This window comes from Legionella jamestowniensis, from assembly GCF_001467745.1.
Taxonomy (GTDB): Bacteria; Pseudomonadota; Gammaproteobacteria; order Legionellales; family Legionellaceae; genus Tatlockia; species Tatlockia jamestowniensis.
In genome coordinates this window covers 80,996-166,260 of record NZ_LNYG01000012.1, presented here as the reverse complement: position 1 = coordinate 166,260, position 85,265 = coordinate 80,996, and the positions used below count along the sequence as shown (strand labels likewise).

Genomic DNA, 85,265 nt, shown 5'->3' with positions numbered 1-85,265 from the left:
CGCCCGCCACAACACCGGCTGCGCCAAGTACAACTGTAGTTACACCTCCTGCTACAGGAACCAGTACTACAACAGATACTCCTACCAATACAACAAACACAACTAATACTAACGGTACAGATACAGGTACCACCACTACAACAACTCCCGATAATACAGGTACAACTACTAACCCTTAATCGTGGAGTTAAGGCCTTGCCGGGTTACCCGGCAGGGTTAATTTTGCTCCTGGTTTTAGCTATTAGGTCTTTTTTTATGTCTATCACCGTGATGTATAATTATTTATATAAAGGCATGAAATATCATTGCGAGACAATGAATAGATCAGTTAATGTATGAATTCTATTAAATGGATTTAATGCTAGGTTCGTCAAATGTACAGAAATATACACGCCGCAAGATCTTTTGTTACCAACCTTTTGGCTTTAGCAGGAATTACCATAAATGGTAATGCACTTTGGGATGTGCAAATTTATAATGATAAATTCTATTCGCGAGTCTTGCGTGATGCTGATTTGGGACTGGGCGAATCTTATATGGAAGGATGGTGGGATTGCGAGCGTATTGATATGTTAATCGAGCGCATTGTTAATGCGAATATCCAAGATAATGTAAAAATAAGCCCTTCTCTTACACTGCAACTTTTAATGTCCAAAATTTTTAATTTCCAATCAAAAAGACGTGCTTTCCAGGTAGGACGACGTCATTATGATTTGGGCAATGACCTGTTTGAGGCTATGCTAGATAGCAGAATGAATTACACTTGTGGTTATTGGAAGGAGGCAACCACTTTAGAAGAGGCGCAGCTGGCTAAATTGGATTTAAGTTGTAAAAAATTGTTGCTGCAACCTGGTATGCGTTTGTTAGACATTGGTTGCGGGTGGGGAGCGTTGGCAAAATATGCTGCCGAAAATTATGACGTCGAAGTGGTGGGTATCACGATTTCCAAAAAACAGTATGAGTTCGCCCAAGAACATTGCCAAAATTTGCCAGTTGAAATTCGACTTCAAGATTACCGTGATGTAAATGAAAAATTCGATCGCATTGTATCACTAGGAATGTTTGAGCACGTTGGTTATTTAAACTATCGAAAATACATGCAAGTGGTTGATCGTTGTTTGGCAGAAGACGGCTTATTTTTATTGCACACCATTGGTGGCAACGAAAGTACAACGCAAGCTATGCCGTGGATTTCAAAATACATTTTCCCAAATGGTATGATTCCTTCCATTGCTCAGCTGGGTAAGTCTGCTGAAAAACTGTTAATTATGGAGGATTGGCAGAATTTCGGAATGGATTATTACAAAACATTGCTGGCATGGCACCAGAACTTTAATGCATCGTGGAATTACCTAAAAAGTAATTATGACGAAAAGTTTTTTAGAATGTGGAATTATTATTTACTCAGTTGTGCGGGTGGTTTTAATACAAGAATGCTTCAATTATGGCAGATTGTTTTTTCAAAAGGACTGAAAATGCGTTATGACGCACCAAGATAATTTTCATTATCTTCTTTGGAAGGTTCTCATTTATTGTAGAATCATCTTAGTCATTGCTGCGAGCTTGCAGTAATTCCCTCAATTGTAAGGGCAATATAGATTGAGCCTTTAGTGTAACCGCTGCCTCATTTTTTTGCCATAAAGTACCTAGATAAATAATGATTAAGCCAATACAGGCAAGGGCGATGGGGAATAATAAACTGTCTTTAAAGACTTGCGAGGCAAGATAACCTAAATAAATTGCACAACCAATCGCTCCAAAAATAACAAATACTTTTCTCATTAGAGTAACGCCTATACCAATCATGACAAGATTAATGCACATATAGAAAAACTTTGACAATTCGCTGTCTGAGTGTTGACAAGTTAATCCGCCCCAAAAAGCAAGCACCCCAAAAAGATATAGCCAAAAAGCATAATCCAGCGTATTTCTTGAGCGAATGTCAACCCAAAATGCCAATAAAAGCATCACCAGGCCGAAATACATGGATATCATGGCACTGAGTTGAAAAGTTGCATATTGACCTGCAAGCATCTCAGTAATATCCATTGATATGTACCACAGCGTTATTGCTATAGGCATAATCATGAACGGATAGCGGTAAATCCAGGCTAAAATAATTCCAACAACTAAGGTTCCCAACTCCATAAAAATCCAGTTCCATTGAGCAATACGATGATATTGTTGATAAGGAGTCTCATCAGGCCACCATCCCATGGCTAACTGGAAGCCATAGATTGCCAATGGGGTTATAGCGATTACAAAAGTAGCGCATATTCCAGCGGGAATAATATAGCCATGTTTTGCAAACTGATGGGTTAACCAAAGACCAATACAAGCATAAGCGAGAGAAAGATAAAAAATCCCCCATCCGCCGAATGCTTCCCAACCCAAGTTCATAAAAATAGACATGGCACCTATTGCGATAAAACCACCAAAGTAATAGAGAACATTGGTCAAATTAAATGAGGATGATTCTTCAGGTTGCTTTTTAATAAATTCAATTAAATCATCCGCTTGCCTGGAATCAATGATATTGGCTTCCACGGCTTTCTTAAGCATGTTACGTGAAATCTTCATTTAATCTCTCCAGATTATTATCCGCAAACGGAATGTTTTAATTATAGAATTTATTAAGAAAATGCGCACGAATGATAAAAGTAATTTGATGCTATTATTGAATAGAGGATTAATAGATTAAATACTATAACTGAGGTATGGATACAATGGTAAGGAATACTAACCATCTAAAAATTAGATTAAACAATTATTGTATTTTAATCTTGTTGCAGCATGTGCATACTGTTCTTCCTGTAGCTAAATTAGAGTTAATTCCACACCATGCCTCTGCTTTAGCAGGTATTCTTAACTTCCATGGCCAAGCCGTACCTGTTTACCATCTTTCTGAGCTCATTAATGATTCCATGCCGGAGTATGACTTAAATACGCCCATGCTCATCTGCACTTTATCAATCGGCTTAATTGGTTTATTGGCATCAGAAGTGGTTGAGGTTATTAATGTTCGTGAAGAAATGATACAAAAACCGCCAGTGAATGAAGCGAAACCTTATATTACTGGTTTGATAGAAAAAGAAAAATGGTCAGCGTGGATTTTGGACTTAGAAAAATTGTTCAAAACTCATCACTTCAGTCTTGAGGAAATCCATGACTAATGTGATAGAGAGTCTCAAAGCCTGGGCAGTTAGTCATTATGGTATTAATATCCTTGATCATCAAATTGAATCCGTCATGCATCGCATAGCCAACGTGATGACAACGCTTGAGATGACAGAAACAGAGTTCTTGCTAGCTTTAAATGCCAACCATAAATCGGCAGTTGAAGAAACAATCGCAGCTATCACGGTTCCAGAGAGTTATTTTTTTCGCGATTCATCGCTCTTTGCTTTTCTTAAAAATAAATTATTTCCACAATTGATTAAAATAAAGACGAAGCAAGTTAATTATCAATTTAATATTTGGAGCGCAGGGTGCTCTTATGGGGAAGAGGTTTACTCTATTGCTATCTGTCTTCATCAATTAATAGCTGATATTAAACAGTGGAATATTAATCTTATTGGCACTGATATTAATTATTACGGATTGGAAAAGGCAAAAAAAGGTATTTTTAACAAAGCCAGTATGCGGGCAATTGATAATTTAACACTCTCTAACTATTTTACAAAGCATGATTCCACTTATTTTTTAAATAAAAATATTCGGGATATGGTTAAATTTGCTTATGGAAATATTGCAAAAATGGAGCCGATGAACGAAAAATTTGATGCCATTTTTTGCCGCAATGTATTTATTTATTTAGATAAGGACGTTGCTACCAAAGCATTGGATTTTTTTTATGAAAATCTGGTTGATGGGGGAGTTTTATTTCTAAGTCCTGCTGATTATTTTGTTTGTTGTAGCCATAAATTTTCTGTGCAGATAGTAGATAATCTCTGTATGCTAAAAAAAGAAACGACTAAAAAACAAGATATTATAGTCAATAAGAAAGAAGAACGTTCTGACCTTAGCTATTCAGAAAATCAAAAAGAACGCGCAACTAGAATCCATGAGATACGTACTTCTTTAGATGGTAAAGATTATCTAACTGCATTAAAAAATATTCATACCTATATCGAAAAATTTGGTGTTACCGGGCTTTTATATCGCTGTAAAGGAGAGGCTTTATTGGGTTTGGGTGAAAATACCATGGCAATCGTCTTCCTCACTAAAGCAATCAAACTCGATCCTTGTGATGCAACTGCTTTTTTCCTGAAAGGCCTTGTGGAGTTGGACATGAAACAAAATGATGCAGCGGAAATTTCTTTAAATAAGGCACTTTCCATAAAACCTGACTTCCCAGAAGCGGCTTATTATTTAGGGCTTTATTACTTACAAAATCAGGAAAGAAAGCGAGGGTTGGAATTACTTTTACACGCAGCAAAAGAGGCAAAAAAAATGAATAAAGAAACTTCCATGTTATTTAGTAGTGCTACTGCAGCGCAATTCACTCAAGCAGTAAAATTAAGTATTTCCTATTACCAAGGTATAGAAAATGACTAATAAACATTTAGAGAGTAGCAAAGCAAAACAAGTATTAGCAGCACGTGCTAAATTGATAGCTAAGAAAAAAATGGATGTTTCTAGCACTTCAGATGCTGCCATCTTAGTGTTCTATGTAGGTGCAGAGCAAAAATATGCGATACCCTATACTGCTATTGATAAAGTGGTTTCGGCACAAAAAACAATTGTTATTCCTGGAGTTAATCCTTTATGCTCTGGATTACTTTACCATAATGCCGAAATTTGGCCTGTGGTGAACCTGGACGTTCTTCTAAATTGTAAAGAAACGGAGACAGTTTCTAATTTTATCCTACTCCAGGACAGGCAGTATCATTATGCATTTAGGATAGGCACGATTATTGGCCAGGTTGAATACGATGAATCGATTACCCTGGATCATTTATCGGCAGGAGAATCTGAACAACAATCGTCGTCTATTCTTGGCATTTATCAAGCTGATATAGCATTACTTAATATTGAAGCTATATTTAAATTATTGGGAACTATTCAGATAGAATAGATAAATTTTCAGGATGAAAAATGGATAAAAAGGAACAAGCAGCACTTTCCAATGAATTCAAGAAGAAATACATCTTTGGATTTATTAGTCTGATTGTGGTTTGCTATCTTAGTATGCTTCTATCACTGGCTTTTATTACGCAACGAAACGATACGTTTGCCGAACTTCTCAGTAATTTATCTCTTTTAACATGGATACAAAGCATTTTATTACCTATTAGTCTCCTGTTTACTGCTCTGACTATTTATTGGTGGTTTAGACGAGAACGACATCAAAAGCAATTAAATCAAGAAATACGGGCAACTTTGCATGCCATAGCCAAATCCCAGGCAATTATCGAATTTGATATGGATGGAACTATTATTACTGCCAATGAGAAATTTTTGGATGTTATGGGCTATACCCTGGATGAAATTGTAGGTAAACATCATAGCATATTTGTTGATCGTGAGTATAAATTAAGTTCGGAATACATCGAGTTCTGGAAAAAACTGAATCGTGGAGAATATGATCAGGCTGAATATAAACGTTTAGCGAAAGGAGGAAAAGAAATATGGCTTCTATCAACGTACAATCCAATTTTTGATGCAAATGGGAAGCCAGTAAAAATTATTAAAGTGGCTACTGATATCACAGACCGAAAACAGCAAGATGTAGCGCTAATGAAGTTAACAAACCGGCTTAAGGAGATTGGGGCACAAATCATTGCCGACAGCAATGAAATTTCAACGGGTATTAATCAACTTGAGGCTACTGCAGTATCGCAAGCAGATAGTGCTTCCCAGCAGGCCACTTCAGTCAATGAAATTAGTACAACGATTGAAGAAATAAAAGCCACGGCACAACAAACGTTAGAAAAAGCAAAACAACTAGGGGAGTCGGCATCACGAACCAATGAAGAAAGTGACAAAGGACGCTCTGCAATTGAGCTGATGAGTGACTTGATGAAGATGTTACAAGAAAAAATGGAACAAATTTCAACAACCATCCTGAGTTTGAATGATAAAACACAACAAATTTCCGAGATCACTGAAGCCGTTGCTGATATTGCCAAGCAATCAAAAATGTTGGCATTGAATGCATCGATTGAGGCTGCCAAGGCTGGTGAGTCTGGCAAGGGATTTGCCGTCGTTGCAGGAGAGGTTAAAGAGCTGGCAGAAAAATCACAATTATCCACAGAACGTGTGCAAAAAATTCTACAAGATATTCGGCAAACGGCTGAGCGGGCTGTTATGGCGACAGAAGATGGTAATAAAAGCGTACAAGAAAATATTCATCAACTGAAATTGACTGGGGACATTATTCAATCATTAGGCGATGTGATTGAAGAAAGTTCATTAGCCTCCTTACAAATTGTGTCTGCAGTGCGCGAAGAAACTGTCGCAATAGAGCAAGTGGATGTCAGCATTAAAGAGATAAATAAGGTTACCAGTTTATTTAGCTCTGCCGCTCAGCAGACCAAACAAGCAATTCTTGGCCTCGGTAAGGTTGCTCAATCGCTAAAAAATACCTCAAGTGCTTATAAAGAAAATGAGCATGACGGGAGTTAATCATGGCCATTGACGCAAAACTTGCCAAAATGCTCCTTGAAACATTTAAGGCTGAATTGCAAGAATTGCATCAATCGATGATTAATTCCTTACTTTCTCTTGAGAAAATTTCTTCCACTGAAGAGTTAGAGGAAATTTTAAAAACATTATTTCGTTATTCTCATAATATGAAAGGGGCTGCTGCTTCCGCTTCAGTAGAACCTATTGCTCTGATGGCGCATCGACTTGAAGATTTATTTAGTAATTGGCGCCAAAAGAAGTATATTCCGAATAAAAAGCAAATTAATGCCTGTCTTGAGGTGATAGATAATTTGCTTGTCGTTTTAAAAGCGCATTGTCAGGGAGAAGTGATTGATGTTGAGAATTATTTAGCGCCGCTTAGTGGGGGTAAATCGATTCTTAAAAACCAAGAAGAGATGGAGGATAGTGAGTTTATAAAACTCCCGCTCAAACGCGTTGAACGTGCCAGCGCTAAAGCTAATGAATTTATTACGTATCGATTGAAGCTGGAGAATTGGTTTAAGGTTATTGAATATCAACTTAAAGAGTTGAGCCAATTGCCTCAGGAAAATTTAGCACTGATTAAAAATTTAACAGCAATCTCTGCAGCCAGCGGGCAATTCTTGGGGGAGTTTTCACGCTCCGTACAGGCACTACAAGACGAATTAAAGGTAATGCGGATGTTACCTGTTTCAACCATTTTAATTCCGTTAGCAAGAACTGTTCGTGATGTGGCAAGTAATTTAAATAAAACAGTTGAGCTGCAAGTCCAGGGTGGAGATATTGAGCTCGATAAAGCAATTCTTGATGCCATCAAAGATCCGCTGCAGCATTTAGTAAGAAATGCCATTGCTCATGGCATTGAGTCAAATGAAATACGAAAAAAATTAAAAAAGCCAATTCCGGCCAAATTGATTATCGAAGTAACCCAAAGTGCCGGTAAAATTAAACTGAGTGTTAACGATGATGGACAAGGTATCCAGATTGAAAAATTGAGAAAGCGTGCTTTGGCGATGGAATTTTATAAACAAGATGAGCTCAACGCCTTAAATGATGAACAGATATTAGAGGTTATCTTTGCTTCAGGTTTCACAACACAAGAAGATATCACCGAAATAGCTGGACGTGGAGTGGGGCTGGATGCAGTAAAAAGTGATATTGAAAAAATTAAAGGGACTATTTCTATAGCCACTAAAGAAGGGAAAGGTAGCTCTTTTACACTTACCTTACCGCTAACATTAGCGACAACTCGTGGTGTTTTTTTTAAGCTTAAAGAGCAAGTTTTTATGCTTCCAACACTGTCCTTAACGGCATTATATGAGATTAAACTAAGTGATCTAAAAGTCGTTGATAACCAGTACATTTTGATTGTTAAAAATAAGCCAATTCCCATTAAAATTCTCAATCAACTTCTCAAAATTGATGAGTCGCCCTTGACCAAACATCTTACTTACTATGGACTTTTAATTAATTATCAAGCAAAGCCACTTATTTTTTTAGTGGATGCCATTATTAGTGAACACGATTGTGTTGTGAAACCTCTACCTTTTCCTTTCTCAAAATTAAAACAATTTATAGGTGTCACACTTACTGGTGAGAGTGAGTTAGTGCTGGTTCTTGATCCGGTGCTCCTAATGAAAAGAGCGTTAACTCATAAAACGTTTTCATTTCAGCAAATTACCACTGATGAGAAAACGATAGAGCATCAACCACTCCATAAAAAACGGATTTTAATTGTTGATGATTCATTGACAACTAGAAGTTTGTGCACAAGTGCCCTGGAGGCTGCAGGCTATGAAACCGTGACTGCAATCAATGGAAAAGAGGCATGGCATCTTATTCAAACCATGCCATTTGATTGCATAGTTACTGATATTTTAATGCCTGAGATGAATGGTTATGAGTTAACAGATATGATTAAAAAAGACGCAAGATTTTCTCATATACCCGTCATTATTGTCTCATTACTGGATTCACAAGAAGATAAAGACCGTGGATTTGAGGCAGGTGCGAATGTGTTTTTAGTGAAAAGTGAGTTTGACACGCATTCACTCCTTGAAATTTTGGAGTCGTTGCTATGAAAAAAACTATCAAGGTACTCATTGTTGATGATTCTAAAGTTACCACACAATTGCTTCGTACTGTTCTAGAAGAGGAACCCAATATTGAAGTGGTTGGTTGCGCTGGAGATGGCGTCGAGGCTGTTCGTTTAACTAAACAGCTTCGACCAGATTTGGTAACAATGGATATTTTTATGCCAAATATGGATGGGGTGGAGGCGACTCGCAAGATAATGCAACACTGTCCGACACCCATTATAATTCTCAGCTCCTATGTCAGTGACAATGAATCAAAAATTGTTTTTAATGCATTGCAAGCCGGTGCCTTGTCAATTATAGAAAAACCCAAGCGCATCCAGGGAGAGGGATTTAGCAAAATCAGGCGTCAATTGATTAATTCAATCAAGACCCTGGCAAACGTCCATGTGGTACCTCGAAAATTACGACAAGAGTTAAAACCGACCGTTATTCAGGTCACTAAAACGGCTGCAATTTATAATATTCTAGCGCTGGGAACCTCAACGGGTGGCCCCACAGCTTTAGGCAGTATTCTTTCTGCGTTACCTGAAAATTTTCCTCTTCCTGTGGTGGTAGTACAACACATTGCTGATGGTTTTTTATCCGGCCTTGTCAGCTGGCTACAACAAAAATCAAAACTGGTTATGGAGATTGCTCAGGATAATCAAACCTTACTTCCAGGCCACGTTTACTTTGCAGGGGATGGTGCGCATTTAGTCATTACAAAAGGAGATAGAACGCCTGTTGCAACGTTAGAAGGTTCTGCACCAATTGATTATTTTAAACCGTCTATTACCGTTTTATTTTCTTCTCTGGCTAAAAATTATCCTGGAACCGCCATTGGAGGCTTGCTTACAGGTATGGGGCGAGATGGTGCTGAGGGGTTGTTATTAATGAAACAAGCCAATTGCTTGACCTTTACGCAATCAGAGGCGACGTCGGTCGTCTATGGCATGCCTGCAGCTGCAGTGTCTTTAAATGCCACAGAGCAAATACTGGATCTGGAAAAAATTCCTCAATTTTTAGCTACAATTATAAGCAAGGGAGAATATAGCTATGACGCAAAAAATCTTGATTGTTGATGACAGTGCCACAGCCAGAGCGCTGTTTAAAGCCTGTCTCTTCAATAATAGGGAATATGAGATTATCGAAGCAAGCCAATGGAAGGATGCGTTAGAAACTGCCAAATTACATCATCCTTTTTTAGTCGTTATGGATTATAACATGCCAGAAAAGTCTGGTGGCGAATTAGCCAAATTAATGCAGAATGAAGGGGTGGATGCTTATTACGTCTTATTAAGCGCTAATACTCAACAAGCTGTTATCAATGAAGTCAAGGCTTTGGGCTTTTTTGACGTGCTGGAAAAACCAGTTTCTGCCGAAAGTGTCAAAATACTTTTAGAGAAATTGCAATGATTACTTTAACACCAGAACAAGAGGATGCACTTATAGAGTTGGGTAATATTGGCATGAGTAAGGCTGCTAAACAATTATCCATGCTGTTAAATTCCTTTATTAAAATTTCCATTCCGAAAATTACATTAATTAATGTGAATGAATTGGCAAATAACAGTCAGTTTGCTGATAAGCAAATTCTAGCCTTTGTTCATCAAAATATATCTCAGGATCTTCAAGGGTGTTCTGCACTGGTTTTTCAACGTGAGCAAACCACCTTATTAACCAAATCTGTGATTGGTGAAACGCCACAGTTAACACAAGAAGAAGTACGTGCTTGCGAGCAAGAGGCAATGTTGGAGATTGGCAATATTATTATCAGTTCTTGTATGAGTGTCATTGCCAATATGCTATCCAAGAATGTGTTATTAAGTTTGCCAGTTTACGATGAAAATAATCTTGTTTCCTTGTTACGAGATCTTTGCTTGCCTATTGCTGGCTTAACAAGGAATATTATTGCAATTTCAACGACATTGGATACGTCTGATAACAATTTGTCAGGTAGTTTATTTATTATTCTTACCGAGGAGTCAATCAATATTTTATTAGAGGATATCAAGGAGTTGATCAATGGTTAAGCGGAAAGGCTTGGACCATATGTATGAACAGGTTTTTGAAACCATCCCTGTTGGTCTCTTTCTGGTAGATAAAGAACATGCAATTTATGCATGGAATAAATGGATGGTTAAAAATACGAATATTGAAGCAAAAGAAGCGGTGGGACAGCAGCTTGAGTCACTTTATCCTGAGATGGTAAGCCCTCGTTTAGGGTGGGCGCTCGAGCAAGTATTGAATTACGGTTATCCTCAGGTGTTGTCCAATATTCTTAATAAATTCGTTATTCCAATTCCTCTTGAAAAACGGGCTTATCAAGATTTGGCGATGATGCAGCAAAATGTAGAAATATTACCTGTCAGTTATGATAAGAAAAATATGGCCTTGGTAGTTATTCAGGATGTGTCTGCGAAAACACATTTGGAAAATACACTCATGTCGATGGCCAATAAATTTGAAAAAAGCAGTTTAATTGATGCATTAACAGGAATTCCTAACCGTCGATGTTTATGGCGAGAACTGGAAAAAGAACTCATAACAGCCCATCGGGAAAAATATAACGTGGTATGTTGTATTTACGACATAGATTATTTCAAGAAAGTGAATGATGAGTATGGCCATGCCGCAGGTGATGAAGTTTTGATTTCTTTTGCCAAGCTTGCAACGGCCGTATTAGGAACAAATGATTCTATTTTTCGTTATGGCGGTGAAGAATTTATTACGATTTCCACGCATCTTCCTATCAAAGAAGCCAGTCGGCTTCCTAATCGCTTACGCAAGAATTTAGAGGCTATGTCTAACCACGGTACAGTAAATAAAGTGGTTACTTGCAGTGGAGGTGTTGCTTATTGGCGACCCTCCGATCCTCCGATAACTTCTGAGATGTTAATTGAGCAAGCAGATAAAGAGTTATACAAAGCCAAAGAATCTGGACGAAACTGCATTGTAATGGATGGTGTTATTCAAACCCCCGTAAAGCTCAAGTAATTTCCAAACAATCATTTAAATGCACTTAATTAACAAAAATTGATCAGTAGGATTTTGCGTGGTATAGTGCTTCCGATTTTTTAATAACTCAGTAAAGAAAGGTGTAATAATGAAAAAAATACTTTCTGTGTCCGCAATTGCCTTGGTTCTTGGTGGTTGTGCTTCTATCCCTGCAGATCCTCAAGCAGAGCGAATTGTTGCCAGTCCAAATCCAGCCCCAAAAGGTTGCAAATACATAGGTCAAGTTGTTGGTAATCAGGGTAATTTCTTCACTGGTGGGTTTACTTCCAATCGAAATTTGGAAGAGGGGGCTATGAATGATTTAAAGAACAGAGCCAGCAGAAAAGGGGCAAACTATGTTCAAGTCGTCACTAACCGTGCAGGCGTAACAGGCTCTATGAGTGGTTCTTTTGATAATCAGGGTGGGTTTATGAGCGGTAGTTCTCAACAGACCAATGTCACCTATCTTGGAAATGCCTATCGCTGTGATCCTAAAGCGATTGGATTAGTCGATTAATCGAACGGGCGGCCCTGCCGCCGTTTTTACTTCCGTAAACTAACAAGCTATAGCCTATACACCTCATTCTGAAAAACAGCGAAGACGTGAAATATCAGTCACCCAGTCTCGAACTTGGCCATGAGGGCCACAATTTCCCACCGCTATTTTACAAGGCAACACGAAAGATGATTTGTTATAGCCTAAGGATTTTTCCAATGCTTGAGAAGAAAGAGCTGTTGGCCGAGTGTTAGCAATTGTATTAGCCCACAAGGTGAAATGAGGTTCATAATACTCTTGGCAGGCTGTAATGCAATTTCCCTGGGCTTCTACACTTGCTATGACACGTTTTTGCAAATTAACCAAATCCAAGGATTTTTTTACAACAAGCCAATAAGCTAAGGCTTGTATGCTGTTAATCCTATCCTCAATAATGTCTTTTTTACTGAACATTGCGTGCAAAGAAGCGCTTACACCAGTAATTGTTAAGGGGAAGGGTTGACCAATAATGCTTATTAAACTGTTTCGGAGCGATTGCAGATATTGTTGGTTTTCATTGATCTCCGTAAGGACAACATGCGTTAAGGTGCAATGCGGTTTTGAATAAATGCTGCTATTTAATAACGGGTCCAATTCATAATAGGATTTGCATATTCCATTTAATTGCTTAGAGTATGTAATCGCTTCATTAGCAAATGATGTTGCTATTTCATCAGCAGGATCTGGCACAAGGCAAATATTAAGGATAGTTTTCATAGGACTACTCTAAACTGACTTTAACAGGAATACCAAAAACCTGATATTTTTTGGGAACTACTGTAAGAGGTGAAATAATGGCTATTAGCTTATTTTGCCTTGTAGCCAAAGGATTAACTTCAGAAAGGGGAAGCTTCTCGGCATAACTGGGGGTATTGATTATTTTGCCTGGAATAGACTCACCATCAGGAAAAGTAATGGAAACTTCCCGGCCCAAATAAATTTTATCCAGGTATTTAGGCTCGATAAACGCTATAATTCGTAAATTTTCTTTGGTCACTATTGATAGGAGCTGCTGTCCGCTGGCAACAAACTCATTATTAAATGTGCTAATTTGCATGATTGTTCCAGCCTTGTTAGAGCGAATCAAAAAGTATTTTTGTTTTTCTTCTAATTGGCTAATTTTATTATCTATGTCTCGTAATTTACGCTGATAATTTACTTCAAGCGTCGTTTTATTACGTAGTTTAATTTCGATGATTTCTTTCTGTAAATTCGAATATACCCGTTGGGCAGTCACGTAATTTTTTCTTGCTTCTTCAAGCTGCAGTTCTGACATGTCTCCATCTTTCATGTAATTTTTAAAACGATCATACACTTCTTTGCTGGTTTGAATATCCTGGGTTGCAATATTTAGCATGGTTTCAAAAGGTTTATAATTTTCAAGGCTAAACTGTTCAATCAAATTCTTTAAAAGACGTTTTTCTTGTTGTAAATAGTTTAGTTTAACCTCAAGCGTAGGCGACTGAAAACGAAGCAGAACATCACCTGGATGAACTTGTTGTCCTGTTCGTACAGTGAGTGATTTAATATACCCCGAACCGGGGGCTCGAATGGTGAATGTATCGAAAACAACCAAGCCAGAAAAACTCACGAATAAATATTCTGTAGTCAGTTTTACAATGAGAAAAAGTAATGGCAGGCTGATTAATAGAACCAATAAAAACCATCGTAGTTTAGGTGGAGTCCGTTTGCCACTGCCGTAGTCCGTGGCTAGATGTTCGCCTGTAATCTTTTTAAATTTAATGGCCATTATTTACTCTTCCTGATTACCCACCAAGGTGCCATTGTGGTTTCCTGATGTCCTTTAAATAGTATTTCATTCATTATGAATACTGCAGTCATTGCACGAATAAATTGTTGATAAATAGGTGTAATTATGACCCAGCCTATTAATTTTAAGTCTAAAAGGGGTCTTTCTGATACCAATAGTAAAAAAATAATATATAGAAAAAGAGTCGCTACAAAATAATAGCTGTAAACCAGAATACCGATAGCTATCATTGTCGGCAAATCAAAGCGAATGAAAAGGTAGAGGTAGTATAGCAAAATCAGGAAAGGCAGCATTAATTGATAGTAAAGTGCATACCAGCTGAATAAAATAACTTTTTTACCCCCCATGATTTTGCTGCTAAACATACGCCAATGTCGACGAATATAAATGTAATATAAATCGCCATCCCACCGCATTCGTTGTTTTAAAAGGCGTTTGAATGTAGAGGGTGCGACTGTCCAGGCGATGGCTTCAGGTTCATTGACAATTTTAAACTGGGGGTAGCGTCGGCAATAGGCATGAATTCGCAACGTGAGGTCTAAGTCTTCTGCGGTACCACTCATCCAGCCCCCCATTTGCCGTAAAAAACTGGTTCGAAAGACTCCAAAGGCGCCGGAAATATTATTGGTAATGTTAATTTCTGTTAAACCGAAGCGCCCAAGCTGGATACCAAGCATATACTCCAGTGCTTGTAATTTGGTTAGAAAATTTTCACGCCAGTTTCTAACGCGAATAGCCCCAGAAACAGCAACAACATTGGGGTCAATAAAATGTTTAACAATTTTTTGAAGACTTATATTATCAATAGAGGTATCGGCGTCTATCATCACCAAAATATCGCCACGAGCCATTTTAAGGCCAAGATTCATTGAACTTGCATGTCCACCACGTGTCTTTTTTTCAATAATACGGATTAAACAATTTTTAGTTTCTCTGTATTTGTGAGCCAGTTGTTTCATACTTAAGACGGTTTTATAGTTCCTAATTGCATCATCAATAACAAACAGGAGTTCGATTTTGCCTGGGTATAATTGCTCTGTGACCGAACGCAACGAAATCTCAAGCTCCTCTTTGCTTTCACTGTAAGCGGTTATTACTACGCTAACCAGCGGATAAGAGGCTGAAGATATTTCCTTTTCAAAATGAATCCGTAACCACCCTTTAATGACATAAACCAGAGTAATGGTATAGAAAGGGAGTTCCAATAAAATGACAAAAGGAAAAAAGAAAGCCAAAAAAAACCAGAGATTTCCCGTATTAAATACAGTAATTAGATAAACATAAATTTGATAGGAAAAGTCACTCATGCGCTATCAATCCTTGAATGTAAATTCGCAATTAAATATTCAGCATCTTGTTGCGATTTGGTGACTTCTTCTGAAGTAATAAATCCCATATGAACAATCAGTTTTTTCTCGCTCATGCTTAATTTTTGCTGCTTGCTAAACTCTTGAATCCTGTTTAATAAAACCTGACAACCTTGTTCATCGGTCATCGGTAGAAAAAAGAGAACAAAATTTTCGCCGTGTGAGGCTAAGTCACTGTCTCTAAAAACATGACGCAAACGTTCATAAAACTCAGCGAGCAGTTTTTCAGTATGAAATACACCAAGCTCATTAAGGAGCTCTTCTTCATTTGTAATTTTTAAGGCAAGTACACTAAAGTGAAGATCTTTGTAGCGTGTAGCCAGTTTAATTTGCCATTTGATGATGGAAAAAAATGCTTCAAATTCAATAAATGCAAAAAAATTATTAAAGTGGGTTTGTATTTTTTTTTCAATGCCGCGTGCTAAAAATTCACCATGTTTTGTGAGTTTGTAAATGTATAACCGGCGAGCAACAAGGTTTTCAGGGGGAGTGTTTTTTGAACAATTCATACAGATGATGATAACTTCTGCGTCAAGAAAATAAAAACCACATTGGTTACATGACTTATCTTCAAGAGGTTTATCGTAGTCCATACCAATGTGCCTTAACTTCGCATTACATCGGGGGCAAATTAAACGCTCCTGTCTTAAAAAGCGGGTTGAAGGCTCAATATTTCCGCAACTAAAGCAATGAATAAATTGTTGCACTTGAATATCAATACTATGGCAATTCGGGCAGGCATTTTTATAATTTAACAGGCCTGAATGACAAGAGGGGCAGGTTTGAATTTCATCGACCAGTTTTTCCTGAAATAGCAAATCTCTTGATACCATATTTTGTAGAAAATTCCATTCATCCACTCCATTGTTTTCTCCGAACAGTACTTTAAGTAAGGGGAAACTAATACCATTGGTAAAAGAAGGGGTTAAATGGCCATGAACCATGAGCGTTGAGCGGGTAAATAAATAGCTTAATAAAAATAATTCGCGGTCTTCCAGCACACCCGTAAAGGGGATTAGCTGTATACGTTCGTGAATGGCTAGCGCAACTGTTTGAGACTCTTTGTCCAATTCCCCATCAAAAATATCAGCATGAAACCTGTCGGACTTACCGAGATAAAAAATAGGTGTGAAGCGATAAGTCTTACGTTGTCTTAGTGCCGTTACTTTTTCAAAATAATTTTGCAAATTATTTAAATCTAAAGCAATAGCAAAGCAATCTTCTTTAGGAAGCTCTTTTTCAGAAGAGATCCATCTAATCGGGTAAGGAAGATCCAAGTTTTTGGTACTTCCTAAAATCCATATGATTTGGTCATTCATTTGTCTCTACTATTTTATTATTTTTTATTTAAATAAAGAGCCACAAGATTAATTTTGGTAAATTTTAATAAAATCATCAAGTTCATTGATGCGTTCTTTATTGTGCTTAGTATAGCATTCAATAACAGAAAGGGACTCTAAAGTACCTCCTTCGTTTTGTAGCCCTTCAAAATCACATTCTTTTTTGCGGTACTCTAACCAGGCCTTTTGGGTGGCAATTAATAAATTCTGGTTGGTTTGAGGCACAAGATGGAGCAGTGTATTGTATCGTCTGTTGAGTAAATTTTCATAAAAGGTATATTCATTATTGGCACATGCTTTCATAGCCACTGTTGTCACTGCATTCTCATAGCAAGTTTGAATAATTTTTAATTCATTCGAGGATGAATCCACATGACTTAAGACTTCTGTTTTATTTTGCGGTATATCGCCAGGAAAAAATTCTTTATTGTCAGGATCGCGTGGTATATCAAGAGAGGTTAATAATTGCGGGCTCATTTGAGAAATTGGCTGTTCAGTGCAGGGGAAATAGGATAAAAATGTTAAATTTTTCAATAAAATAAGCCCATTGAGTTCCCAACCTTTTCCTATACCACTATAGGTAATGTAGTCATAGTTGTTTTTAGTAAATCGTAAATAAATGCCCCCACCACCGCTAAACATTTGAGAGCGTCCAGTAAACGCTTTCTTAGGGAGAACTTTATCTTCTGGGTAGTAAAGTTCGATATTATTTTTTTTTCCAAATCGATACTGAAGGTATCCATTTGTAGAGGATAAATTTTCAGAGGCACAAAGAGAAATAATTTTCGCATTTTTTGTTGGACAACTAAATAGAACTTGTTCATTGCGTTGACATAATGAATTGGTTTCTGCAAAACTTACGACAACGAACAAAGAGAGGAAGATTAACAGGAATCCCGCTTTTGTATTCATTCTAATCCCTTAATTTACGCTTCATGTGTTTTAAATATTGTTATTGAAAAATAATAGTTTAAAAAAATCCATTAAACAAAGAGTAGTACTATGGTTAATTTTAACAGCTTAAATGCTAAAACATTTCTTACCAGCTATTGGCAAAAGAAGCCATTGGTTATCCGTAACGCTTTGCCCTTATTTATAAATCCTTTAACTCCGAATGAGTTAGCGGGTTTAGCTTTGGAGGATGAGGTAGAAAGTCGACTTGTTATTGAAACGCCTGAGAAAGCACCTTATTGGCACCTTAAACGTGGCCCTTTTTCTGCGAAAGACTTCAAGAAATTGCCTCAAACTCATTGGACTTTGCTGGTGCAGGCCGTTGATCGCTTTGTCCCTGAAGTGGCATTAATGCTTGATTATTTTGATTTTATCCCTCAATGGCGCATCGATGATGTCATGATTAGTTATGCCGTAGACCAGGGTAGTGTCGGGCCTCATTATGATAATTATGATGTTTTTTTATATCAGGCACGAGGAGCCCGAAAATGGTCGCTCACCACAAAAAATTGTCATGCAAATAACCGCTTACCCGATATTGAATTAAGAATCATGGAGGATTTTCAAACGGAAAAAGAATATATTCTGGAAGAGGGGGATATGCTGTACCTGCCTTCACACGTCGGACATTATGGTATAGCGATGTCGGATGAGTGTATCACCTATTCATTTGGATACCGTAGTTATCAAAGTCAGGAAATGTGGGATAGTTTCGGTGAATATCTTGCTGAAAAAAAACAGGGTGAACGGTTGTACAACGATCCCGACTGGACTGCTATCAATGCTAGCTCTGAATTACCGCCGTCTGCCTGGAAAAATGCGAAAAAATTAATGCAGCAGTTGTTAGACAATGAGTCACAATTTAAACTATGGTTTGGGTGTTTCGCAACCAAATTAGACCAGCACGCCGAAGAATTATTACCAAGTCCTCTTTCCGAAGAGGTAAGTATTCATGCGTTTCTACAAGAATTAAAAACAAGTGCCGGCGTGATTCGAAATCCTTTATGCAGATTTGCCTATCAATGTGAGGAATCAAATTCTATTACCTTATTTATAAATGGTTATGAATGGAATACTGAAGGAGTTGCTACTGCTTTAATTAAATTGCTAGCCAATTTTCGCCGCATCCCGATAGTGCAGTTGCAACCATTTTTGCAAAAAGACGTTGATAAATGTTTTCTGTTGGAGTTATGGAAATTGCAGTGGATAGAGTTTGATAGAGTATGAGGGCCTATTCAGTCAACCTGGTATAAAATTTGCAACAGAAAAGCTACTGTCGATTATCGAATGAGGATAGTCAAAATGTTTAAAAAATCCATGCTTTATTTGGCATTAGGATGTTTAATCAATAGTTTGGCTTTCGCTCAAGAGCGAGAAATTGCAATTACGATTGATGATCTACCCTTTGTTGGCTCTAGTAATAATAATCCAGCCAAGTTAGAGCGTGAGAGAGAGCGCATCTTAAAAATTTTGCAGACGCTTATCGATAAGAAAGTTCCGGCGACTGGTTTCATAATAGCAGGCTCTATCGAGAAAGGGCAATGGGAGCTGCTGGAACAATTTCGCCAGGCAGGTTTTACATTAGGAAACCATACTTATTCTCATAAAAGTCTAAACAGCGTCACTGCAGAAAACTATATTAATGATGTGGACAGGGCTGATAAAATTTTAACCCCCTTATTTCCTGAACATAAATATTTCCGTTACCCCTATTTAGCAGAAAGCTCAGGTCAAAAGAAACAAGCAGTTTATGACTATTTAGCTGCACATCACTACATTGTCGCGCCGGTCACTGTGGATAGTAAGGATTTTGTATTTAATCAACAACTGTTTGCTATCCCTTACCGCCAGCGTGAAAAAAACTTACCGCAACTTAAAAAGAGATACCTGGCTTTTATCTGGAATCAAACCTTAAAAGCAGAGAAGAAAGCTGAAAAATTAAATCCAGGAAAACCCGTAAAACAAATATTATTAATCCATGCTAATTTATTAAACAGTCATTGTTTAGGTGATATCATCGATCTTTACCGACAAAATGGTTATAAAATTATTAGCCTGGAAGAGGCGTTAACGCCAACAAAGGCCATTAATACTCCTGCTGGAGAAGAAGGTTATGAAATTTTTTTCGATGAGAGCATTCTTAAGGGGTTTTTTTATCAGAAGGCCTAATAGAGAACTACTCAATCGTCATAAAATTCTCTCTATCCTACGTACTGCGGCTTGTCCGCAGTATCCAAGAGGTGCAGTTTTTAGCTTCGAATCCTGGATACCGCGAACGAGTCTTCAGGAGGCTCTAAAATTTTAGTGCAGAAGCACCTAAGATTTCATCGGCGTTTTGTTCAAGTCTTAAGGATAGTTCACTTGCAGAAGGTCTATCATCAGGTCTTTTCGCCCACCCCAAAGTTATGTACTTTGCTATTTTAGGTGGTGTGTTAGCAGGGATTTTAGGTCTCTCACCTTGAATAACCGCTTGGGCTAAAGACAGGAAATCTTTGTTAGTGTGAGCCCTTTTCCAGCTTACTATTTCCCAAATAGTAATGCTCATACTATACACATCGACTTCTTTGCCATAGGGTTGTTGTGCAAAAATCTCTGGAGCCATCCAAAGGGGGGTACCAAATAAGCCCTCGAGTAAGCGGCCACTACTCATTTTTACTGCACAACCAAAATCGCTTATTTTAGGGTTTAAATCCTTGTCTAGAAGAATATTGGCACTTTTAATGTCCCGGTGTACTACATCATTCTCATGTAAAAATACTAGTGCTTTAGTAATTTTTGTTATCCATTGGAATCTCAATGACCACGGTAAAGGTTCTTGGCTTGCAGCGATCCTATGTTCTATGGAACCATTGGGCATATACTCCATGGCAATTACATATCTGCCTTCACACGACATATAACCTAAGAATTGTACAATACAGGCACTGTGGAAATCCGTTAAATCCTGCATAATTTTTTTCTCATGCTTCGCTGTGGCCACGTTTTTTTTCTTTGCAATTTTAAGAGCGGCTTCAGAGCCACGAAAAACAACCTTAATCACTTTGGCAAAACTACCTTTGCCGAGCACTTCCCCGGCAGCTGTAAAGTCTTTTTTATCCATTAAATAAGGATCGGCGTTTTGTGCGGTAACTTCTGCGGTAGTTTCTAAGGTTTGTTTAGTAGTTTCGTAGGGCATGGTACAATCTTTTGGTGAATTATAATTAAAATTGATTGATTATAATTCACTTCTGCGGATTGTAATATGGGTAAATTTACCTAGAGAGAGTGGTTCTTTTTTTATCCGCTGCCATTATGTGCAAATTTGAAAATTCCTTTTGCAAACGCTCTACAGCATGTTGAGGTAATAAAAGCCAATAATGACCATCATTTTTCATATGTCCTGCTATATAGGTTGCCCTTTTTCCCGCCCCCCAAAACACATCACCGCGCACTAGCCCACGAATAGCCCCACCGGTATCTTGGGCAATCATTAAGCGTTGAAAGGGCTTTTGGTTATCACTTCGTCGCTCAGGCCTTGTGGTTGTTAGCCACAGGGGAGTTCCCATGGGAATCCACTTTAAATCAATCGCTAGTGAATAACCAGGCGTTAGTGCTACCCCTTGTGTACCATAAGCTGCATTGCGAGAAAGGCGCTCGAAAAAAACAAACGATTTATTTTGATTGAGAACCTTATTCATTTCCTTGGGATGAGCCATTAAATATCGCTTAATCGCTTGCATGGATGCGTTATGTTTGGTCATTACGCCCTTATCAATTAACACTTTGGCAATAGCGGTATAGGGGGCGCCGTTTTGTGCAGCATAACCAAGATACATTTGTTCACCGTCAGGAAGTTGCACAATTCCTGAGCCCTGAATCTCTAAGAAAACGCGGTCAATAGGATTATCAATCCACACCAAAACAGGTGCTTTTTTCTTAATCATCCCTTTGTTAATCTCTGCACGCGTGTAGTACGGAACAATTTTGTGACCTGCGGCACGTCCAACTAGTTTTCTATGCTTAAAAGCTGGATCAAATTGCCCCAGATCGATGGTAACCAAATCGGATGGAACACCATAAATCGGCACGTTATATTTTTCCGTCTTAGTACGGCTTCCATAAAGTAAAGGCATGTAATAACCAGTAAACAAACCTTGTACGGACCGATTATTGAAAAATTCAACAGGACTAAACCATTGCTGAAAAAATTCTTTGGCTTTTTTGTTGGTTATTGGCTGAATAGCAAGAGCAGCTTGACAGGCTGGCTGCCAATCTTTTGCTTTTAGATCTAAATGATGACTGCCCACAGGCTTTTCAGGCTCCTGTTTTAAAAAAGATTTACAGGAGGTTTGAAAAGCCTGTAGTGACCGCTTAACATTCGCTTTGTCCCAGCCTGGAAGTTGCTCAAAGGAACCTTGCCTTAGCGTTAAGGGTAATGGTTTGGGCTGTGGCCAAAACCACCACGCTGAAAAACTGGCAATAATGACAGCTGCAGCGAAGGATGAATATAGTAACTTTCTTTTCATTGGACAAATTTTACACGAAATTGAGTTTAATGCAAACCCAAGGAATAACATCAAATCTGTAATGGCAGTTAAATAAATAAAAAAGTTATTGTTTTTGCTGTAGTTATTTTAAATGGTGTCTATTATTATCAATTGCTTCGCGAAAGCTTTTAGCTATATTCATGCACCAAAGCCATTTGTAATCCTGCAGCAGTCAGTGATAAAAAATTATAGCCAGGATCAATAGTGGTTCGTTCAAGCCATTCATTAGCAATGCAAACGTCGGTTAATCGATGGACTTCCTCCAAAGTCACACTATCGCCATATTTCTCACTAAGGGTTTTGACTGCAGATTCATTCATACTTAAGAATACTTCATCACGACTTTTACCTTGTGCTTTCATTTCATTGTAAAAAAGCATCAGAATATCCAGTTCATTCATAGCAATTCCTTTATTCTTAAGCACCTTCTCGTTTAACTATAGCTTAAAGGTAGGCCTATTATTTTTCTTCACGAGATAACGTCATTTGTTTCACCATCGAATAAACTGTGGGCAATACAAAAAGCGTCAGCAGTGTGCCCAAACTTAAACCTCCGAGTAAAACAAATCCAATCGCGTGACGAGACTCTGCCCCGGCATCATGCGTTAAAATAAGTGGGAAAACACCAAAAAGCATGGCTCCCGTAGTCATTAAAATAGGGCGTAAACGTAAGACAGCAGCTTTTTGTGCTGCTTCTAATACAGATAATCCTGTTTTTCTCAATTGATTTGCGAATTCAACAATTAAAATTCCATGTTTACTGATTAAACCAATTAAAGTAATTAGCCCTATCTGGGTATAAATATTAAAGGACTGTTTAAATAAATAGGCAAATAATAACGCACCACTACTTGCCAGAGGAACGGTAAACATAATAATTAATGGATCAATAAAGTTTTCAAATTGAACTGACAAAATGGCAAAAATAAAAAAAAGCGATAAAACAAATAGCACAACCATCGTATTGGATGACTGGGTATAAGCCTTGGCAGCGCCTTCCCAGGTCATTTTATAATGCGCCGGCAACTCATTTCTTGCCATTGTCATAATTTTGTCCATCCCTTTTTTAATAGAATCTTGCGGTAACAGACCAACATGTAATGTGGTGGATCGCATTTGATTATGGTGATCGAGAGTGGGAGGTTGGGCTTTAGGTTTCATCGTGGTGAAAGCACCTAAAGAAACATGTTTGCCTGAAGGAGTAGTAAGGTATAATTCATTTAACGTCCATGGCGATGGCGTCCCTTGCAACGTTAAATTATAGCTCACACCATCTTTTTGAAAATTAAGAGATTTGTCACCACTAAAAAATACTTCGATTGTTTTTGCTACCTGTTTGGCTGAAAGTCCCAGTTGAGACAATGCATTGTTGTCAATTTCAATACTGTATCCCATTGAATCCAACCGTAAATCATAACGGATCGAGGCAAATTCCTTGCTTTGATCCAGCGTTTGTTTTAATTGTTCAACCTCATTGAGCAGCTGTCGAAAATTATCCACTGTTGAAATAACTAACGTAAGCTCAGAACCGCTTCCAGCGTCGTCTATCCCTGGCAAAGCAGTGTCCCAACTCCATACATGCGCATCCATTGAGGGAAAATTATTAAGCTGCGGTTGTAATTCATTGACTAGCGCTGTTGATGACCGTTTTCTTTGAGAGTGTGGTTTTAACGGCAAAACAACACTTGCTCCCCAATCGCCAATAAAAGTCAATTGATTGTTAATATCCGGAAAACTTTTGACCTTGTTTTCTATCGGTGAAATTTTTTTATCTAATATTTGCAGGTTTTCTCCCGCAAGCATCGGTGTATAAACCCCTATCAAACCTCTATCTTCTTTGGGTGCTGTTTCTTTGGACAATAAGCTGAAGAAAAATAAGCTACAACCAAGAAAACAAACCAGGCCAGCGACGATGAGTTTTTTTCGTTCAATAGTGTGGCTTAGAATACTGGCATATTTTTGTTCCAATACTTTTAGATAATAATCAAATCGAGGCCATAGAGGTTTGCTATTTTTATTTAAAAAGCGGGCGCACATTAAAGGAGACAATGTTAGTGAGACTAAGCCAGAAATAAATACACTTCCAGCCAAGGCGACTGCAAATTCAATAAAAATTTGTCCAAGCATCCCTGGAATAAAGGCAACCGGTGCATAAACACTGGCTAATGTTAAAGTCATGGCCACAATGGCGAAGCCAATTTCTTTTGAGCCTTGCATGGCTGCATCCAATGGCGATAAACCCTCTTCTATATGACGCCAAATATTTTCCAAAACAATGATTGCATCATCAACAACAAGGCCTACAGCTAAAACCATGGCCAAAAGCGTCATGAGATTGATTGAAAAACCAAATAATTTTAAAAAAATTAATGAACCTAATAGGGAAATAGGGATAGTTACCAATGGTATAAGCGTTGCTCTGCCGTTTCTCAAGAAGATAAAAACAATAACGAGTACTAAAATGATTGCTTCTACAATTGAGGATTGAATATTTTTCAGTGAGGCATTAATAAAATCAGATTGATCGATAATGGCGTTAATTTTGACATCGTCCGGTAAATTTTCCTTTAAATGATTCAGTTCTTGGCGAACCAATTTGGAAACTTCAAGAGGATTGGCATCATCAGCGCGATTGATTGCCAAGGCCAGTCCCGCATGCCCATTGACTCTGACGCGCATGCGGTCTTTGTCGGTTGTAAGCTTAACTTTAGCAATCGATTTAAGAAATACAGGGTGATGGTTATTGGTTTTTATTAATAAATTCTCATAATCTCTGACTGTTTTTAATTCAAAGTCGACAGTACTTGGAATTTTGTTTTGAAAGTTACCGGCTGGAAGAGATACGCTACTTTTGCCAATGGCATCAAATACTTCGTCTACATTAATGCCAAAAGAGAATAATTTTTTAGGATCAAGACGAATTGCATAAGTATAAGGTTGTCCCCAAACATCAACAGAAGAGACGCCTTTTAAGCTGCGAAATGTATTTTTTAAATTAAGATTGGCAAAATGTGTCAATTCACCAAAATCCATAGAAGACGATTCAAGTGATAAGCCGATAAAAGGTAAGCCATTCGATTTTTTCTGTCGTTCGATTGCAGGGGTTTTTACTTCTACAGGAAGTAAAGGTTTCGCCAATGTAACAGCGTCCTGAGTAGCACTCAATGCTCTGTCCATAGAAATGCCAGAACGAAAAGAAAGCGTAATGTAGGAAGAGCCAGAGCTGGATTGAGAGGTAATGGTTTCCAATCCTTCTACACCGGCCAACCGCTCTTCCAATATGGTAGTAACGTCTGATTCAACAAGCTCCGAACTGGCATTGGGATAAGTGGTTGAAACTGTAATGGTCGGAAAACTAATATTCGGGTATTCTCGAACAGGCAAAGAAGACAGACAAAGCAAGCCTATTACGATGAGCATGCAGTTAAGCACAATAGCTATAACAGGATGTTTAATAAAATAAGGGGGCAGATTCATAATCTTCTTATGGTAGGTGTCGGTTTATAAATCCCTACAGTCATCCCAGGATACAAACGCTCTTGGCCTTTAACGACAAGTATTTGCCCAGGTTTTAAACCAGAAGTGACTTCAATATAAGCTTTATCCCTAAGACCTGTATGAATGGAGGCTAACTCAATCTTGTGATTGTTGACAATATAGACAAAACGTTTCCCATTGCGAAGAAAAGTGGCTTGAGAGGGAATAACCATCACATTTTTCTTTTCCCGTATTACAAGTTCTACGTCAACACTCGCTCCTATGACACAATCTTCGCAGTGAATATCGACATCCGCTGGGCACATGTGGGTCTCTTCATCAATCATTTTTTGGACATGGGTAAGTGGATAATGCTTACCCAATACACGCACTTCCTGGCCTTCTCTTATTGCTTTAATCGTTGTACAAGGAATATCAAAATCAACTGCTAAGCTTGCAGGGTCGTATAAAGTAACAATGGGGTCGCCCACATTCACTTGGGTTCCCTCTCTTTTCTTGTAAGCGCCTATAATCCCGTTGAAGGGTGCGTAAAAACGCATCGTATCGAGCTCTATTTTGGTATTGGAAAGGTTTTTCGATGCTTCTATCCAGGCTTGCTTTTTTTCTTCAACTTCCTTTGTGCTGACATAACCCGTTTTGAGTATACTTGATAAGCGATCGTACTGTGTTTTTGCGATATTTTCCGCGGTTTCAGACAGTTGATGGTTTTTTTCCAGGTCGGGATTGTCAATTTTGGCAATTAGACTGCCTTTGGTAACGTATTGACCAGTAGCGACCAATAAATCAAGCATCCCATTGCCCTTAGCGATTAAAACGGTGGCGTGTTTAGGATGAATAGTCCCAATAAGCCGGGCTGTTTGCTGAATGTTTTTGAGTGTTATCTCTTCTACTTCGACAATTTTGAGGGGGTCGTTATCTATATGTTTATTTAATCCATAAAAAAGATAATAGGCGAAAATTAAAAGGGTACACGCAATCGTTAATAAGAGCAGTCTTATGTAGATAGGCTTTTGAAAGAAAAGACGATAAATAAACTCACGACTCACAAGACCTCTCTTCTGTTCAACTAGGGAATAAAGAATGAAATTTAGCATCAAACTTTATCACATCGATGAAAAAAAACCAGCTGGTATTGGGCTGAATAACAAACCCAAATAAGCATAAGGGATAACAAAAATTTTTAAAAATAAGATGAGGCCCTTGATTATTTAATGAGAGCTAAGAGGGTTTCCAGCTGATCTGCTTCGCTAGCGGGCTTATCCCAGCGGATTCGATGAATTCGGGGAAAACGCAAAGCCACGCCTGATTTATGGCGTGAAGAAAGATTAACAGCATCAAATGCCACTTCAAAAACCAACGCTTTTTCCACCTCCCTCACTGGCCCATAGTGGTGCTGGGTATGATGACGGATCCACTTGTCCAATTGATATAATTCTTCATCGGTGAAGCCAAAATAAGCCTTACCGACAGGTAGTAACGTATTATCCTGCCATAGGCCGAATGTATAATCTGAATAATATGAAGAGCGTTTTCCATGACCTCGTTGTGCGTACATTAGCACCGCATCGATTAAATGTGGATCTCTTTTCCATTTGTACCAATGTCCTACTGGCCTACCAGCAATATAAGGGCTGGTTTTACGTTTTAGCATCAAACCTTCAACCGCGATATGTTGCTCTGCAAGAACGGTTTCTTTGAGTTTTAAAAGACCTTCTGTGTCGTTGAAAGATAACAGCTGTGATAACCACATATTTGAGGGTTGGTGACGTTTATACCAATCTTGAAGTTTTCGGCGTCGTTCTTTTAAAGGTAAGGTTCGAAAATCAGTAAAACCTTCTTTCAAAATGTCATATAGGATAATAGCTGCAGGCTGCTCTCTAAGAATTTTGTCGCTAATTTTTTTACGATTCAACCGCTGTTGCAAATCATTAAAACTACCGATAGTCGTTTGACTTTGAATCACTAATTCACCATCCAGCACCACATCAGTATTTATCTCACTTAGCACGTCCGGAAATGAAGCGCTAATATTATCACCCGTGCGGGAATAGAGGGCTTTGTTCTGGCCGTTGCTGACCAGTTGCACCCGAATACCATCGTATTTATGCTCAGCAAAAAAATCCTCAGCGGTAATTAAAGGGAAGTCTTTTGCTTTGAGAGGATGAGATAACATGACTGGATGAAAAAAAACAGCTTCAGCTATTTCAGGTGTTCCTTGTTTCCCTTCAAGCCAGGCAAATAACTCTGTATAAGGGGGATTCAAACCATACCAAACATGCTCAATGTCTTTAATATCCACCTTTCCGTATTGAGCCAACGCCTTTTTGACAAAGCGCGCAGAAACGCCGACCCGTAAACTTCCTGTGCCTAATTTTAATAATGCCCAACGCTCAATGACATTAGAATTGTTTAATAATTTAACAAGATGGGCGGCCATCTGGTTGTCAGGTATCGTATTGAAAGTGTAAATAACTTCGGTAAGACTTGGTAGATATGAGGTTGTTTTTGCTGTGTCAGGCCATGCCAACGCCAATGTTTCGGAAACATCACCTACATAATCGTTAGCCAAGGTGAATAAGTAGGGGTCTATTCGTTGATCAATTAATTCCCGTATCAGGGCACGTTTAAATGTAGGAAACTCCAGGGTATCAGCCAGAATGGCAATGGCATATCCTCGTTCGGGATCGGAGGTTGTTGCAAAAAAATGTTGTAACAAGCGTAATTTGGTGAGATTGCTATATGAAAAATAAAGACTATTCAATAACTGAGCGAATTTTTTCATTTTTCAATCCTCATCCCCATAGCCCACAAGATGTAACGGATGTGCTTTATAACCTTCTTTCATCGCTTGATAGGCTAATGCTTCTTCCTGCCCATGAGTAACCCAGATTTCTTGAGGTTGAACTTCCTGAATGGTTTTTAACAATTCAGGCCAATCCGCATGGTCAGAAATAATAAGCGGCAATTCAACTGATTTTTGCTTGGCTCGCGCACGAATTTGCATCCATCCTGAGGCAAGTGCTCTCACTAAATTACCAAAACGCCGTGTCCATCTGTCATTAAGAGCTGCAGGAGGGCACAATATTATTTTTCCGGCTGAAGCTTTCGCATCCAGTGTGTTCGCGAGTCTGAGTTCACCCAGTGGGATACCAAAAGACTCATAAAGTTGACACAATTTAACCAGCGCACCATGAAGGTATATAGGCTCATGATAACCAAATAACCGTAATGATTTGATTAATCGTTGACATTTTCCTAACGGATATACGCCTACAAGATGACAGCTAGAGAAGGTTGTCAGAGAATCTAATAATTTTTTAAGTTCATTTTCAATAGGTGGGTGTTTAAAAATTGGCAAGCCGAATGTGGCTTCGGTAACAAACACATCGCAAGTAACTGCCTCGAAAGGGAGACAGGTAGGATCATAGCGCCTCTTATAATCACCAGAAATAACAATACGGTTGTTTGCGTATTCAAGGACAACCTGTACACTTCCCAAGACATGCCCGGCAGGAAAGAAGCTCAATCTCACTTGATTAGTTACAAGAGAGTTAAAGCAGTATAAACTTTGCCAATGATAAGTAGATTCTTTTCCATAGCGTAATTGCATAATGGCCACGGTTTCTGGACTGGCTAGAATACGATGGTGGCCTGATAACGCATGGTCGCTATGCGCGTGTGTGATGACTGCCCGCTCCACTTTTTCCACAGGGTCAATATAAAATTTACCAGGACTACAATAAAGCCCCTGCGGTGTTAAATGAAGCCATCCTTTCGTAGTTGCCATGAATTTTTCTTAAGATATGTTCTTTAATAACAAAATATTTCTTTATCAAGTATGGCACATTCTTTTATTTGGAAATTGAATTGGGACAGAGCCTACCGATGGCCGGTAATGCATCCAAACTACTTGTTTTGATGTAACAGTTAGGTTTTTAAAAAATTATTTACAATCAAAGCTAAACTTATCTTCCTGCGGCAAGGTTTTTATAAAAGAATGAATTAATTGTTTAAGTTCTGGAATATAATTTTGTTCAGTAGCATAAAAGTAAACCGTTTTGTTTGCCGCTGAGACGCGAGAGCCTGCAAAAGATAAACAACCTAATAATACCCAGTTCCTAGGTAGCGTATAAAACCAATTGTTGTATAGCATAACCAGCTTAATATCCGCTTTTTTTACAGCCTCATCCATCCACATGGGATTTTTCTCGTTTCTTCTTTTTAGATAGCTTTCATAATTCCCCAATCCCCAAAGATCTAAAACATAGTAGGGATTATTGAAAGAAATCCAACCTATATCATTGACAGCGACCGGCGCTTTAAGCCAGTCCAGGACAAATCTTCTCATTTGAAATTGCTGTTGATAAATGTTGTTGGTTGCTTTTGGCAAACTTACCAATACTGTAAAATAGGGATAACTGCTAAAAATAAGACCGCCAACAAAAGTTATGTACCATAAAACAGGATTTTTAAGGCTATGGTAATTCTCAAAATAAAGGTAAAAAATCAATAATAATACAGCTGCATAGAGATAAACTTCATAGCGATGAAACCAGTTAAATCTACCCAAACCCAAATGAAGTATCAAAGCCGAAGCAGCAATCATTAATAATTGTTTTTTTGCAGTAGCCAGGTTGGAGAAGGCAATGATGACTATTAAAATAAATGCGAGCATGAGAAAGATTAAAGCTTGACGCTGTGTCAAATTTATACTAAGTCCTTCCAATAATTTTTCATCCCAGGAAGCGTTGTATCCAAAATCGATTTTAAGTAAAACGGAAGCTGTTAAAGGCGGTTGGCCAATAGAATATAAAAAAAGGGAAAAAAGCCCTAAAAAACTCAACATAAGAAGGCCTGCATACAATGCTTTTTTTCGGTGTCCTCTGTAAAATAATAAAATCAAAGCGGGTACGGACAGGGCTAAGGTTTCATAGCGCACCAAAGGCGCTAAGATAATAACAAGCGCTAACCACCGTGGGAAACGTTGAGTTTTGTTTTCTTCGATAAGTCCCGCCATAATAAGTACACTTAAAAACATTTGCAGAGAATGCTCCATCCCTGAAAATATAAGACCAATTAAATTTAGCGAAGGAATTAGCAAGCAAAAAAGTACTATATTTCTCCATTGTATTTTTTGTTGAGCAGTCTCTACGGATAAACAAACAGAAATAAAGACAAGCAAAATAAACCAGGAAATAAGGCTATTAAGGAAGAGAGGAACAAACTCAAAAAAAGAGAAATAAGAAAAAGGGGCAAGTAAGAAAGGCCAGAGTATGCTCGATGATGGACTGGAAAATTCACCTCTATTAAAACCGTATTCACCCATGCCAATATATTTAGCTAAGGATAAATGAATATAGGGGTCATCAAGAGAGTAACTGAAAAAAGAATGGTTAATGGAAAGGATCAGTTGCCATTCAATAAAAATGGTAACTATAAGCATCAATGAAGGAATTAGATAATAATAAATTCGGTCATTTGCGTAACAAATCAATTAAATAGGCTCCTGAAAGCTTTTATCAATCTCTTTAGCCATACTCTTAAGGGAATAGTATTTTAATAATTTGTTTCTCAAATTTGCCCAAAACTTTGATTCTACGAACATATATTTTGCTAATTGACGCGAATCGCTTTGGGTTTTTTCCACTCTTTGTTGTCGACGTTTTTGATAAAGCGACAACGCCCAGTGAAGATAAGTAGTGTCGGTCCTTGATAGTTCTTCTGCCAACACTGCAGCCGATTCCATAGCCATTGACGCACCGATTCCTGCTGTGGGTAAAAAACCTGCTGCGGCATCACCTAAAAGTACAATGCGATCTTTATACCAATGGGTAGAGCGCACGTCACTTAAAGGCCAATAAAAAAATGACTCATCTTCATCTGCAGGTATTTGTGAAAAAATGTTTGGATATAGACTATGAAGTTCTGGAAAGCGCCTTATAATATCTTCAGCACGGCCAGGATAAAGCTTTGCTTCTTTCTTAGGTGAGGGGCCTGCGGCAATCACTCCAAATTTATCCTTGATAGGATAAATACCGAAAAACTTACCTGCCCCCCAAAATTCTCTTATTTCATTTTCATTCAGTTTTTCATCATTAGACCACCATACCCAACCACCCCAGCCAGTATCGTAATATTGATAGTCCTTGGGTGTAAAAATCAGTTTTCGAACGCTGGAGTGCATGCCATCGGCGCCCACCACGAGATCATATTCGCCTTGAGTCCCATCCGTCAAAATTGCATGAACTTTAGCATTAAACTGATTAAGAGTTTGTATTGTGGTATTGAATTTAATCGTTAACCCTTCACAACCGTTCATTAAGGTTTCAATTAATGCCTTGCGTGAACAGCAACGGTAAGGTCCATAATTAGTAAAGAGCTGGTGAAATGCTAATTCTTGAATAACAGAACCGTCACCGCTGCACATCACGTAAGTGTCACCAGCTGTGGTTGCTTCCAGAAAATGCTGCATTAAATTTAAACCATACAACACTTTACTGCCTAAGGGATAGAGTCCTAACATGTAACCACTATGAGCAAAATCGGGTTGTCGCTCGATAATTTCACTTTTAATGCCTCGTTGTTTAAGCAAGGCAGCTAAAGTTAGACCTGCAATACCGGCACCTACGATAAGTATACGCATGAAATCCCCTGATTAAGCTCTAAATAATCGAAGCAATAGAAGCAAGGTTTATACCATAGTACAATTAGGGAGGCATTAGGCTTATTCGCAATGCTTTTCGCGACCAAGCCTAATGTTATAACCATGACTCTCTTAAGCCTTCCTTTTTAACGCATAAAAAACAATCCCTAATACAAAGCCATAAATTAGATGGCCGACTAAAGGGGGAACGTTGGCTTTAATGTCTACAAAAGTCCACTTAGAAAATAAAGGCGTCCCTGCTGTGAGATAGGGGAGTAAAGTCATTGGACCAACAATCCACATTGCAAGACCAAACAATAATCCCCAAATAATAGCTGCTAACCAGGAGTGGATGAGCCATCCCAAGATAAGTGCAAAAGCAATACCGGCAATAATGCTGACAGCTGCATGAACTAATAATCCCCCCATTTTGGTAGGCATATTAATCACTGTTCCCAGTGTTTCAATCATACCGCCCATGAATAAGAAAATAGCGAAAACTACACCAGCAACAATACCAGCGATAATTCCATGAAGAATACATCGGGTAGTACACATAACAAACTCCTTTTGATTGGTGGTTAATGATGCTAAGAAGAGATGGTTTTCTTATGGCCGTGTTTAAAAATCGTTTCTTTTTCTTCATGCGGGCTTACGTCATAAAGAACTGCCCCAACATTTTCAGGAACGGGTTGTAGCCACGGTGATTTTTCTAGGGCATTGGTGGCCTGCTCACAGCCTAGTTGAATGCTTTCATGGATAGATAACGGCGAGAAAGCATAATCTTTAGAAGACAAATCAGTATGCAACCCATGTCGATGAAATCTTACCAACGTCATTATCGTTTTGCAGCCCATCGATCGTATTTCCTGTGCTTTTGGCTGATTTTTAATGTTTTCTGGCAGCATATTGTAAAGCTCTGAAACTGCATGACGTAAATCATGGGCTTCGCAAAAAGATTTTATAACACGTTTATAATGGCTTGCATACGTCATATCTTTTTGTTTCAACAGTACTTCATCAAGTGTGGATGGCATTTTGCTTTCGGGGTCAAACAGTTGCACCATGAAACATAGCGTGCTGACGCGTGGCAGATCATTTAGAATAACTTCAATAGGGGTATTATTAACAACCCCTCCATCCCAATAATACACATCGTCAATTTTAACCGCCGGAAATCCTGGGGGCAGGGCTCCGCTGGCCATAATATGTTCCGGAGAAAGTTTTTGATGTTTGGTATCAAAAAGAACCTGTTGACCATTGTCTATGCGAACAGCGGAGAGGGTTAATCGAGTTTTCCCATTATTGAGAATATCGAAATCAATAACACGTTCCAGCGTTTCTTTTAGTAAGGAGGTGTCATAGAAGCTAATATCATCAGGGGTTGCATCAGAAATAAAATGGGGATTTATTAATCGTGGCTGAAAAAAACCGGGTTGCCCAAAAAGAAGGGTAGCTTGCGCATGGAATTGGTTATACCAGCGTCTCATACCCAATGTTTCAATATACTCATCCCACCATGAGAAATGCAGCGGGGTGGTAATAATTTGCCAAAACTCTTTAAGTTTCGGCACTCGATTTTCTGGTTTATTTCCTGCAACAATTGCTGCGTTAATAGCGCCGATGGAAATGCCACTGACCCAATCTAATTCATAGCCTGCATTATGAAGTGCTTCGTAAATTCCCACTTGAAACGCACCTAACGCTCCCCCTCCCTGAAATATGAAGGCAACCCGATTCCAGACTGGTTTAGCTTGGGGTTCCTTTTTCATAATGTCTCCCTGTCAATATGACTAATTTATAAAACTAATTTTAATATTTGCTAAAATGCAATTTTAACCGCGGTCTTGTTTTAATAAGCAATTTTTTGGCCTTTTTTATTGCAAGTGCATTCCAGAACCCATACAAAGCAGATAAATGCATAAAATATAATGACCGATAAACGAACTGGGCCATTTTGCCACCTATATAATGCTGCATCTTATAAAAACTTTTCAGATTACCGAAGGTATCATAGCAGCTCAAGGTAATTAATGAGCCTTTATCACGATATTTAAAGTCAACAAGCGGTTTATGATTTAGCTTATTTTTCAGTGACTTGGCTAAGGTAGTGGCCTGTTGATGAGCGGATTGGGCTCTTGGAGGGACGGTGGTACCAAAATCAGGGTCAATAAAGTTTGCGCAATCACCGAGTGCAAAAATATTTTCGTCCAGTGTCGTTTGTAGCTTGGAGTTAACAACAAGTCGATTGATGGAATCGGTTTCCAGGCCATCCAGGTTTGCTAAAAAATCGGGAGCTTTCACACCAGCAGCCCAAACACAGAGATCAGCAGGAAAAAATTTACCGCTTTGGGTATAGATTCCCTCTTTGTCAGCCTTTAAGACCTGTTCTTGGGTGAAAACTGCAATATCCAGCGATTTTAAACGTTCTGTAACGGCTTTTGTGACTGTCTCTGGTAGATGGGTTAAAATTTGTGGTGCTGCTTCTACCAAAGTAATTTGAGCCCGCGCAATCGTTGTATGATTTAACCCGTAATATTCTGCTTGACGCAAACTAAAATGCAGTTCCGCAGCCAACTCCACTCCCGTAGCCCCCCCACCTACAATGACGATATTAAATGTGGGACTTGAAGAACCATACTGAGTAGCGAGTAATTTGTTAAGATATTTTCTTTGAAAAAAATTGGCTTGTTCAAGATTATCAAGAGACAAGCAATATTCCTTTGCACCTGGTGTATTGAAATCATTACTTAAGCTGCCAACACAAATAACCAGCGTGTCATAAGCTAAAGTTCGTCGAGGTATAAGTTCATTACCCTGCTCATCTAATAAGGGCGCAAGTATTATTCTTTTTTGATTTCTATCAAGGCCTTCCATTTTGCCAGGCTGATAATAATAGTCATTGTCAGCGGCATGTGCGTAATAATTGATTTGATCAATATTTGAATCCATAGAGCCGGCTGCAACCTCATGTAATAAAGGCTTCCATAAATGAACGGCTTGTTCGTCAATCAAGGTAATGATGGCTTTGTTCTGTTTACCCAGACTTTTTCCTAATCTGGTTACTAGTTCAAGGCCACCTGCACCTCCGCCAACCACAAGAATATTATGCGCTTGAGCCCGGTTTGTCATTTTTTGTCCGAAGATAAATTTCTTTATGACTTAGGGTAAACCCTATAAAGGTCAAAAAACTTTTTATAAAGCATGCATCCTTCGTGGATTAATGTAAAGTCTGATTTAATGAACTCTCCATAGTTAACGCCAAATCTTCCAGATTTATATGAATAGACGTCACTTTATTTTGGGAGGCCTTTAAATATTTATAATGCAGGTAACAACAAAGACTCAACAATAAAATTTTTGTTTTCATTAACAACCTCATTAAATGATTGATGATGGAAACCGGATTTTTTATTGTTGTTTTTCGAGATATTTCTCGTCGGTTTAGCTAAATGGCTTTGATTAGGTGAAGATCCTACAGAAGAGAGGCCTGGAAATCAAATAAATATAACCGGCTTCACCCTGAGCAAAGAGAATTGTTTTTGTTCAAATGATGGGATTTTATTGATTGGAGATCAGCTATGTCTAAAAATATTTTTTAACAAAGCTAATCCCCTGAACGTGACACTAACAGGTTGCCTACAAAGTATAACATAGAGGGACCATGATCTTTGTGTAGAAGGCATCGCAAGCTAATCGTTGATGCGAACTGGCCGTGGAGGTTTTTTTAGAACATCATTATTAGTTAACCACGCAGCTATTTTTTCATGCTCAGAGGGTTCAAATAAAATAGGGGCATGTCCTGCGTTTTCTATTTCGATGACAGTAACGTTAGGGTGGCCTCTTTGCATCCGTTTAATATGTTCTGGTAGTAACATATCGGAATTTTCGCCTCGAATAACTAACACAGGGCAGGTAACTTTTTGCCATAAATACCATAAATCAACATCAAAAACTATTCCTTCTAAAGCCCTGTGGGGATTAACAAAAAACTCTTTCACTAATTGACCACTTGATTTTGACTCTTTGATATGGGGATCTAATTTGACGACAAAAATACCAGGAGAACGTTCTTTAATGCTGTGGGTGGTCAAGTAGTCCCATTGCTCTTCGTTTAAATTGCCGAAACTTTCATAGATGGTTTTAAAATAACGCTTTGCATCTTCTTTGTTAACAAATTCGGGATCTTTCCCAACATACTGGCCTAAACGCCAAAGTGCATGGACGGGAATTTGCGGCCCAATATCATTGAGTACTAAAGAGCGGATAGGGGAGTTTGACAAAGCGGCAAGTGCCATTCCTATCAACCCTCCCATGGAGGTACCTATCCAGTCGATTGTATGAGCTCCTGTTCTCGCGATAAGTGTGGTCATATCCGCAATATATTGTTGATAGTTATAATATTTCGAATTTTTAAACCAACTACTGTCGCCGCGTCCAACAATATCAGGACAAAATACATGGCGCCCTTGGCTGCTTAAAAAATGGGCTAGCGGGTCGAAATCACAGCGATTACGTGTTAAACCATGAACACACATCACCGCAGAGTCTCCTAATTCGGATGAGCCCCATTCTGCGTAGGCAATTTTGTGAAATCCTTCCTGGGAAGCACACATGACATGATTCAGTTTCATTGCAGTCTCTTACTGTGAGATTTATTTCAGCATAGTATATAAATTAAAAAAATTAATAGACATTCCATGTAGCATCTTTATCGAGAGGAACAATGGCGGTGGTTTTATCAAAGTGAATAATAGCATCGAATTGATAGGTTAAATGAGTAAAAAAGTAATGACTCAAGCGTTCTGTTTCTGGTCGATAGATAACGCCTATAGCACGCTGTAAACGAGGAATTTTTAAAAAATGTTCAAGATCTTCAACGGTTAAATCCAACAAAAAATTAGTATGTTTTAACTGATGGAATAACTCTTCATAACTGCTTTCAAATCCAGGCACGATTTTTTTACGTTCCGGAGGTTCACCCCATTCATTAGCGGCTGTGACCAACCCTTCATAAGTAGAAAATCCCAACGTATAGCTGTCTCTATCATGCTGCTCCCTTACTAACTGGCCAATATTTATTTCACCATGTTCACTCATTTCGGTAGCGCGAGCATCACCTAAGTGGGAATTATGAGCCCAGATTACTATTTTTGCAGGTTTATTAAAGCGATTTTCTAGATGATCGACAAGGATGGCTAATGTCTCAGCCATGTGTCTATCTCGAATATTCCAGGAAGAAGCCCGTCCTTCAAACATGGCGCGATAATAAGTTTCCGCATCTTTAATCACACGCGCATTTTGAGTGGCAAAAAAATATTCATCTTCGGCTCTCAGTCCATCTTCCCGGATATATTTGAAAGCATGGTGTTGAAGTTCAATCAACACAGCAATGGCTTCGTTGATACAAGATTTTTTTAAACCAATGTTGGTTAAATAACCATAGGTTTGCGGATCAATGTTGGTATGATCAAAACATGCATAACGTTTTCTTGCGCGCTGTGCCGCTTCGGGGTCAACTTGCATCAAATAGCTAATTACCGCCTGCATGGAAGTATTAAGGCTATATAAGTCAAGACCATAAAAGCCAACCCTTTTCCCAGGAGGTAAATCGCTGTTATAGCTTCTTAGCCACTCAATGAAGGGAGGAATGGTGGTATTTCGCCACATCCATGTTGGAAAGCGTTTGAAGTCTTTTAGTGCTTCTTCCGCCTCATTTAATTCATCATTTTGATTATTTTGGATATAACGATGCACTTGATAAGCATCTGGCCAATCCCCTTCAACTGCAACAGCCATGAACTCATTTTCCTCAATTAACCGCCGGGTAATATCTATTCTGCTTTGATAAAACTCCTCGGTTCCATGAGTGGCTTCACCAAGCATGACAAAACGTGCATTACCCATTTTATTTAAGAGGGAAGTATAATCAGCCTCTGGTATATCCAGTGGTTCTATCTTGTCGTTTAAAATAGCAATTAAATTTTTTTGATTCTGATTATTCATGTCTTTTCCTTATAAAGCGTTTGCGAAGACTCAGACGTTAAATGCCGCACAAACCAGTTTTTTGCGAACAGGGCTGCTTGATTGAGAGTGTCTGCTTCTTCGAACAAATGGGTTGCTTCAGGAACAATCTCTAACTGCTTAATACATTTCATTTTTGAAAGTGCCTCTTCATTCAACGAGATGACAAGGGTGTCATTACCGCCTACAATCAATAAAGTTGGGGCTTTAACCCGTGGTAAAAATTCATTGGCTAAATCAGGTCTACCCCCTCGTGAAACGACTGCTTTAATTTGTTCTGATTGTGTTGAGGCTATTAAAGCGGCTGCAGCACCAGTACTGGCTCCAAAATAGCCCATAGGTAAATTGAAATTATTCAAGCACCAATTGGTTGCAATTATCAATCTTTGAGCCAAAAGTTGAATGTTAAAACGAAATTCACGAGTATGAAGATCAATGGCTTCTTCTTGTGGCATTAGCAGATCGAATAAGAGGGTGGCAAGTCGCGATTTATTTAAACCTTGGGCAACAAAGTGATTGCGGCTACTGAAACGGCTGCTTCCACTACCATGAACAAATAAAATTAAACCTAATGGGTCATGTGGTAGATATAAAAACCCGCTCAGGGAAACAGCGTTATCTGTTATAAGAATGTCATGTTCTGTATCCAGGGAATAATCCATAAAACCTCCCTTGCACAGTGGTTTATAAGACAGTCGAGATGTCTTTTAGATGATCATTAGGTATACTGGCTAATAGCTCTGACACTTCCGCGTCTGTGGTTTGTGCAAAATCCTCATACCATAATCCTACCGCATAAAAATGCAGGGGCTGCAAAGGGCACACAATCTCGTCAACCAGATTAGCCATCTCGCTATAAGTGGAATAGGCTGCAACTGGAATCGCCATAATAAGGCGAGCAGGGTTATGTTTCCTTAGTGCTTTAATGGCAGCACGCATCGTTGCACCAGTAGCGATGCCATCATCGACCAGGATGACAATTTTATCTTCAAGTTCAGGGAACGGACGATCACCACGGTAGAGCCGCTCACGTCTTTCTAATTCTTTATTTTCTGCGTGGATAACCTCATCAATTGCTTCCTTGGAGATATGCAACGCTTCAACTATTTCCTCATTAAAAATTGTTGTAGCCCCTGAAGCAATTGCGCCCATAGCTAGCTCTTCGTGACCAGGTACACCTAATTTTCTGACAATAAAGACATCAAGGGGTAGGGACAGCGTTTTTGCAACTTCATAGCCTACAGGCACCCCGCCTCGAGGTAAAGCTAGAACAAGGGCATCTGGATTGTGGGCGTAGTAGCGCAACTGGTCTGCCAAAATTCTTCCTGCCTCATGCCGATTAATAAATTTTTCCATACATACTCTTCTCCTTTAGCTAAATTGAATCGAGCGGACTGTATTGAAAATTTTTAATGATTCGATGCAATTTATTATCAATAATCTCACCATTAATGGTACAAAAATTTTTTTTTGATTCAGTTTTCATCCACTCTAACAATTTTGAAATTTTATCCCCATGTTTTTTTGCAGTTTTTCCATCCTCAAAATGGATTTATGCAGTGTATTTAGGTTTCATTTAGTAATGGAAAATTTATTTACTTCTATGTCTTTAATTTTAGCATACTGAGCATTTACGGCTCTAGTTAGAGGGCAAAATTTTTATTGCCCTCCTTCTCGTTTAATAGCTTTTATACAAAGGAAAATAAAATGAAAGTAGGGGGTTTAACTACGACAGATTCTGCCGCAGTTAAACAAATTATGATTTGAAAAAACCGTAAAGTATGGCAGATATTGCTATTACTCCAATGGTAGTAATAAAACTATTTACCACTGGATTTCTAAATTTTTTCATTGCAGGTATTTTAGCAATCGCATACATGGGCATAAGGAATAAAATTATAGCGATAATAGGGCCGCCGAGCGTTTCGATCATACCGAGAATGCTGGGGTTTAGTGTTGCTACAATCCAGCAAGTGATGATCATAAATCCTTCAATAAAGTACTGGATTTTTCTAGGGTGTAGATCGTTACTTCGGTGAGCAAATCCTTTGATAATTAATCCTTGTAACCCTTCGCTGGCTCCTAAATAGTGTCCAAGGAATGATTTTGAAATGGCGATAAATGCGATGAAGGGGGCAATATAAGCCATCATGGGTGTGTGAAAGTGGTTCGCAAGGTACGATAAAATAGAAATATTTTGCTGTTTTGCCAAGGCAAGATCTTGCGGAGAAAGGCTAAGAACACAACTGAATACAAAAAGCATGACGGTCGATACCATAAGAACATGGCTGTATCTTAGAATCCATGAACTTTTTTCATCAGCGTCTTTCCCATATTGCTTTTTTTGTGCCACAGCAAAGGAAGAAATGATAGGTGAGTGATTAAAGGAAAATACCATCACCGGTATAATAAGCCAGAGCGTCATTAATAATCCATGGGCCCCTTCACCATTAATCGCACTACCTTGCTGAAAAATAGCATTATTCCAATGAGGAACTAGATAAAGAGAAAGCATAATCAAAATACTAACGAAAGGGTAGACGAGAAAGCTCATGGATTTCACAATAATCTGCTGACCAAACCGAACGATAGCCATTAAAGCCAAAATAAGCACAATCGCTAATAAGGCGCGGGGAGGGGCTTGCATACCCAGTTGATTGACAATAAAACTTTCAGTGGTATTGGTAATTGCCACACTATACATCAATAAAATGGGATAAATAGCGAAAAAGTACAGGAAGGTTAATACCTTACCGGCCACGCGGCCAAAATGCTCATCAACGACTGTAGTGATGTCATCTTTTAAAGAAGAACCAGAAAGGACAAATCGGCACAAAGCTTGATGGGAGAAGTAAGTCATGGGGAACGCAAGTAGCGTCATGATAATTAAAGGCCAAATTCCGTTTAACCCCGCATTAATCGGTAAAAAAAGTGTTCCTGCTCCAATTGCAGTACCATAAAGACTGAGCATCCAAACGGTATCTTGCTTGTGCCATTTTGAAACCTGGTTTTCTGTTTCAGGCATATTCACTGTAATCTCACTTAGAGACATATATAACGTCCTCGTTTCTTGCGATGAATTGAACTAACTCATGCCTTAGGTGTGCTTCCATAATGTTCTTTTTTTAAGCAACATCCCGCATATTAACGAAACAGAAAATACAAATCAAGTGGGGGATCAAGGACTTCACATGAAAAAGTTTATAATTCAACGTACCATGGTTTATCCGAGGTTATATTTAGATCGCGAATAATCCCTTGATCACATCTCTGTCTACGCCTCGCGGGCTTCTTGGAAAGCAAGACTGGACGGCATTTTCAGAGATGTGTAGAAGATTGAGCGAGTAAAGCGGCGTGAATTTTCTGTGCAGCAAAAATTTGCTTTGCTATTATTAGCAAAAGTATCTTTCTTCTAATTCAGGTTTCTCATGTTCTCTTCCATGTCGATTTTTGAAAATTTGCAGAAATCTTATTATGTGCAAGTCCCATTCCCAATGGACAGTGTCGTTTTTGAAAGTGCGATAAATGCCTTTTTTAGATTTTTGGATGAACCCGAAGCTACCAAAAATCATATTGATTTCACGATAGCTCCTCTTCACCGGAGAGGGGATGTCGGTTATAAACATCGAAATGCCGGTGATCATGTGTATGATGACTCAAAGGATTTTTTTCATTTCCACCCAGCCTTATTTGGAAAGTATGAAGAATTTTTAAATGCAAATCCAGTTGTGCTGGATTTTGTTCTAAAAGCGAAGCCCATATGGGATTTGGCTTACCAAACAGTCTATGAAATTTTGCAATCTTTGGATAAAAAATTTCCTGGACTCGTAAAAAAAGTCTTTGATACTGAGCATGCCCATGTGTTGTTACGATTCTTAAAATATGACTGGCGGGAATCAGGAAAGTATTTGGCAAAACCTCATTTTGATGCCGGCTCTTTTACTTTGGCAATTGCAGAAAGCTCTCCTGGATTACGTGTTGGTAGCTGTCCTGAAGACTTAACGCTAGTAGAACACAAAAAAGGCCATGCAATTTTTATGCTTTCAAGTAATTTCAAACAAATTATGCCTACTGATAAGTTATCAGCAGGTTGGCATGATGTAATCCAATTGAATGAAACGCTTGTTGGTAAACCTTTTGCCAGATGGGCTATTGTTGCATTTATCGAAGCACATGGCGTAGTAGCTTTGTCCAGAACGGAAACTCATAAGTGGTTCAGTGGAGAGTCCGCCTAGAATATTTTGAAAAGGATAGAGCTCTCTTTGAGCCTGAGGTAATATGTAATTTTTCAAGAGTAACTAGGCTATTATGAGGGCAATAAAAAAAGCTCTTCTTTATATTTATCTGTACTTAAGTAAACAGACTGAAGAGGCAAGTCATCAAATTACATTGTTTGCCATTGTTATGATGATTAATTTCCCCCTTTTTGGAGTTTTATGGAAATTTGAAATTTTTCAGTTGACGGAAGAGTTTATATTGCGAATGATCGCTACAGCATTGTGTGCTATGCTAGCTACTCATCAATTCTGGCCTTCATCCTGGCTAAGAGCATTACCAGTGCTATGGTATGTCGCATTACTATTCTGTCTACCTTTCTTTTTTTCCTACCTGACTTTGCTTAATCACGGTTCTACTTTGTGGCTTATGAATTGTGTCTCTGCAATTTTCTTTTTATTCCTGGTAACCAGTGTTGTCGGGGCGCTTGCCCTGTTAGTGTTAGGAGTGAGTATCGCTTTTATTGGCTTTTTTGGTATAGCTGGTCATATAGCCGAGTATAATCCTGGAAATGTTTCTTTATTTAGCTTGATTATTACTTTTACTGCGGCAATTATTATTGGGGCGCTATTTGCTCGTGATAGAGAGCTCCTTTATGAAGGAAAAATTTCGGGAATGCGTTTACTTGCCGGCAGTATAGCCCATGATTTGCGTACCCCATTAGCCAGTATTCATCTGCAAGCTGAATTGCAGGAAATGTTGGTTGAAAAACTGAAGAATCCTGAAGTAAGAAAACATTTAAAAGAAAGTCTCCATAAAATAACGCGCGGTATTGAGATGAGTAATCAGTTAATTAGCATGCAGTTGAGCAACATACAGCGCGATAAACTCGATACTCAAAATTTTAAAATTATGCAAATAAAATCACTATTGGAGCGCTCTGTTGAAGAATATCCCTTTAGAAAGGAACAAAGAAAATTAATTCACATGAATTTGGAGACTGATTTTTCAATATGGATAGGGGAAGTGGCCTTTAAAAATTTGATATGGAATTTACTAAAAAATAGCTTGGATTTTATTGAAGAGACTGGAAAAGGTGAGATTACTATATGGCTGGTAACCGGAGAAGAGGGAGAGGATTTTAATTATTTACATTTTAAAGATACAGCTAAAGGAATTCATCACCCAGAAAAAATTTTTGATACATTTTATTCAACGCGAAAAGGGGGTACCGGGGTAGGACTTGCTTATTGTAAATTGCTTATGTCCGCTGCAGGAGGTGATATCTTGTGTGATGGAAGCTTGCCTGGGCAAGCCCATTTTATTTTAAAATTCCCTAAAGTAGATTAAGCCTGTAAATCCAGCATGGCTGTCGATAATTGCTCCCACATTTGACGTTGGTGTGAATAAATAAAATAAAAAGCATCCTTCACTTTTTCTTCAGAGGCCAACCAAATAGGAATTAATTTTTCTACTACAGGTTCAAAGTGCTCAACATGCATATGGACGTTAAAGAAGGTTGTAGCAATTTTTGATAAATTTAGTGACTTTGCAAACTCTGTAAGATAGAAATAATCAATATTATCGAGTCTTTCGTAGGCTGCAAAAGCAGCAAGACGTTCATCCGCGTCGTGGGTAGAGAGCCAACGTAAATGGCCATTGTTAAATTCTCTGGCAAAAGGTAAGTAATGTGTCTCATTAACAAGCTCATCATGAATGTCGAGGTGGCATTCTTTAGCAAAAATCTCATACATTTTTTCATGTGAAATACGGTTTTTAAATCCTAACTCTTCCTGAATATTTTCAAGAATGATTGTTTTGGTGTAATCATCGCTAGCAAAATTGGCCACATACCACATGAAATTAATAAAATGCCCTCGTAGATGATAGAAAAGACCAGCAAAAAAATGTTTTTGCTTACTAGTCCAATGAGAGGTTTTCGTTATATCAAAAAGAGGGATTTGTTGAATCTGTTGACGATAATCCTTATCAATATCAGAAAGAAATTGTGTAAAAGTTGCTGGAATTACCATAACGTAAGTTTAACCTTTTATTGTGTTTAAATTAGAACGCTACTTCTCTATAGAGAGTATAAAGCATCTAAATGCTCTCTTGTTAATGATATAGGGTAAAAATTATTATTTCCTAATTGCTCTAGACAAAGCTATTACCAAAGTCCTGACGAATTTGATAGATGACTTGGGAACAAATATCTATCCAAGGAATTTTTAATATATGTACAAGCCTCACGATTCATTATCAATGTACTATACTTTTACAAGCATAATCATAACCTTGGGGAGAATGGTTGCCATGTCTCATATCAAACGCACGGACGAGTCTGGAATTACCCATCAATACAGTCAAGCTATTCTATCAGCAATGCCCAATCTTGTTTATATTTTGGATAAAAATTGTTCATTCATTGGGGCGAATAAAAATTTTTTGAATCTTGTCGGCTTTGAAAATAATGATCAGTTAGTCGGTAAGACATATAAAGAAATGACTGAATTTTTACCTTGGTCTGAAGAACGTATTCAGATGTTTAAACGAGACGATATTAATGCATTATTGTCAGGGGAAGCCGTCTACAACATTGGTGAAGCACCCATTATTCGCTCTAAAGAGGATGTTATATATTATGAATCCTCAAGAGTACCTCTATTGGATGAAGATAAAAATGTCATAGGGTTGGTTGTTATTTTAACGGATGTAACTGCTTATAAAAGGATGGAAGAACAATTAGCCAAAATAAAAGAACAATTGCAACAAAACAATGTTAAATCACTCGCTGTTCCAGTGATGCGACACTCCAAGGCTGTTAATTCAAAAAAGATACCTAAAATTTTAATGGTAGAAGATAATTCGATTGCACAAAAAGCAACACAAGCATTATTGATGCAATTGGATTGTTACGTCGATGTGGCCGATTCGGGTGATAAAGCAATTAGCTTGTTTAAGCCCGGTAAATACGATCTTGTCTTTATGGATATTGGTCTTGAAGGTACCTCAGGTTATGTGGTTTCCAAAGAAATCCGGAAAATGGAAGATAAATCGGGATACCGTGTCCCCATTATTGCTTTGACTGGTTTTGAAGCGGATGTGGTTAAATATGACTGCGTTGACTATTTTATGGAAGGGGCGCTGACAAAGCCACTGACTTCTGAGCAAGCAAAACAAATTATTCAGCACTATGTCTATGATATTGATATTCCAGTCAGAGGATTAAGAAGCACCAAAGGGATGGAAAATAACTCACAGCCTTAGATGTCTAGGGCTGTGAGATAACATAATTACTTTATAGACTGTTTACTACGGTAGCAAATTCATCCAGTTTTTGCTCAGAATCCGTTTTAACCGTAGGGATAAAGCGATAGCGGCCAGTAGCGAGCACACTGGCAACATTAACCAGACCAAATGTGGCGATTGACAGTACCACATGCGTTAAATTAAGTAAAAATTCACTCCATCCACGATGGTTAGCTAACTCTTCTCGAGCTGGTTTAATTGCATCCATGCAGTCTTTCTTAAAAGTTGCTAAATCTGAGTTTTTATCGATAAAGTAATTTTTATGAGCCTGGGTCAGAGCTACCAGCAAATTCATAGCTGCAGCTTTTGCTTTTTTGTAATCCTTATCTGTTTCTCCCTTTTTTGATAACTTATCTAATTTATCTTTCAGAATACCTAAGGCTAATTCGAACTCAGTGCGCTTAAGATTACGATTTTCTGATGTAGTATCAGTTTGATGTGGTTCAGGCAAATTACTCTCAGGATTAGTTGCTGGAGTTTCTTTGTTCGCTTCTTCATCACTAAGGCTATCTGAACTAGTTTCTTCCCTTGGGTCGTCATAGCGAACACCATAAGTCAGACTGCGTGTTGACGCTCTTTTGATTGAGTTTCTGAGTTTTTTCTTTCCCTCGTTAACTGGTTTTCTACTTTCATTCAATGTGCCACTTTTCTGCGGTGGCAGGTCCTTTTTCACATCATCAAGGTGACCTCTAACGATTATTTTAACTTCTTCATACTCAGCTAAGACTTCCTTTAACGTTTCGAATTTATTTGAAACGTCCGCATAAAGAGAATCAAGATCGACATGTTGGATTTTCTCTTCTGAAGTAAGAAATTCTTTTGCAGTACTCAATATTGTAGTTAGTAAATAATGATAGGCGCTAATATTGAATCGAAAGGCTAATTCTGCACAACAAAGATCATGAACTACGTTGCCAAATTCTTGGAGATCGGATGAGGTAACGGTTGGTTTTTTAGTTAATTGAGTTGAATTAAAGGTATCCAATAAAAAGCTATGCTCGACAGTTAGCTCTTGCATCAATTCCTGTAATTTGGAAGCGGCTGCAGAGTATTTCTTTTTCTGTAAAAAATCTAAAGCCATGGACTTTGATGTTTCAAAACTCTTAAGCGTCTGTCTATCTGTTTGTATAGCTTGAGAAAGATAGTCATTTAAAGAATCTTTTTTAATAGAAACTTCGGGAAAGTAGATAAATTTAGCAGTACTCCATTTCCCAGATGCTTTAAGAATATCTGTTTTATTTTTTAGTTCATCACAAGATTGAAGCAATTGGTTTATTTGAGCCAGGGTTACCATAGAATTATCACCGTACAACAATAAGATCAAAATAAGCTCAATATGATCGCACGATAAACAAGTATAGTCAAGCAGTTCCATAATAGTTGCTAATTCAATAAATTTTTAACAGTAGTGGCCGGAGGTTTGAACATTGTGTTTTTTTAATGCATGGAATAAATTTAAAAGAGAGACATGAACAAGGAGAGAGTTATGTTGAATGTAAACTCAGGCATTATTTGCGATATCCTTCTTAAAGCACGTGAGTTTCAGGCCAAGGAAGATGTTAGTTTTCCGCAAGTTACAGATGATATGGATGCCTCCTATGTATTGGCTGATTACGCAGATGATCTTACTTATCAAGAAGTTACACAAGCAATCAATAACCTACGTCCTGATCAACAAGCCACACTGGTAGCTTTGATGTATATAGGGCGGGGCGATTATACCCAAGCTGAATGGGAAGATGCCTACCGTGTTGCTAGAGAACAATGGACAAATCGGACAGGTGAATATCTTTTGGCAAGGCCGACAATGCCCGATGATATTGAAAGGGGGTTAAATTCGTTAGGAATATCCTGTAACGAATAAGATTTAATTTCTAAACTGGCCATAATTGGTTATGCTTGCCAGATTGAAGGCAGTGATGTTTTTTATCAACTATGACGAATTCAGAAAAAAAATCCCCTCGCTTGCTATCATTGGATGTATTCCGTGGATTAACGATTGCCTTAATGATTTTGGTGAATAGTCCCGGTAATAATACTGCTTACTCCTGGTTAGAACACTCTCGCTGGAACGGTTGTACCCTGGCGGATGTTGTCTTTCCTTTTTTTATCTTTATTGTTGGCGTCTCTGTGGTTTTTTCATTAACAAAAGCCAAAACCCAGGACATAACAACTACGCAACTGCTTCCTAAAATTCTACGACGCAGCGTCATTATTTTTTTAATTGGTCTGTTTTTAAATGCTTTTCCTCACCATTTCGATTTAGCCACTTTGCGTGTCTTTGGCGTGTTACAACGAATAGCAATCTGTTATTTATTCTGTGCTGTATTATTTCTGACAACCCGTATTACCACGCAATTTATTCTTTTAGTCTTAATCTTGATTGGTTATTGGCTGCTAATGTCTCTTGTTCCTGTGCAGGGCTATGGTGCGGGTAATTTAACACCCCAGGGTAATGTGGCTGCTGCTGTTGATCGTATGCTTTTTTCTGCATCTCATTTATACGGTAAATCTTACGACCCGGAAGGATTGCTTAGCACGCTTCCGGCTATTGCAACCGGTTTATTGGGAAATTTGACGGGTTACTGGTTAATTTCTTCACGCAAAGCGTCAGTTAAATGTATGGGGTTAATAAGCGTTGGCTTGTTAAGTATGATAATTGGTTGGGTTTGGGGATTACAGTTCCCTGTTAATAAAGCGCTTTGGACAAGCCCCTATGTCTTAGTGACTGGAGGACTAGCGTTGTTGGTGCTCGCCCTGTGTTATTGGCTGGTTGATATTAGAGGGTGGAAAAAATGGTCAAAACCGTTTGAAATTTTTGGTCTTAATGCGCTTGCAGTTTATTTTTTACATGTCTTTTTCCTAAAGGTTCAGATTATGGTACCTGCCCCTTCCGGTAATTTACGCTCTTTTATTACCGAACAACTCTTTGGTTGGGCTTCTCCTGAGAACGCCTCTTTATTTTATGCATTAACCTATACGTTAGTTTGGTTGATGCTATTAACACTTCTTTATCGAAAGAAAATTTTTATTAAGATTTAAAGACCTCTTTTTCAATTATGTTATCTTAGCGGCATTATGGTTAAATAGTTCTCCTTATGAAAAAAAACATTCCAACAAAAAATCGTGGTTCCCTTAGCAACCCTGAGGGGCGTTTTGAAAGCAAAGTGTATGAACCCTTTGAAGATGGATGGGCGCTTGAAGAAGAGGAGCTGCCTCCTTTAGAAACTTTTTTATTTCCAGAGGCTTCCAAATCGGTTATCACCCGCAACGATTCTCCTGATCTTGGTTTTGAACAGTCCATCAATCCTTACCGAGGTTGTGAACACGGTTGTATCTATTGTTATGCCAGACCCAGTCATGCTTATATGAACTTATCACCCGGCCTTGATTTCGAAACAAAGATTTTTTATAAAGTGGATGCGGAAAAATTATTAAGAGAAGAACTGAATAAACCGAAATATAGGTGCAAACCTATCGTTCTTGGCGCAAATACCGATCCTTATCAACCAGCAGAATCTAAGTTAAAAATTACAAGAAGTATTCTTGAAGTTCTAAGGGAGCATAGACATCCAGTCATTATCATAACTAAAAATTCCTTAATTGAACGTGACAGCGATATTCTTCAAGAGATGGCCAAAGATAATTTGGTTCGAGTTGCTGTTAGTATTACTACGCTTTCGACACAATTGAAACATATTATGGAACCAAGAACCTCTGCACCCTCAGCCAGGGTTAAAGTGGTTAAACATTTAAGCGAGCATCATATTCCAGTTCGTGTCATGCTGGCTCCCATTATTCCTATGGTTAACGATGTGGAAATAGAAAAAATTCTACAAACTACTAGCGAAGCAGGGGCGGAATATGCAAGCTATGTCTTAATCCGATTACCTTATGAAGTGAAAGATTTATTTAAAGAGTGGCTTGCTCAACACTTTCCTCAACGCGCAGAGCATATCATGAGTCTTATACGACAAATGCGAGGAGGTAAAGAATATGATGCTACCTTTGGCAAAAGAATGCGAGGTGAGGGAGAGTTCGCCAATTTAATAGAAACTCGATTTCGCCTGGCGTGTAAACGCTTTAATTTAAATAAAAAACCATTGGTTGAACTCAGTGTGGACCAATTTAAAAAAACAAGAGAGGAACAACCGGTGACGAACCAGTTAAATTTATGGAATGAAGAGTTTTAACCTAACTGTCTTCTCAACGAGAATTAGGTTGACGCTACCCTTGAGTGCTGTAGAATTGAATTCCACTTTCGCGAGTGGAATCGGCTCAGGTTAACAAACTCTTGGGTTACTTATGAAGTCATTGAGTCAAGGATTAAACATGACAAGAATGTTAGGTAGCAAACAAGCTTGTGATTTAATTTTATTCGGCACTTTAGGCGATTTAGCATCCCGCAAACTATTACCTGCACTTTACCAACTCGAAAAGGCAGGTTTACTTCATGCTGATATGCAAGTTACGGGTGTGGCACGTGAAGAACTGGACCATCAAAGTTACCTAAATATTGTAGAAGACAAGTTGCAACAATTTATAGGCGCTTCGCTAGAAACTGACGTATGGCAGCGTCTGCAGCAAAGGTTAAATTACGTAAAAATTGATTTAAGGCAAACGACTGACTATGAGAAATTGCTTACTGTCACCCAATCTACTTCCCGTGTTCCAGTAAGCTATTTTGCTACACCACCTTCATTATTTGGCCAGATTAGCCAAGGGCTATCCTTAGTAGGATTGGCTCAAGACAATGCGCGAGTGGTCTTAGAAAAACCGATTGGTCATAATTTATCGTCATCGATTGTTATTAATGATGAAGTCTCAAACTATTTCAACGAAAATCAAATTTATCGTATTGATCATTATCTAGGTAAAGAAACGGTATTAAATTTACTGGTGTTACGTTTTGCAAACCCTATTTTTTCTTCACACTGGGACAATACAGCAATTGATCATGTGCAAATTACCGTCGCTGAAGAGGTGGGGGTAGAAGGGCGTTGGGGGGTACTATGATGATGCTGGACAAACAAGGGATATGGTACAAAATCATCTGTTGCAAATTTTGTCACTCATTGCGATGGAGCCGCCACAAAATCTTGATGCAGACAGTATTCGAGATGAAAAGCTTAAAGTATTAAAAGCATTACGGCCTATTAACCTTACTAACGTACAGGAAAATACAGTAAGAGGGCAGTACGTGCATGGATTTGTGAATGGCAAGGCCGTGCCTGGCTATTTGGAGGAAGCTGATGCCAGGCAACAGAGTAAAACAGAAACGTTTGTAGCCCTTAAAGTTAACATTGATAACTGGCGTTGGGCTGGCGTGCCTTTTTATTTACGAACTGGCAAAAGGATGCCTAAAAAACATAGCGAAGTAGTCATAAGTTTTAAACCCCAGCCCCACAATATTTTTCAGCAGATTTATAAACATCTGTCACCTAATAAACTCATTATTCGCTTACAACCTGATGAAGGCGTGGAAATTCAAATGATGAATAAAATTCCAGGCCTGGGTGAAACAATGCAGTTACAACAATCGAAGCTGGATTTAAGTTTTGATGAAACGTTTAAATCCCAGCGCATTGCTGATGCTTATGAACGGTTGTTGCTTGAAGTCATGCTGGGAAATCAATATCTGTTCGTACGGCGTGATGAAGTGGAACAGGCTTGGAAATGGGTTGATGGTATTTTAGATGCCTGGCGTAGCTTTAATGAAGGCCCGGCTCCTTATCAGGCGGGTACCTGGGGGCCTGTTGCAGCAACGTCGTTGTTAGCACGGGGTGGTCGTAACTGGGATGAATAAGATGCATTTATATCAATTTGATAATGCTGAGCAACTTGATAAGCAGCTTGTCGAAAAAATTAAAACTATTCTCACGCAAGCAATTACTGAGCGTGGTCGAGCCTACTTCGCGGTTTCAGGTGGGAAAACGCCAGTCAATCTATTTCAGAAACTTGCCGCAACCACGTTAGATTGGGAGAAAGTGACTATTATTCTGACGGATGAGCGTTGGATAAGTCCAAGTGAGAGCGATAGTAACGAGCATTTAGTGAAAACTTATTTGCTTAAAGAAAAGGCTGAAAGAGCAACCTTTATAAGTTTATACAGTGCAATGAATGAGGATTCAGATGAAACTAAAACTCGTATTGCAACGTTACCTGCCTTTGATGTAGTAATACTTGGTATGGGGGAAGATGGACATACCGCCTCACTGTTCCCATGTAGCGCTGAAATTCCAGCATGTCTTGCTGATGATTCTTTCTCTGTAGTAACAGTTCATCCCACGAAAGCGCCTTATCGGCGAATTTCGTTAAGCAAAGCCCGCTTATTAAATAGCCGAACCATTTTCTTACATTTAGTCGGTAAGAAAAAAATGGAAGTTCTCAATAAAGCAATTGCCGGAACAAATCCACTAGAGATGCCTGTCAGGGCTTTTTTACATCACCCCTCGGCAAATGTTCAAATTATGTATTCACCCTAGGGACGAAATAGCATGCATCCTGAGATAAAAAAAATAACTGAACGAATTGTTGCGCGTAGTAAAAAGCATCGGGCGAATTACTTAATGCACGTTGAAAAAGCTCTGCAAAAAGGCCCTCATCGTTCCTCTTTACAGTGTGGGAATTTAGCGCACGGTTTTGCTGCCTGCCAAGCCCATGAAAAAGCATTGCTTCGTGCTTCAACAGCACCAAACATTGCAATTGTTTCTGCCTACAATGACATGTTGTCCGCACATCAACCCTATGAGAATTATCCAGCCATATTAAAAAAAGCGATTAGGGAGAGTGGTGGGACAGCTCAATTTGCTGGAGGGGTACCGGCAATGTGTGACGGGGTCACTCAGGGGCAGCCAGGAATGGAACTTAGTCTTATGAGCCGAGACATTATTGCGATGTCGGCGGCTATTGCGTTATCCCATAATATGTTTGATGGGGCTTTAATGCTTGGGATTTGCGATAAAATCGTTCCGGGGCTGTTAATAGCCGCTTTAAGCTTTGGCCATATGCCTTTTGTATTTGTTCCTGCAGGTCCTATGCCTTCTGGCGTTGCCAATAAGGAAAAAGCACGTATTCGTCAGCTCTATGCGGAAGGAAAAATGGATAAAGAAGCATTATTGGATATTGAAGCTGCTTCTTATCACTCACCGGGTACCTGCACATTTTATGGAACAGCCAATTCCAATCAGTTAGTCATAGAAACCATGGGCTTGCACTTGCCTGGTGCTTCTTTTGTTAACCCAGGAACCGCTTTGCGTGAGATGTTAACTCAAGAAGCTGGGCAGCAAATTGTTAAGCTAACCCATCTTGGTGATAATTATTTGCCCATTGCCAAAATCATTGATGAAAAAGCGGTTGTAAATGGCATGGTGGCTTTGCTGGCAACGGGAGGGTCGACCAATCATACCATGCATCTGGTCGCTATTGCTCGCGCCGCAGGTATTTTTATTAATTGGGACGATTTTGCGGACTTGTCAGCTGTTACACCGCTTATTGCTCGCATTTACCCAAACGGCAATGCTGATATTAACCAATTCCAGCAGGCCGGCGGTATGGCTTATTTAATTCGTGGCTTGCTCGATGCAGGATTACTTCATGAGGATGTCCATACAATAATGGGTTTTGGCTTACGCCATTATACCAAACAGCCTGTAACGGATAATAAGCAACTGTGCTGGACAGATGGTCCTCAAGAATCGCTTGATTTAAGTGTATTAAGATCACCTGTTAGCCCCTTTAAAGAAGAGGGTGGCGTACAAGTACTGTCTGGGAATATAGGTCGTGGTGTTATTAAAACGTCAGCTTTGCAACCTGAGGCCGAAGTCATTGAAGCTCCCGCAGTGGTGTTTTCCAGCCAGCATGAGCTTGAGGCTGCATTTAAGGCCGGTGAATTGAATAAAAATTGTGTGGTTGTTGTTCGTTTCCAAGGACCAAAAGCATGCGGAATGCCGGAGCTTCACAAACTGACGCCCCCGCTGGGTGTATTACAGGATAAAGGATTTCAAGTTGCCTTAGTTACCGATGGACGTATGTCGGGTGCTTCTGGAAAAGTTCCTGCAGCGATTCATGTTACTCCGGAAGCTGCGGAAGGAGGCGTAATTGCTAAAATTAAAACGGGTGACATGATATTAATTGATAGCAAAAAGGGCATTTTACAGTTGCTAATCTCAGAAGATGAATTAGCGAAACGTTACATTGACAAGAATGATTGCACAGAAATCGGGTACAGCATGGGTAGAGAACTTTTTGCTAACATGCGTCTGCAATTAACGGGAGCAGAACAAGGTGCTTCCTGTTTATTCCCAGTTGAGGTTAGCGTTGATGATTAACTTACAGCATGTTTTCCATACTGACGAACAATTCGCAATTGTAGCTGATATTGGCGGTACTAATGCACGGTTTAGCCGGGTCGATTTTAGTAATTGGCACGTTGACAAAGTAGCCGTTTATCCTTGTGCTAATTTTCCAAACTTAATAGCGGCATTAACCTATTATCAAGAAAGCCAAAAACTTGCTGCGATAAGACATATTGCTATCGCTATAGCCTGCCCGGTTATCGATGACCTGGTGAGCATGACTAATTTTCATTGGCAATTCTCAATTCGCGAAATAAAAGAGCAACTAAATATTGCAGAGTTACAAGTCATGAATGATTTTACTGCAGCCGCGATGAGCTTGCCCTTGTTGACGAATGAAGAAAAAATTCAAATTGGCCAAGGAACTACTGATTTAAGCAAACCAATGGTGGTATTAGGCGCTGGCACTGGTTTAGGGGTCGCTCATTTAATCCCAACTGCCAATGGATTTATTCCTGTTGCAGGAGAGGGGGGACACGCAACCTGGGCTGCTCAAACAGAGCAGGAGTGGTTTATTCAACGCCATTTAGCAGTTAAATATGGCCATGTGTCTTGTGAACGCTTACTGTCTGGGTCAGGGCTTGAAGCGATTTATTTAGCCTTGGCCTCTTACCAGGGAAAAAAAGCAGAGCTTTTATCTGCCGCACAAATTTCAACATTAGCCTTGACAAGGCAGTGCGAGCTGGCATTTGCGGCAGTCAATCAATTTTTTGCAAGTCTTGGATGTTATGCGGGTGATTTAGCACTGACGTTGGGTGCATTAGGTGGTGTTTACATTGCCGGGGGTATTGTGCCGAAATTACTGCCATTAATAGAATCCAGTAGTTTTAGGGCTCGTTTCGAGAACAAAGGGCGCTCAAGTACGTTTAACCGCCAAATTCCAACTTATGTGATTACTGCAGAGCAACCTGGCTTAATAGGTGCCGCAGCATATTTAAAACAAATAATGAAAAGGGGTGCTTATGCCGTTTGCCAATGAAAAATCTGGGGCTGAAGAGTTGTTTGCTTTAAGCCCAGTAATACCTGTCATTGTGCTTAATCAACTTGATGAGGCACTCCCCTTGGCAAAGGCTCTCATTGCAGGTGGTATTAATATACTGGAGGTCACATTAAGAACCCCCGTCGCACTTGAAGCAATTCGTTTGCTAAGAAAAGAAATCCCTGAAGCAATAATTGGTGCAGGCACTGTGACGACGATACAGCAATTAGAAGCATGTATGGAGGCGGACGCACAGTTCTTGATTAGTCCCGGACTTACTTTGGAATTGCTGCAAGCTGGCTGTAAAATTAACATTCCTTATATACCAGGCGCTTCAAGTATTTCAGAGTTAATGGAAGGGATTCAGTCTGGCTACACTTGTTTTAAATTTTTTCCTGCTGAGATGGTAGGAGGGATGGGCATGCTCAAGGCTATTTATGGGCCTTTCCCAGGCCTTAAATTTTGTGCTACAGGAGGAGTTAATGAGAAAAACTTTCTAGACTATTTAAGTTTACCTAATGTAGAGTGTGTGGGCGGAAGTTGGATTGTACCAGCTGAGGCAATTAAAGAAAAAAAATGGCATCGTATTACCGAGTTGGCTGCAACTGCGAAAGCACAAGCAAACCGTATACTTTGATTGATAGGATTTAGAGGGTTAAGGATATAAATATGGCCTGGTTGGTAGCAATTATTGGATCCGTAACGGGTTTTTTATTTGGCTATGATGAGGGTATCATCGCTGGTTCTTTGGATTTGGTCCGAAATTACTTTGGTCTGACACATACCGATGTAGGTGTCATGACTTCCGCGTTGCCTTTTGGAGCATTAATAGGCTCGATGCTCATCGGGGCAGTTTTAGCTTCTCGTTTTGCCAAACGCTTTGGTAGGCGCGCTACCCTTTTTACTGCAGGTGTCCTTTTTCTTATCGGTGCATTAGGGACAGCTATAGCTGCTGAAGAGTGGATGTTAATTGTTGCCCGTTTTGTCCTTGGCATTGCTATTGGCACTGCTGCAGTAACAACACCTCTCTATCTTGCAGAAACCGCCCCCATGCAATTAAGAGGCGCAATAGTTGCTGTTTATCAATTGGCAATTACGATAGGAATTGTTTGTGCTTATTCAGTCAATTATTTATTAATTGAACATCAAGCTTGGAGGGCAATGTTTGCCTCCAGTGCAGCCCCAGCATTAATTTTAGTGTTTGGGGTTTTCTTTTTACCAGAGTCACCACGTTGGTTAGTTAGTGCTGGCAGGGATGATGAAGCTGCTAAAGCATTGAAACGTTTGCGCAACAACCAGCCTATTAATGATGAGTTAGCCGAAATACAGACAACACTTGCTAATGAGCCTAAAGGAAATAATTGGCGCTTAATTTTTAAAAAACCATTATTACCGGTGTTAATGTTAGGTATGATATTGTTTTGCTTGCAACAATTGAGCGGAATCAACGTAATTATTTATTTTGCGCCAGAAATTTTCAAAAATCTCGGGTTCACAAATACTGTAGGGCAGATTTTAGCAACAATGGGTATTGGGTTGGTGAATTTATTAGTCACTATTATTGCTATGATGTATGTCGATAGAACAGGAAGGCGCAAGTTATTATTAATCGGTTTTACTGGTGCTTGCATTAGCTTGGCTTCACTTAGTCTTTTTTCCTTTTATCATGCTTCTTTATTAGCTTATCTTTCGGTATTGTGTTTAACAGTTTATATTTTTTCCTTTGCAATCAGTATAGGACCTGTACCGCATATAGCAATGTCAGAAATATTTCCCTTGCATGTCCGGGGGATAGGAATGGGACTTTCCTCTATTAGTAACTGGGGATTTAATACGTTAACCGTATTTAGTTTCCCCATTTTACATCATCAATTTGGCATTGAGTTTACGTTTGCCCTTTATGCTTTAATCTGTCTATTGGGCCTTTTTTATACTTATTATTACATGCCAGAAACTAAAAACCTTAGCCTGGAGGCCATTGAGGCTCATTTAATGCGAGGCTATCCGTTGCGAGATCTGGGACGAAGTGAAGAAGCTATCTCAATCGATGAGGGAGGCCTGGCTTATGAGTAAATTTCAATACATATACGAAATGTACACTAAGGGTGAGCTTCCTAAAAAAGACTCGGTCAGAACATCAGGAAGATAAAAATATTTATGGAGGGACGCGCACCGAGGTGCGCAAAATTAAAAATTAAGATAAAGCATTAATTGCCATTGTTATGCATAGACTCCGTACTGTAAACAACCAATTATTGTTTTATTACGGCATGCTCTTAAGTGACCGTACATAAAGAAATTAGAGGATGTTTATCAAGTGAATTGATGGTTAATTGATAAATCAAACCGCACATTAGGCAGTTGATAAAAATCAAAAAGACCTTGCATCAATGTACATATCTTCTCAGTGAATTCATTGCTTGTTTGTTGTAGCTCTTTTAATTTTTGAAGTTCGCTACTGCTAAATTGCTCTTTTGAAACAGGATTGATTTGATTTTGGACGAGATGATCCACCCATTTATTGATGACAAAAATACTCTCTGCTCCTTTAAATAAATAAGGCCATGAATTTAAATAGTCTTCAGGAGACGCAATTATTTTTGATCTAGATGACTTGGGGAAGCGATCTAACTCAATATAAGCGTTTTCAAATTGTCGCAAGGTTATATAGGATATTCCTATATATTGCTCAATTTCTGGATATTTGATTTTGTAAGTATTATATTCGACAATTGGTTGAACCATAACAGGCTTAAAATGCATGTCGGTCTTGACTTCACTTTTCCGCTTTTCCGCAGGAATAATAACTTCAAAAATGTCATAAAAGAGATTACTGATGTTTAGTTTAGGTAATGCTGAAGAACCTATAGTTTTATGAACTGTATTAAACCATTCTGTAAGGCCATTAACAAAATCACTTGTAAAATGTGATTTAGAAAACCCTTGAAAATTATTTTCATTACTATCCGATGTTTCGGATAGTAATGAAATGGCCTGTCTTAATTCCTTTTTAAGCTCTTCAGGTAACGACCTATGACAATCAATGTAAATTTTCATGGTGTCTTCATCAAAGATTTCAAGCAGATTTTCTATTTCATATCTATCCTCTTTATAGTGCCCCTCAATTCCATCTTGAAAGAAAAAACTAGATAATGCCATGCGTTTTTGTGGATGAATAAAAATTAAATAATGACCATTCGCTTCTCGTTTTATTTCTCTAATAAAGGGATTGTTTGATAATTTCATCTTAGTGTCCAAATTTGAAAAGTGATAAATTATCACATAGTGTGTATCATATAAACCCATGCCTAACTTGTTGGGTCAAAATGACCCCCCTTACTCTTTTCTTCTATTTACAATGTGTATGTTCAACTAACAGTAAAAAAATTCATACCTGGCGGCTACAGGTCGTTTCCGACCTCAGCGCAAACCAAGTATGGTTTTTTCAATATGAATAAAACGATCGAATTTTTACCAAATACCACAGAAGTAGCATTAATGTAATTTTAATGATTCCCTTAAATTTATTGCTCGAAGAACGGCAACATAACTCCAGGTTAAGGAGGTAGCACCTTGTTGAATACCAGTATTGAGATTAATCTGTTCGTTCATGATTAGATTAGGAGCATAAGATTTAATAAGTTTTAAATAGTTGTCGCCTTGTTTTATATAAGAATGAGTTAAAGCATGATGTTTATTGTCAGCAGGAAGCATTGCAGCCAGTTTGTAATAATATTCAGCCATTGTTGCTGTGAGGATAAACCAGGGATTACCTAAGCCATCATTACGGTAACCATCGTAAGTATCGCCTGGGTAGCGCCCAAAAAGCAAAGCTTCAGAGTGGTTATCATTAATAGGATAGAGCATTTTAAATTGCTCCTTCAGTGCAGTCGCAGTATTTTTGACGTAAGGATTACTAGGAAGAAATGGGTTATCGTCGGTATATCCAAGTAATACGCCCAGCATCACTGCTGAATCTAACTCATTTGTTTTTTGAGGACCGGGATGTGGGGCTAAGGTCGCTTGAATAATGGCCTTGTCTTTATCAATATGTTGATTTAAGCGCTCTTCCATTAGACGGGCTTGCTCTGTGTAAAAGGCAGCTGCTGAAGCCTCATTAAGTTCGCTTGCTAATTTGGCACCTTCGATTAATGCTTTTCTCTGAACCATGACGGTAAAGAAGTGATCGCCATACACCTCTTCCCATAAATCATAGTTTTTATCTTGCCAGTGGTGAGCAATATATTCCAAATCCATTTTAATGGCACCCATGGATTTGGGTTCCAAGCCGCCACCATAAAGGTGGGTACGGACATAGTTCGTTTCATTATTGGCTATTAGAGTATGCGCAAAACGTATTAACGTGAGTGCTCTAAGCGCAGGACCATCATTTTGTGGCCGTCCCCAAGGTCCATCATAAGCGTGTCCATCTAAATAAAATTTCGGCTCACCCAAAATGTCTTGTCCGGGAAGTGTATCTGTTTGCTGCTGTGCTTTTTCTACCCAATGGACGTAGTTATAAAGTCGTGCTTTATCTTCAGGCTTTTTATCTTTTTCATACCATGTTTCAATCAAATCCATGGTAATTGCGGCATCACGTACCCAATCGTAATAATAGTCAGGGTAATATCTGGAGGGTGAGGCAATGACTGCACCAGTATCAGTAATATTTGCAATAAAATTTTGTTTTAGTGTTGTAATTTCTGCAGGTGAGAAAACAGCGGCATAGGTTGCTGCAATAAAAAAATAACTTAACACAACTAAAATCCGTTTCATTTAAACCCCTTAAATAGTACTAAAAACGCAAGAGCCCACATCTTACCGGAAAGAAGTAGTTCAATCTATAACACTTTGATTGGGAAAATAAATTTTTCTTTAAGTGCTGATATATACGCAAACCATTTTAAAATGCTATTTTTATAAAGACTTGTAAAATGGTTTTGATTAAATCGCTGTAAAATATGGATATGATAATGAAGATTAACAAAGTGATTTCTGTTTTACTTTGCTCGGTGCTGTTGCAGATTGTTAACTCATCTCTTGGTAATGCAAGTACCAAGTTGAAGTTATCAGTTGATAATGTCATCAAAATCACATTAAAAAATCCCGATATTCTCGATAAAACGCCAGCACAACAGGCAATAAGCATAGGTGGTTTTTCTGGTCTGAGGTTTTTACAACAAGACTCTAAAGGGAAATTATTATTTTTAACCCATACGGATAGGGGGCCTAATACAGAGGCATATATAAGAGACAGGATAGTCCAAAGACCTTTTCTGCTTCCAAATTTTACTCCACGTTTGGTTTTTTTAGAGGCAGATATAATTACAAAAACAATGAGGATTAAGAAACAAATTCAACTAAAGGATCCAAAAGGCAAATTGCTTACAGGATTGCCACGGGAAAGATCGCATGAACATCCTGTTAATCTTTATGGCAAAGCGTTGGTATTTGATAAATGGGGAATGGATCTTGAGGGAATTGATATTGCAAAAGACGGAAGTTATTGGATGGCTGAAGAGTATGGACCTTCTATTGTTCATTTTTCTTCACAAGGTAAATTAATCAACTTATTCCAGCCCGGTGAAGGATTACCTGTATATATAAAGCAAAGGAAACTTAATCGAGGATTTGAAGGTATTGCCCTAGAAAATCGCAAGGTATTCGCTATTTTGCAAAGTGCTATAAGGAACTCCAAAGTTCTACCGATTGTTGAATTTGATATTGATAAGAAAAAAACAACGGCACAATATTCTTACCAGCTCGACGAGCAGGATGGACGAATTGGAGATATGGTATCAGTCGGTTCAAAACGTTTTTTGGTGATCGAACAAAATAAAAAAAGTAAAAAAATTTTTTTAATTCATCTGAACAATTTTATCAAGAATAAATTGGTATATAAAAAAGAATTGATTAATCTAACCAGTCTAAGGATAAACGCAAAGAAGATTGAAGGGATTTCATTAGTAGGACCAAAACACATTGCAGTGATTACTGATAATGATTTTGGCTTGGCAGGGGAGTTAGATAAAAAGACTGGTAGGGCAAAGTTTAAGAAAGAAACATCTGTGCTTTATATAATTCCCTTACCTCGGAAACTTCAAGAATAATTACGCTAGTGGTATTAAATTAACTTAAAACGATAGTCATGTCTTCCTGATTAAAATTCACATAAATAGCATGGCATATAATAACATGTTATAATTATTTTTTTATTCTATTTTTGAATGCCATGACTACTACTTTACAGTTATATGATGAAACACCTTTGATTCATTCCCAGTTTTTAAAAAACACCTATAAAAAAGAGGTGTTTTTAAAATTAGAAGCATTACAACCGACGGGATCTTTTAAAATTCGAGGTATCGGTAAATTATGTCAACATTATAAGGAAAAAGGTGTTACACATTTTGTTGCTTCTTCCGGCGGAAATGCGGGTGTTGCTGTAGCTTATGCTGGTATGAAATTGGGAATTCCAGCAACAGTTTTTATTCCAAAAACAAGCCACCAAATTTATATTAATGAAATTAAAGACTATGGTGCCCAAGTAGTAGTCGCGGGTGAAGTTTGGGATGAAGCGCACCAAGCGGCTTTATTATTTGCTGCAGATCAAAAAGCAGCTTACATCCCACCTTTTGACCACCCTATAATTTGGGAAGGACACTCTTCTCTTATTCATGAGGTAGCGAAGAGTAACTTGCGGCCAGAGGCTGTTGTAGTTGCTGTGGGTGGTGGTGGGCTTGCTTGCGGTGTTCTTGAAGGGATGCACCAGGTTCAATGGAATGATATCCCGCTTATCGCTGTAGAGACAATTGGCGCTGACAGTTTTTATCAATCTGTAAAAGCCAAAAAGCGAATTATTTTGGATAAAATTACTTCCAAAGCAACAAGTCTTGGTGCAAAGCAAATTACTACTTCATTATTTGAATGGGCTCTGAAGCATCCAATAAAAAATGTTTTGGTGAGTGATGCAGACGCAGAAAAAGGCTGCAGGGCTTTTGCCAGGGATAAGCGGATTTTAGTCGAATTATCTGCGGGTGCGGCCTTATCACTTGCTTATGCAAACCATTCGGCGCTTTATGAGTATAAGTCAGTGTTAGTTATTGTGTGCGGAGGAATTAATACCAGCTTTTTCAACTTAGATAATTAAACTATTTTTATTTGTTTTTCCTGCTTATCACCTGGATCAGCGGAGATAGTTTGTAATCTAGCTTTAAAGGTTGTGGTTGCATTCGTTTCGGGTTGCTGCGAGAAAATAGTATCCAACATTTTTTTGCCGGGCGCATTTTCTATTTTTCTACTTAACCATGTCTTGAGATCTTGAAGCTCTGCAGGATTGTCTGATTTGGCAATTATTTTTTTCAGATGCAATCCCATGCTAGGTAGTAGCTGGGTAAGTTGTTGTAAGCTTAACTGATCAAGCAGTTTGATGACATCGGCTGGTGAATTTTCTTTCATTTTATCGAAAGAAACAAACTCAAGAAGTTGTTTATTTTTGTCGAAAGAAAGATACTGCATCAATTTTCCTAATTGTGCGAAATTTAATTCCATAGAAGGGATGGCCTCTTTCACAGAGAGAAATACTTGTTTTCTTTGTTCAGCTGTAAACAATTTTTCCATCATCGTATTAATAGCATCAATATTATTTATTAATGGTTTGATTTGCGAATTTTTTAAAGTCACAGCGATTTTATCAGGTGGTAAAAAACGAATAATATCGCCTAACTGTTGTTCATTTTTTATAATTTTAGGGAGATTAGGGCCATATTTTTCATAACTACTTATCCGAGAACGCTCAGACATCTGATAGAGTCTTGTAGCAAGCTCATCAGCATCCTTTATATGGGCGATATCAACAAAGTAGTGTTCGGGATCTTTAACTGGGGTTGGTCCTGATTGGAACGTTTCCGACTCATCGATATATTTTGCTAAATCTATATGAAAAATAACGTTATCTTTCAGAAAGTCTTGCATTATATTTTTTAACGTTGAATAGGACTGATTCGGAATTTTATCTTTCAACGTCGTTTGTAGCGTGTGAAAAATAGCTTTTTTCAAGTTCTCCTTTTGTGCATAAGTTGCTTTTTCTATTGGAAAACTAGCAAGTAATTGATGTACAGCTATCTTGAAATTATCAAGTGGCTGGGCAATATTGTTATTTTTAGCTAATAAGTATTGATTAATACTTTCAAATTCAACCAGAAATTCTCTAAGGGCAGTCCCTGCAGCTGTGTTTTTTTTAATTGCCTTGTATAGCCTTGTTTTGTTATCAAATCCAGGTGCTGTGTCTAGAATATAAAGCGCTAAGCCCATTTTAACAGGATCTGATTCTCTTATAACTCCATTCTCCATAGAGATAGCATCAAACAGTTTTTCTTTATAGCGGGTTGTTAATTGAACTCGTCCGTCTACCCCAGTATGAAATTTTTGTTGCAAAACTTTGGGGGTAAAGAAGAAGGACGCCTTTTCTTCAGAATATACACTTAATTCGGTAGTTAATTCTTGATTATGAATAAAATCAAGCTCATGATTTTTAGCAAAGGCACTCCAGCTAAGATGTTCTGCCTTTGGCACAGTATAAATTGCAGACTCACAATGTTTATTAAAAATAGGGGCCATTTGCCGAAAGAATTTATTATGAAGTGGGTTAATATTTTTCTGATACATTCCTAAAACCACCGTCGCTTTCTTTAAATTTTCACAGTGACTCAAATTAAAATTTTTATTAAATGATGTGGAGCGATGGTGGGTAAGCTGTTTTGGATTTCCTGGAACTGGGTCGCTGGCGAAAAGGGACATTGGAATATCTAGATCATCAAGATGACGGGCAACCGCAAACGTGGTTACAGCGCCTCTGCTAAAACCAGTCATGCTGATATCATTGACCTTGATTTTCTTCTCTTTTTCAACCCCCCTAATGACAACAGCCTTACCGAATTCTTGTTTTAAGGCTTTAAGGGATAATATTCCGTCATCATTAAAGCATGTGCGTAGTTTGCGGGCCACAGTATCCAGGTTAGGACTGATATAGCCAATTCCTGGTGTTCTTCCACCAATGGCTTTGTCTTGGCAACCATTAAAATAAATTCGAATTACATCTGTATCGAATGCTTCCTTTTCATATGTTTGTTCAAGGTGATTTGCGGTATCGCCAGTACCTGCAAACACAAAGAGAACTTTTTTACTCATTGAGTTAAAATAGATCTAAGTGGCCTATAATAGACATATTAGTACACTAAAATGTCTTTTGGGGTGGCGATGAAAGGTAAAGAGTCCGAAGAAGGCGAGCTAGAAGGTGAAAAACTAGAGGTAAATAATGAGCCATCGCAATACAAACCACCACCACCGCTAATGGTTAGTAAAAGCAGTGAGTTCTTTATTGCTATGGGCAAGCAGGATGTTCATAGTTTTGTCATGTTAGGGGTGATTAAAGAAGACGGGGTTCCTCAATTGCTAGCTAGAGTGGGTAAAACGGGGGATGTCGGGAATGCGTGTCTGGTTACAGCAGCGATAAAAGCACTTGGCCCAGGAACTCCTAGCAGAATGCAAGAGGAATGGATGTTTGGAAAGACGGATAAGGTTATTGCTTATCAAGCCTATGCAATTAATTATGAGCAATATAAAGAATTTCTTGAACTTATTTCTGTCATGGAGAAAAGTCAACAGAAAAATCCAAGAATAAAGCATGATGCAAAGGAAAATAAAATAGAGTGTTATATCCCAACTAAAAGCTCCGATCTAAGTGAAGATGAGCAAGTGACTCTAAGGTACAGGAAGTTAAGCAGAGTTAAATTTTCAACAGAAAAAATACAAAATCTGCCAGAAGACACTATAAAGGGTGTCCAGGAGCTTCATATCAACAATACGTGTCGAACAACATCGATTAATATTATCGAAGCGATCCTGGGCTTTAGAACAACTATTTCAAAGTATTTTTTTGTTAATCCAAATTACAATACCGTGCTACGTAATGGCAGTCCAGATAAAGATACATTTTATATTCTTCCACCACCACCGACCGCAATATTGGTGGGTTTTAATGATATGAAAAAACAAGTATCAACGCTTGAAAAAATCTATAAAAGGTTGGAGGAAATCCCAAAGAAATATCCTGCAGATCCAGCGACAAGAGAAAAATTTAATGCTTTAAAAACCATTTATCTTGAAGCTGCAGGGGATAATACTCTGGATGCGACTACATTTTTGCAAAAAATTCTCGAGCATGAAAAAAATGTTCTTTACACAAAACGGGCTCCCATTTTTTTTAGCAGAGTTTTGTCGTTGCCTTCATCGACTGAAAAAATGTTTAAAAAGTTTGAAAAAGAATATCAAGAAGAGTTATCACAAAATATCGATATTCCTACCTCTTCAGGGCCTTAAGCAGCCTTTTGCTGTATTAAATTATTTTCATCATTCAGGTTCGCACACATTTGCCATTTGTTTTTAAAAATCGCTTATGATAAAAATGTTAACAAATTAAAGACTTACTCTGTTTAGAGAATTTTCATGGATGAAAATAAACGCTTAACTACTCATGTATGGATAGTGTGTGCGCTTGGGTTATTCATTGATGGGTATGATCTGTATATAACATCGGTTGCCGAGCCCTTTATTAATGCGTTATACCATCCATCCGCACTCATGATAGGCTTTACTCAAGCAGCTGCACCCTTAGGTGCTGTATTTGGTGCTATTATAATTGGGCGCCTGGCTGATGCAATAGGCAGAAAAAGCATGCTGATCTTGAATCTTCTTTTTTTTGTATTAATTGCGATATTAAGTGCTTGTGCCTGGAGTATTACCTCCCTTTGTGTATTACGATTTTTTTTAGGGTTTGGCATAGGTGCTGACTATCCTATATGCGCTGCTTATCTAGCAGAAATGATACCTGAAAACAAAAAAAATCAGTTCATTGCCACTGCTATGTTTTTAAATTGCCTGGCTTCTCCAGTTGGGGTAATTACGGCATGGGTTTTGTTTAAATTATACCCTTACATGGATGTCTGGCGATTGATGTTTGCCTCAGGCGCTATTCCTGCGTTAATAGGATTGTTATTCAGAGCCAGGCTACCTGAGAGTTTCTTATGGAAGGCTCACCAGCAACTCAAATTGGCTTCAGAAAAGCGTTTTTTTTTACAGTATAAAAAACTGTTTTCTAAAGGTATGATAAAAGTCACGTTGTATTTATGTTCATGCTGGTTCTTACTGGATATTTCCTATTATGGAATCGCTTTGTTTACGCCGTATGTCTTGCAGGCACTGAATATTTCGATTGAAAGCAATTTTAGTATTGCCCAGACAGAGGTTCTAAAAAGTACACTGCTGGTTAATTTATTTGTTTCTCTAGGGGCTTTTTTAGTCATATTTTTTGTAGCCAGAGTCTCTTTACTGAAATTGCAAAAAATAGGTTTTTTATTGTCATTCTTAGGGCTTTTTCTTCTTAGTATTAGCTACGTACCAGGTGATGCAAGCCTCATCTTTATCGGTTTCATATTATTTAATTTTTTCATCAATTTTGGACCAGGATTAACAACTTACTTATTGCCAGCACGATTTTATACTCCTGATTGCAAAGGCACAGGCCATGGATTAACTGCCGGTGCAGGTAAATTTGGTGCGTTTTTGGGCACGATAGTGTTGCCTGTGCTTCAAGTCAAAGTAGGTATTTATCTAACGACTGCCATTTTATCAGGAACATTATTACTGGGTTGGTTGTTAACCCAACTTCTAGAAAAAGAACACCTGAAGTTAGAGGCAAATGCATTTTCTTTGGAAACCCCAACATTATCAACCGCTTAGTGAGAGAATGATGCTTTATCAATTAAATAATAATCAACGTCGATTTTGGCAGAAACAAGGATTTATTACGTTATCAGATTTCTTTCCTTCGGCGCTTAAGGAGCAACTTAAAAGCTGGTGTGATGAGTTAACTGCTTTGCCGGAAACACCCGGAAAATGGATGAAATATTTTGAAAAGAACAGCCACGGAAATCGCCAGCTTTGTCGCCTAGAGAATTTTATTGACTATCATGTGCCTATGAGTGAAATTGCAAGTGGCGAACGTACCTTGGCGTTGGTGTCTGAATTGATGGGAGAGACTGCTGTTATCTTTAAGGAAAAAATTAATTACAAATTCCCTGGCGGCGGCGGTTTTAAACCTCACCAAGATGCTCCTGCATTCGTAAGTTTTAATCAAAAATTTCACATTACAATGATGGTTGCTATTGATGATTGCACACTTGAAAATGGTTGTTTACAAGTGGTTAAAGGAGGGGCTAATAACCCCGTAATTCTTCCACAGGAAGTTGATGGCTCTATCCAAAAGTCTATTGCTGAAACGTTGGTATGGTCGCCTATTGAATGTGCAAGCGGCGATGTCATTCTATTTGACTCTTATCTGCCTCATTATTCTGAACCGAACCGTAGCAATAATTCTCGTCGTGCCATGTTTGTTACGTTTAACAAATTTTCCGAAGGCGGTAGCAAACGCGAAGCCTACTATATGGATAAACGAGAAAAATTTCCTCCAGACTGCGAGCGCGATCCAGGTAAGGATTATTCAGCTGGTGCTGCTATTTATAATGTAGCTAATCCAATCACACCCATGATGAAATAAAATGGATAAGTATTTAGAAGCTACTGTTAGTAATGTAATTGATTGTTTAACTCAGGCAGCCAATTCAGATTATATTGGTGAGTCTGTTTCCCAATTGGAGCATGCGTTGCAATGTGCCTACTTTGCCGAATGTGCAGGGCATAGTAAAGAGGTGGTTCTCGCATGTTTATTGCATGATATTGGTCATTTTGCCTCTCACACCAAACAATCAAATATGGATAATTTAGGCGTGGTGTACCATGAATGGATTGGAGCCAAGCTCGCTTATGATTTGGGATTTTGTGCAAAAATTTGCTTATTAATCGGTTATCATGTGGAAGCAAAACGCTACCTTGCTGCTAAAAAAAACTCCTACCTTGAGCGCCTTTCTTCGGCGAGCAAGGGTACCTTAAATTTCCAAGGAGGGGCAATGTCACCTGAAGAAATGAAATTTTTTGAAGTTCATCCTCTCTTCAAAGAAATTTTGCAGGTAAGAATTAATGATGAAAAAGCAAAGGTGACTAATCTTAGCGTTCCAGATCTTAATTATTATCGTAATCATTTCAAAACACATTTTCGTGATACCAATGAGGAACGAATGCTGGTGCTTTCCATACCAAATCATGTAGATACATTATGGGTCAAGGAATTAAAGGCATTTCTCGAAAGAGAGTACTCCTTAACAAAAAAGTTAGAGAATTGACAATACCCTTAAAGAGGCTAAAATTAAAACAATAAGTTCATATTCGCTAATTGACTATGCCACCTAATGGTGGCTTTTTATTATAAGCTGGTATGCAAATAAGAATAGTCTGAGTTCGGAGTGGGCTAAATATTGTCTGAACTAAATCAGAACATGGATAGTATTTAGTAAGGATTAAAAATGTTATTTTCAGCTCCTTCTCTATCTTACGATGAACTCCGACAGATGATTATTCATCTTGATCAAGCAATTTATAATCATCAACAATGGTATAATGCAATAATTCGTACACTTATCTGTCATTTGCCTGCAAACCCAGTTGACCTCTCAAAAAATGCCTATAGAAAATGTCGTTTCGGACAATGGTACTATGGAGATGTACCCAATGGTATTCAAGAGCATCAGGGCTTTGTAAGTATTGGTGATTCCCATAAACGCATGCATGAGTTAGCGACCTATTTATTGAAAGCATCTGATTCTGGAGAAAGGATAGTGCCTGTGTATTACGATCGCTTTGCTAATGTCCTGGAGCAAATGCGACTTGAAGTATATACATTGAAAAATGAAATGGAATTTTTAATGTATAATCGTGATGTGCTTACAGGGGCCATTACTCGCCTTAATCTATTCCCGCTTTTGCTTGAGCAACAGGAACTGCTTAAACGGCAGGGTAAAAGCTGCTGCCTTGCTATGATTGATATCGATAGGTTTAAAAAAATAAATGATAAGTATGGGCATCTTGCTGGAGACAATGTTTTAGCTGAAATATCATCGTTTATTATTAGACATACCAGGCCCTATGATAAGTTATTTCGCTATGGAGGAGAGGAGTTTTTACTTTGCTTGCCCTTCACTGAACTGGAGGATGGACAAAAGATGTTGGAACGTCTATGCAAAGGTATTGCAGAAATGAATTTTAAATTTAAAAATAAAGCCGTGATTCACTTTACAGTTTCTATAGGTTTAACCCTGCTTGATCCTGTTTTGCCAGTTAAAGAATCCATAGGTAGATCAGATTGCGCAATGTATAAGGCCAAAGAAGCAGGTAGAAACTGTGTTTATGTCCTGTCTTAAAAGCTTCTAAATTGTTTCTGCTTTAATTATCAAATGTCAATAGTCTCATAAAAAAAATAAATTTCGATTCAGAATTTAAACAAATTTGTTTTTACAGGTAAACTACCCGACCAGTTTTAAAAATTTTGAGGAAGGGATGCATAAGCTATTTATCATTTGTTTTGTTCTTTTTGTTAGTTTTAGTACAACAGCAAATAATTTTAAAATTAATGCAGAAAACTCAGACGTAACTCGTTATATTGAGAAAAGTTGGGATATTTTAACTCGAGACAATTATAATCTTTTAAAATCTCAACACGATACAAAATTAACTGCTCAGCATTTAATAATTTATATACCGAAAGAGGAAGATATTAATGCAATTCGAAACAAGGCCATAAAAAAATATTCTCAAAACAAAAACAGCCTCGTTGAATTTCGTTACCTCCCCAAGAATACAAAGACGCTAAATGAGCATGGTTTGCTGTATTTGCCTCATCCCTACGTGGTTCCTGGAGGGCGTTTTAATGAAATGTACGGTTGGGATAGTTATTTTATCGAATTAGGTTTATTGGAACACAATCGTTTAAAGCTTGCCCGAAATATGGTTGATAATGCTCTTTATGAAATTAAGCACTACGGTACTATTCTTAATGCGAATCGTAGTTACTATCTAAACCGATCACACCCCCCATTACTAACCGAAATGATATTGGCGTATTATCGCCGTACGGGCGATAAAGAATGGCTGGCCACCACCATACCTGCCATTGATAAGTTGTATCAATATTGGATGTCCCCACCCCATTTAATTTCTGAACTCGGACTATCGCGTTATTATGCAATGGGACAAGGACCTTGTCCTGAAGAGTCCTCAAGTTATTATGAGAAGGTTATTGAATACTTCAGGACACATTCAGTTGCTGATTATGACAAATCAATGTACTTCGATAAAAAAGCAAATCAGTTAACTGCTCTTTTTTACAAGGCTGATCGTACTGTTAGAGAGTCTGGTTTGGATATTACTGAAAAGTACGGACCTTTTAGCGCAGGAATTTTAGACTATGCGCCCGTCGATTTAAATACGCTTCTCTATAAAATGGAGGAAGAGGCTGGCGAAATTAATCGCATATTGAATAATTATTCTGCAGCCAAAGTGTGGGAACAACGGGCTGTCAAGCGGGCTGAGCTTATTAACCACTATCTATGGGATGAAAGCACGGGCTATTATTTTGACTACAATTTTAAAAGTAAAAAATTGCGTCCCTATATCTATGCTTCCACATTCTATCCACTCTGGGCAGGTGTGGCTTCAAAGCAACAAGCTGCAGCAATAGTGAAAAATTTGCCTCATTTATTAGCGAAGGGAGGATTGCTTACCAGCACACATCACCCAGGCCTTCAATGGGATGCCCCCTTCGGTTGGGCACCATTGCAGTATTTTGCTGTTTATGGCTTAAAACGTTATGGATATACTGAATTAGCTTTGGATATTGCGCAGCGATTCATTAAAACCGTTAATAAAGGATTCCAGGAAAACCATACTATTTTTGAAAAATATGATGTTGAAACACTGGGTGTTAAAACAAAAGATAAAATTAAGTTCAGCTATGCCAGCAATGAAATGGGTTTTGGTTGGACAAATGGTGTTTATTTGGTTTTTCTGAAATTAATAAATCAGAATCAAACCATTAATAGGTAGTTTTACCCATGTTTCATCTTCACAAAAAAATTATAATGATCTTAATTTAATCTAAATTTTTTAAAAATTTATTATGACTTTAGAAATTGTAGTGAAAAAAACAACCACACCATCTAACACTCGCGGTAGTGATCCTTATTTATTGGACGAGCAAGACGTTACTTATGGGAATAAAGTGTTAGGAAAAGGGAGCAATGGGACAGTGATAGGGGCAATTTTTCGCAATATGAAAATCGCACTGAAATTATCAAGATCCAAGGGGGCTGCGGAAAAAGAAAAGGAAATACATCAATATATCACTGAATTACAAAACGCTTGCATTGTTCAATTTATTGGATTCATGTTGAGTGAAAAAGAATTTGTAATTGCCATGGAATATATGCCAAAAGGCTCCATTGATGACTTTATTATTAACCAGGAGCCTTTACTCTGGTCGCAGCGCCTCCTTTGGATAAAACGAATTACGGAAGGCTTGGAATTTTTGCATAAGCATTGTATTGTTCATCGTGATCTCAAGGGGGGCAATATTTTTTTGGATAAAAACTGTAACCCTAAAATCGGTGATTTTGGTACTGCAACTCGATTACAGAAAGGATTTTTATATGAGACAATAGGTAGTCCCTTGTGGATGGCTCCCGAAATAATTTTAAAAAAGCCTTATAATGAGAAGGTAGATATTTATAGTTTGGCCATTACGATTTGGCAAATTGTCAGCTGGGACTTGCCGTCTAGCGAAATGAGTTTTATGGATTTTATGAAAGGATCTGCTGTCGATGAAAGACCAGAATTACCTAATAATTTGCCAGCGAAATTAAGTAGTCTAATCACTTGGGGCTGGGAAAAAGATCCTCTGGCAAGACCCTCTGCAAAGGAATTGTTTGCAACCATTGAAGCTAATTCTGAGGAAACTATAAATACTGTTGAGCCCAGATTCTAAATTAGCACCAGTGCAAATAGAGCTTGCCAAGAAAAGTTAGATTGAAAAACAAGCTTAGACAAAGTTTGTTTATAAATCCACCAGGATGTCAAAACCACCGTAGGCCATGCGTTTACAATCAAACAGCTTGCCATATTTCTCACAGCTTTGTTGAATGCGAGGGTCTTCCATTACTTTTTTGTTCACTTCATCCCGGTGTTTTCTAGATTGAAAAACTATATATGAAAATATTACTGTTTCTCCATTTTGGGTTCTAGCAAGTTCAGGAAAAGAAAGCATATCTTGCGCTTTTGTATCCTCTGCAACACACTCTCTGAAAGCCAATGCTCCATGCTCCATCCATATCTTGCCTGCGGCTTCGGCCATACTGCGATATTCATTAATTTTATCGCTTGGAATAGGTAGCACAAATCCATCGATATAACTCATTTCTTTCTCCTTTTAAATTTATTATAAAACTACTTCTGATATTGTTTTTTTACTTAATCTAGCTTGAGAGCGGTTCTTCCTCTCATGTTAACATTCTTTTGAGTAAACTTTCTTAAATATAGTCCATCAATAACAGCTCTTAAATAAAGCCTATGCTAAAATGATTATAAAGTTCTCAGGGAAAGTAGAACGCAATGTCAAAAACAACGAAAAGCCTCATTAATCACAAAAAAACTGTTCTTATCGATTTGGCATTGCAGGGAGGAGGGGCACACGGCGCCTACACTTGGGGTGTTTTAGATAGATTACTTGAGGAGCCCAAATTACAAATTGAAGGGATTTCTGGTACTTCTGCAGGTTCTATGAACGCCGTTGTTTTAGCAAGCGGCTATTTGGAAGAAGGGCGAGAAGGGGCTAGAGCAGCCTTAGAGGCATTTTGGCAGCGTGTTGCTGAGGCTTCACAGTTTAGCATTTTTCGTCGCAGCTTATGGGATATTTTAGCAGGCAATTGGACTTTAGATGGCTCACCGTTATTTATGGGATTTGATTTAATTTCACGAGTTTTTTCCCCTTATGATTTAAATCCTTCAGCGTTTAACCCGCTGCAATCTATTCTTATAGAAAGCATTAATTTTGAAAAACTTGCCAGCGCTCCTATTAAACTATTCATTACAGCTACCAATGTTAGAACAGGACGCGGAAGGGTGTTTAAGAACGAAGAGATTACGCCTGAGGTTTTACTTGCTTCTGCTTGCTTACCTACACTATTTCAAGCCATTGAGATTGATGGAGAGGCCTATTGGGATGGGGGGTACACTGGGAATCCTACCATTACCCCGCTTGTCAAAGAGTGTCTCTCAAGTGATACCATTTTAGTTCAAATCAATCCTGTAGAACGAGCAGGTACGCCAAAGTCTGCCCGAGAAATTCTTAATCGTCTTAACGAGGTTGCATTTAATGCTTCTTTAATGAAAGAGTTACGCATGATCGCAGTTTTAAGACAAGTTGTTAATTCTGTTAAAGGAGAAGGCAGGCGTTGGGCAACAATGCGTATTCATCGCATCGCCAGTAATAAAATGGTAGAACTGGGCTATTCTTCAAAATTAAATGGAGAATGGGCATTTTTTACTATGTTAAGAGATGAAGGTAGAGCTACAGCGGAAAATTTTCTAAAAAAACAGGGTAAGAATTTAAATCAGCGATCCAGTTTCGATCTTGATTCTCTTTTGTAATTATTCTCTGTGCGGGACAATTTAGAATCACGCCATTGTGAGCACCAGCGAAGCAACTGTATCCTTATTGAATAAAGTCCATTCTGGATTTCTTCACTTGCCCGCAACGACTATATAAAAAAATTCTTGTCCGGCACAGAGGTAATTTATTATCGTCAGTGAGGCTGATTAATGTTTTCTTAATTTATTTTAACCATAATTAGAGGGAAGATGAGTTTTGGCTAAGGAGAATATCATTATGCCTAATTATCGTTATGTTTCCCAAGGTGAATTTTATGTAACGAATGACCCCGATACCATATTAGTAACAAGTGGTATGACTGACTGTATCGGTATTGCATTTATTGATAAAGTAAATCCAGCGAAGCGAGCGGTGGCTCATATAGATGGGATGATTCTCTATAATGAGGAAACTGCTTTATCTAATATGAAACTTTTAAAACAGGTTTTTGAAAATAAAACGGAATCAAGCGATTATGATGTTTTTCTTTTAGGAGGGCAAAAGCGCCTACGAAATTATCGCTTGTTACTTCCTACATTGACAGCACTAGGAGTTACTCCTGCTAAGATAACGGATATCAACGAATTTTGTGCTGAACAAAACTTAGGCCAATCGCGATATTATAAATTTTCACCCATCAATGCCAATGCAACATTGATATGTTCTCCTACAAAAACGCCCGAGTTTGTAAGCTATAAGTCAAGTTATTTTAACCCGCCTATATCGGAAGATGCTTTATCAAAAGGCAAAGGATTAACTTCAATTGAAGAGCAAGAGGAATACACGCTCTTTGCTCAGTTGAATGAGAAAGTTCTATCAAGTGACCCAAGTCTCTCACAAGTTTTTCGTTGCAGCGACGATAAGGATTGGCTTTCTGAACATAAGTCTTTGCTAAATAATGATATAAGACTATAAAAAAGATTAGATGCTTTTCGTAGGCCTTTTTTTAAGCCAAGGTTACAATTTTTATTCAATTTCACGTATAGTATTGAACTTTATATTCACTAAATGAGTACTAAAAGATGAAATCCTTTCAAGACTTATTGCAAGACCTCAAAAAAGCCGAGTATTTTTAGACAATAAACAACTTAAAAAAGCAAAAGAAGCGCTGTGTCATGTTGGTCAAACTCTCAGGGAATTTAATGATTTTTTTATTCTTACTAATTCTGACCAATTTCATACAGTGGAAGAGCAATATATAGAAGTGTCCATTAAAGTTTGTTTTGCGACAGCCTATCATGTCATGGATTGTTTCGCCCTAAACACGAACCCAAATAAGGACGATGCGTTGCTTAAACAAATAAAATCAGAAATGTATTTTTTGCTTTCTGAATATAACAATGCAGTGAATGAAGATAGGGAGCAAACAGCTGCTTTTATTAACTTTAAAAAAGATTATTCCTACTTGCATCGTTATTTTGAAAAAGTAAAAACTGATGTAGGGCTGAAACGGGCTTGTAACAATTTCGCCAAAGCACTTGTTTTTGAAGAAACCTGCCAGCAATTCGGTTTAGGCAATTCCGATCATCATTTTTTTACTACCCCTGTAGCTAAACCTGCCTTGCCCGATTCCAGGCTTGAATCAAACGTTACACCTTTGGTGTAATAAGGTAATTACACCAGGCATTGAAAACACTTAACGTTATTAGGGCTATAAAGAGCTTACCGTTGTATTAAAGGAGGGATAACACCTTCTTTTAAAAGGTACTCGTTTCGATAGAGCAAGTTTGAATAGACAGAAGGTTTGTTTAGGTTAGATTGCATGAGAGAAGGGTAAGTTTCTAAAAATACATGAACGTCAAGACTGTTTTTTTAGAAATTATTTGTTAATATAACTGCCCGCGGTTCTTTTTTCAGTTTTACCACAACTTGTGGATATTTATTTTAATCTTTTGCTTTAACTTATTAATCTTTTCTTTGAATATCAAATATATTCCTTTACTGACAAGGCTTTTATTATTTCATACAGGAAAAGGCTTTAATTACTTTATCCACAAAAACTGTGGATAAATCTGTGCATACCTTGTCAAACACCATAAAGACTTGGTAGTTAGAATTGTGTTTAGAAGTTATCCAAGATCTTAAATAAAAATTCCAGCTCTTCTAAGTTAATTTTTTGTCAAATGATAAAATCAATACGAAGTAAATGAGATTCTTGATTAAAACTGCATATCCTGTTGTGATTCAAGCAAGTTTGAATCACTTTCAGCCAATGAATTGAGCAAGTCTACAGTACGCGTACTAATTTTTCCATGCATGATTTGAGGATAATCATTTTTAATCTTCTCCACAGCCTCTTTAACAGACATGGTTTGTGCATCAGTGATTAGTTGCTCTAAAGCATCAATTTTTACTTGCTTAAGATCTTTATTGATACACCAGGGGCTCTTCTTTTCCTTTATCAACGCCTCAATATGATCTCTAATAGACTTAAGCTCAGTGGGTGAAAGGTTGGACTTTGTGTCTTTTATAGATTGCAACTGACTTTTCAGGGAATTACATTTTTCAGAGGTATCTTCACTATAATAGACATCTGCACCAGCAGGAATATCCGCCTCATAAGACACATTATCTACATCAGCAGGAATAGATGCTCCAAAAGAGACATTTACACCAGCAGGAGTATCTAAGACGTCTATACCAGCAGGGACATTATCATAAGGCATATTCATACCAGCAGGGATTTCCTCAGCAATTTCTAATTCAGAAGTAGATGTTAGATGTGACTGGGGTGCATGGATATCTACAAAAGCTGTTGTTGCAAACTCTGTGGGGGGGAATTTAGTTTGGACCTGAATTTGCTGAACCCCTTTTGAATGCGCGGGGCTACAGGTTGCAACAATCATTTCCGTATCAGTGTTTTTAAATTCCTCAATACGATGAAGTGCGGTATAAATTTCAGATAATGAAGTTCTCCCCATGGGCTTTATTTTACCCAACTCTTTATCACAGAAAAATAAAGGTCGTCCTTCGTGAGCTCCCTTTGCAGCCGCCCTTAGATAGTCTTCCAATGGTTTCCCTTCCAAAATTTCAGTAAGACCATTGGGCATTTTAACTGCTAAAGCACCACGTTGCATTACATCATGAGAAGGCGTTGTAAGGTTTTCCCACTTTGTTTGTTTGCTAAGAACCATGTTAGCAAAGTATGGAAAGCTAAATTGATCTTGCAGTGGGCTAATTTGGATTTCGTCTATAGACGTATTGCGATATCGATGCCATTGAACCGGATTTTTCTGACCATCAACAAGAGGCCAAATTTTATTTTGGGATGTCATTTCTTCCAGATGGCGATATTGATTATCGAAAGAAACCACATAGCTATTTTCAGCATTGCCGGGAGTGATGACACCATGTTGCGCATTAACCTGAACTTTTTGACCGGTTTTAGCCCCATGTCCATTAACTACCAATATTTTTGGCATATGTATCTCATTTAGACATATATGACATATTATAGGCAATTAGTATTAATGTTTTATTAAAATTGGGCATCTAATAGGTACGCATAGAGGGTTTTTAATTTAAACAAGTCTATGTGAACAAAATGTATCAGAATCAATCATGATTTTTTAAACGTTCATTATCAACCTTTAGCCAGTGATAAGGATTTTATCATGATGAGATGGTTTGAATCCTCACTAAATCCTGTTTGAGTAAAATCCGCTTTTTCATAGCAGCGAATGGCTTGTTGATTATTGACATCTGGATCCACCACAACGGCTTTAAATCCAGTTAGAAATTTATCAATAAATTGACTTATAAGTTCTACCCCCAATCCCTTGTTTCGTCCTCGCTCTTCAGCAATAAACAGATCGATTCCGACTAGATCTTTCGCCTTGTGTTGTCGAAAGAGCTTATTTTCATAGCCACCAATCCCATCAGGTAACGATTCTGTGAGCAAATAATATTGAATGAATCCGAAAGGGGAGTTGCTGAGATACACAATAAAACTTGGTACGTCCTCTTTACCTAAAATTCTTGGTTCATATTTTTCTTTGATGTCATTGAGTGTCAAATGCTTACCTCTTGCATACCAATGATTAACGATGGCCTCTTGAAACCATTGGTGGAGTTGTCTTAAATCCTCTATCTTTAGAGGTTTAAATGTAAATTGATTCATCATAGCGTATGAGGCAATATCAGAGTAAACATCTACTTACCGTGCTTACACGGTATCCATACGATTATACATCAAGAGCAGGGAGGATTCCGTGTATAAAGGATGGGCTAACTTTTTGCTTCCAGATTATGCAGCATTATCCTTTTATCTGGAAAATAGTGAGGCTTGGAATTTTGAAGATGATTTCCTTTATTATTTTAAAAATGATTTAGCTGTATTTTCGATTGAATTGGATTCAGCTAAGGGATTAATCCATTTTCAAGGTAATGCACTGCTTAGTGATGACGATGAAAAAGATCTAAATGAGCTTTATAATAAGAGTGAAGATGAAGTAGATGCACAAAATATTCACATCTCAAGAGAAGGGGATAACTTGAGAATTAATATCCCTGATCCAAAAGTATATGATCAATTTGTTACTAGGCTTCTCAATAAAAACCTGATGCCCGACAACAACTATAAGATAGATATTGCCTATAAGGCTAATGAAAATGTTGAACAAAAGGTTAATGAGAAAGGAGCTCTACATCTTATAAATCACCAAATCCATTTGATATATCAACTGGACAAAGCCCTCAAATGGCTTTAAAGAGTAATTAAACTTGACCTAAAATCACTGATGATTTTGCAAATAACTGACTTGCTTTAATCTTATGGGGTTATACGATATAAGAATATTAGTAAGCATTCATAAAACATTAATACAATATTAATTACTAATATGGTATTGAACTCATGAAAATAACGGCTGGATATTGATTATTCACTTAGGTCAAGAGAAATCCATAACAAATGATGACAACGGAATTAAACGAGAGCAATCCAAATAGAGAAAGCATTAAGTGGGCTTGTGACACACTTTTATCTCTTGGGTATACACTAAAAAGTAACGTATCAGAGAAAATCCAAGATACTCCTTGGTCTTTCGTAACACGCTTTCAAACAAATAAGGGTATTATTTATCTGAAGCAAACGCCAGAACAGCTTGCATTAGAGGCTCCTATTACTCAGCTTTTGTATACCCAGTTTCAAGCCCCTGTTCCAAAGATTATTGCACATCATACTCAGCTTCATTGTTTCTTGATGCAAGACGCAGGTGGGCCATTGCGAGACGGTTTAAGAAAAAAATTTGATGCTAATTTGCTGTGCCAAGCTGTGGAGCAATTTTCATCGCTTCAGGTAGCTGTTACAGAGCATGTAAATGTTTTTCTTGGTATGGGGGTTCCCGATTGGCGATTAGATAAATTACCTAATTTATACATGCAATTGCTTTCACAAAAGGAGATATTATTGGCAGATGGGCTGTCAGAACTAGAACTTGATGAATTAGAGGCACTACTCCCCAAGGTTTCCGATTTATGTAAAAAATTATCTGCCTATTCTATCAAACAAACATTGGTACAATGTGATTTTCATGACAATAATATTCTGATAGAAGAGCAATCAGGAAACATTACATTTATTGATCTGGGCGAGATAGTAATTTCACATCCCTTTTTTTCATTAGTGGGTTGTTTACGACAGGTCAAAACGCACCACGCCCTAACAGATAAAGATGATGCCTATTTGCAGCTCATAGAAGCTTACCTGAGAAATTACATGAAATGTGAGTCCAGAGACCACTTATTAAAGACACTTAAAATTGCACAGGTATTGTGGTGTATTTATGAGGCATTAGCCCAATACAGATTGAGGCTCGCGTGTGATCCAATACGATTTATGCGAGTTCAGAGGTATGGGAAACTTAGTGGTCGGTTAAAAGAATTTATGAACGCATCAATTACTAAAATTTAAAATAAGGTGCAGTACCTCTTTATATAAAAACGACAAAAAATGAAGTGGTTTTGGCTATTGAAAAATTCTTGGGACTTCATCGGGAGCCAGCGTTCTTCTTGATGGGTAATCACACTGGGATTTTTTAGTTTTTTCTTCGCCACATGGTTTGCTACTTTACACAATTTTATTTCACTAGATAAAAATGTAAGTCATCTTTCGCTCGATGAGATTATAGGAATGGTAGAAAAATGCTCAATCATATAATACTTTAAAGGATCATTGTCAATGAATTACCAATTCAAACTTGTTATAGACACTAATCTATTAGAACAGCAAGATAAAATTATTCGTGATGGAATAATTAATTTTAATGCTCCTTTTACAGGAACCAAGCCAGATCGTTATTCAGTCTATGTGAAAGATAACGTGAGCAATATTATTGGTGGGGCTATTGTATATGCTCATAAGAGCTCAATATACGTTGATGTCCTCTGGGTTAACGAAGAATACCGTGGTCTTGGTATCGGTGCTGAACTATTACGCAGTGTAGAAGCTGAAGCAATTAAACGAGGGATTTCAACATCAACATTAGATACTTTTTCTTTTCAGGCAGAAGGATTTTATTTAAAACAAGGTTATCAGCATTTGGGGACAATTAAAAATTATTTAGAAGGGCATGATCGGATTTATTTGAGGAAACAATTGTAGAGAATAAGGGCATACTCTCCATAAGAGAATTATGCCTTGAAAAAACAATAGAACAAACTAATCATCTTTCTCAAAAGTCGAACTTTTGTGAGCTAATCGTAAAAGTTTCCTAAAATGAATTAGAAAGGAAAGGGAGGCAACTGATTCCTATCTCTAAGCCAGAATGGATGATGCCATTCCTCATAGATGGAAACGGGCATATTGCTTTGTTTATATTCATCAAAAGATAGGTCGCAAAGAAACCACTTAAGAAATACTGCGCACGTTTTTGGACTAATTAATCGACCAGTTTGATAAGCCTCATCAAAGATTTTGTGCAAATGAAATGAGGTGGTTTCCCTTAGCGTTTTTTGAATTCGGGTATCAACTTCACCGGGAATAACACAAGACACACCAATATTTTTTTCTTCTAACTCTTTTCTCACAATAGCAGTTACTTCATCCAAACCGGCTTTACTAGCACAGTAAGTCGAGCTTTCTTTAAGTTTCAGAGTCGCAGCTCTTGATGTAACAAATAAAATCCGCGATTGTACCGTCATTTCTGAGGCAAGAAGAGCTGTCAGCTTCATTGGTGCTAATAAATTAACCTGAAAAACTTCATCAATACTGTCACAATCGTAATCAGTTAACGGACGTGGAGGACTTTTCATTCCTGCATTTTGTACGGAAAGATGAAGAGGTATTCCTGCATTTTTAATAACTTTTGCAACGCGTTCAATATCACTATTGCGAGTAAAATCTGATTGAATGGGTACAAAGCGGGGAAATAGCACTTTAGTATCCTCTAAACTGCTCATATCCCGCCCTGTACCATAGACAACCCAGCCGTCACTTAATAGAATTTTTGCCAGTTCAAGACCAATTCCATGGCTGGCTCCTGTCACTAATGCTGCTTTATTATTGATGTTCATCATGAAACGTTCCTTGAAACTTAAGTTAAATTCGCGTGGTATGGTAATCAAAATTGGATGAGGTAGGAAGGTATAAACTATTTTACTAAGATTGTTGGTGAGATGTTGATTCTTTGATATTTAACACTTACGCATGGATTTCTTCATCACATATTTTGCTTTGATAACAAATCCCTGGTTATCTTTTTTATATAGCCTAGCCATAAAAATGGTTTGTAAAAACAAGAAATACAGCTTTTACAAGCCCAATAAAAATAAATCCAAAAAAAGAAATAAAAGGAGCACCTAATCCACAGCATGCTATATTATCTACGACCAGATATACTGTTATGCACTTCGCTCAAACGCGAATTATTCTATCTAAGGCTAGGTTGCCCAGTCATAACAGCCTACCATCCAGTTCCTGTTAGTTACCGCTTGATTTGCCCTAGGCTTCCTTCAGATTCCACCTCACGATGGATCCCTTGCTCGAGGCTAGTGGACCAGTTTGAGTCAGCCCACAGCGGACTTTCACCGCCTACACTTGCGCCGTGCCCGGCGCACCTACTCACAAAAAAGCCCCTTTGATGGGGCTTTTGAAATTTTAAATTACTAAGATGAACATCTTTCAGGGGATAGGACAAGCATTTACTCTAGTCACTATATTAGTATCTAGTGTAACTGCACCGTTAAGTGCCACTGCTCTTCCAATGAGATCAGCGCCAGTATTCATAGTAATACTAGTGAGGGCGTAAACATTACCTTGGAATGCTGTCTCTGTGCCAAACGTGGCTGAACTGCCAATTTGCCAATGTACATTATTACTCGTAGCACCTCCTGTTAACAGGACAGCAGAATTAGATGCTGTGGTGAGAGTAGAGCCTATTTGAAAAACAAAGGTCGCATTTGGATCACCTTGACCATCTAGAACCAGTGTACCGGTGAGTGCGGCACTTGAATTGAAACAATATACCCCAGGAGCTAGTGTTCTGCCTCCTAAATTAGTACCAGTCAGATTAACTTCACAGGGTGTAGCTGGTGCTGAAAGCTGGGTATACCTAGTCGCAGCTTGATCTTGCGCTGATCCCGCAGGTTCCACACCCGCATAGATAGTTCCATTGACTGTTCCAGGAGGAAATCCAGTAACAGCGGTACCTGGAGAAACACCCAAATCACCATTTATAACACTTGGTCCTGCATTCGTAACTGTCGTAGCCCCAAGAATAGCAAACTGGTACAGTGGACACAGGGGAGGAAAGAGCGCAGGTGGAGTTGGTATTATAACAGGTGGCGGAACGGGTAAAGGTGGGAAAGGTGGCAACACTGGTGGTGTTCCTGCAGGACAGCTCACCCCGGATACAAAAGAAGTAATTGGTGAAGAGTCGACAAAGAGCTGGCGTGTGTTCTGTGTGAAGATTCGCACTACCCGATTGAAAGTACCCCTCACAGCTAAGGCTGAAACCCTAACTAAAACGTTGCAAGATGATCCTGGTGCTAAAGTTCTACCAGCAACACAATTATTTACAGGCGCGGCAAGGATAGCAGTTTGGGCATCTAATAAAGCATCTCTTCTTACAATCTCTATACGCTGTAGTAATATAGGTACAGGCGATGTATTTGTTACGGTGTATAGTCCGAATTGTATATTACCAGAACAAAAAGTACTGGCAAATCTTGGGGATGTAATCGTCAGATCACACCTCGCAAAATCATTACTATTCGTTTTATCTACTTCTTTCAAACCCGATAACTCTGCTTGCGCTAACAAAGGCAGTACTAAACTTGCGATTGCCAATCCATATCGAACGAACTTCAACATCGTTAATCTCCTTTTAATTCCTGGATTTATACTGCTACATGTATACCAAGGGACACTGTTTGCGCACTCAGATCAAAACGAGGTGGCACAATAACTGGCAAGCTAATACTTCCGAAAGTCCCACTCGCAGACGAACCGGCCTCACCTAAATCTGTATATAAATATTGTAAAGTAAGCGCCACCCGGTCATTGTAGCTATACATCAAGCCACCACCAGCTTCCCAGGCAAAATTGGAATGCGTTCTTGAATTTAAATTCAAGTTACCGATTGAACAAGAACCATCCTCATTGTCGCTGTCTTTATAAGATAGACGATTCCAAGCGTTACCAATACCGCCTATAACGTAAAGAGAATAGTATTGCCGCGAAACAATTGTAAGCGCTGTGTCAAACATTAAGCGTGTACTTTGTACAGAAGATTTAAAACTTAGTCCGTTAAATTCTGAGCTTTCAAAGCGCCATACCTCACCTTGAATAGAGGAGTTGCCGTCTAGATAATAGCCATTGACCTGTGGTTCTATTGAAGGAAACCATTGCACTTCATCGGAATGGCGTTGCGCGTCACCAAAATAATAGACATAACCGACCCCTAACTGTGCTGCAAATGTATTCCACTTGTTATTATTCGGTACGAGGGTATCTATTTCAAAACTGGTTACACCTAGCCGACTATTATCCGCCCTTAAATTGGCAATCCCTAGCGCTCCAAGAACTTCGAACCTGTTTGGTGAACCTACTACGGGCTGCTCCACTGGTACAGACCTCACTTCAGCTCCTCCACCGAGCCTCCTAACCTCAGCGGCTGAATTGATAGGGCCTATAAGTACCATATGGGAATTACCCTGTGTTTTAACGCGCACTGGGTGATGAAATTTCTCGGCTAATTGATTCTTATATGTTTCAGCATTTTTTGCCGAACGAAATGTTCCTGCTTGAACATAAAATTGGCCATTTGAAGGCGCTTGAAAATGCTGTGCATTAGACAATCCTTGAATAACTTTTACACTCGACCCTGGTGTGTTAACTGGAGTAGCAGAATTTGCAGCAACAGTTGTTAATAGAGAAGCGGAGATCATACTTACATAAACACAGACAGCACGCATAGACAATATCCTTATAATTTTTTTGAATCCATATTATATATACAATATTTATATATACAAGATAGGAATAAATGATTACGAAAGGACGGGACATGAGCAATAAAACCATTCATCATAAACTGCGGGGTCGATATAACCCATGATGGGAAAAGGATACGGAAGAGTACAAAAACTGAGAATAAGCTGGAAGCCCAGCTTTTTCATGACAAACTTAAAAGTGAGTTGTGGGAAGCGAGTCGAGTTCTTAAAGTTCCAAAAAAGGAGTGGTATGCCGCTGCTAATCGGTGGTTAGAGGAGTCTAGTCATAAGCGTAGTTTAACTAATGACAAGGCTCATTTACGCGGGGTCGCCCCTTTTTTGAAGAATATTTTCGGCTCTACCCCAAATACAGGGGCACTTTAACGGGATTATAGTAATCTAACTCTTTGATTTCGCAGTCAAAAGAGGGTTAAAGTGCCGAAGAAAGATATTATCCTAAATTTACCTGGTTACTCAATAGTCAAGGTGACAGGAAACAATCCTGTTTTTATTGAAGTAAGTTATAATCGAGTTGTTCGCTGTATCTATTGCAATGGTAAGCGGTTAAGGAAGAAAGATAGTTTTGAGCGAAAGATACGTCATGAGTCGTTAGGAATGCGCTATAGCTATTTATGTATCAAGGCTCATAAGTATCAGTGTTATTCCTGTAAACGCTATTTCAACCAACGTTTTCCAGGGATTGGCAAATACCAACGAGCCACAGAAAGCTTACGTAAAGAAGTATTTCACCGACATACAGAGGGTATAAGCCAAAAGGATTTGGGGAAGACCCAAGACCCCCTTATATTTATATGGCGCGCTCGGAGGGACTCGAACCCCCGACACCTTGGTTCGAAGCCAAGTACTCTATCCAGCTGAGCTACGAGCGCAATTTGGGTTACTGCTTGATAATTCGGTTTTATTGCTACACTGCTGTCTGGACTTTTGAACAGCATAGCCAG

Annotated in this window: 75 protein-coding genes, 1 tRNA gene and 1 pseudogene; 42 read left to right on the top strand and 35 right to left on the bottom strand. The window is 38.4% G+C overall.

Features of this window, described 5'->3' with window-relative positions:
• Positions 1–374: 374 nt before the first annotated feature.
• On the top strand, positions 375–1,499 hold the full coding sequence (gene cfa / locus Ljam_RS03905; RefSeq protein ID WP_058448819.1) for a cyclopropane fatty acyl phospholipid synthase: 1,125 nt from the start codon (positions 375–377) through the stop codon (positions 1,497–1,499).
• Positions 1,500–1,545: 46 nt separating this feature from the next.
• Here cfa and Ljam_RS03900 read toward each other — a convergent pair whose 3' ends face one another.
• Entirely contained in the window at positions 1,546–2,580 is a 1,035-nt protein-coding gene (locus Ljam_RS03900; protein ID WP_058448818.1) for a hypothetical protein, read from the bottom strand.
• A gap of 146 nt (positions 2,581–2,726) precedes the next feature.
• Between Ljam_RS03900 and Ljam_RS03895 the strand changes: the two genes are divergently transcribed.
• The 10 genes from Ljam_RS03895 to Ljam_RS03850 all read left to right on the top strand — a co-directional run bounded on the left by Ljam_RS03895 (position 2,727) and on the right by Ljam_RS03850 (position 12,219).
• Positions 2,727–3,173, top strand: a complete 447-nt coding sequence (locus Ljam_RS03895) for a chemotaxis protein CheW (protein ID WP_058448817.1) — start codon at positions 2,727–2,729, stop codon at positions 3,171–3,173.
• Entirely contained in the window at positions 3,166–4,557 is a 1,392-nt protein-coding gene (locus Ljam_RS03890) for a CheR family methyltransferase (RefSeq protein WP_058448816.1), read from the top strand. The genes Ljam_RS03895 and Ljam_RS03890 overlap by 8 nt, the downstream gene beginning before the upstream one ends.
• Positions 4,550–5,077, top strand: a complete 528-nt coding sequence (locus tag Ljam_RS03885) for a chemotaxis protein CheW (RefSeq protein WP_058448815.1) — start codon at positions 4,550–4,552, stop codon at positions 5,075–5,077. Before Ljam_RS03890 ends, Ljam_RS03885 begins: the two co-directional genes overlap by 8 nt.
• Positions 5,078–5,097: 20 nt before the next feature.
• A complete protein-coding gene (locus Ljam_RS03880) occupies positions 5,098–6,627 on the top strand; it encodes a methyl-accepting chemotaxis protein (protein ID WP_058448814.1) in 1,530 nt (509 codons plus the stop codon).
• 2 nt (positions 6,628–6,629) lie between these two features.
• Positions 6,630–8,708: a response regulator gene (locus tag Ljam_RS03875; protein ID WP_058448813.1), complete on the top strand. Its 2,079-nt coding sequence runs from the start codon at positions 6,630–6,632 to the stop codon at positions 8,706–8,708.
• Positions 8,705–9,787, top strand: coding sequence for a chemotaxis-specific protein-glutamate methyltransferase CheB (cheB, locus tag Ljam_RS03870; protein ID WP_058448812.1), 1,083 nt, complete (start codon positions 8,705–8,707; stop codon positions 9,785–9,787). Before Ljam_RS03875 ends, cheB begins: the two co-directional genes overlap by 4 nt.
• Positions 9,762–10,121: a response regulator gene (locus Ljam_RS03865; RefSeq protein ID WP_058448811.1), complete on the top strand. Its 360-nt coding sequence runs from the start codon at positions 9,762–9,764 to the stop codon at positions 10,119–10,121. The genes cheB and Ljam_RS03865 overlap by 26 nt, the downstream gene beginning before the upstream one ends.
• The gene (locus Ljam_RS03860) at positions 10,118–10,738 is read left to right on the top strand and encodes a chemotaxis protein CheC (protein WP_058448810.1); all 621 of its coding nucleotides are present in this window, start codon (positions 10,118–10,120) and stop codon (positions 10,736–10,738) included. The genes Ljam_RS03865 and Ljam_RS03860 overlap by 4 nt, the downstream gene beginning before the upstream one ends.
• Positions 10,731–11,702, top strand: coding sequence for a sensor domain-containing diguanylate cyclase (locus tag Ljam_RS03855; RefSeq protein ID WP_058448809.1), 972 nt, complete (start codon positions 10,731–10,733; stop codon positions 11,700–11,702). Before Ljam_RS03860 ends, Ljam_RS03855 begins: the two co-directional genes overlap by 8 nt.
• 109 nt (positions 11,703–11,811) lie before the next feature.
• Positions 11,812–12,219, top strand: a complete 408-nt coding sequence (locus Ljam_RS03850) for a DUF4156 domain-containing protein (RefSeq protein ID WP_058448808.1) — start codon at positions 11,812–11,814, stop codon at positions 12,217–12,219.
• Between the two features lie 63 nt (positions 12,220–12,282).
• On the opposite strand, the gene Ljam_RS03845 is transcribed toward Ljam_RS03850, so the two are convergent.
• From Ljam_RS03845 to Ljam_RS03825, 5 genes are read right to left on the bottom strand one after another with little or no spacing between them, the layout of a single operon-like run.
• Positions 12,283–12,954: a hypothetical protein gene (locus Ljam_RS03845; RefSeq protein ID WP_058448807.1), complete on the bottom strand. Its 672-nt coding sequence runs from the start codon at positions 12,952–12,954 to the stop codon at positions 12,283–12,285.
• Between the two features lie 4 nt (positions 12,955–12,958).
• Entirely contained in the window at positions 12,959–13,987 is a 1,029-nt protein-coding gene (locus Ljam_RS03840; RefSeq protein WP_058448806.1) for an HlyD family secretion protein, read from the bottom strand.
• The gene (locus Ljam_RS03835) at positions 13,987–15,315 is read right to left on the bottom strand and encodes a glycosyltransferase family 2 protein (protein WP_058448805.1); all 1,329 of its coding nucleotides are present in this window, start codon (positions 15,313–15,315) and stop codon (positions 13,987–13,989) included. The genes Ljam_RS03840 and Ljam_RS03835 overlap by 1 nt, the downstream gene beginning before the upstream one ends.
• Positions 15,312–16,694 (bottom strand): TackOD1 domain-containing metal-binding protein, encoded by a 1,383-nt coding sequence (locus tag Ljam_RS03830; protein ID WP_058448804.1) that lies wholly within the window; start codon positions 16,692–16,694, stop codon positions 15,312–15,314. The genes Ljam_RS03835 and Ljam_RS03830 overlap by 4 nt, the downstream gene beginning before the upstream one ends.
• Before the next feature lie 48 nt (positions 16,695–16,742).
• On the bottom strand, positions 16,743–17,627 hold the full coding sequence (locus tag Ljam_RS03825; protein WP_058448803.1) for a lysozyme inhibitor LprI family protein: 885 nt from the start codon (positions 17,625–17,627) through the stop codon (positions 16,743–16,745).
• A 90-nt stretch (positions 17,628–17,717) separates the two neighbouring features.
• On the opposite strand from Ljam_RS03825, the gene Ljam_RS03820 reads away from it, so the two are divergent.
• Both Ljam_RS03820 and Ljam_RS03815 read left to right on the top strand, forming a co-directional pair.
• The gene (locus Ljam_RS03820; protein ID WP_058448802.1) at positions 17,718–18,893 is read left to right on the top strand and encodes a cupin domain-containing protein; all 1,176 of its coding nucleotides are present in this window, start codon (positions 17,718–17,720) and stop codon (positions 18,891–18,893) included.
• A gap of 75 nt (positions 18,894–18,968) precedes the next feature.
• Complete coding sequence (locus Ljam_RS03815) at positions 18,969–19,835, top strand: polysaccharide deacetylase family protein (RefSeq protein ID WP_058448801.1); 867 nt, start codon at positions 18,969–18,971, stop codon at positions 19,833–19,835.
• Between the two features lie 124 nt (positions 19,836–19,959).
• Here Ljam_RS03815 and Ljam_RS03810 read toward each other — a convergent pair whose 3' ends face one another.
• The 17 genes from Ljam_RS03810 to Ljam_RS03730 all read right to left on the bottom strand — a co-directional run bounded on the left by Ljam_RS03810 (position 19,960) and on the right by Ljam_RS03730 (position 41,409).
• Positions 19,960–20,841 carry a protein kinase domain-containing protein gene (locus Ljam_RS03810; protein ID WP_058448800.1) on the bottom strand — a complete coding sequence of 294 codons (882 nt, stop codon included), beginning with the start codon at positions 20,839–20,841 and terminating at the stop codon, positions 19,960–19,962.
• Positions 20,842–20,917: 76 nt separating this feature from the next.
• On the bottom strand, positions 20,918–22,171 hold the full coding sequence (gene mltA / locus Ljam_RS03805; RefSeq protein ID WP_058448799.1) for a murein transglycosylase A: 1,254 nt from the start codon (positions 22,169–22,171) through the stop codon (positions 20,918–20,920).
• A 149-nt stretch (positions 22,172–22,320) separates the two neighbouring features.
• On the bottom strand, positions 22,321–22,593 hold the full coding sequence (locus tag Ljam_RS03800) for a hypothetical protein (protein ID WP_058448798.1): 273 nt from the start codon (positions 22,591–22,593) through the stop codon (positions 22,321–22,323).
• Between the two features lie 58 nt (positions 22,594–22,651).
• Entirely contained in the window at positions 22,652–25,669 is a 3,018-nt protein-coding gene (locus tag Ljam_RS03795) for an efflux RND transporter permease subunit (RefSeq protein WP_058448797.1), read from the bottom strand.
• Positions 25,666–26,736 (bottom strand): efflux RND transporter periplasmic adaptor subunit, encoded by a 1,071-nt coding sequence (locus Ljam_RS03790; RefSeq protein ID WP_274519485.1) that lies wholly within the window; start codon positions 26,734–26,736, stop codon positions 25,666–25,668. The genes Ljam_RS03795 and Ljam_RS03790 overlap by 4 nt, the downstream gene beginning before the upstream one ends.
• Positions 26,737–26,894: 158 nt before the next feature.
• Positions 26,895–28,472 (bottom strand): cisplatin damage response ATP-dependent DNA ligase, encoded by a 1,578-nt coding sequence (locus Ljam_RS03785; RefSeq protein ID WP_058448796.1) that lies wholly within the window; start codon positions 28,470–28,472, stop codon positions 26,895–26,897.
• Between the two features lie 3 nt (positions 28,473–28,475).
• On the bottom strand, positions 28,476–29,477 hold the full coding sequence (locus Ljam_RS03780) for a ligase-associated DNA damage response exonuclease (RefSeq protein ID WP_058448795.1): 1,002 nt from the start codon (positions 29,475–29,477) through the stop codon (positions 28,476–28,478).
• A 156-nt stretch (positions 29,478–29,633) separates the two neighbouring features.
• On the bottom strand, positions 29,634–31,184 hold the full coding sequence (locus Ljam_RS03775) for a hypothetical protein (RefSeq protein ID WP_058448794.1): 1,551 nt from the start codon (positions 31,182–31,184) through the stop codon (positions 29,634–29,636).
• Positions 31,185–32,333, bottom strand: coding sequence for an FAD-dependent oxidoreductase (locus Ljam_RS03770; protein WP_058448793.1), 1,149 nt, complete (start codon positions 32,331–32,333; stop codon positions 31,185–31,187). It abuts the gene before it with no gap.
• Positions 32,334–32,465: 132 nt separating this feature from the next.
• The gene (locus tag Ljam_RS03765) at positions 32,466–32,891 is read right to left on the bottom strand and encodes a hypothetical protein (RefSeq protein ID WP_058448792.1); all 426 of its coding nucleotides are present in this window, start codon (positions 32,889–32,891) and stop codon (positions 32,466–32,468) included.
• A gap of 32 nt (positions 32,892–32,923) precedes the next feature.
• Positions 32,924–34,105, bottom strand: a complete 1,182-nt coding sequence (locus Ljam_RS03760; protein ID WP_058448791.1) for a patatin-like phospholipase family protein — start codon at positions 34,103–34,105, stop codon at positions 32,924–32,926.
• 40 nt (positions 34,106–34,145) lie between these two features.
• Positions 34,146–35,465, bottom strand: a complete 1,320-nt coding sequence (locus Ljam_RS03755; RefSeq protein WP_058448790.1) for an NAD(P)/FAD-dependent oxidoreductase — start codon at positions 35,463–35,465, stop codon at positions 34,146–34,148.
• Positions 35,466–36,025: 560 nt separating this feature from the next.
• The gene (locus tag Ljam_RS03750) at positions 36,026–36,967 is read right to left on the bottom strand and encodes an alpha/beta fold hydrolase (protein WP_058448789.1); all 942 of its coding nucleotides are present in this window, start codon (positions 36,965–36,967) and stop codon (positions 36,026–36,028) included.
• Positions 36,968–37,019: 52 nt separating this feature from the next.
• Positions 37,020–38,339 carry an erythromycin esterase family protein gene (locus Ljam_RS03745; protein ID WP_058448788.1) on the bottom strand — a complete coding sequence of 440 codons (1,320 nt, stop codon included), beginning with the start codon at positions 38,337–38,339 and terminating at the stop codon, positions 37,020–37,022.
• Entirely contained in the window at positions 38,336–39,019 is a 684-nt protein-coding gene (locus tag Ljam_RS03740; RefSeq protein WP_058448787.1) for a dienelactone hydrolase family protein, read from the bottom strand. The genes Ljam_RS03745 and Ljam_RS03740 overlap by 4 nt, the downstream gene beginning before the upstream one ends.
• A gap of 22 nt (positions 39,020–39,041) precedes the next feature.
• Positions 39,042–39,713: a phosphoribosyltransferase gene (locus Ljam_RS03735; protein WP_058448786.1), complete on the bottom strand. Its 672-nt coding sequence runs from the start codon at positions 39,711–39,713 to the stop codon at positions 39,042–39,044.
• Positions 39,714–40,113: 400 nt separating this feature from the next.
• Positions 40,114–41,409 (bottom strand): aromatic amino acid transport family protein, encoded by a 1,296-nt coding sequence (locus tag Ljam_RS03730; RefSeq protein WP_058448785.1) that lies wholly within the window; start codon positions 41,407–41,409, stop codon positions 40,114–40,116.
• Between the two features lie 388 nt (positions 41,410–41,797).
• Between Ljam_RS03730 and Ljam_RS03725 the strand changes: the two genes are divergently transcribed.
• Positions 41,798–42,592 (top strand): hypothetical protein, encoded by a 795-nt coding sequence (locus Ljam_RS03725; RefSeq protein WP_131762358.1) that lies wholly within the window; start codon positions 41,798–41,800, stop codon positions 42,590–42,592.
• A 73-nt stretch (positions 42,593–42,665) separates the two neighbouring features.
• Positions 42,666–43,922 carry a sensor histidine kinase gene (locus tag Ljam_RS03720; RefSeq protein WP_058448783.1) on the top strand — a complete coding sequence of 419 codons (1,257 nt, stop codon included), beginning with the start codon at positions 42,666–42,668 and terminating at the stop codon, positions 43,920–43,922.
• Here Ljam_RS03720 and Ljam_RS03715 read toward each other — a convergent pair.
• On the bottom strand, positions 43,919–44,605 hold the full coding sequence (locus Ljam_RS03715; RefSeq protein WP_058448782.1) for an iron-containing redox enzyme family protein: 687 nt from the start codon (positions 44,603–44,605) through the stop codon (positions 43,919–43,921). The two genes, Ljam_RS03720 and Ljam_RS03715, sit on opposite strands and share 4 nt — an antisense overlap.
• A gap of 280 nt (positions 44,606–44,885) precedes the next feature.
• Between Ljam_RS03715 and Ljam_RS03710 the strand changes: the two genes are divergently transcribed.
• Entirely contained in the window at positions 44,886–45,839 is a 954-nt protein-coding gene (locus Ljam_RS03710) for a response regulator (RefSeq protein ID WP_238583689.1), read from the top strand.
• A 31-nt stretch (positions 45,840–45,870) separates the two neighbouring features.
• On the opposite strand, the gene Ljam_RS03705 is transcribed toward Ljam_RS03710, so the two are convergent.
• Positions 45,871–47,256, bottom strand: coding sequence for a hypothetical protein (locus Ljam_RS03705; RefSeq protein WP_058448780.1), 1,386 nt, complete (start codon positions 47,254–47,256; stop codon positions 45,871–45,873).
• Positions 47,257–47,367: 111 nt separating this feature from the next.
• Between Ljam_RS03705 and Ljam_RS03700 the strand changes: the two genes are divergently transcribed.
• From Ljam_RS03700 to Ljam_RS03660, 10 genes are all read left to right on the top strand, one after another.
• Positions 47,368–47,745, top strand: a complete 378-nt coding sequence (locus Ljam_RS03700; protein ID WP_058448779.1) for a DUF3775 domain-containing protein — start codon at positions 47,368–47,370, stop codon at positions 47,743–47,745.
• A 71-nt stretch (positions 47,746–47,816) separates the two neighbouring features.
• Positions 47,817–48,923 carry an acyltransferase family protein gene (locus tag Ljam_RS03695; RefSeq protein WP_058448778.1) on the top strand — a complete coding sequence of 369 codons (1,107 nt, stop codon included), beginning with the start codon at positions 47,817–47,819 and terminating at the stop codon, positions 48,921–48,923.
• A gap of 56 nt (positions 48,924–48,979) precedes the next feature.
• On the top strand, positions 48,980–50,074 hold the full coding sequence (locus Ljam_RS03690; protein ID WP_058448777.1) for a PA0069 family radical SAM protein: 1,095 nt from the start codon (positions 48,980–48,982) through the stop codon (positions 50,072–50,074).
• A 139-nt stretch (positions 50,075–50,213) separates the two neighbouring features.
• Complete coding sequence (locus Ljam_RS15690) at positions 50,214–50,897, top strand: glucose-6-phosphate dehydrogenase (NADP(+)) (RefSeq protein WP_238583688.1); 684 nt, start codon at positions 50,214–50,216, stop codon at positions 50,895–50,897.
• Positions 50,898–50,919: 22 nt separating this feature from the next.
• A complete protein-coding gene (locus tag Ljam_RS15685; protein ID WP_238583687.1) occupies positions 50,920–51,687 on the top strand; it encodes a glucose-6-phosphate dehydrogenase (NADP(+)) in 768 nt (255 codons plus the stop codon).
• A gap of 1 nt (position 51,688) precedes the next feature.
• Complete coding sequence (gene pgl / locus Ljam_RS03680) at positions 51,689–52,366, top strand: 6-phosphogluconolactonase (protein WP_058448776.1); 678 nt, start codon at positions 51,689–51,691, stop codon at positions 52,364–52,366.
• Positions 52,367–52,378: 12 nt separating this feature from the next.
• Positions 52,379–54,211, top strand: a complete 1,833-nt coding sequence (gene edd, locus Ljam_RS03675; RefSeq protein WP_058448775.1) for a phosphogluconate dehydratase — start codon at positions 52,379–52,381, stop codon at positions 54,209–54,211.
• Complete coding sequence (glk, locus tag Ljam_RS03670) at positions 54,204–55,217, top strand: glucokinase (protein WP_058448774.1); 1,014 nt, start codon at positions 54,204–54,206, stop codon at positions 55,215–55,217. The genes edd and glk overlap by 8 nt, the downstream gene beginning before the upstream one ends.
• The gene (locus Ljam_RS03665) at positions 55,201–55,854 is read left to right on the top strand and encodes a bifunctional 4-hydroxy-2-oxoglutarate aldolase/2-dehydro-3-deoxy-phosphogluconate aldolase (protein ID WP_058448773.1); all 654 of its coding nucleotides are present in this window, start codon (positions 55,201–55,203) and stop codon (positions 55,852–55,854) included. The genes glk and Ljam_RS03665 overlap by 17 nt, the downstream gene beginning before the upstream one ends.
• A gap of 32 nt (positions 55,855–55,886) precedes the next feature.
• Positions 55,887–57,290, top strand: a complete 1,404-nt coding sequence (locus Ljam_RS03660; RefSeq protein WP_058448772.1) for a sugar porter family MFS transporter — start codon at positions 55,887–55,889, stop codon at positions 57,288–57,290.
• A 240-nt stretch (positions 57,291–57,530) separates the two neighbouring features.
• On the opposite strand, the gene Ljam_RS03655 is transcribed toward Ljam_RS03660, so the two are convergent.
• Both Ljam_RS03655 and Ljam_RS03650 read right to left on the bottom strand, forming a co-directional pair.
• Positions 57,531–58,463, bottom strand: a complete 933-nt coding sequence (locus Ljam_RS03655) for a hypothetical protein (RefSeq protein WP_058448771.1) — start codon at positions 58,461–58,463, stop codon at positions 57,531–57,533.
• A 249-nt stretch (positions 58,464–58,712) separates the two neighbouring features.
• A complete protein-coding gene (locus Ljam_RS03650; protein ID WP_058448770.1) occupies positions 58,713–59,993 on the bottom strand; it encodes a glycoside hydrolase family 15 protein in 1,281 nt (426 codons plus the stop codon).
• A gap of 197 nt (positions 59,994–60,190) precedes the next feature.
• Between Ljam_RS03650 and Ljam_RS03645 the strand changes: the two genes are divergently transcribed.
• Together Ljam_RS03645 and Ljam_RS03640 are read left to right on the top strand one after the other, a co-directional pair.
• On the top strand, positions 60,191–61,327 hold the full coding sequence (locus Ljam_RS03645; protein ID WP_058448769.1) for an esterase-like activity of phytase family protein: 1,137 nt from the start codon (positions 60,191–60,193) through the stop codon (positions 61,325–61,327).
• A 122-nt stretch (positions 61,328–61,449) separates the two neighbouring features.
• Positions 61,450–62,367, top strand: coding sequence for a pyridoxal-phosphate dependent enzyme (locus tag Ljam_RS03640; protein ID WP_058448768.1), 918 nt, complete (start codon positions 61,450–61,452; stop codon positions 62,365–62,367).
• On the opposite strand, the gene Ljam_RS03635 is transcribed toward Ljam_RS03640, so the two are convergent.
• Entirely contained in the window at positions 62,364–64,406 is a 2,043-nt protein-coding gene (locus tag Ljam_RS03635) for a hypothetical protein (protein ID WP_058448767.1), read from the bottom strand. The genes Ljam_RS03640 and Ljam_RS03635 overlap by 4 nt on opposite strands.
• A 69-nt stretch (positions 64,407–64,475) precedes the next feature.
• Here Ljam_RS03635 and Ljam_RS03630 point away from each other — a divergent pair, with 69 nt between their 5' ends.
• From Ljam_RS03630 to Ljam_RS03600, 7 genes are all read left to right on the top strand, one after another.
• Complete coding sequence (locus Ljam_RS03630; RefSeq protein ID WP_058448766.1) at positions 64,476–65,597, top strand: hypothetical protein; 1,122 nt, start codon at positions 64,476–64,478, stop codon at positions 65,595–65,597.
• Positions 65,598–65,723: 126 nt separating this feature from the next.
• Positions 65,724–67,016, top strand: coding sequence for an MFS transporter (locus tag Ljam_RS03625; RefSeq protein WP_058448765.1), 1,293 nt, complete (start codon positions 65,724–65,726; stop codon positions 67,014–67,016).
• Positions 66,976–67,833 (top strand): phytanoyl-CoA dioxygenase family protein, encoded by an 858-nt coding sequence (locus Ljam_RS03620; protein WP_238583686.1) that lies wholly within the window; start codon positions 66,976–66,978, stop codon positions 67,831–67,833. The genes Ljam_RS03625 and Ljam_RS03620 overlap by 41 nt, the downstream gene beginning before the upstream one ends.
• 1 nt (position 67,834) lies before the next feature.
• Complete coding sequence (locus Ljam_RS03615; RefSeq protein ID WP_065235517.1) at positions 67,835–68,515, top strand: HD domain-containing protein; 681 nt, start codon at positions 67,835–67,837, stop codon at positions 68,513–68,515.
• Positions 68,516–68,695: 180 nt separating this feature from the next.
• The gene (locus Ljam_RS14760) at positions 68,696–69,589 is read left to right on the top strand and encodes a diguanylate cyclase (protein WP_065235516.1); all 894 of its coding nucleotides are present in this window, start codon (positions 68,696–68,698) and stop codon (positions 69,587–69,589) included.
• A 136-nt stretch (positions 69,590–69,725) separates the two neighbouring features.
• Positions 69,726–71,270: a trehalase family glycosidase gene (locus Ljam_RS03605; protein ID WP_082651564.1), complete on the top strand. Its 1,545-nt coding sequence runs from the start codon at positions 69,726–69,728 to the stop codon at positions 71,268–71,270.
• Positions 71,271–71,343: 73 nt separating this feature from the next.
• The gene (locus Ljam_RS03600; protein ID WP_058448763.1) at positions 71,344–72,207 is read left to right on the top strand and encodes a protein kinase domain-containing protein; all 864 of its coding nucleotides are present in this window, start codon (positions 71,344–71,346) and stop codon (positions 72,205–72,207) included.
• 69 nt (positions 72,208–72,276) lie between these two features.
• Here Ljam_RS03600 and Ljam_RS03595 read toward each other — a convergent pair whose 3' ends face one another.
• Positions 72,277–72,636 (bottom strand): DUF1428 domain-containing protein, encoded by a 360-nt coding sequence (locus Ljam_RS03595; protein ID WP_058448762.1) that lies wholly within the window; start codon positions 72,634–72,636, stop codon positions 72,277–72,279.
• Between the two features lie 194 nt (positions 72,637–72,830).
• Here Ljam_RS03595 and Ljam_RS03590 point away from each other — a divergent pair, with 194 nt between their 5' ends.
• The 3 genes from Ljam_RS03590 to Ljam_RS03580 all read left to right on the top strand — a co-directional run bounded on the left by Ljam_RS03590 (position 72,831) and on the right by Ljam_RS03580 (position 75,475).
• On the top strand, positions 72,831–73,868 hold the full coding sequence (locus Ljam_RS03590; RefSeq protein WP_058448761.1) for a patatin-like phospholipase family protein: 1,038 nt from the start codon (positions 72,831–72,833) through the stop codon (positions 73,866–73,868).
• Between the two features lie 238 nt (positions 73,869–74,106).
• The gene (locus Ljam_RS03585; RefSeq protein WP_058448760.1) at positions 74,107–74,784 is read left to right on the top strand and encodes a hypothetical protein; all 678 of its coding nucleotides are present in this window, start codon (positions 74,107–74,109) and stop codon (positions 74,782–74,784) included.
• A gap of 289 nt (positions 74,785–75,073) precedes the next feature.
• The gene (locus Ljam_RS03580) at positions 75,074–75,475 is read left to right on the top strand and encodes a hypothetical protein (protein ID WP_058448759.1); all 402 of its coding nucleotides are present in this window, start codon (positions 75,074–75,076) and stop codon (positions 75,473–75,475) included.
• Between the two features lie 553 nt (positions 75,476–76,028).
• Here Ljam_RS03580 and Ljam_RS03575 read toward each other — a convergent pair.
• Positions 76,029–77,291: a hypothetical protein gene (locus tag Ljam_RS03575; protein WP_058448758.1), complete on the bottom strand. Its 1,263-nt coding sequence runs from the start codon at positions 77,289–77,291 to the stop codon at positions 76,029–76,031.
• A 161-nt stretch (positions 77,292–77,452) separates the two neighbouring features.
• Positions 77,453–77,992, bottom strand: coding sequence for a GNAT family N-acetyltransferase (locus Ljam_RS03570; RefSeq protein WP_238583685.1), 540 nt, complete (start codon positions 77,990–77,992; stop codon positions 77,453–77,455).
• 88 nt (positions 77,993–78,080) lie between these two features.
• On the opposite strand from Ljam_RS03570, the gene Ljam_RS03565 reads away from it, so the two are divergent.
• The 3 genes from Ljam_RS03565 (at position 78,081) to Ljam_RS03555 (ending at position 80,473) form a co-directional block, all read left to right on the top strand.
• On the top strand, positions 78,081–78,578 hold the full coding sequence (locus Ljam_RS03565; protein ID WP_058448756.1) for a hypothetical protein: 498 nt from the start codon (positions 78,081–78,083) through the stop codon (positions 78,576–78,578).
• 203 nt (positions 78,579–78,781) lie between these two features.
• Positions 78,782–79,783 carry a phosphotransferase gene (locus tag Ljam_RS03560; protein ID WP_238583684.1) on the top strand — a complete coding sequence of 334 codons (1,002 nt, stop codon included), beginning with the start codon at positions 78,782–78,784 and terminating at the stop codon, positions 79,781–79,783.
• Positions 79,784–80,050: 267 nt separating this feature from the next.
• A complete protein-coding gene (locus Ljam_RS03555) occupies positions 80,051–80,473 on the top strand; it encodes a GNAT family N-acetyltransferase (RefSeq protein ID WP_058448755.1) in 423 nt (140 codons plus the stop codon).
• A 119-nt stretch (positions 80,474–80,592) separates the two neighbouring features.
• Here Ljam_RS03555 and Ljam_RS03550 read toward each other — a convergent pair whose 3' ends face one another.
• The 3 genes from Ljam_RS03550 to Ljam_RS03540 form a co-directional block, all read right to left on the bottom strand.
• Positions 80,593–81,387 carry an SDR family oxidoreductase gene (locus tag Ljam_RS03550; protein WP_074881748.1) on the bottom strand — a complete coding sequence of 265 codons (795 nt, stop codon included), beginning with the start codon at positions 81,385–81,387 and terminating at the stop codon, positions 80,593–80,595.
• A gap of 604 nt (positions 81,388–81,991) precedes the next feature.
• Positions 81,992–83,182: an ice-binding family protein gene (locus Ljam_RS03545; protein WP_058448754.1), complete on the bottom strand. Its 1,191-nt coding sequence runs from the start codon at positions 83,180–83,182 to the stop codon at positions 81,992–81,994.
• Positions 83,183–83,208: 26 nt separating this feature from the next.
• Entirely contained in the window at positions 83,209–84,285 is a 1,077-nt protein-coding gene (locus Ljam_RS03540) for an SPOR domain-containing protein (protein ID WP_058448753.1), read from the bottom strand.
• Positions 84,286–84,738: 453 nt separating this feature from the next.
• Here Ljam_RS03540 and Ljam_RS15120 point away from each other — a divergent pair.
• Positions 84,739–84,981: pseudogene (locus Ljam_RS15120) on the top strand (transposase family protein); the annotation flags it as partial.
• A 135-nt stretch (positions 84,982–85,116) separates the two neighbouring features.
• Here the strand turns inward: Ljam_RS15120 and Ljam_RS03535 are convergent.
• Positions 85,117–85,193, bottom strand: a tRNA-Arg gene (locus Ljam_RS03535).
• Between the last annotated feature and the right edge of the window lie 72 nt (positions 85,194–85,265).

What these genes read in the sequence shown, in the direction of transcription:
- Ljam_RS03690 (WP_058448777.1), top strand. Translation starts at nt 48,980, where the DNA reads ATGAAAAAAAACATTCCAACAAAAAATCGTGGTTCCCTTAGCAACCCT.
- Ljam_RS03830 (WP_058448804.1), bottom strand. Translation starts at nt 16,694, where the DNA reads ATGAATGACCAAATCATATGGATTTTAGGAAGTACCAAAAACTTGGAT.
- Ljam_RS03560 (WP_238583684.1), top strand. Translation starts at nt 78,782, where the DNA reads ATGATGACAACGGAATTAAACGAGAGCAATCCAAATAGAGAAAGCATT.
- Ljam_RS03850 (WP_058448808.1), top strand. Translation starts at nt 11,812, where the DNA reads ATGAAAAAAATACTTTCTGTGTCCGCAATTGCCTTGGTTCTTGGTGGT.
- Ljam_RS03655 (WP_058448771.1), bottom strand. Translation starts at nt 58,463, where the DNA reads ATGAAATTATCAAACAATCCCTTTATTAGAGAAATAAAACGAGAAGCG.
- Ljam_RS14760 (WP_065235516.1), top strand. Translation starts at nt 68,696, where the DNA reads ATGTTATTTTCAGCTCCTTCTCTATCTTACGATGAACTCCGACAGATG.
- Ljam_RS03855 (WP_058448809.1), top strand. Translation starts at nt 10,731, where the DNA reads ATGGTTAAGCGGAAAGGCTTGGACCATATGTATGAACAGGTTTTTGAA.
- Ljam_RS03540 (WP_058448753.1), bottom strand. Translation starts at nt 84,285, where the DNA reads ATGCGTGCTGTCTGTGTTTATGTAAGTATGATCTCCGCTTCTCTATTA.
- Ljam_RS03845 (WP_058448807.1), bottom strand. Translation starts at nt 12,954, where the DNA reads ATGAAAACTATCCTTAATATTTGCCTTGTGCCAGATCCTGCTGATGAA.
- Ljam_RS03815 (WP_058448801.1), top strand. Translation starts at nt 18,969, where the DNA reads ATGTTTAAAAAATCCATGCTTTATTTGGCATTAGGATGTTTAATCAAT.
- Ljam_RS03545 (WP_058448754.1), bottom strand. Translation starts at nt 83,182, where the DNA reads ATGTTGAAGTTCGTTCGATATGGATTGGCAATCGCAAGTTTAGTACTG.
- Ljam_RS03595 (WP_058448762.1), bottom strand. Translation starts at nt 72,636, where the DNA reads ATGAGTTATATCGATGGATTTGTGCTACCTATTCCAAGCGATAAAATT.
- Ljam_RS03880 (WP_058448814.1), top strand. Translation starts at nt 5,098, where the DNA reads ATGGATAAAAAGGAACAAGCAGCACTTTCCAATGAATTCAAGAAGAAA.
- Ljam_RS03795 (WP_058448797.1), bottom strand. Translation starts at nt 25,669, where the DNA reads ATGAATCTGCCCCCTTATTTTATTAAACATCCTGTTATAGCTATTGTG.
- Ljam_RS03750 (WP_058448789.1), bottom strand. Translation starts at nt 36,967, where the DNA reads ATGAAACTGAATCATGTCATGTGTGCTTCCCAGGAAGGATTTCACAAA.
- Ljam_RS03615 (WP_065235517.1), top strand. Translation starts at nt 67,835, where the DNA reads ATGGATAAGTATTTAGAAGCTACTGTTAGTAATGTAATTGATTGTTTA.
- Ljam_RS03700 (WP_058448779.1), top strand. Translation starts at nt 47,368, where the DNA reads ATGTTGAATGTAAACTCAGGCATTATTTGCGATATCCTTCTTAAAGCA.
- Ljam_RS03640 (WP_058448768.1), top strand. Translation starts at nt 61,450, where the DNA reads ATGACTACTACTTTACAGTTATATGATGAAACACCTTTGATTCATTCC.
- Ljam_RS03875 (WP_058448813.1), top strand. Translation starts at nt 6,630, where the DNA reads ATGGCCATTGACGCAAAACTTGCCAAAATGCTCCTTGAAACATTTAAG.
- Ljam_RS03620 (WP_238583686.1), top strand. Translation starts at nt 66,976, where the DNA reads ATGCATTTTCTTTGGAAACCCCAACATTATCAACCGCTTAGTGAGAGA.
- pgl (WP_058448776.1), top strand. Translation starts at nt 51,689, where the DNA reads ATGCATTTATATCAATTTGATAATGCTGAGCAACTTGATAAGCAGCTT.
- cheB (WP_058448812.1), top strand. Translation starts at nt 8,705, where the DNA reads ATGAAAAAAACTATCAAGGTACTCATTGTTGATGATTCTAAAGTTACC.
- Ljam_RS03770 (WP_058448793.1), bottom strand. Translation starts at nt 32,333, where the DNA reads ATGCGTATACTTATCGTAGGTGCCGGTATTGCAGGTCTAACTTTAGCT.
- Ljam_RS03840 (WP_058448806.1), bottom strand. Translation starts at nt 13,987, where the DNA reads ATGGCCATTAAATTTAAAAAGATTACAGGCGAACATCTAGCCACGGAC.
- Ljam_RS03575 (WP_058448758.1), bottom strand. Translation starts at nt 77,291, where the DNA reads ATGCCAAAAATATTGGTAGTTAATGGACATGGGGCTAAAACCGGTCAA.
- Ljam_RS03860 (WP_058448810.1), top strand. Translation starts at nt 10,118, where the DNA reads ATGATTACTTTAACACCAGAACAAGAGGATGCACTTATAGAGTTGGGT.
- Ljam_RS15685 (WP_238583687.1), top strand. Translation starts at nt 50,920, where the DNA reads ATGGTACAAAATCATCTGTTGCAAATTTTGTCACTCATTGCGATGGAG.
- Ljam_RS03735 (WP_058448786.1), bottom strand. Translation starts at nt 39,713, where the DNA reads ATGGAAAAATTTATTAATCGGCATGAGGCAGGAAGAATTTTGGCAGAC.
- cfa (WP_058448819.1), top strand. Translation starts at nt 375, where the DNA reads ATGTACAGAAATATACACGCCGCAAGATCTTTTGTTACCAACCTTTTG.
- Ljam_RS03645 (WP_058448769.1), top strand. Translation starts at nt 60,191, where the DNA reads ATGAAGATTAACAAAGTGATTTCTGTTTTACTTTGCTCGGTGCTGTTG.
- Ljam_RS03570 (WP_238583685.1), bottom strand. Translation starts at nt 77,992, where the DNA reads ATGATGAATCAATTTACATTTAAACCTCTAAAGATAGAGGATTTAAGA.
- Ljam_RS03825 (WP_058448803.1), bottom strand. Translation starts at nt 17,627, where the DNA reads ATGAATACAAAAGCGGGATTCCTGTTAATCTTCCTCTCTTTGTTCGTT.
- Ljam_RS03800 (WP_058448798.1), bottom strand. Translation starts at nt 22,593, where the DNA reads ATGAATGAACTGGATATTCTGATGCTTTTTTACAATGAAATGAAAGCA.
- Ljam_RS03780 (WP_058448795.1), bottom strand. Translation starts at nt 29,477, where the DNA reads ATGGCAACTACGAAAGGATGGCTTCATTTAACACCGCAGGGGCTTTAT.
- glk (WP_058448774.1), top strand. Translation starts at nt 54,204, where the DNA reads ATGATTAACTTACAGCATGTTTTCCATACTGACGAACAATTCGCAATT.
- Ljam_RS03890 (WP_058448816.1), top strand. Translation starts at nt 3,166, where the DNA reads ATGACTAATGTGATAGAGAGTCTCAAAGCCTGGGCAGTTAGTCATTAT.
- Ljam_RS03900 (WP_058448818.1), bottom strand. Translation starts at nt 2,580, where the DNA reads ATGAAGATTTCACGTAACATGCTTAAGAAAGCCGTGGAAGCCAATATC.
- Ljam_RS03585 (WP_058448760.1), top strand. Translation starts at nt 74,107, where the DNA reads ATGCCTAATTATCGTTATGTTTCCCAAGGTGAATTTTATGTAACGAAT.
- Ljam_RS03605 (WP_082651564.1), top strand. Translation starts at nt 69,726, where the DNA reads ATGCATAAGCTATTTATCATTTGTTTTGTTCTTTTTGTTAGTTTTAGT.
- Ljam_RS03865 (WP_058448811.1), top strand. Translation starts at nt 9,762, where the DNA reads ATGACGCAAAAAATCTTGATTGTTGATGACAGTGCCACAGCCAGAGCG.
- Ljam_RS03745 (WP_058448788.1), bottom strand. Translation starts at nt 38,339, where the DNA reads ATGAATAATCAGAATCAAAAAAATTTAATTGCTATTTTAAACGACAAG.
- Ljam_RS03755 (WP_058448790.1), bottom strand. Translation starts at nt 35,465, where the DNA reads ATGACAAACCGGGCTCAAGCGCATAATATTCTTGTGGTTGGCGGAGGT.
- Ljam_RS03650 (WP_058448770.1), bottom strand. Translation starts at nt 59,993, where the DNA reads ATGAAACGGATTTTAGTTGTGTTAAGTTATTTTTTTATTGCAGCAACC.
- Ljam_RS03695 (WP_058448778.1), top strand. Translation starts at nt 47,817, where the DNA reads ATGACGAATTCAGAAAAAAAATCCCCTCGCTTGCTATCATTGGATGTA.
- Ljam_RS03730 (WP_058448785.1), bottom strand. Translation starts at nt 41,409, where the DNA reads ATGTCTCTAAGTGAGATTACAGTGAATATGCCTGAAACAGAAAACCAG.
- Ljam_RS03725 (WP_131762358.1), top strand. Translation starts at nt 41,798, where the DNA reads ATGTCGATTTTTGAAAATTTGCAGAAATCTTATTATGTGCAAGTCCCA.
- Ljam_RS15690 (WP_238583688.1), top strand. Translation starts at nt 50,214, where the DNA reads ATGACAAGAATGTTAGGTAGCAAACAAGCTTGTGATTTAATTTTATTC.
- Ljam_RS03895 (WP_058448817.1), top strand. Translation starts at nt 2,727, where the DNA reads ATGGTAAGGAATACTAACCATCTAAAAATTAGATTAAACAATTATTGT.
- Ljam_RS03660 (WP_058448772.1), top strand. Translation starts at nt 55,887, where the DNA reads ATGGCCTGGTTGGTAGCAATTATTGGATCCGTAACGGGTTTTTTATTT.
- Ljam_RS03760 (WP_058448791.1), bottom strand. Translation starts at nt 34,105, where the DNA reads ATGAAAAAGGAACCCCAAGCTAAACCAGTCTGGAATCGGGTTGCCTTC.
- Ljam_RS03765 (WP_058448792.1), bottom strand. Translation starts at nt 32,891, where the DNA reads ATGTGTACTACCCGATGTATTCTTCATGGAATTATCGCTGGTATTGTT.
- Ljam_RS03635 (WP_058448767.1), bottom strand. Translation starts at nt 64,406, where the DNA reads ATGAGTAAAAAAGTTCTCTTTGTGTTTGCAGGTACTGGCGATACCGCA.
- mltA (WP_058448799.1), bottom strand. Translation starts at nt 22,171, where the DNA reads ATGAAAAGAAAGTTACTATATTCATCCTTCGCTGCAGCTGTCATTATT.
- Ljam_RS03810 (WP_058448800.1), bottom strand. Translation starts at nt 20,841, where the DNA reads ATGCCCTACGAAACTACTAAACAAACCTTAGAAACTACCGCAGAAGTT.
- Ljam_RS03630 (WP_058448766.1), top strand. Translation starts at nt 64,476, where the DNA reads ATGAAAGGTAAAGAGTCCGAAGAAGGCGAGCTAGAAGGTGAAAAACTA.
- Ljam_RS03705 (WP_058448780.1), bottom strand. Translation starts at nt 47,256, where the DNA reads ATGGAACTGCTTGACTATACTTGTTTATCGTGCGATCATATTGAGCTT.
- Ljam_RS03715 (WP_058448782.1), bottom strand. Translation starts at nt 44,605, where the DNA reads ATGGTAATTCCAGCAACTTTTACACAATTTCTTTCTGATATTGATAAG.
- Ljam_RS03885 (WP_058448815.1), top strand. Translation starts at nt 4,550, where the DNA reads ATGACTAATAAACATTTAGAGAGTAGCAAAGCAAAACAAGTATTAGCA.
- Ljam_RS03550 (WP_074881748.1), bottom strand. Translation starts at nt 81,387, where the DNA reads ATGATGAACATCAATAATAAAGCAGCATTAGTGACAGGAGCCAGCCAT.
- Ljam_RS03820 (WP_058448802.1), top strand. Translation starts at nt 17,718, where the DNA reads ATGGTTAATTTTAACAGCTTAAATGCTAAAACATTTCTTACCAGCTAT.
- Ljam_RS03555 (WP_058448755.1), top strand. Translation starts at nt 80,051, where the DNA reads ATGAATTACCAATTCAAACTTGTTATAGACACTAATCTATTAGAACAG.
- Ljam_RS03785 (WP_058448796.1), bottom strand. Translation starts at nt 28,472, where the DNA reads ATGAAAAAATTCGCTCAGTTATTGAATAGTCTTTATTTTTCATATAGC.
- Ljam_RS03625 (WP_058448765.1), top strand. Translation starts at nt 65,724, where the DNA reads ATGGATGAAAATAAACGCTTAACTACTCATGTATGGATAGTGTGTGCG.
- Ljam_RS03740 (WP_058448787.1), bottom strand. Translation starts at nt 39,019, where the DNA reads ATGGATTATTCCCTGGATACAGAACATGACATTCTTATAACAGATAAC.
- Ljam_RS03835 (WP_058448805.1), bottom strand. Translation starts at nt 15,315, where the DNA reads ATGAGTGACTTTTCCTATCAAATTTATGTTTATCTAATTACTGTATTT.
- Ljam_RS03590 (WP_058448761.1), top strand. Translation starts at nt 72,831, where the DNA reads ATGTCAAAAACAACGAAAAGCCTCATTAATCACAAAAAAACTGTTCTT.
- edd (WP_058448775.1), top strand. Translation starts at nt 52,379, where the DNA reads ATGCATCCTGAGATAAAAAAAATAACTGAACGAATTGTTGCGCGTAGT.
- Ljam_RS03720 (WP_058448783.1), top strand. Translation starts at nt 42,666, where the DNA reads ATGAGGGCAATAAAAAAAGCTCTTCTTTATATTTATCTGTACTTAAGT.
- Ljam_RS03710 (WP_238583689.1), top strand. Translation starts at nt 44,886, where the DNA reads ATGTCTCATATCAAACGCACGGACGAGTCTGGAATTACCCATCAATAC.
- Ljam_RS03600 (WP_058448763.1), top strand. Translation starts at nt 71,344, where the DNA reads ATGACTTTAGAAATTGTAGTGAAAAAAACAACCACACCATCTAACACT.
- Ljam_RS03665 (WP_058448773.1), top strand. Translation starts at nt 55,201, where the DNA reads ATGCCGTTTGCCAATGAAAAATCTGGGGCTGAAGAGTTGTTTGCTTTA.